Below are 115,343 nucleotides of genomic sequence, written 5' to 3'. Positions count from 1 at the left end.
CCGGCTCGTCCTGTTCGGCGCCGAGCTCTCCGAGCATCGGGCGCTGGCGATGGGTCTGATCGACCAGACCGCCAAGGATCCGGCCGCCGTCGCCGCGCGGCTGGCCGCGCGCTTTGCCCGGCTGGATCCCGCCGAGCTCGCGATCCGGCGCCAGCTCGTCATCGAGGCCGGTGTGACCGCCTTCGAAGAGGCGCTGGGCAAGCATCTCGCGGCGTGCGACAGGACGTTGCGCCGAACCCGGGGTGAGTTCGCCAGCGCCCGCGGCAACGCGTGATGACCGGCACGGAAGGAGCGGAGAACATGACGGTGCGTCCCCATGCCGGTCCGGAGCGGTGGTCCGCCCCGTCACCGGTCCTCAGCGGCTCGCTGCTGGCCGACGCCAACGCCTTGAGGGCGTACACGAACGAGGCCGAGAAGCTGCTCTCGGAGCTCCCGGCCAAGCCCGGGCGGGATGCCGACCAGCAGCAGCTCGCCACGGAGGTGATCGCCGACCAGCGTCGTCTGCGCAGCGCGTTCCTGGAGCTGCACGCCGAGCGGGTCTACCACGAGCTGACCGGGGGCCTGCGTGAGCAGCGCTCGCTGTCCGAGCTGGTGTTCGCCGCGTCCGAGGCCTTCCCCGGTCTCACTCCGACCGAGGCCCAGATGGCGGCAGAGCGCGAGTGCGGACAGTCCGACAAGGACGGGAGGGAGATCGACCAGGGCATCTTCTTCCACTGGGTTCTGCGGTCGCCGCAGGCCGGCCCTCACCTGATGCACGCCCTGCTGCGGCCCACCCAGCGCGCCCGGTCGCTGCTCGGCGAGTTCCGCGGGACGGGAAGCCTCGAACTGGGCACGGTCCGGCTGGAGCGGATCGACCAGTCGGCCCACATCACGTTGTGCAACGGCCGGTTCCTCAACGCCGAGGACAACCAGCTCGTCGACGACTTGGAGACCGCCGTCGACATCGCCCTGCTCGACGACCGCGTCAAGGTGGGGGTACTGCGCGGCGGGAAGATGACGCACCCGCGCTACCAGGGCCGCCGGGTCTTCTGCGCCGGAATCAACCTGGTCGATCTGCACCAGGGCCGGATCTCGCTCGTGGACTTCCTGCTCCGCCGCGAACTCGGCTACCTCCATAAGCTGATCCGGGGCATCCAGGTCGACGACGCCTGGCCCCGGCCCCTGGTGGAGAAGCCGTGGGTGGCCGCCGTAGACACCTTCGCGATCGGCGGCGGCATGCAGATGCTGTTCGCGGTCGACCACGTCGTCGCCGCGGCCGACGCGTACTTCAGCCTTCCGGCAGCGCAGGAAGGCATCGTGCCGGGCATGGCCAACCTCCGGTTGACCGCGCTCGCGGGCGGGCGGCTGTCGCGGCAGGTCATCCTGTCCGGCCGCAAGCTCTGGGCACGCGAGCCCGAGGCGGGAGTCGTCTGCGACGAGGTGGTCGACCCCAAGCTGATGGACGCGAGCGTCGATGCGGCGGTCGACCGCCTCGCGAGCCCGGCCGTGGTCCCGAACCGGCATATGATCAATCTCGCCGAGGAGCCGATGGACCGTCTTCGCGCGTACGCCGCCGAGTTCGCGCTCGAACAGGCGCTGCGGCTGTACAGCGCCGATGTCATCGACAAGGTGGACCGGTTCAGCGCCGGTGCGTCCTCGGAGCGACGGACGGGCAGCGGCTCGTGAGGCCCGTCGACGCGATGCTGGAGGTGCTGCGCGACGAAGGCGTGACCCGGGTCTTCGGTAACCCGGGCACAACGGAACTGCCCTTCGTCGAGGCGGTCACGGCGGCACCGGACCTCCAGTACGTCCTGGGCGTCCAGGAGGGCTCCGTGGTCGCGATGGCCGACGGATACGCGCGCGCCACCGGCCGCCCGGCCTTCGTCAGCCTCCACATCGCCGCCGGGCTCGCCAACGGCATGGTCGGGCTCCTCAATGCCAGCCGGTCACGCACGCCGCTGGTGGTGACGGCGGGGCAGCAGGACCGCCGCCATCTGGCGCAGGACCCCATGCTCTCCGGCGACCTGGTGGGGATCGCCCGGGCGGCCGTCAAGCACGCCTTCGACGTCCAGCACGCCCATGACCTCCCCGGCATGCTGCGCCGGGCCTTCGCGCTGGCCGTCCAGCCTCCCGCGGGCCCGGTCTTCCTCTCCATCCCGATGGATCTTCTGGAAGAAGAGACCCCCGTCGACCCGCCCGCGCCGAAATCGAGGGTCGGCGGGCTCGGCCCCGCCCCCGGCTGGCCGGAGGCCGCCGAGCGCCTCGCCACCGCCGCACGGCCGGCGATCGTCGCCGGAGACGGGGTGGGACGCAACGGTGCCGTGGCCGACCTGGTGGCGGTCGCCGAGGCGATCGGGGCCACCGTCTACCACCAGCCGATGCACGACGGCGTGGACTTCCCCACGGTGCATCCGCTCTACGCGGGCATGCTCGACGCTCGCTACTCGGCGATCCGGAACGCTCTCGAAGGTCATGACGTGGCGCTCATCGCCGGCACCCGGGCGTTCATGGCGCACCACTACGAGCCCGGTCCGCCGATCCCCACCGGCACCGCCGTCATCCAGTTGGACGACGATCCGGGCGAGCCGGGCCGGACGTTCCCCGTGGCTCTCGGTCTGGTCGGCGGGATCCGCACCACCCTCGCTGCGCTCGCCGCGCAACTCGCCGGGAAGGTGCCGGAAGCGCCGAGGCGCGTCAAGGCGATCGGCCGTGTGCACGAGGCCACCCGTGCCCGGGTACAGAAGCGGGCACTTGCGGGTTACGGCGACGCCCCGATGGACCCGCTGGCCGCTGTGCACGCCGTCGTCTCGGGGCTCCCGGCCGACTCCGTGGTGGTGGAGGAGGCGATCACCAGCGGGCTGCTGCTACGCAGCGTCCTACCACTGGAGCGCCCCCGTTCGTACGTGCACACCGTTGGCGGTGGGCTCGGCTCCGGTATCGGCGCCGCCATCGGCTCCCGGATGGGAGATCCCACCCGCCCGGTCGTCGCCGTGCTCGGTGACGGCTGCGCCCTGTTCGGGCTCCAGGGGCTGTGGAGCGCCGCCCACTACCGCGTCCCGGTCACCTTCGTGGTGATGAACAACGGCGAATACCGCACCCTCAAGGAGACGGCCGCCCGACGGGAACGGGGCCGGGCCGCCCGCCGGCGGTCCGGGGGCCCGGAACTCACGCCGCCGCGAGTCGATCTGACGCCCGCCAGGGATTTCCTGGGGCTCACCGACGGAACACCAGATGCTCCGGACGGCCTGGATCTCACTCCACCGGAGCTCGACTTCACCCGCGTCGCCGAGTTCTTCGGTATCACCGCGGTGCGCGCCCGCTCTACGGACCACCTGGCCGAGGCCGTGGCGCGGGCCGCCGCGGGAGCCGAGCCCGTCCTCATCGATGTCCCCATCACGAGCTACGCCAGCAGCGCCTGACTGGCCCGCCGCCGCGTGCTCGGAGAACACCATCAAAACGTCAGGAGGAAGCCATGACAAGCCTGGTCGACGTGGACGGGCTCGCCGGGACGGTGTTCAGTGACGGCTGGCGGGCCGCGTCCGGCGGCGCCGTCGTCGACGTGGTCGAACCGGCGACCGGGAAGACGCTCGCCCAGGTCGGTGTCGCTGCCGCGTGGGACGTCACACGGGCCGCGACCCTTGCGGCACGGGCACAGCAGGCGTGGGGGGCCCTGCCCCCGGCCGATCGTGCGGCGGTGCTGCGGCGGGCGGCGGCCGTGCTGGAGGAGCACCGGGCCGAGGTCGTGCGGTGGTTGATCCGCGAGGGTGGTGCTGTACGGGCGAAGGCGGAGACGGAGATCGCGGACACGGTGGAGGAACTCCTCCAGGCGGCGGCACTGCCCACGCAGCCGCACGGGCAGGTCCTGCCCTCCGTACCCGGCCGGTCGAGCCTGGCCCGCCGGGAGCCGCTGGGCGTGGTCGGCGTGATCAGCCCGTGGAACGTACCGCTGCTGCTCGCCCTGCGTTCGGTGGCCCCCGCGCTCGCCCTGGGCAACGCCGTGATCCTCAAGCCGGATGTCCGCACACCGGTCGCGGGCGGCCTGGTTGTGGCGCGCCTGTTCGAGGAGGCGGGACTCCCGAAGGATGTGCTGCACGTGCTGCCCGGCGACGCGGTGGCCGGCGCCGCCCTGGCGGCCGATCCGATCGTGACGATGGTGTCGTTCACGGGCTCCACCGCGGTCGGTCGGGAGGTGGGAGCCGCGGCCGGCCGCACGCTCAAGCGGGTCTCACTCGAACTCGGCGGCAACAACGCACTTATCGTGCTGGACGACGCCGCCGTGGAGGCGGCCGCGGCGGCGGGAGCCTTCGCGTCCTTCTTCCACCAGGGCCAGATCTGCATGGCGGCGGGACGGCACATCGTGCATGCGTCGGTCGCCGAGGCGTATGTGCAGCGGTTGGTCGAGGAGGCCCGGCGGCTCACCGTGGGCGATCCGTGGACCGACCCGGTCGACCTGGGACCGGTGATCGACGGCCGGCAGTTGGAGCGTGTCGACGGGATCGTTCGCGACAGCGTCGCCGCGGGCGCCGAACTGCGATGGGGCGGTACGCCGGACGGGCCGTTCTACCCGCCGACCGTCCTCACCGGGGTCACCCGGGAGATGCCCGCGTTCACCGAGGAGATCTTCGGCCCGGTGGCACCCGTTGTGGTCGTCCGGAACGACGACGAGGCGGTGGCCGTCGCCAACGACACGGAGTACGGTCTCGTGGCCGCGGTACGGACGCGTTCGGTCGAGCGCGGGCTCCGTCTGGCCGGCCGCCTGCGAACGGGCATGATCCATGTGAACGACCAGACGATCAACCACCAGGCGGTGGTGCCCTTCGGCGGCTTCGGCGCCTCGGGCAACGGCGCCCGGCACGGGGCGCAGTTCGCCTGGGACTCGTACACCCAGTGGCAGTGGATCACGGCCCGGGACGACAGTGCCTAGCTCCACGCCGCGCGACGGGACGACGAGGCCGCAGCCCGATGGGCTGCGGCCTCGTCGTCACCACGGGCGAGACCAGTGAGTTCGACGCCCCCGTCCGGGTTCCGTCGTCCAGCAAAGCCGGAGCGCAGGAGGGTCCCTCCCCGACCGGGTGCAGAGTGGTCGCCGATGACGTCGAAGGGCAGGGTACGCCCTCGCGCACATACCTCTCCGGCCTGGCCGGCGCGGAGGTTCTCCCCCAGGACTCCGCGCACGCTCAGCCGTACGCCGGGGGCCGCCCCGACCACCGGGCTCCCGCCGGAGGGCGTGTCCTGGCCCGCGCGATACATGCTCACCGCCCAGGGCAATACGCTCCCGCCGGGCGCGAACTCGGCGCGCAGGGCGGTCTCGGGCAGGATCTCGACATGCCGTGCCACGACCTCGGGTGCGCAGGGGGCTCCCACAAGGACGACCATCCTGGGCCGCGGCGGGCGGGGCTCCCGGGCCAGTGTGTCGAGCACGTGTGTGTACTCGGCCGACTCGTACACGGCGACTACCCCGTCGAGGCTCGCCACGAGTCCGCCTGGTCGGGCGAGCAGCGTGCTGCCCGATCCGAAGGCCCACCACATCGCGGACAGGGTGGCGGGTCCGACGGGGTGCTCGGCGACCGCGACCGCCCGGCCTGCGGGTCCGATCTGCTCGGACCGGGCGGTCATGGCCAGATGCCAGGCCCTATGGTCCACGAGGTGACCGGAATTCCAGTCCCCGGCTTCCTGCGCCGTCAGCAGGTAGGCGAGCTCGGCGGGTGCGGAGCGCGGCAGCGCCCGGTCGACGGAGCGCGCTCCGAGCCGCTTCCACAGCTCGGGGTCGTCCAAGAGGAGCCGCCGTCGGTAGCCGGCGTGATCCCATGCCTCCCGGGTCGCGCGGCTGCACAGCACCGTCTCGGCGCCGCTGACGACAGCGATCCGGCAGGTTTGGCCGGCCGACAACTCGCGGGGCACCGGGACGCACACACCCCCGGCCTTCATCACCGCCAGCTGGGCCACGAGCGCCTGCCGGTGGTCGGCGCAGTGCACCACGACCGGGTCCCCCAGCTGGACGTCGGCGCTCAGCAGCGCCGTGGCGAGCTGCGCGGAGAGGGTGTCGGCCTTGCCGTACGAGAGGGTGTACGGCCCCTCGCGCACCACGACGGCCCCCGGGTGGCGCCGGGCGGCCCGGCTGAAGAGTCCGTCGAGTGTCCGGACCGACTCGGCCGGGTGGTCCTGACCGCGAGTGCCGGGACGGACGGAATCCCGGAGTTCGGCCGAGGGCATGTCTGGGTCTCCTTCTGGTCCTTGTCCTGCTCCTGCTGCTTCTGGCGTGTCTTCTGGATGCTTCCGGTCTGCCGTCCGTCGTAGTGCCGCTATGCGACGGGAGGGACGGAGGAGGAGCGGTCGGGCTCCCGCCCGGGCTCCCCGGTCGTCGCCTCCGGCACGATCACGGGCTTCGCGTACGTCCGTGTCAGCAGAGGGCCCGTCATCGCCGTGGTGACCAGTGCCATGACGACCAGGAGGGAGTACAGCCCGCCGTCGAGCAGCCCGGCCTGCAGTCCGACACCGAGGATGACCAGCTCGGTGAGGCCACGGGTGTTCATCAGCGCGGCGAGCGCCGTCGCGGGCCTGGCAGGCAGCCCCGTGCTCCGAGCGAACAGATACGTGCCACCGAACTTGCCGACGACGGCGACCAGCAGGACGGCGACGAGTTCGGCGGTCTCCGCCCAGCCGAACTGCCGGAGGTCCACCTTGAGGCCGGCGACGACGAAGTAGACGGGGAGCAGCACGGAGGTCACGGTGCGGGTGTGCTGCATGAGGTCCGCGCGCAGCCGCTCAGCACCCTCGCTCGGCATGATCACGCCAAAGAGGAAGGCTCCGAAGATGTAGTGCATACCCATGGCCTCGGTCGCCGCGCCGCACAACAGCGCTCCGATCAGCACCTGCACGTACCACCATGCCGATGCGGGCCCGCGACCGTCGCCCCGGGTGAGGCGGCGGCGCAACCAGGGCCGTACGACGAGGACGAGCACCAGGGCGAACGGAATCATGAGGGCCACCCGCCAGTGGGAGCCCGCGCCGCCGATCGCTGCCTGCACCCCTGCCAGGGCGGTCCAGGCGACGACGTCCACGAGGGCCGCCGTCGCCAGGGCGATGCCACCGAGGCCGGTGGCGGCGATACCTCGGTCGGAGAGGATCCTCGCCAGTACGGGGAAGGCGGTCACGGACACGGCCAGGCCGATGAAGACGATGAAGGCGGCCTTCTGGTCGGTCTCATGGTTCCGCAACAGGAAGTAGCCGAGACCGGTGCCGAGGACGAACGGCACCGCCGTCGATCCAAGACTCACGGCCGCGGCCATGCGTCCGCGGCCGCGCAGCGCCTGGCGCTCGATCTCCAGGCCCACACCGAACATGAACAGGGTGACGCCGACATCGGCCATCGCACTCAGCAACGGCCGAATCGTGTGGGGAAACAGGGTGTCGGAGACGGCCCCGTTGAGGAGCGTCGGCCCGAGAAGCACTCCGGCGAGGATCTCGCCCACGACGGGCGGTTGTCCGATCCTGGTGGCGAGGTGCCCGAGTCCATGGGCGAGGACGAGGATGAACGCAAGGTCGAAGAGGAGAAGTGCCACCTGATTGCTGCTCATGGCGACCACTCTCCTTCAGCCGCCTACAGATGCTCTGAACGGTTTCTGATGAGACGCCGCGCCCCACGGCCCCGGCCCCGCGGACCCCTCCGCGACAGTCCCGCGCGGGCACGCGTGTGCCCCGTGACCAGGGGCCACGGGGCACACGCTCGAAGGGCCCTAGGCGACCGAAGCGGTTGCCTGCAGCAGACGCGCCACGGCGGCACTGCGATCAGTCAGCGGCTCGCGCTCGGCGCACTCGGCCGCATAGAGCCTCATGAGCTCATGGAACCGGTACACGCCCCGGTCGGCCTCACGGAGCAGATGGCGCCGGGCGAGCAACTTCAGCGTGCCCACCGCCTCCGACTCGGTGGTTCCGGCCAGATCGGCCGCCGCCGACACGGTGATCAGCCCGTCGCTGAAGAGTCCGAGGAGCCGGAACATCCTCGCCGCCTCCTCGGGCAGCGCCTGGTAGGACGTCTCGAACAAGGTGTGCAGGCTCGTCGAGGCGTCGCCTCCCGCCGCAAGTCGGTCCAGCCTGCCGTGTTCCTCGACGATGCGCTGCACCAGCGCGGCCAGAGGCACGTCCGGGTTGGCGGCCAGCGTCTCGGCCATCATGCGCAGCGCCAGGGGCCGTCCTCCAGACAGGCCCACGAGACGCCTGGCCACGGCCTCCTGGTGGTGGAGCCGGTCGCCGCCGAGACATCGGAGCAGCGCCAGCGCGTCCTGGGTACCGAGCGGGTCGAGCCGCAGGAGATGCGCGCCGTCACGGACGGCGAGGCCGCCCAGGCGCTGTCGGCCGGTGCTGAGCACACAGGACGAGCCGCCGGGGATCAGCGGCCGTAACTGGTCGGCGCTGAGCACGTCGTCGAGCATGACGAGGACGCGCTTGCCGTGCAGCAGGCTCCGGTACAGCGTCGCGCGGCTCGCCAGATCCGCGGGGATGCGGGTGTCGTCGACCCCGAGGCTCCGCAGTACCTGGAGCAGGGCCTCGGAGGCGCTCAGCGAACGACCCTCCATGCTCGTACCGAGCAGATCGACGTAGAGCTGCCCGTCCGGGAAGTGCTCGGACAGCCGGTGGGCCAGTTCGAGCGCGAAGGCGCTCTTGCCGACGCCGGCCGGCCCGTCGACGACGACGATGGGGGTGGAGGCGCCCCGCGGGTCGTTCTCGGTGAGCAGCCGCGCGAGTTGCTCCAGCTCCCTGGAGCGGCCGACGAACCCTCTTGCCACTGGAGGCAGTTGGGCAGGTCGCGGCGTCTCGGCGAGCACCAGCCGGGTAGAGGGGGGCTCCGGGTCGGGTGCCCCGGAGTCGACAGGGGCGACAGCGCTCGTACCGGCGGCTCCGACGGAGGTGACCGGGCTGCCCGTGAGGATCTGCTGGTGCAGCGTCCTCAGTTCGGCGCTGGGATCGATGCCCAGCTCGTGCCGCAGCAGCCGTCGGGTCTCGGCGTAGACCTCCAGCGCGTGCGCCTGGCGTCCGCACCGGTACAGTGCCGTCATCAGCAACCAGCGCAGCTTCTCGCGCAGCGGCTCCTCGGCCACCGCCCCGAGCAGTACGGTCACCGCCTCGACGGGACGGTCCGCCTCCAGCATGTCGGCGGCCCACTCCTCGACGGCCGTGAGCCGGAGGTCCTGGAGCCTCGTGCGCTCCATCGCCGCGAACGGCCCGGGAACGCCGGAGTGCGCCTCCCCGTGCCACAAGGACAGCGCGGACTCCGCCACGTCCAACGCTTCCTGGAGCCTCCCCTCGACACGTGCGCGCCGCGCCTGGGCGTGACGGCGGGCGAAGCGCGTGGCGTCGACCGTCTCGGGGTCCGTCTGCAGCGCATAGCCGCCGGCGGTCGAGATCAGCACCTCACCGCTCTCCCGCCTGCTGCGTTCCGGCTCGAGGACTCGGCGGAGCCCGGCCACGTAGGTGTGGACGCCGTTGGCCGCGGTCTGCGGGATGTCTCCGCCCCACACCGCGTCGATGATGTGATCCACACTCACGACGTCGTTCGCCCGGCCGGCGAGCAGCGCGAACACCGCTCTCTGCTTGGGCGGTCCGAGGACGACTTCCCTGCCGTGACGCCAGGCACGTACCGGACCTAACAGTTGCACTTCCAAGGGCTCCCCCGTCATCGGCATTGCCCTGTCGCCTCCTGAGGTCGTTGTCGCGGTCACCGGACCGCTTCTTCGAGTGATTTCAGACGTACAGACGCTTCTCGGGTGCCGCGTCGGGCGGCACCGTTCCGCTCTCGGTCCCATGTGCCACCAGGCGGTGGGCCACGCACCTCAGCTTCTCCCGGGTCTCCTCGAGCTCGCGCTCGGGTACGGAATGCTCGACGACCCCGGCACCGGCCTGCAGCCAGGTTTCACCGTTCCGGTGGAAGACGCTGCGCAGGGCGAGCGCGGCATCCATCGAACCGTCCTGCGCCACCGTCATCACGGTACCGGCGTAGAGGCCGCGCTCCCGTGGCTCGCAGTCCGAGATGGCGTCGTACGCGGCGAGCTTGGGCACGCCCGAGGCGGTGACGGCGGGAAAGACGGCGGCGAAGGCGTCCCAGGGGCTGGCGTCCTGCGGCATCCGGCCCACGACCTTGGAGGCCAGATGCTGCACGGAGCCCCGCTCCTTGATCACCATGTACTCCTGCACGACCACCGTGTCCGGCTTGCACGGCTCGGCGAGTTCGTCGACGGCGACCTTCACCGAGATGGCGTGCTCGTGGAGTTCCTTGGGGTCCGCCAGAAGGTGTTCACGTAGTCGCCGGTCCTCGTCGGCATCGCCGGTCAGGGCCCGGGTGCCGGCCAACGGCTGGCTGGCGACGGTGCGGTCGGGCTCGACCTCCACGACGGTCTCCGGGCTGAATCCCAGGGCCTGGAGGTCTCCCATGTTCAACAGGTAGGACCGCGCGGGGGTGTTGGCACGGCGTCCGACGAGGTAGCTCGCCGGGAAATCGATGTCGGAGGTGACGGGGACGATCCGGGACACGACGGCCTTCTGGAGTTCTCCGGCGCGTATGCGGTCCACGACAGTGGCGACAGAAGCACGGTACGCATCGGCACCGGCCTCGATGTCCACGCCGACCGGCCGGTGCCCGGTATCCGGTTCCTGCTCCAGACCGGCCAGCGTCTTCTCGACGAGAAACATCTCCTGCGGGTCCAGACCCCGCACGAGGGCCTGCCCCTCGGACAGGCGTATCTCCGTTCGCGGAACGACAAGATGGAGCAGGACGTCGTTGTCGACCGGACGGCCGGCGACGGCGTATGCGAGCTCGAACGCACTCCAGCCGTACGCCCGCCAGTCGGTCAGCTCGAGGCTGTCCAGAAACTCACGCACTTGGGCCAACGGATCGCCCTGCCAGGGGCGTTCGATGGAGTTGCCATCCTTCGTACATCGCACGGTGTCCTGTCCCAACACGACTTCGGCCACGATGCCGCCGGCCACCGACCAAGCGTCCGGGCCTTCGTAGACGACATAGGTGGAGAACAGGCCCGAGGCGATGAGTCCCGTCGCTGCGACAAGCGGATCGACATCCGTGCGCACGGTTGTTGACCGGTACGAGAAAAGCACGGTTCTTCCTCCTGCAACTGACGACCGAAATTGACCACTACAAGGGCGGAAAACAATCGACCGATCCTCACAGGAGAGAATCAGGGGAATATTGACGGTGCGTCACAAGAAAGCCATCGCAGGATGATGTCGCGCATGCCGGCCGCCACATCAGCACACATGAAGGAACGTTTAGGCATGCCAAACCTGCGACGTCCCCTCGAAAGAGAACGTCGGTCACCCCAGAAATAGACCGATACCCCGGGTTCCTGAATCCCCCGACAACCCTCCCCTAATGCCCAGGAGCGGCCGAACCGAGGTCGACTCTACCCAACGACTTCGACTCAGATCAATGAAATTTCACTCCACACCGCGACTTGAACGCGACTTGACCGATTCTGCCCGCAGGGTTTGTCGCCGCGCGACGCGCGACCGTTTCGAATTCCCCTGGTGACAACGATATGAAGGCGGCCCGGCGCTTTTGCACGGGGGAATGCCGGGCCACCAAGACCCTGCCGGGCACGCCGTGTGGCGATGCGCGACAAGGTCCGCCTCATGAAGGTGCCGACCCCCTCCGCCGGACGGCCGGGGCGACCTCACGCCGTCCCCACGCCGGGTTCCAGGTCGACTCCCGCACTGGATCCCTCCCTAGTTTTTATACTTGTAAGTCGTACGCGTACAATAACTGTAGCCCGGGCTCCTGTCGATGTCACCCCCCACCCCGAAGAGCCCAGCACAGCGCGGTGATCCGGCCCGCGGTCGGAGCCGGACAGCTCAGCACTCGGATGGGAGAACCAGGCATGAAGCCCCGTAACGGGCGCAGAGGCGGCGCACGTCGTTCCTCGCCCCTCTCGCAGGAGACCATCGTCGCGGCCGCACTGCGCATCCTCGACAGTGAGGGCCCTCAGCAGCTCTCCATGCGACGGCTCGCCAGGGAGCTCTCCATCACGCCGATGGCCCTCTACCACCATGTGCGCGACAGGCACGAGTTGCTGCTCCTCCTGGTCGCCTCGCGATCCCAGGGCCGTGCCCGGCCGGTCCTGCCCGAGGACCCGCGTGAAAGGCTGCTGGCGGCCGCCCAGCTTCTCCACGACGTCCTTGCCCAGTACCCGTTCCTCAACGAGATCCTGGCCTCCCCCGACCTCCTGGCCGTGTCCGCGCTGTGGGTCATGGAAGCCCTGCTCGACGCGGCCGTCGAGTGCGGTCTCACCCTTGAGGAGGCGGCCCAGGCCCATCAGGCCCTCTGGCACTTCACGGTCGGCGTCCTTCTGATCCGTACGACCAGTCGCCAGCACCACGCCGAACTGACCCGCCCCACGGAACGCGAACAGGTCTTCGCCACCTTGTCGCCCGCCGCCTTCCCACGCGTGACCTCGCTCGCCGACCGCTGGTCCGCGCTCACTGCGCGGGACACCCACCGCGAGGCCCTGGAGGACATCGTCGAGGGTCTGCTCGGCGGGCGTCCGGCCCACCCGGGAGAACACACATGAGCATCGACAAGGCACCCATGATCGGAATCCTCGGCGGGTACGGACGCGTGGGCGCGGCCGCAGCCCGCTTCCTCGCCGCCGAGCGCGGCTACCGTCTGCGGATCGGCGGACGGTCGGCCGAGAAGGCCTGGCGCATCGCCCGAAAGCTGGGCGCCTGCGCGGAGGCAATGGTGGTCGACGCCCGTGACAACCAGAGCCTGACCCACTTCACCCGTGGCTGTGTCACCGTGCTCGACTGCTCCGGGACCGCGTTCTCGCTCCGCGGCCAGGTTCGTGCCTCGGTCCTTGCGGCCGGCGTCCACTACGTGGGCATGACGGACGACGGCGGCTCGCGCACTTCGGCGGGGGCATGTTCGGCCGTTCTCTTCACCGGGCTCTCGGGCACACTGGCCGGCTGGGTGCCGCGCTGGCTGGCGGAAGGGCTCGACTCCGCGACCCGCTTCAGCGGCTGGTGGGGCGGTCTCGGCGCCATCCCGCCGCATACGGCCGTCTCCTGTCTGCTCGGCAAGCGACACGCGGTCGACCTCCCCGGCGACGACCACCCCGACGCCGCCCCCGCTTGCAGCGACGCAGTGCCGAGCGCGGAGGCCCGTTCCGGTCCCCTTCCCCAGGAGTTCGCGTCGCCCGCACCGCCGCCGGCCCACGCCGCCGCCGTCCGACGGGTCCTCCCCGAGGAACTGCGGCAACAGGCCTACCTCCTGCGGCTGCGGGAGGCCCACTGGCACGAGGTGCTCAAGGGTCCAGGCGTGCCCGCCTTCCTTGACCGGTTCGCCTTGCAGCATCCGGCGGCGGACGACGGCAGGGCTCTGATGGCCGCCGCGCGGGAACTGGCCGAGGAAAGTCTGCGGGACGCGGCCGGCAGCTCCCCGTATCAGGTGATGTATGGCACGCTTGACGGGTTGACACCCGAGGGCGCCCCGGTGCGGCGGAGCGCCCTCCTGCACTGCACGGACGTGACCGGCCTGGTGGGAGTGGTCGCCTCGACCACCGCTCACGAGGTCACGCGAGGCCGGGTGCCGTCCGGTGTCCACGTCATGGCGGCTACGCTGCCGCCGACGGCCACCGCCGACTGGATCGTGCGTCACCTTCCGCGAACGACGGCGCAGACGACGGAGGTCCCGCATGGCGATGCGGGCATGATGACGTCGGCGTCACCGACCGCCTGGCGCCGGGGATGAAGCCGACGGCCGACGGCAGGACCGGGTGACCACGCACGCGGACCGGCCGTCATGGCCCGTGACCGCGCCGTACCCGGCACGAGCAACAGGAAGAGAGAGGGATGACGCCTCAGACCCGACGCACCGGCAGGACCGGCAGGCCACCCCGGCTGTCCCGGGAGGCCATCCTCACGGCCGCCCAGCACATCCTGGACAAGGAGGGGCCGGAGAACCTGTCGATGCGCCGCGTGGCTCAGGAGCTGTCGAGCACGGCGATGGCGCTCTACCATCACGTGCGCGACAAGGACGAGCTGCTGCTCCTGCTGCTCGAACGTCACGCCCAGCGCTTCCCGCGCCCCGAGCTGCCCGCCGAGCCACGTGACCGGCTGATCGCGGCAAGCCAGGCGCTGCACGACATCCTCGCCGAGTGTCCGTGGATCGTGGAGGTCCTCGCCTCCGACGACCTGATGGCCGTCTCCGCCCTGTGGATCGTGGAGAACATGATCGACGCCGGGATCGAGTGTGGGCTCAGTCCCGAGGAGGCCGTGTACGCCTACCGCGTGATCTGGTACTACACCGCCGGCGAGCTCACCATCCGCGTGAACCGCGAGCGGCACCATGCAGGGCTCGAGCGCCCCCCGCACCGCGACAAGGCCTTCGCCACGCTGACACCGGAGGAATTCCCCCGGCTCGCCTCGCTCGCGGGCCGGTGGGACGAGATCACCACCCGTGACACCCACCACGAGGGCCTCGTGTCCATCGTCGACGGACTGCTCTCACGGACCGGCACGGCGCGGAAGGCGACATGACCGTGGGCCCGTATCACCGGCCGGTCGTAGCCGGTGGTGATACGGGCCCGCTGCCCGGGCTCGCTCAGGCGTCCAGGGCCGCGCGCAGGGCCCTCTTGTCGACCTTGCCGACGCCTGTCATGGGCAGCCGTTCCAGGACCACCAGCTGATCGGGCACCTTGTAGGTGGCGACCCCCCGCCCCCGGAACGCGGCCTGCACGTCCCGCAGGGTCGGCGGATGAGCGCTGTCCCTGGGTACGACACAGGCGCAGGTCCTCTCCCCCATCAGCGGGTCGGGCAGGGCGAGCACGGCGACTCCCAGGAGCGGGAAGGCGGCGAGCAGATGTTCCTCCACCTCCAGCGTCGGCACCTTCTCCCCACCCCGGTTGACCACGTCGTTGATCCTGCCGACGACCTCGAAGTTGCCCTCCGCGGTCCGGCGCACCAGGTCACCCGTCCGGTAGAAACCGTCCTCGGTGAACCGGGTGCGATTGCGCTCCCCTGCGCGGAAGTAGCCGCGCAGGGTGTACGGCCCGCGGGTGAACAACTCGCCCGTCTCCCCCGGTCCGGCCTCGGTCCCGTCCTCCCTGATGACCCGTACTTCGTCGGCCGGTGACAGCGGTCGCCCCTGCGTGTGGACGATCACGTCCTCGGGGTCGTCGAGCCGGGTGTAGTTGAGCAGTCCCTCGGCCATCCCGTACACCTGCTGAAGGGTGCAGCCGAGGATCTTCGGCACCTGGTGGGCCGTCTCCGGGGCGAGCCGGGCGCCGCCGACCTGGAGGACTCGCAGGGAGGAGAGGTCGTGGTCCGTCCACTCCGCCGCGTCGAGCCACAGGGGCACCAGCGGTGGCACCAACGAGGTGATGGTCACGCCGGCCCGTTCGATGAGCGGGAAGCACACGTCCGCGGTGGGGGCCGAGGCGAGCACAGCCGTTCCTCCGGCCCGGAGCGTGCCCAGTACGCCCGGGCAGGCAAGGGCGAAGTTGTGCTCCACGGGCAGCGCCGCGAGGTAGACGCTGTCCAGCCCGACACCGCACAGCCGCGCGGTCTCCCGCAGCTGGTACGCGTAGTCCGCGTGCGTACGCGGTATCAGCTTCGGCGGCCCGGAGGTTCCACCGGACAGGAGGAACAGCGCGACGTCCTCGGGCTCCGGCGTGGGCAGGGCGACGGGGTCGGCGTCCACGGAGGACAGAGTCGTGTACGGGCCCGGATCACCTGCCACGAACACGTGGCGGAGAGTGTCGGTCCGGTCGAGCACCTCCCTGGCGACGAGCCGGAAATCGCAGTCGAGCACCCGTTCCGGGCAGATGTAGGCCACGGCCTCGGAGGTGGCCACGAGATGGGTGATCTCCGTCGTGCGGTGTGCGGGCAGGGCGTACACCGGCAGGATGCCGGTCCGGAACAGCGCCAGGCTCAGCACCACGAGGTCGACGTCGTTGGGGAGTTGCGCGACGACGCGGTCGCCGGGCGTCAGGCCGGCGCGCAGCAGGCCGGCGGCCATCCGGTCGGCCTTCCGGTCGAGCTCCTCGTGGGTCACGCTGGCGGTTGCCGTCACCAGGGCGGTCCCGGCCCGCTGCTCGGGTGTCCGCGGGGGCCAGGTCCCGAGGACGTCCGTGTTCCAGTACCCCTGCTCCCGGTACGTGCGAGCCACCGATTCCGGCCAAGGCACACAGCCCTCTTGCATGGGAATCCTCTCTCTTCCGTTACGGATCGGGGTGCGCGGCCGTCGACGGCCGACGGCGCGTCACGGGGTGGACGGCCAGGCGGTGGCGTTCTCGGGCAGCGCCGCCCGAACCGCCCCGAAGACGCGCGGGAGTACGGTCGTGCGCCTGGTCTCCAGATAGAAGTGGCCTCCCGTGAAGGCCTCCACCTCGCAGGGCCCGGCGGTGACCTCGCTCCAGGCGGCGGCCTCGTCCGCGGTGACCTCCGGGTCGTCGTCGGCGTACACCACGGTCACCGGGATGCTCAGCGTGCCACCGGGCAGGGGCCGGTAGGTCTCGATGAGCCGATAGTCGCTGCGGATGGCCGGCAACAGGGCGTCCAGCAGGGCGCTGTTGTCCATGACATCCCGGGCGGTGCCTCCGAGCCTCTCCAGGTCCGCTAGGAGTTCCCCGTCGGTGGCGCGGTGGAGGGTGCCGCCGCCCCGGGTGCGCCCAGGGGCAGGCTGGCCGGAGACGACGAGCGCCGCCGGCGGACGGCCGGTGACGGCGAGCCTGCGTGCGGCCTCGTAAGCCACGGCCGCGCCCATGCTGTGCCCGAAGAACACGGCGGAAGCGAGCTCGTCGCCGGTACACGCCCGGGTCAGCGCTGGGACGAGGTCGTCCAGCAGGCTCTCCATGTCCGTGGCCGCCGATTCGTCGAAGCGGTCGCCGCGGCCGGCATACTGCACCGCGCACACTTCGATGTCCCACGGGGCGTCCAGGGACCAGCTGCGGTACCCGCCGGCGGCGCCGCCGGCGTGCGGAAAGCAGATCAGCCGGGCCCGCGCGTGCGTCCGTGGTGAGAACACGCGCAGCGGGGAGGACGACCGGCGGTCCGTCGACATCACAGCTCGCCCTCCTCGAACTCGTCGGTCGAAATGCCCACCACTCCCATCGGGTCGCCGTCCGGGTCCAGGCCGCGCGCTGCCCTCGACTCACGCACAAGCGCGGCCATTCCAGCCACGGTCGGGGCCCGCAGGACATCGCGCATCGGCAACTCGACGCCCAGCGAGCCGCGGATGGCGGCCACCAGACGGGTCGCCGTCAGGCTGTCCCCGCCGAGGGCGAAGAATCCGGCGCCCCGGGCGGTCACGGGTGCGCCGAGGACGCGTGCCCAGACCTCAGCCACCGCCTCCTCCAGGTGGCCCCGCGGGGGGTCGTCGACGCCCTGCGCCGGGGCGACGGCTTCACCCAGGGCCCGTTCGACCTGCCGCCGGTCCACCTTGCCGTTGGCGCTCAGCGGCAGCTCGGCCAGGCCGACAAGGGAGCCGGGGATCATATGTGCGGGGAGCCGGTCGGCGAGCCAGGACCGTATCGTCGCCGGGTCGGCGGCGTGCTCGGTGAGCTCCGGTTCGGGACGCCTCGCGGCGATCAGAGCCACGCCGTCGGGTTCTCGCCTGGACACCTCGGCGCCGGAGAACCCCGCCCGTTCCAAGGCCCGCAGCCATCGTGTCAGGTCGGCCGCGGCAGACGGGGTGGGCACCGTCGCGATCGCCAGCGGGGAGACCTGCTCCCGCGCGACGACGAACAGTCGGCTGCCCGGCCTGCCCAGCAGTGCCAGCGCCCGCGCGGCGGCTTCCGGGTCCGGCTCCCGGCCCAGGGCGTCGTTCGCCACGAGCACGTCGAAGGCGGCGAGTCTCGACTCGGGTACGGCGAAAGCGTCCTGGCGGGCGGTCCGCACCTGGTGCCCGGAACCGGCGAGCCTGACCTCGGCGGCCGCGATCCGTGACGCCTGAGGGTCGAGCAGCGTGTAGTCGACCGTGCCGGGCTTGATCCGCTCCAGCAGTGCGGCAGCGCCCCGACCGCCCGCACCCGCCCACTCGGCGATGTCGAGCGGCTGGTCGCCGTCGGCGCACAGGACCTCCACGTCCTGTGCGACGGCGTCCAGGCAGGCCACGGCACCGGGCAGTTGAAGCGCGAGCCCGTCCGGAGACAGGACGGGGTCGTCGGCCAGGGCCTCGATGTCAGCCGTTCCGGCGAGCACCGCCGTCAGCAGGGGTGTCGCGCCGGCCCAGCCATCCACGACCGGCTGGAGGCAGGTGCCGGAGATCCGGCCGCGCAGCGCGGCGGCCCGTTCTCCATCGCGGACCGCGGCCCAGCGGGGGCCGCGGGTCACGATCCCGGCCGAGCGGTTCAGGACCTGGCGTTCCCGCAGGAATTCCAGCCACGATTCCAGCTGTCCGCGTCCCGCCTCCGCCACGGGCAGCGCGTCTACCTCGACGGGCCGGTCCTCCGCGCCGAGAAGGGAGTCCAACAGAGCGGCGAGCAGCGTCTCGGTCAGCTCCGCTTCCAGCTCATGAAACGCCCCTCCTCCACCGGCGGCGCTGTGCGACGTGGAGACCACGGCCGGGCCGAGGACCGGCTCCGGGGCATGGGCCGGGACGGGCAGGAAGGCCGCCGCGATCTCCCCCGTCCGGTCACCGACGACGGCGGCGAGGACGTGCGAGACGGCGGGGTGCGTCCGGAGAACGGACTCGATCTCGCCCAGCTCGACGCGGAATCCGTTGATCTTGACCTGGTGGTCGATGCGTCCCAGGAACTCGAGCGTGCCGTCCGGCCAGTAGCGTCCCTGGTCGCCGGTGCGGTACCAACGGCCGTCGGACGCACGGGGGAACCGTTCTTTCGTCAGCTCAGGGTCGCCTCGATAGCCCTGCGCCACGCCGGTGCCGCCGATCCACAGCTCTCCCGGCACCCAATCCGGGCAGTCCCGGCCGTGCGGGTCGACCACCCGGAACCGCTGGTTGGCCAGCGGCTTGCCGTACGGGATGGACCGCCACTGCGGGGGCACGGCGGTGACCTCGTGGGCGTTGGACCAGATGGCGGCCTCGGTGGCGCCGCCGAGGGCGACCAGCCGGCACCGGCCGTCCGTCGCGCGCTCCAGACGCCCGGGCAGGTCGAGGCCGATCCAGTCGCCCGAGAGCAGCGCGAGGCGCAGGGATCCCGGAAGCGACGCCCCGTCGGCCGCAGCGAGGAGCATGTCCATCAGCGCGGGCACGGAGTTCCACACGGTGACGGCGTGACGCTCGCAGAGGGACAACCAGCGGTGGGCGTCGCGCCGGTCGGCCTCGTCGACCAGCACGAGGGCGCCGCCCTCGGCGAGCGGGCCGAAGACGTCCCACACCGAGAGGTCGAAGTCCAACGCGGAGACGGCGAGGACACGGTCCTCGGGCCCCACTCCGTACCGCTCGTCGATGTCCTCCACGGTGTTGACCGCGGCGCGATGGCTGACCTCGACGCCCTTGGGCGTCCCGGTCGAGCCGGAGGTGAAGATCACGTACGCCGTCGCGTCGACGGAGACCTCCACAGGGGCGCCCAGCGGGGCCGCCCGGAAGGCCTCGGCGAGGGACAGGAGGGGGGTCGCGGAGCCTGGTGACGGCACCGCCCCGGTAGCGTCCAGGACGAGCACGCAGCCGCTGAGCGCATGAATGCGGTCCCTGCGCTCGGCCGGCTGGTCGACGCCGACCGGGACGTACGTACCGCCCGCCGCGAGAATGCCGAGCACCGCCGCGATCTGGTCGGGCCCCTTGGGAGCGGTGACGACGACCGGGCTGCCCGGCCCTACCCCCCGTGCGGCGAGCGCACCGGCCACGCGCAGCGCGCGGTCCGCCAGTTCGCCGTGGCTGAGACGGCCATCCTCCCCCCAGAGCAGCGCGGGCTCGTCCGCCCGGCCGGCCGCCCGCTCGAAGAACGCCTGGTGCAGAAGGCGACCGCTCTCCCGCCGGGTCACGGAGTTCACCTCGGCGCGACATCGGAACTGAGACTCGGGCAGGGGTATGTCTGGGGGGATGTTCCAGTCGGTGGTTGCCAGGCGTTGCAACAGCCCGGTGTACGCGGTGAACATCGTGTCGATCACGCCCTCGGGGAAGAGCTCCTCGACGGCGTCCCAGGCCAGTAGCAGGCCACCCTCGCGGGTGCCGTACACCTGGTGGTCGAGCCAGACCTGCGGGGTCTGGGAAACCATCCAGGACAGCTCGCCGAACCGGGCGGCGCAGTCGTCGGGCACCAGAGGGGCATCGAGGTTGCAGGCGAAGACCACGGGCGCCGTACGCGGGGTTCCGGTGTCGGTGCGGACGAAGTCGCGCAGCACGTCGACACCGGTGTACGCGGCATGACCGACGTCGTCATGCAGGCGCAGCTGGATGGCGCGAGCGCGGTCGGCGAAGCCGTCGGCACCGGACAGGTCGACGTCGAGCAGCAGCAGGCTGGTGAAGTCGGCCACGATGCGCTCGATGTCGGGGTGCACGCCCTGATCACGGTCGAACAGCGGGATGTTGAGCAGGAACCGCTGCTGTCCGCTCCATCGCATGAGGATCTCGGAGAATGCGGTGACCAGCAACACGGCCGGGGTGAGACCGTGCTCGCCGGCCCTACGCTGAAGGGCCGTCCACTCCTCGGGACTCAGAGTGTGCTCTCGCCGTACGAAGCGGGGCACTCCGATCTCGCCGGGATCCGCCGCCAACGGGAGCGCGGGCCCGCCGGGAAGCTCGGGCAGGCGTCGCTGCCAGTACTCCCGCGCGCGCTCACGCTTGACCGCCTGCTGGGCAGCGGTGTCCGCGATGTACTGGGGGAAGGTGTACCGCACTTCGGCGACGCCCGCCGGGTCGGCGTAGAGCGCCGCCAGATCGGACAGGAGCAGGCGGATGCTGTGCACGTCGGCGACCAGCAGATCGGCGTTGATGTGAACGCGTTGGACCCCTGCGGGGCGGAGGCTGAGCTGGACGTCGAAGACCTCGCCCCGGGCGACGTCGAGCACCCGGTGGGAGAGACGTTCCCGCAGTTCCAGCAGGGCCTCCTCGGCGGTGTCGGCCGGCAGGTCCGTGAGATCGTGGACCGTCAGACCCGGCCACGTGACGCTCTCGCCCATGCGTTGCGTTCCGTCGTCGGCGAACGAGGCGCGGAGCATGGGGTGGCGGCGGAGGAGAGCCCGCACGGCCCGTTCCAGCCGGTCCACCACCACTTCCCGCGTGTCGATCTCCAGATAGGCGTGGCAGCCGACGCCACCGAGCGGCCGGTCGGTGCCACGGCCGATCCAGTAGGCCTGCTGGACGGGTGTCAGCGGGAAGGGCGCATGCGCGTCGACGGGGTCGGACGCGCCGGCCGCGGGCTCCGGCTGCGCCCCGGGGGCCTCTTCGCGGGCCGCGCCGCGCGCCGCCTCACGCGAGGCGAGCAGTGCGTACCAGACGCAGAGCCGTGGGTCCTGGGCCATCTCGGTGAAGTCCACGCCCGCGCCGGAGCGGTTCATCCGATTCACCAGACTCATCAACTGGATCGACTGCAAGCCCAGTTCGAAGAGGTTCGCGTCGTCGTGTTCGGGCCCTAATTCGACCCCCAGCAGCGCGGCGACCTCCTTGCGGAGATCGACCGGCTGCCCTGGCGTGGTGCGTGACATCCCTACCCCCGTGTGTCGTGTCCGACGAGCGAGCACTCGTCATCGTGCTTCATGCCGCCGCGTGGGCGGCGATTCTCCAGAATTCGGCGTAACGGCCGCCGTGCAGGACGAGTTCCTCGTGGGTGCCCTGCTCCACGATGCGGCCGTCCTCCAGGAAGACGATCAGATCGGCGTTCTCGACCGTGCTGAGGCGGTGGGCGACCATGATGACCGTACGGCCCGCCATGAGCCGGTCGAGGCCTTCCTGGACGGATGCCTCGCTCTCCGGGTCGAGGGCCGAGGTGGCCTCGTCGAGCAGCAGCACCGGGGCGTCCTTCAGCAGGGCCCGGGCGATGGAGACCCGCTGCCGCTCGCCTCCGGACAGCGCGGCGCCGCCCTCCCCGACCTGGGTGTCCCAGCCGTCGGGAAGCCGGTCGACCACCTCGTCCAGGGACGCCGCGACGGCCGCGGCCCGCACTTCCTCGGCTGTGGCGTCGGGCCGGCCGACCCGGACGTTGTCCTCGATGGTGCCCTCGAAGAGGTAGACGTCCTGGAAGACCATGGACAGCCGGGACATCAGCTCCTCGCTGTCGATGTCCCGTACGTCCACACCGCCGAGACGCACCACACCGGAGTCGACGTCGTGGAAGCGGGCGACGAGCTGAAGCAGCGTGCTCTTGCCGGCGCCCGACGATCCGACGACAGCGACTCGTCGGCCCGGCTCGGCCTTCAGGGAGAGCCCGTCGAGCACACGGCGGTCGCCGCGCTGGAAACTGACCTCCGTCAGCTCGACTCCGTCGTGGGCCGGGATCGCCGGCCGCTCGGCGCGCGGCAGCGGGGGCTCGGTCAGGACGGCATCGATGCGCTCCAGTTCGCCTCGGGAGACGCGCATGATGCCGCCCAGGTCGGCGAGGGACAACAAGGGTTCGACGCAGCGCGCCGCCAGAACCATGATCGCCAGCAGTTCCGGGGCGCCGAGGCTCCCGTCCAGCGTCAGGTAGACGCCGAGGGCGAGGACGGCGGTGAAAACGGCCTGCACGGAGAAGGTGAGACCGAGCATGCCGGGCACGCCGCTGAGGGCCGCGCGCCGGCCGCTGCGCCACTGCTGGTGCAGGGCGTCGTCCAGGAGGCCGAAGCGCTCACCCGTACGGCCGCCGGCGCGCAGCACCGGCTGGGCGCGGACGAACTCCACGACGCGGCCGGCGGCCTCGTCGCTGCTGCGTGCCCGCTCGGCGTCCTGGCGTGCGGTGGCCTTCGAGGTCCAGCGCTGCACGCCGGTGATGACAGGTACGGCGACGAGACCTGCGAGGGCTAGGCGCCAGTCGAAGAAGAAGAGCACCACAACCACGGACAGCGGGATCAACGTAGCGTTGATCAGGGGCCTCAGTCGGTGGGCCGGTACCGACATGACCTCCATCACGCTCCGACTGGTGAGCCCGGAGACGTCCCCGACCCGGCCGCGGGTGAACCAGCCGAGCGGCAGTCCGGCGAGATGGTCGCCGAGACGGTGGTGCAGGCCTCGGGAAAGCTCACCGCCGGTGCGGAACCCGGACTTGTCGCTGAAGTAGCCGAGCACCGAGGTGACGAGAACGGCCACGGCGAAGGCGGCGAGCCATGGCCAGGCGTCCTGCGCGTCGCCGTCGAGCAGGGTCCGCAGCAGCGGAATGAGCAGTGCGTAGGACAGGCCCTCCACGACGGCGCAGACCGACATCAGCGCGACCGTACGGCGCAGGGGACCCGAGTGCCGCTCACCCAGGACCCGGAGCAGCAGCCTGATCATCGGTGGATCTCCCTCTTCTGGCCGGCACGCGCGCGCTGGGCACGCCACATGGCGGCGAACTTCCCGTTCATGTCGAGCAGTTCGCGGTAGGTACCGCTCTCCACAATCCGCCCGCCCTCCAGGACGACGATCCGGTCGGCCCGGGCGACGGTCTCCAGACGGTGGGCGATCACCAGTTGTGTACGGCCCCGGACGAGGTTCCCGAGGGCGGCGCGGATCTCGGCCTCGGTCTTGGCATCGGCGAAGGACATGGCCTCGTCGAGGACGAGCACAGGGGCGTCCACGAGCAGGGCCCTGGCGATGGACAGGCGCTGTGCCTCACCACCGGAGAGACCCACGTCTTCGCCGATCACGGAGTCGTATCCGCGGGGCATCTCCTGGATGCGCTCATGGATGCCCGCGGCGCGTGCCGCCCGCTCGACGGCGGCGCGGTCAGCCTCCGGCACGGCAAGGGCGATGTTCTCGGCGATGCCGGCGCGCAGCAGCCGGACGTCCTGAAGGACGAACGAGACATGGCGGTACAACTGCTCGCTCGCGATGGCGCGCACGTCGACACCACCGAGAAGCACGGTACCGCTGGTCGGATCGGAGAAACGCGGGACCAGTTGGGCCAGAGTGGACTTTCCGGCTCCCGAGGGGCCGACGAGCGCCGTGGTGGTGCCCGGTTCGAGGACCAGGTCGATGCCCTGTAGCACTGGGCGGCCGGAGTCGTAGGCGAATCCGACGCCACGGAACTCCACACGGTCGCCGTGCGGTTCAGCCGGACTGGCTGGCTCCGGCAGCGGCGGTACGTTCAGCATCGCCCGGATCCGCTCGGCGGACCGCTCGGCGGCGTGCACGTTGTCCAGGCCGTGGCCGAGCGCGGCGATGGGCGCGGTCAGCGCGACGGCGAGCAGCGGGAACGGCAGCAGGTCGGCGGGCGGCATGGCGTCGGCGGCAATCAGGGCCGTACCGCCCGCGAAGACGAGCAGCAGGACGAACGGCGGGGAGAGGACCAGCGCGGCCAGCGAAGCGAGGCCGGCGGCGCCGGCCACGTAGGTGAGGAAGAAGTCGGCGAAGTCGTCGGCGGCCTTGCGGTAACGCCGGTGTGCCTGCCCGCCGCCGCCGAAGGTTTTGACGACCGAGATGCCTTCGACGAACTCCACGGAGGCGGCGCCGATACGCCCCATGGCCTCACCCATCTTGCGGCCTTCGCGCTGCCGGTCCTCGCTCTGAAGGAGGCGCTGGAGCAACAGGCCGAGGAGGACCGGCACGAGCGCGACGAGGGTCAGACGCCAGTCCACCCAGGCGAGGTACACGAACGAGGCGAGCGGGACGACGACGGCGGAGGTGGCCTCGACGGGCGCGTGGGCGATCAGGTGGTGCAGTTGGTCGACGTCGCCCTGCACCACACCGTTGATCTCGCCGGAGCTGCGACGGGAGTACCAGCCGAGCGGCACCTTGCCCAGACGCTCGGCGAGCAGCCGCCGCAACGACAGCTGGAGCCGTCCGTCGACGAGATGCGCGATGCCGCCGGATGCCGCGGCGAGCACGACGCGGACGAGCAGACCGGCGACGCCGATCCAGACGGCCGGCCAGGCCGCGTCGTGGTCCACCGGACCGGGCGTGAGCAGCACACGGCCGAGTTCGACCACTGCGATCAGCGGTGCGAGCCCGGCGAGAGAGCTGACGATCTGGAGGACGAAGACGGCGACGAGGCTGGTGCGGTAGGGGCGGAGCAATCGCAGGAGTACCTGCCTGGAGGTCGCGGCCGGACCGCCCGGATCGCTGTCGGCTGCGTCGCCGTCGACCACCTCCCCGCCGTCGGCACGGCTGTGCAGACCCTCTGCCGTGGCCATGGGATTCCCCACCTTTCGGGCGCGGCCGTCCGGCCCGGGAGCGGGCAGCACTGCCACGACCGGACGGCAAGATCCATGAAGACGTCAATAACTTTACACGTATAAGAACGGGCCTCGCAAGCGTCACGAGAAGCACCCTCGGGCCACCTCCTGGGCCCTCGGCGCGTACTCCGACGGCAGATTCACCGCGCGGAGAATCCGTCCAGACGATGCCCAGAAGTGGCCTGAAACGATCGCGTGGGCCCCGTCAGCGGCGGCCATGACCTCACCATGGGAGAGCTGAGACGCGTGCGCTTTCTACTTCTGAGCGGGCTCGGGCCCGCAAACCTCAATTCGCCCTATCTGGAGGGATCGCTTTTCACGGCGAATCCGTCCGATGCGGCCAGGGAAATGCTCCGCAGGGCCGGAAGAGCGAACCTGGATCTGGGGCGGCTCGCCTTCACCCAGCACGGGCGGGAGTACGCCCTGCTCAGGCCCCGTTCGACCACAACACCGCATCTCACAACGGTCACCCTTGTGTCGATCCTGGAGAACAGCGGCCACAGCTTCCAGCGCCTCGACCTGGCCGACGTGTGGGAGGGGCGCGCGAAGGCGCCCGAGAGCGACGTGGACGTGGTACTCCTGTCGACCACGTACATCTGGAACGGCCCCATCCTGGGCTCGGCCGTCCGATGGGTGCGGGAGAACCTCCCCGGAACGCGGATCGTGGCCGGCGGACAGTTCACCAACCTCAAGTTCATGCAGACCATGCGCGACTTCCCGGAGATCGTCGCGGTGGTCCGCGGCGACGGTGAGATCGCCCTGCCCAAGACCCTGGACGCCCTGGCGGGTCGAGGCGAACTGAGCTCCGTACCGAACCTCGTGTGGCGCGACGGGGACAACATCCGCATCAACCCCACCGAGTACGTCGACATCGACGACTTCCCCTCGCCGCGCGTGCTCGGCAACCAGCCGATCGTTCCCTACGAGTCCATGCGGGGCTGTCCGTTCGACTGCAAATTCTGTTCGTTCCCCGCCGCTTCACCCAAATGGCGATTCAAATCCGCCGAGAAGATTCGTGACGACTGGATCGCCTATGCCGACCAGAACGGCGCGGACATCATCTCGGCGATGGATTCGACCTTCACCATTCCGCCGACCCGACTGCGCCGACTGCTGGAAATCCTCCCGGATTCGGGTGTGCCAAGGTGGGAGGGGTTCAGCCGCGCCAACACGCTCAACTCGGCGGAGCTTGTGGCAGGCCTCAAGGCCTCGCACTGCTTCCAGCTGCACATCGGTTTCGAGTCGATGAACGACGGCACGCTGAAGAGGATGAGCAAGCGGGTCTCGGTGAAGCAGAACCGCCGGGCCGTCGAACTGCTCAGTCAGAGCGGGCTGTCGTACTACGGCCTCTTCATCGTCGGGTACCCGGGCGAGGACCCCGGAATGTTCCAGGACACACAGGACTACCTCCTCCAGGAGTACTCCGGGCACTACGCGCTGTCCAAGTTCTCCATCACCGACGAGACCATGCCGCTCTGGCAGGACCGGGAGGAACTGCAGATCGTCGCGGACGACCCGACCGATCCCGCCTCGCCCTGGTCCCACCTCGGCATGAACAGCGCGCAGGCCGCGCAGTTGCAGAAGGAGACCCTCGACAAGGTTCGGCTCACCAACGACAAGGCGGTGCTCAGTCTCTGGCAGCACGACTACCAGCACTGGCTGATGCCCCGCCACGACCACTCGACGAACATCGCGGTGGAGAAGTGCCTGGAGCGGGTGGGCATGGCTCCTGTCGACTACACCGACCTGGACGAGGGAGCCGCGGTCATCCGTGACAACCTCCACCGGCTGAAGGACTTCGGCGTCGAACTCGCCCCGGTAGGCCAGCAGTTGATGTGCGATCCGGTCTGACGTCACTGACCACCGAGATGACGGCGTGCGGGCCGGAAGCCCGCCACGCCGTCGTCCCTCTCCTGGGACATGTCAGAGCACGCCTTCCTCCATGACGAGGTCGGCCGGGGCGGCGTCCCCGGCACGTACGCCGGCGGAAGGCCCGTCGCAGGCGAGACCGTCGCCCGGCGTTCCCCCGCCGAGGGTGACGACCGTGCCGGGCAGGTGCCGCCGCAGCGCGTCCAGGACGCCTCGGGCCGACAGCAACTGTGCCGCCCGGTGCACACCACGGGGGACCCGTCCCCGGGCCACCTCCCGGGCCGCGACCGCGCCCACCACGCCGGTCATCGCCGAGCCGTCCTCGCCGCGGATCACCGCCCAGCGCCGCACCGGGGCGCCATCGGGCCCCGAGAACTCGAGCACGCCACACAGCACGTGGTAGGGGGATCGGCCCAGGGCGTCGAGCGTGCTGGCCCGCACCACGCCGTCGGCCTGTGCCTCCAGATCGCCCGCCCGGTCGTCGCCGACGCGGTAGCGGTTCAGCGCGGCAAGCAGATGGCTGCCGTCGAAAGCGTTGTACCAGCGGGCCTCTGCCAGTCCCAGGGCGCGGGCCTGGCCCACCAGCTCCTGGGTGAGATAGGGGTACGCGGTGACCGGGTGCGGCACGCCCGCCACCACGCGCTCCTCCACCCCTCGCAGGGCGCCGTGCACCACACGCCCGTCTCGCCACTGAGCGCGCGGCGTACCGTATCCACGGTCCAGGCTGAGCAGGTAGTCGATGGCACCGGTCCGGGTGAACGCACCGAGCGAGACGTAGTACCCGGTGAACCGAGCGGCCCCCTGAGGGTGCCACTCGTCCGCCAGGAGCCGGGGCAGCAGCCCCGACAGGCCTGGCGCGAGCCCGGCCGACAGGATCGCCGTACGTTCGCCCGCCGGGGCGGGGCCGGGACCGCAGCCGTCCATGACGTCAACGTAGTCGGCCCCCGCGGCGGCCGCTGCCCGGCGGGGGCGGCCGGCCAGCTCATAGGCAGGGCCCGCGCAGTGGAGCAGCACGTCACAGCCCTGGGCGAACCGTTCGAGGCTCGCGTCGGACCGGGCGTCGACCTCCCTCACCTCGGCCGGCCCGCCGAGGGCGGCGGCGCAGCGCGCCGCCGCCTCGGAGTTCCGGCCGCCGATCCGGAGCCGGAACTCTCCCTCCGCCGCGAGGGCGCGGGCAGCGGCCGCGCCGACCGCCCCGTACCCGCCGAGAATGCCGATCAGGGGCGCTTCGCCGCTCACCGGCCGCCCTCCTCCGCGAGCAGCGCGCGCGCCACAGCCTCGGCGTTCGGCGTCTGGACACAGGTGAAATGGTCACCGGGCACGTCCACGACGCGCAGTCCCTCACCGCACACCTGCTGCCAGTACTCCGTCATGTCACGGTGCATGCCGGGGAAGATCTCGGCCTCGCCCGTCTGGCGGACGAACGTCGCCGGCAGGTCACAGGGCATCGCCTCGTGCGAGGCGACGGAGACCAGGCTGTGCTTGACGATGCGGTACAGCCGGGACAGTCGCTCCTCCGAGCGGAGTTCGGCGTCCTCCACCGGCATCGAGGCGCCGATCGCGCGCAGCCGATCCGTCTGGGGCCGCTCGGCGAGCGCCCGGAAGGCCCGCAGTGCCTCCCGTCCAGGGCCGGTCAGGTCCGACTCCGGCCGGTCAACGAGGCTGCCCTGCGGCACCGTGTTGGCGAAGTGCTCGGTGGTCGCCCGCACGAGATCCCGCGTCGCCGACTCGTCCCGGGGGTAGCCGAGTCCGACCAAGTCCGCTCGCATGAGGCGGGCGAAGATGTACTCGGCCAGCAGGTCGTCCTCGACGAGGTACGGCACCCGGTAACTGCTGATGACGGTGAGGCCGGTCACCTCGGCGCCGGCGGCGGTCAGTCGCCGGGCGAGTTCGGGCACCAGCAGACCGCCCATGCAGTAGCCGACGAGGTGGACCTTCCCGAGTCCTTCGGCGAGCAGGGCCTCGGCGTGCCGCTCGGCGAGCTCCGCGACCTGAGTGCGCGGGTCCGCCTTCAGGAACGCCTCGATGTCGTCGACGACGAGACCCGCCAGAGGCAGCCGGTCCCCCAGCTCCCGGATCACCGCACGGTACGGAATGAGGGTACCGGTCCCGTCGTGCACCAGGACTCGGGTGGCGGTGGCCGCCGCACCGGCGGCGCCGTCGCTGAGCCGGACCAGAGGGGAGGCGGCGGCCGCTCCTGCGAGGCCGGGGTCTCCTCCGCGCGTGGCGCCGAGGTGCTTGGCGAGCGCCGCCACGGTCGGCCGGTTCATCACCAGACGCAGCAGGTCGTCCCACTCCAGGTTGGCGGCCTCCGGTAACCGTTCCCGCATCTTGGTGACGAGCCGTGCCACGAGGAGTGAGTCGCCGCCAAGGTCGAAGAAGTTGGCGTCGCGACTGACGAAGGTGACCGGCAGCACGTCGGTCCAGAGCTCGGCCAGGGTCTGCTCCATCCCGGCGCGCGGCGCGTCGCCGCCCTCGTCGACCCGCCCCTGCGCCGCGGAGGCGGTCCATGCGTCGAGGTGGGCGCGGTCGACCTTGCCGTTGCCGGTGAGGGGTATGTGGTCCACGACCTGGAGCTCGGCCGGAACCATGTACGACGGAACCCGGGCGCGTAGATGGTCGAGGAGTGCCTCGGGCCGAAGCCGGGTCCGGTCGGCCTTGAACCGGGAGGCGAAGACGTGCTGGCCGATGCGGGACAGCGGACTGTCGTTCTCCGGCAGGCAGAAGGCGACCTCGGCACCGGCCTCGCGGAGCATCCGCAGCCACTGTTCTCGTCCGAAGAAGGTTTGCCCGGTCTCCCGGCGCTCGTCCTCGAACCCGTGGAGGCCCGCGTTGAACTCCATGGAGGTCATGACGTGGTAAGCGTCGCGGGTCGCCTCGATGAAGACCAACCAGCCGCCGGGCGCGAGCAGCTCCCGCAGTCGGGAGAGGACACGCTCGGCGTGCACGGAGTTGTGCAGGACGTTGGCCAGCAGGATCACGTCGAACGAGTTCGGTGCGAGGCCCTGGGCGCGGTAGTCGCGGTTGAGGTCGAACAGGCCGTAGCGGACCCAGGGGAAGTCCTGGAAGTTCTCCTGGGCCGCGGTGAGGAAGAAGTGGGACAGGTCGGTGAACAAGTAGTCGACGCCCAGACCGTCGAGCTCAGGCACCAGGACCGTGCTCGTGCCACCCACGCCCGCGCCGATCTCCAGGAGCCGGAGCGGCTCGGGGCCGCTGTGCTGCTGGGCGATCTCACGCAGCGCGGCCACCACGACCGCGTTGTTGTGGCGGCTGATCAGGTTGTCGCGGTAGGCCGCCTCGGCGGTATCCAGACGCCCTTCGGGGAAGAGCAGCGTCTTGAGGTCGATCTCGTTGCGCACGAGCGGGGCGAGGTGCCGCTCGGAGACCCGGTGGTAGCGGACGAGTTCGGCTCCCCAGCGGATCCGGGGCTCGAGCGCGTCGATCCGGTCGAGGACGGCCTCGTGCTCCCCCGACGAGTCCTCCCACAGCTCGCGGAAACGGCCGGTGTCCGCGTCCAGGACCACCCGGCCCTCTTGCTCCAGGGCGGTCAGCCAGCGCAGTACGAGGTAGTGGTTCTCGGGGGCCGCGCCCACCGCTTCGATGATCTCCTCTGCGGTGTGCTCGGCGTTGCCATCCGGGAAGAGCCCGCAGGACCGGAAGAGGACGGCCATCGACTGAAGCGCGGAGACGTCGAGCAGCTCGACCATCTCAGTCACCTCGGCCGCCTCAACGGCGCGGATGGCCTCAGTGACGCCCGCTGCCGCCTTGTCCTTCAGTGCGGCCGGCAGTTCGGGTGCGTCGGTCCGTACGGGCTCGGCGAAGGCCACGAGTCGGCGCGCGGTGCCCTCCCCCTGGACGGTGGCCGCGGGGGCCTCCACGGCAGGGTGGGTCTGGAGCGCCGCCTCCACCTCAGCCAGCTCGACGCGGTGGCCATTGAGCTTCACCTGGCGGTCGACGCGGCCCAGGAACTCGATCTCGCCATCGTCCAGTCGCCGGCCCATGTCTCCCGTGCGGTAGAGCCGTTCGCCGGTGACCGGGTGCGTCACGAACCGCTCGGCGGAGCGCTCGGCGTCCCCGAGGTACCCAAGTGCGAGGCCGGCTCCGGCGATGTACAGCTCGCCGGTGACGTGGATCGGGCATTCCCGCAGGGACGTGTCGAGGACGTGGAAGCGCTGGTTGGCCAGGGGCTTGCCGTACGGGATGCTGCGCGCGCCCGCGTCGACCGTGGTGACGGGGTGGTAGATCGACCAGATGGCCGCCTCCGTGGCGCCGCCGAGGCTCACGACGTTCAGCCCCGGAACGCGGCGCCGGATGGCGTCGGGGAGGGTGACGGGTATCCAGTCACCCGAGAGCATCGCCAGTCGCAGCCGGGAGACGTCCACACCGGGTGAGGTACGGAGGTACTCCTCCAGCATTTGCATCTGAGCGGGCACGGAGTTCCACACGGTGACGGCGTGTTCCGCGAGCAGTTCCGCCCAGTGCCCGGGATCGCCGCGCCGTGCGGCGTCGGGCAGGACGAGCGCGCCACCGGTCGAGAGGGGACCGAAGACGTCGTACACCGACAGGTCGAAGCCGAGCTGGGCCAGGCCGAGCACGCGGTCGTCGGAGGTGACCGAGAACCGGGCGTTGATGTCGTCGATGGTGTTGAGCGCGGCGGCATGACTGATCATCACGCCCTTGGGCGTTCCGGTGGAGCCCGAGGTGTAGATGACGTAGGCGAGGTCCTCGGGAACCGCCTGGTGTCTCAGGGCGGTGTGGTCGCGCGGGTCGACGGGGGCCAGGTCGTCGACGGCGACCGTTCGCATGCCCGCCGGGAGGTCCAGGGAGGGCAGTAGGGCGGACTGGGTGAGCACGAGGTGCGCCTCGGCGTCGGTCAGCACGGCGTTGCGGCGGAGCGCCGGCTGGGTGGTGTCCACGGGCAGGTAGGCGCCGTCGGCGAGCAGCACGCCGAGGACGGCGACGACCTGCTCCCAGCCCTTCTCCATCACGATGCCCACGCGCTGGCCCGGCCGTACGCCGGTTTCGAGGACGGCGTCGGCCACGGCCCGTGCCGCGCCGAGGAGCTCGGCGTAGCTGAGGCTTCGCGAGGAGGTGACGACCGCGGTCCGGTCGGGGGTGCGCTCCGCCTGCTCGACGACCGCGGTGTGCAGGAGCTGATGGCGGCGCGGGGCCGTGGTGTCGTTGGCGTCGGCCACCCACTGCGTCTGCCGGGCAGGGAGAGCCAGCGGGTCGACGTCCTGCCAGACCTCGGAGGTGTCGACCAGCCGTGTCACGAGGTGGGAGAAGGCGGCGAACATGTCGTCGACCATGCCGTCGGGGAAGACTCCCTCGCGGACGTCCCAGTGGGCGAGGAGACCGCCGCCGTCCTCCATGACCTGGCAGTCGATCCACACCTGGGGGGTCTGCGTGATGCCGTGAACGAGTTCGCCCCCGGGCATCAGCGAGGACACGGTCTCCGCCCCCGCGGAGCCACCGCCGACGGTGCTGGTGAAAGTCACAGGCAGCAGGGCTTCGGCGCGGCCGCGACGGCGGGCCAGTTCCCGCAGCACCTCGACGCCCGAGCAGAGCCGGTGGTCCATGTCCTCCCAGAGGCGGGCCTGGACGGTCCTCATGCGGTCGACGAGTGTCGTGTCTTCGGCGAGGTCCACGGAGAGCAGGCTCGTGGAGCTGAAGTCGCCAATGACGCGGTCGGTGTCGGGATGCAGCGGAAGCCGGTTCTGCACGGTGAGGCTCAGGGTGAAGCGAGGGTGCCTGCTCCAGCGGCCGACGGTCTCGGCGAAGGCATGCAGGAGGACACCGGAGACGGTCACGCCCGCTTCGGTGGAGCGTCGGGTCAGTGTCTCCCACTGCGCAGGGCTCAGCCTCAGCCCGTGCCGGGTGAAGCGCGGCGGGGCACTGAGGGAGTCGGTGCGCAGCGGCAGGTCGGGGGCAGCCGACAGGTCGTCGATCCGGGACCACCAGTAGTCGCGGTCCCGCCGATAGCGGTCACCCTCGCGGACCCGGTTCGCGGCGAGGACGTAGTCGCGGAACGTGGCGTCGAGCGGCTCGGCCCGCTCAGTACCCGTACACAGGGCTCCCAGCTCCGCGAGCAGCAGCCGGATGCTGCTGTAGTCGCAGATCAACAGGTCGACGGCCACGTGCAGGAGCAGGGCCTCGTCGGTCTCGCTGACGCGGACGTCGAACAGGGGCCACTGGTCGGTCTGTCGCACCTGGTGGGACATCTCACCCCGGGTGGCCTCCAGGGCGCGCGTACACGCCTCGTCGGCGACGCCACGCAGATCCTCGTGACGAACGTCGTAGTGCGGGACCTCCGCGAGCACGCGCTGGTACCCCTCGGCCGAGACCACGGCACGCAACATGGGATGACGCCGGATCAGCTCGTTCCACGCCTCCTCGACCCGCGCGGCACCCCATTGCGGGAGAGCGATCTCGAGGTAGCCATGGCAAGCCACGCCACCGTACTCGAACGCCTCGCTCCGCCCGAGCAGGTAGGCCGCCTGAACGTCGGTGAGCGGAAAAGGTTCATGGGCCGACGCCGGGTCGGCGACGACGGCGGCCCCGTACTCTTCGGCGCGCAACAGGGCGAGGACGGCGTCGCGGTGGGCCTTGAGCGTTTCCAGCCGCTCCGGTGTCATCGCCCCTTTCGGCGCGCGATAGCGAAGCCTTCCCCCCTCCTCGTACATCGCCACTCCGGCCGCGTTCAGTTCGGCCACGAACTCCCCGACATTCATGACGGTTGCCCTTCCATGCCCTTGTGCGCACACCCCGAATCAGCCACGCGAGAACTACAGCGTCGTGCATCGGCACTGGCGAACTTCTGGATACCCTCCCGACCGCCCTGTGGGCCGAACCGGTTTCCCTCCGATTGCCCACGTGGACCTGTTCGCGGCGCGTGCCGAAGCCCACGCCGCCCGGACCGCCGTTCGCACAGGTCACGCTGAGCGGCGTATCGGTGCGGGCGAGCGACCTCCCGCGTGAACGCGGCCGGCAGCACCCGGAGCAGCCCGCGATCCTACGGAGCACCGGACGTCGGTCTGTCGCCGTGACTGTCACTCAGCGTGCCTATGACAGGAGTCTCGGCAGTCCTGGGGAGCGCGTGGGAGCTTCACGACGTAGGTGCCCAGGTCGTCGGCCTCGATGTGACAGCCGGGTGGGGCCGCCGCTCGGGGCGCACCGACCGGGCCGGTCGCGGTCCCGACCGGCCCGGTCAGTCATGGTGCGGGGTGCTCAGCCGACCTTGGTCGCGTTCCAGATCTGCGGGGTGCCGGTGTTGGAGGTCCACTGGATGACCGGGTTGCCCTCACTGGTGGTGTTGGCGTTGTCCAGCGCCTTGCCGCTGGCCCGGTTGACGAGGTGGTATTTGCCGTTGCCGACCGAGGTGACGGCCCACTGCTGCTGCCACTGCCAGCTGCTGTTGTCGGTCCGCTGCACCACTGTCGTGTTGTCGGAGGTGCTGTTGTTGTTGTCGAGTGCCTTGCCGCTGCGGACGGAGACCAGCTTGTAGTAGCCGTGGCCCAGGTCGGTGACCTTCCACTGCTGGGTGGGGCCGCTGTTGAGGGTCCACTGGACGACCTGGTTGCCGTCGGCGGTGGTGTTGGCGTTGTCGAGGGCCTTGCCGCTCTGGGCGCAGACGAACGTGTAGACGCCGCCCGCGAGGACGGCCGGCATGCCGTTGACCTCGACGCAGACCACGGAGTCGTTCGCGTCGGGCGCGCTCGTGGGCACCTGGACGTTGATCTGGCCGCCGCTGACCGAGTAGCTGAGCGAGACGGAGGGGTTGTTCATCAGGTAGATGCGATTGATCGTGTTGTACACGGCGGGGATCTGCAGAGTGCCGTTCGTGGGCCAGGTGAAGACGTGGGCGAAGAGCTTGCCGCTCTTCTTGGTGATCCTGCCCCAGGAAGGCTCGGTGGCGAAGGGGCTGCCGCTGGTGCCGTGGACGCTGTCGGAGTTGGTCGCCATCCAGGAGGCGAGGCCGTTCAGAATGTTCAGGGATCCCTGGGTGACGTGGCCGTCGTTCGCGGTGCCGTCGGCGTTGAAGCCGCCGTCGGGGCCGATGTTGAGCAGGTAGTTGCCGTCCCGGGAGACGCAGGTGACCAACTCCTGGATGAAGTACTGGGTCGATTTGTAATCGTTGAACCACTTGTTGTAGCCCCATGCGCCGTTCATGGTGGCGCAGTACTCCCACTGCCGGTCCATCGGCGCGCTGGGGAAGCCGAACTCCGCGACCGCGTAGTCGCCCAGGCCGTGGTCACGCTTGACGCGTTCGTTGACGATGACGTTCGGCCAGGTCTGGGTCAGCCAGTTGTACAGGCTCTGGCCGTCGGCCTGGGTCCACCAGTCGGTGAGGGTGGGCGTGGAGGGGTTGCCGCACCAGTCGCCGTCGAACCACAGCAGGGCCGGGTTGTAGGCGTTCATCAGCTCTGTCAGCTGGGCCTTCATGTCGTTGATGTAGTTGGTGCGGGCGGTCATCGACGACATGGTGGAGAAGTGGCTGTCGATGGTCTGCGAGGGGTGGTTCCAGTCCATGATCGAGTAGTAGAGGCAGAACTTGATGCCCCGGGCGTCGCACGCGGCCTTCAGCTCGCCCAGCAGGTCCCGCTGGAAGCCGATGTAGTCGTGCAGGTTGTACAGCTTGGTGCCGGTGGTGTCGGTGAAGCTGGGGACGTTGGAGTCCCACATGCCGAAGCCCTCGTGGTGCTTGGCGGTGATCACGATGTACTTCATGCCGGCGTTCTTGGCCAGATCGGCGATCTGGGTGGCGTTGAAGCTGACCGGGTTGAACCCCTGGGTGACCTGCGTCTGCCAGTCGGACTTGGTCCAGCCCGAGCTGAAGGCCCACTCGCCCTGACCGAGGTGCGAGTATGACCCGAAGTGGATGAACATCCCGAAGCGGGCCTGGTACCACCAGTCCATCTTCGAGGACATGGTGTAGGCCTCGGCGGTCGCGGGCCACAGAGCCTGCGGAAGACCGAATGCCACTGCACCGCCGGCGAGGGCGGCGGCCTTGATCAGGGAACGTCTGCTGAGCGGGGCGGAGGACATGGTGCGGCTCCTGGCGATGCGAGGGACACGGGGGTGCTGGCCGCTTGTCTGTGCACAACACCGACAGCGGACTGCGGCGGCGCGTGCCCAGCCGAGCTCAAAGTGACCTCGTTGGACATCGGATGTATTAAGAGGCATCACGGTCGCGCTTGTCCAGAGTTCTCACCTGGCTTCATCCGATGACCCGTACATTTACTGGCCCTCGACGCCTGGGCGTCCGCATACAGATGACCAGATGCCTCTATACATCGGAGGTATGGCGCTCTGGCAAAACGAGGGTGATCGCTACTGTGTCCGATCAAGACCTGCGCGCTCCAGCGCTCGGGTCATCGCGGGCCGGTCCGGCTCACGCCAGTCGGGTTCGTTGACGAGGGACATCAGCAGGTCGGTGGTGAGCCGGTGGGTCTCGGCGTGGGTCAGCAGGGTCTCGGCGTCGTGGGCCGACAGGGCGCCGTGGTCCTCGTCGGCGATCGTCCGCAGTACGTCCTTCCGGTCGACGAAGCGGCTCACGCCGCAGTCGAGTCCGTCGTCGCGCAGGGTCGCCGGGTACGGGGCACGTGCCCAGGATCCGTTCTCGTACCAGTACACGCAGCCCAGCTGCCAGCCCTTCAGCAGGTCCTGGAGCGACTCGTGCGGGAGCCAGTCGGGGGCGCCGGCGAGCATGTCGACCGGCGGCTCGTGCCACTTGACCCCGCTCGACTCGTCCTCGCCGAAGAGCACGTACCGCCCAGCGCCCCGCTGTTCGAGGGTCCACCAGGTGCAGCCGGAGTCGTCCAGGTGGAGTCCCTCGTCGTCCACCCAGGTCCCCGTGCGGTGGTGGCCCTCCCGCTCGTCCGCCGTGGTGGCCTCCAGCACGGCGACGAGCGACCAGCGTGCCCACAGCACCTCGGCCGCCGGAAGGTCACCGGGCAGTCCCGGCCGGTTGATGGTCATGGCGTGCCCCCGGGATCGAACCGATCTTGATCGGGCCAGGCTCTCATGGTCCGGAAGGTGCGGGACCGGCGCCGGCGAGGATCCGTGATCCGCAGCGACCGCGGGCGTCCTCGGCCGCGGGTCCCTGTCTCGTCGACCGGCCGGGGCGCGGTCGTCAGCGGCGTCGATCCGGGTACGCGTCGGAGTCCGGCGGAGGGAGGCCCACGATGTCAACCACACATGCGCCGGACACGGCGCGGCCCGTGCAGGACAGTCCACGGCTGAAACTCATGCGGGCACAACGGCAGCAGATCATCGGGCTTTTGCTGGTCCTCAGCGCGCTGGTGCTCTTCGTCGCTCCATGGATCTCCGGCTATCCCGAGACGGCCAAGGACGCGCACCGCAACGAGTTGGCCGTCGGGATCATCGTGCTGCTCATCGCGGTGACCCGGTTCCTCCGGTACCCCGGCAAGTGGCCCGATCTGGCCGTGCTCGCCGCGGGCGCCTGGATGATCGCCTCACCCTGGGTGCTCGACACCCAGCAGACCGAGACGTTCGACGGCACCCAGGTGACGGATGTCGTCGTGGGCGTCGTCCTGGTGGGCTCGGCGGCCGTGTCGTTGCTGCTGCTGGCACTGTCGCAGCGGTCGGCCGGTCGGGAGCGGGACCGGACCACTGCGACGACGGCCCCCGGGCGATGAGCGGTCGGCTGCCGGTGCCCCCGCCCGGGCAAGCGCTCGGCGGGCCGGAACCTCGGGAGGTCGCCCGGGCCGACCTCGGCTGTGCCGAGTTCTTCCTCGACGAGCATCTGGGGGTGTGGGTGATCGAGTAGAGGGACGACGCCCACAGCACCGGCTACCACGACTGCCCGCTCGGCGGACGGCGACCGGGTGCCGGCCGGGGAGGGTTTCTGCTCCGACGACCCCGAGAAGCGTCAGGGCACCCCAGCACGGCTTGCCGGCACGGCCCGCGGGTGCGTCGCCAGGAATGGACGCCGGTCGGGCGGGACCCGCCCGACGGGATGGATCATTCGGCCATTGAGCTCGGAAACACGGCTTTCGGGGCGTGGGTGCGGCACGGCACGACTACTTTCCGCTGGGCTGGTTACGCGCGGCGTGACGACCAGGACGGGCACCACAAGGGGCCCCTCCCGGTCCGGCCGCGCCACCGCAACCGCCCGTACTCCCGACTGCCGATTGAGGGTTCCGATGGCCACGCACACCACCGAACCGGTCTCGCCGGTCCCCGCGGTGGAGCGCCGCAGCAAGGGGCAGGTGGTCGTCTCCTGGCTGACCACGACCGATCACAAGAAGATCGGGCACCTGTATCTGATCACGTCGTTCGGGTTCTTCCTGATCGGCGGGATGCTCGCGATGGCGATCCGCGCGGAGCTGGCCCGGCCCGGGCTGCAGATCCTCTCCCAGGAGCAGTACAACCAGGCGTTCACCCTGCACGGCACGGTGATGCTGCTGCTGTTCGCGACGCCGACGTTCGCCGGTTTCGCCAACGCGGTGATGCCGCTCCAGATCGGCGCACCCGACGTGGCGTTCCCGCGGCTGAACATGTTCTCGTACTGGCTGTTCCTCCTCGGCGGCCTGATCGTCCTCAGCGGTGTCTTCACCACCAACGGCGCCGCCGACTTCGGCTGGACCGCCTACACCCCGCTCAGCGGCGGCGAGCGCACCCCGTACGTCGGCGGAGACATGTGGATCATGGGGCTGGCGCTGTCCGGTTTCGGGACCATCCTCGGCGCGGTCAACTTCATCACGACCATCATCTGCATGCGCGCCCCCGGTATGACGATGTTCCGGATGCCGGTCTTCACCTGGAACGTCCTGCTGACGTCGGTTCTGGTGCTGCTGGCCTTCCCGGTGCTGGCCGCCGCGCTGCTGGTGCTGGAGGCGGACCGCAAGTTCGGCGCGCAGGTGTTCGACCCCGCGAACGGTGGGGCGCTCCTCTGGCAGCACCTGTTCTGGTTCTTCGGCCATCCCGAGGTCTACATCCTGGCGCTGCCGTTCTTCGGGGTGATCACCGAGATCATCCCGGTCTTCGCCCGCAAGCCGATCTTCGGGTACATGGGCCTGGTCGGCGCCACCATCGCCATCACCGGCCTGTCGGTGACCGTGTGGGCGCACCACATGTTCGCGACGGGGGCGGTGCTGCTGCCGTTCTTCGCCTTCATGACGTACCTGATCGCCGTCCCCACGGGAGTGAAGTTCTTCAACTGGATCGGCACCATGTGGAAGGGCTCGCTGTCGTTCGAACCACCGATGCTGTGGGCGGCGGGCTTCCTGGTCACATTCCTCTTCGGCGGTCTGACCGGCGTGATCCTCGGCTCGCCCCCGCTGGACTTCCACGTCACCGACAGCTACTTCGTCGTGGCGCACTTCCACTACGTGCTCTTCGGCACGATCGTCTTCGCGATGTTCGGCGGCTTCAGTTTCTGGTGGCCGAAGATGACCGGCACCATGCTCGACCACCGGCTGGAGAAGATCCACTTCTGGACCCTCTTCGTCGGCTTCCACACCACTTTCCTCGTCCAGCACTGGCTGGGCGCCGAGGGCATGCCCCGCCGGTACGCCGACTACCTCGCCGCCGACGGCTTCACCGCCCTCAACACCCTCTCCTCCCTCGGCTCCTTCCTGCTGGGCCTGTCGACCCTGCCGTTCCTCTACAACGTCTGGAAGACCGCCAAGATCGGCAAGAAGGTCGAGGTCGACGACCCCTGGGGCTACGGCCGCTCCCTGGAATGGGCGACCTCCTGCCCGCCCCCGCGGCACAACTTCGTCACCCTGCCCCGGATCCGCTCCGAGTCGCCCGCCTTCGATCTGCACCACCCGCGGCTCGCGCAGATCGAACAGCAGGCGAACGAGGGCAAGCGGGACGCCGTCGACGCCGAGAGCCACAAGGCCGGGCCGCGGTGAAGCGCGACGGCCGGCCTCACCACGGGCCCGACGACGCGTCGGCCCACACGGTCGAGGGGTACCTCCTCGCCCGCACCCACCGCGAGCAGGCCCGGCGCGAGGCGGAGGACCTGTGCACCCGGATGCCGTGGCTGACCACCGCCCAGGCGGAGGACGTCACCGCTCACTACCTCCACCGACGCATGGAGCTCACCCGCCACATACTGCTGACCACCGCGGAGCGCGCCGGGCAGCTCCGGGAGGAGTACGAGACCCGGTACACCGCCCTCCGGCGCTCACTCCTCAGACGCCACACCGCCTGCGCGTGCGTCCTCCTCACCTGCGCCGCCGGACTCGGGGCGCTCGCCTCCGTCTCTTTCCGCTGACGAAGCCGTCTCCTGGACCGTACGAATCCCGGCCGCCTCCGCTCATGCGTTCAGTGCACACGACAGATGTGCAATATCTTGAGGCTTATTTGTGCTTTTGCCGGGAACTCGCATGGCGCAACGGTCGCCGCGGGTCCCCTGCCCGGCGGGCGATCTCGGAACGGAAGAGGGAGAGATCGTGGCCGTTCGGGTAGGCGTTGAGGAAGAGTTCCATGTGCTGGACCTGGAGAGCGGGCGACTCGTCCCGGGCGCAGACGCGGTCCTCGGTCGTCTGCGCAGACCGGGCTTCAAGCCGGAGCTCCAACGGTCGGCCGTCGAGTGGAACAGCCGGGTGCACACCTCGCTGGAGGCCCTGCGCGCCGATCTGGCCGGAGCCCGGCGACGGCTGGACGCGGCGGCCTCCCCTCTCGGGCTGGCCGTCGCCGCCGCCGGCACCGTGCCGTTCGCACGGCTGACGCCGGGTGACCCCACCCCCGACCCGCGGTACCGGACCATGGCCGAGGAGTACCGGCGGGTCTCCGACGAGCACCTCGTGTGCAGCGCCCAGGTCCACGTCGACATCCCCGACCGCGACACGGCCGTCCGCATCATGTGCGCCGTCTCGCCCTGGCTGCCCCCACTGCTGGCGCTCTCCGCCAGCTCCCCGTTCTGGATGGGTGCCGACACCGGGTACGCCAGCTGGCGCACCATGCTGTGGCAGCGCTGGCCCACCGCCGGGACGGTCGGCTGCTTCCCCTCGGCCGCCGACTACGACGCCTCCGTCGCCGACATGATCCGCGGCGGAGCGATCAGCGACCCGGGAATGATCTATTACGACCTGCGGCCCTCCGACCACCAGCGGACCCTGGAACTGCGGATCTGCGACGCCTGCCCGCGCACCGAGACGGTCGTGCTCGTCGCCGGGCTGTTCCGGGCCCTCGTCGAGGACGCGCGGCTCCGCGTGGAGCGGAGGGACCAGGTCTGCGACGGCCGGCACGAGTGGCTCCGGGCGGCGGCGTGGCGGGCGGCCCGGACGGGGATGGAGGGCCCGCTGGTCGATCCGGACACCCGGCTGGCCGCGCCCGCCCCCGTCGTCCTGCGCGGCATGCTCCGGCGGCTGCGCCCGGCACTGGAGGCCTGCGGCGACTGGGACACGGTGCGCATGCTCATGACGGAGACGCTCGCCCGGGGCAGCGCCGCGCACCGGCTGCGCCGGATCGCCGAGCTCCACGGCCTGCGCGCCGTCGTGGACACGGTGGTCGCCGAGACCCGCGGCGACCGGGGCCGACGCCCCGCTCCGGCCGCGGTGCGGCGGCCCGTCGCGGCGGCCGCGACGACGACGGTGCGAGGACCCATGACATCGGGCCCAGTGGAAGCCATCGGAGGCTGAACCGCGCAGCCATGCGGAAAGACGGTCACCGGTCCGCGCCCCGCTACGGGGGCGCCCCCACCAGGAGCGGTCGTGGTCCGCTCCCCGGCGCCGGTGCCGCCTGCGATCAAGGAGAGTTCGACATGCCCACCAGCAGGACCGACAACGATCAGACCGGGTGGTGCCCGCTGGGCACGCACGCGTCGCCGGGCACGACCGGCGTCACTCCGCGAGGGGGTGCGGCCTGATGTGCGGTCTCAGCGGAGAGATCCGTTTCGACGGCGGACGGCCGGACCTGGCGGCCGTGGAACGCATGACCGACCGGCTGGCCGCCCGTGGACCGGACGGCAGGGGCGTGTGGTCGCAGGGCCCCGTCGCCCTGGGCCACCGGCGGCTGAAGATCATCGACCTGTCCGACTGCGGAGCCCAGCCGATGGCCGACTCCGCGGGCCGGATCACCGGTGTCTTCAACGGCTGCGTCTACAACTACAAGGAGCTCCGCGAGGAACTGCGCGGACTCGGCCACCGCTTCTTCTCCGACTCCGACACCGAGGTCGTGCTCAAGGCGTACCAGCAGTGGGGCACCGACTGCGTCGACCACTTCTACGGCATGTTCGCCTTCGTCATCGTCGAACAGGACACCGGGCGGGTGGTCCTCGGCCGGGACCGGCTCGGCGTCAAGCCGCTGTACCTGGCCCGGTCGCCGGGGCGGCTGCGCTTCGCCTCCTCGCTGCCGGCCCTGCTGGCGGGCGGCGGCGTCGACACCTCCCTCGACCCCGTCGCGCTGCACCAGTACATGAGCTGGCACGCCACGGTGGCCGCGCCCCGCACCGTCCTGGGCGGGGTGCGGAAGCTGCCCGCCGCCACCGTGCGGGTCGTGGAGCCCGACGGCCGCGTGCGGGACATCCGCTACTGGCAGCCGTCGTACAGCCGCGTGCCGGAGCACGCGCGGCTCGGCGCGGACGACTGGCGTGACGCGGTGCTCGACGCGCTGCGCACCGCCGTACGCCGCCGTATGGTCGCCGACGTGCCCGTGGGTGTCCTGCTGTCGGGCGGCCTCGACTCCAGTCTGATCGTGGCGCTGCTGGCCGACGAGGGGCAGACGGACCTCTCGACCTTCAGCGTGGGGTTCGAGTCGGAGGGCGGTGTCGCGGGCGACGAGTTCCACTACTCCGATCTGGTCGCCCGGCGCTTCGGCACGGACCACCACCAGCTGATGGTGCCCTCGGACCGGGTGTCGACGGCGCTGGACGCGGCGGTCGAGGCGATGAGCGAGCCGATGATCAGCCATGACGTGGTCGCCTTCCATCTGCTGTCGGAGCAGGTGGCGAAGGAGGTCAAGGTCGTCCAGAGCGGTCAGGGCGCCGACGAGGTCTTCGCCGGCTACCACTGGTACCCGGACATGGCCGCCGTCCCCCGGGAGCGGGCCCCCGAGGCGTACATGGAGACGTACTTCGACCGCTCGCACGGCGACCTCACCGGGATCGTCCGGCCGCACATGCTGCCCGAGCACGACGTGTCCGGCCGCTTCGTACGGGAGCACATGGCCCGCCCGGGCGCCGAGACCGCCCTCGACGCGGCGCTGCGGCTGGACGCCGAGGTGATGATGATCGACGACCCGGTCAAGCGGGTCGACAACATGACGATGGACTGGGGGCTGGAGGCCCGGGTGCCGTTCCTCGACCACGAACTCGTGGAGCTGGCCGCCCTCTGCCCGCCGGAGCTGAAGCTCGCCGACGGAGGCAAGGGAGTCCTCAAGGCCGCCGGCCGGAAGGTCCTGCCCAGGGAGGTCGTCGACCGGCCCAAGGGCTACTTCCCGGTCCCGGCCATCATGCACATGGCGGGTCCGGTACTCGACCGGGTGACCGAGGCCCTGACGGCTCCCGAGGCCACGTCGCGCGGTGTCTTCGAGGACGCGTACGTGGCCAAACTGCTGTCGGCGCCGGACGAGCACCGCACCAGGCGGGGGGCGAACGCCCTGTGGCAGGTAGCTTTGCTGGAGATATGGCTGCAAACGCACGGAATCAGCTGACCGGGGGGCAGGGGAGCCGACCCTCACGCCCGGCCACGGCAGCCCCGTCGGACCCGCCGGCGGCGCCCCCCTTCGGCGTCCACGCCGGTGAGGACGTCGTCGACGGGGTGCCGTGGCTGCCCCCGGACCACGGCACCGCGCCCCGGGCCGCGGTCGCGGTCGCCCCGGCCTCCGCATGGTCCGGGGCGTCCGCCCTGGCGCCCCCGGCGTCGACGGCTCCCGTGCCGGTGCCGCTGCCGGAGACCGCCGGGACGCGGGACACGCCGCAGCCGCTGCGGTCCCACGGCTGCTGGTACCCCTCTGTCGACCCCAGCGGCAGACAGGTCGCGTTCATCTGCGACCGGGGCGGGGTGCCTCAGCTGTGGACCGGGCCGGTCGACGGGGACGAGGTCCATCTGCTGGACTCCGACCCCCACCCGGTCAAGGAGGTGGCCTGGTCGCCGGACGGCCGCTGGATCGCCTACACCACCGCCCCCGGAGGCGGCGAGCACACCCGGGTGCTGTGCGTACGGCCCGACGGCACCGGGCGGCGCGTCCTCGCCGGTGCCGAGCCCGGCAGCTCCGCGTACCTCGGCTGCTGGCAGCACGACGGGTCGGCGGTCGCCGTCACCGTCGCCGAGCCGGTGCTCCTGCCGGCCGGGGGCGACACGGAGGAGTCGCCCGCCCGCGCGGAGCCGGGCCTCGCCGACCCGCACACGTACACGCCGACCCGTCCGCCGGGCTGGGCCGTGCGGGACGGCAGGGCCGTGCTGCTGGGCGGCCCGCGCTACGGCGACGCCGGGCCGGCCGCCCATCTCGCCGAACGCGAGGGCGGGACCGCCCGCGAACACGACCAGGAGCGCGACCAGGAGGCCGCCGGTGGTCTCGCCGCCTACCTCGTCGACCCCACGGGCGCGGCGGCACCCGCGCTGCTCGCGGTGGAACGCGGCGCCGCCACGCTGCGGGTGTGCGACCTCAGCCGGGACGGCCGGCTCGCCCTGGTGCGCCGGGGTCCGCGCGGCCGCCGCGAGGCCCTCGTCGTGCGCACCTCCGACCTGCGGACGACGTTCGCGCTGCCGGTCGCGGACGGTGACCCGTGGATCGGCCGGTTCTCCCCCGACGCCACGACGCTGTGGCTGCGCAGCGACGCGGCCCGGGAGTTCGCCGCGCTGTTCGCCGTACGGCTGGCTCCCGGGGGTGAGCAGCAGGGCATCACCGTCACCGCGGAGCGCGAGGGGTGCGGCCTGGAGCTGCTGACGTTCGGCCGCGGCGGGTCCACGGCGGCTCTGGCGTGGAACGTGCGGGGGGCCACCGAGCTGGAGGTCACCGTCGTCTCGGGCACCGCGGGTGTCGCCTCGGTCGGGGTGCGGCGGTCCGTGTCGCTGCCGCACGAGGTGGTGACGCGGATGGCGCGGGCCGGCGGGGGTTCGGAGCTGGTGCTGGCGCTGTCCGGGTCGCAGCGGCGGCCCGGCCTGTGGTGGCTCTCCGAGGGCGCCGCACGGCGCACCACGTGGTCGTCGCGTGACGAGGACGCCGTACCGCCGGGCCGTTCGCCCGTCCGTCCCGTGCCGCTGCGGCCGGTCGCGCGGGACGGACTGCCGCTGAGCGGCTGGTACTACCGGGCGCCGGGCCGGGCCCCGGGGCAGCCGGCACCGTGTGTGATCCATCTGCACGGCGGTCCCGAGGAGCAGGAACGGCCCGTGTTCAACCCGCTGTACCACGAGCTGTCGGGCCGGGGGCTCGACATCTTCGCGCCGGACGTGCGCGGTTCCTCCGGGCACGGCCGGTCGTTCGTCGACGCCGACCTCGGCACGGGGCGGTTCGCCGCGATCGAGGACGTCGCCGACTGCGCGGCGCACATCGTGGAGGCGGGGCTCGCCGACCCCCGGCGGCTGGCCGTCATGGGCCGCTCGTACGGCGGCTATCTGGTGATGGCCTCGCTCGTGTGGCACCCCGAGCTGTTCCGCACGGGTGTCGCGGCGTGCGGCATGTCGGACTTCGCGACGTTCTACGCCGGGACCGAGCCGTGGATCGCGGAGTCGGCCGCGCACAAGTACGGCCATCCGGAACACGACCGGGAGCTGCTGCACTCGCTGTCCCCGATGACCCGGATCGACGCGCTGCGGGTACCGGTGCTCACCGTCCACGGCGAGCACGACACGAACGTACCGCTCGGTGAGTCGGAGCAGTTCGTGCGCGCGGCCCGCGAACGGGGCCTGGACGCCGAGTTGCTGCTGTTGCGCAACGAGGGCCACGACTTCCTGCGCGCGGACAGCCGGCGCGTCTTCCGGCGTACCGCGGCCGACTGGATCGAACGCCATGTCGCGGGGTGACCGCGGCCACCCACACCTCAAATAACGGGCATTTCTGGCAAATCGACGCATGGGCGTCCCGGTCACGGGCACTCGCCCGCCGAGCGGACATCCCCCACCCACGAGGAGTCGATCATGGTCATCAAGAAGATGCACGACATGGGCATCCGCAGTGAGCACGCCTACATGGCCGCCATGGCGTCCATCGGCCTGACCGTCGTCGCCTGGGCGGGGTCCCTCAAGATGGAGGCCGGCACCGGGCTGGCCCGCGCGGACCGCTGGGGCCTGTTCGTCGGGGAGTGGGCGCCCACCTTCTTCGGCCTCGGCCTTGCCCTGTCGCACTACGAGCAGCAGGACGGCACCCTGACCGCCACCGTCCACGAACTGCGCGACCAGCGCGAGCAGAAGGCCGGCTGACCGCGCGGGCTCCCTCGACGCGGACCCCCGGGCACAGGCGCACCGGATTCTCTGACACCGCAGGGTTCCCTGTGGTGTCACCCGCTGCTTGCTCGGTGGCCTGCGTGGTGGAGCAGGAGCAGCGCGATGTCGTCGGTGCGCTGGCCGGCGGGACCGGCCTTCTCGACCAGTTCGTCGATGAGCACGTCCAGGTCGCGGGTGTCGGCGCGCGCCAGGTGCCGTGCGAGGCGGGCGATGCGGTCGTCCAGGTCGACGCCGGGCTTCTCCACGAGGCCGTCGGTGTAGAAGGCGAGCGTCGTCCCCGGGGTGAGCGGGAACTCCGTCACCGGGTAGACGGCGTGCGGGTCGATACCGAGGAGGGGGCCGGGCGGGACGACGAGGGGCCGGGTGTCGCCGTCGGGCAGGCGGAGCAGGGGCGGCGGGTGTCCGGCGCTGGCGAGGGTCACCCGGCCGTCACCGAGGTCGAGGTGGCCGTAGAGGCAGCTGGTGAACAGGTCGGGGGCGAGGTCGGTGAGCAGCCGGTTGGTCCGGGCGAGCACCTCGCCGGGGGGTGTGCCGAGGGTGGCGTGGGCGTAGACGCCGGTGCGGACCTGGCCCATGAGCGCGGCGGCGGCCACGTTGTGGCCCTGGACGTCGCCGATGACGGCCGCGACGGCGGTGTCGCCGAACCGGATCAGGTCGTAGAAGTCCCCTCCGATCTCCATGCCGCGGGTGGCAGGAAGGTAGCGGGCGGCGATCCGCAGACCGGGGACCGTGGGCAGGGTGCGTGGGAGCAGCGCCTGCTGGAGGCCGTGGGCGAGTTCGTGCTGGGTGTCGTAGAGGCGGGCGCGGTCGAGGGCCTGGGCGATGAGCCCGGCGAGCGACGTCATGACGGCCCGCTCCTCGGCCTGGAACTCGTGGGGGCTGTCGTAGGACAGGACGCAGATGCCGACCAGCCGGCCGGTGATGATCAGCGGCAGGAACGCCCAGGCCTGCTTTCCGCTGGCGACGGGCGCCTCGGGGTAGAGGCGCTCCATCTCCGCGGGTTCGCTGTAGAACGCGGGGACCCCGCTGCTCAGGGCGCGCCCGGCCGGGGTGAACGCGGTGTCGAGGGGCAGGCCGTCGAGACGGGCGATGGCCTCGGGTGGGTAGCCCCGGTAGCCGATGATGCGGAGTTTCCCGGCCTCGGCGGAGGACAGAACGAGCCCGTGGGCACCGAAGGCCGGCATGACCTGGTCGGCGACCACGTCGACGACGTCCCGCACTCCGACGACCTCGGTGAGGGCGGCGGCCAGGTGGGTGAGCTGGTACAACCGGCCCGCGCGGGACGGCGTCGCGGTGCTCGTGGACCGGGGGTGCCCCGGCACGGGCGGGGGCGCGGTGCCGCGCGGCACGATCCGGACGCTGATGCCGCTGGTGTCCGGGTAGAGGTGGAAGTCGAGCCACTGGCCGGGCGGTCGGCACGCCGTGAACGACACGGGTTCCCGTGTGATCACCGCGGCGCGGTAGCGGTCCTCGTGGACGGGGTCGTCGAGCCAGCGCAGGGACTGCCACGGCAGGGTGCCCAGCAGTTGTTCGGGTTCCCGGTCGAACAGCTCTCCGGCACCCTTGCTGACGTAGGTGAAGCGGCCCTCCAGGTCCAGGGCGCAGCTGCCGCCGGGCAGGCGCTCCACGAAGTCCGCCAGGGCCATCTCCTCACTGACGGACGGGCGGCCGGCCCCCGGGGGGACGACGCGGGGGAGGTCGGCGGGCACCGGCGCGCCGTCGTGCTCCTCCGCCTCGTCCAGCAGCCGGGCCAGACGTCTGCACCGGGACTCGATGTGGCCCCGCTCGCGGGCCGTCATGTACGGGGGGCGGCCGGTCGGCCACATCAGCAGCAGCGTCCCCCAGCTCCGGGCGCCGGTGACCGGGGCGGCCGCCAGCGCCAGCGGGTACGGCAGGACCATCGCGGTGCGCGGGAAGGAGCGGGCCATCTCCTCCTGGCTGCCCACCCACACCACGCGGCCCTCGCGGACGGCGACCGCCACGGGGGCGGGCGCGGCGACCGGGACGCGTGCCCAGGGGGCGGCGAACTCGGCGGGCGCGCCGCACAGCAGATGCAGGCGCAGCAGTTCCTCGTCCGGTGCGAGCAGATAGAGGGCCCCGATGGACGCGCCGACCCCCCGCACGGTCTCCGCGAACGCGGCGTCCAGCGCTTCGGCGGCGGTGGCCGGATCACTCGTGCCGGTCACGAGGCACCTCCAGCGTCGCGGGCCACGGCCGGACGGCCGTGGACGGGCCGCCGGCTCCCCTCGGGTGCGGCACGGCAGGCCGGAGTACCCGAGTGCCCTCACGCAGGACGTTACGCCGCCCCGGAGCGGTCGGCATGCCGGAACGGGTTGGGCAGCGGGAGGTAGCGGGCGTCCGCGCCGTCGGCCCGCGTCCACCGCAGCAGCAGGTTCGTCTTGCCCGGCAGCGTCGGCGCGTCCAGGAGCTCCTCGACGCCGGGCACCTCGCGGTGCCGCTCCAGTTCCCCCCGTACGGCGCCCCACACGTCGACCCCGGGGTGGTGTTCGGCCACGGCCGCCGCGACCTCCAGGACGTTGTTGACGAACAGGCAGTACACCAGCCGCTCCCAGCCCGCCTCGCGGGTCACGTCCGGCAAAAGCTTCACGCCCTCGGCGTCCCGGTAGAGGACCTGGACGGGGGTCCCGGCGGGGTCGCAGGCGACGAGGGTGTTCTGGAGGTGGGCCTCCAGGACGACGCCGTGGTGGTGGAACGCGCCGAGAGCCGGGGGCACGACCGCCCGCAGATACGCCCCCCACCAGGCGTCGGGGGCGGCGGTGCGGACCAGCGGGTTGTCCGGGAACGCCACGGTGTCCTCGGTGAGCGCGGCGCCGAGGACGGCGGTCGTGCCGGGGGCCAGACGCCGGGCCAGTCCGTCGCGGACCAGGACCGCGAGCTCCTCGAACGCGAAGGCGGCGGTGCGGTAGCCGCGGTCGCTCAGCCAGGTGCCGCCCGGCAGCGCGGCGAAGGCCGCGCGGGCCGCCGCGTCGGTGCGGCACAGCTTGAGCAGGTCGTGCCGCCACAGACGGCGCACGTCGTTGGTGATCCGCACGTCCAGGCTGAACTTGAGGAAGAGGTCCGGCTCGGAGGACGCCGCCTCGGGGGCCGTCCGCGCGGCCCCGCCGGGGCCCCCGCGCAGGGTCTCCCCGGGCACGTACACCGTGCGGATCGCGGCCGTCGGCCACACCTCACCCGTCGTGTGCCCCAGCCGGATCAGCCGGCCGTCGGCGAAGGCCTCGGCCAACGTCTCGCCGACCAGGTCGAGTTGCCAGGGGTGGGCGGGCAGCAGCCGGTAACCGGGCGGGGCCGTGCCCAGGGTGTCCAGGGCGGTGGTGTCGCCCTCCTCGACGACGGTGTCCTCGCGGATCCCGAGCAGCGTCAGCGGGAAACCGGCGTACGCCTCCGGCGCGTACGGCAGCCAGGCGGCGGCCGGACCGCCGCCACGCGCCTTGGGGGCGGGGTGGTACGGATGCCCGGTGATCAGCGACTGCTCGGAGCGCCGGTACGGGTCCTCGGGCGGTGTCGCACGGGCGCGCGCCGTGAGGAAGGCGGCCACGGCCGCGCGGCTGTCGAGCATCTCGGCGGGCAGCCCGGGGTTGGCCAGGCCGGTGCGGAGGAGGAGTTCGCCGGCGGTGAGATCGACGAGCTCGGCGTGGGTCAGCCGATGCCAGGTGCCGTCGGCGCGCACCTCGGGGGCGGTGGGGCGGCGGGTGCCCCGGGCGCGCAGGAGGCGGCCGCTCGCCGTGAGGCGGTGCACACCGGGTCCGAGCGGGTGCACACCGGGTCCGACGGGCTCCCCCGCCTCCCGCAGGAGGCAGTTGAGCAGCGGCGCGGCGGCATGGGCGTCGGCGGCGGTGCCGATGTCGGCGCGGGGCGGGTTGGCGTCCACGGGGTCCATTCGTTCCACATACGGTGCGTGTGTGATCAGTATGTCTGCCTGCCGTGGCGCGTCCCGCCGCCCGCATGCGTCGCCGCGAAGAAGGGCGGGCAGTGGTCGTACGCCGTTGTCGACGCGGTGCCCGTACCCGCCCGTCGTCGTTCCCGCACCCTAGGAGCCCGTCCGTGGACCGTCATCCGATGTCCGATGCCGAGGCGGCGCTCGGCGCCGAGCTGGGCGCCGTACGCCCCGATCTGGCGCTGCCGTACGCGGCGGCGCTCCCCGGTGCCCGGGCGGCCGTCCTGGCGCGGCTGTGGCGGGGCCTCACGCACGAGCCGCTGCCCTGGGTGGCGCGCCGGGAGAGGGCCGGGGCCGACGGCGTGACGCTCCTGCTGGCGGACGGCCGCCGGCTGCACGGCCCGGCGATGGACCCGTACGCCACCAACGCGCCGGTCGAGCAGGTGTGGCTGGACGGGCGGCCCTACGACCGTCCGTCGTGGCTGATGAGCGCGCTGGCGGTGCCGCACAGTGCGGCCTTCGCCGCCGAACTCGACCACAGCGCGGCCTCGTCGGCGCTGTCGCGGGCCGGACGGCCGACGGGGACCGGGGTGCCGGAGACGAGCTGGGAGTGGGAGCAGTCCGTGGTGGACGGCCATCCCTTCCACCCCAACTGCCGTTCCCGGCCCGGGTTCTCCGCCGGGGATCAGCTCGCGTACGGGCCCGAGCACCGGCAGGTCGTGGCCCTGGGGCTGGCGCCCGTGGACGAGGCGTTGGTGGTCGGGGAGTGGCCGGAGCGGTTCCGGGACGGCGGTCGGGTGCTGGTGCCGGTCCACCCGTGGCAGGCGGCGCATGTGCTCAAGTGCCCACTGGGTGAGGTGGTCGAGGCGCATCCGCTGATGTCGTTGCGCACCCTCGCCCTCGCGGACGGCGGGGCGCATGTGAAGACGGCGTTGAGCGCCCGGCTGACCTCCTCCGTGCGGGACATCTCGGTCTACTCGATCGAGACGTCGGCGATCGTGTCGGACTTCATGGCGGAGGTCGCCTCCCGCACGGACGGTCTGCTGCACGTGACCCGTACGCTCGGCGCGGTCACCGCCGGTTCCCCGGATCTGGCGGCCGTGCTGCGGGAGTCACCGGAGAGGTACGCGGACACGGCCACCGGCGAGCGGGTCGTCCCCGTGGCCGCGCTGGCGGCGACCGGACTGCCCGGATCGCCGTCGTGGCTGGCGGACTTCAGCCGGCTCGCGCTCACGGTCTGTCTCCGGCTGCTCGACCTGGGGGTGGCCCTGGAGGCACACGGCCAGAACCTCCTGGTGGTGCTCTCGCCGGCGGGTGCCCCCGTGCGGCTCGTCTACCGCGACCTCGCGGACATCAGGGTGAGCCCCGCCCGACTGGCCCGGCACGGTGTCGCGGCCCCCGCGATGACCGGCCGCATCATCACGGACGACGAGACCACCTTGCGGCGCAAGCTGTTCGGCGCGCTGATCACGGGCACGCTCGGGGCGACGGCGGGTTCGACGCCCGTGCTGCGCGAGGCGCTCGCCGCGGCCGTACGGGACGTGCCGCCGACCGCCGATCTGGCCACGTTGACGGAGGGGCCGGTACCGACGAAGGCGTTGACGCTGATGCGTCTTACGCCGGAGCGGCCGGGTGACATCTGGGCGGAACTGCCGACTCCACTGCGGTGAGGCACGTCCCGGCCCGCCGGTCGGGGGTGCCGTTGTCCGGCGGGTGAACGGGCGGTCTCGTTTTGAAGCGCGGGCCACCTGATCAATAGGATCCGCCGATGATCACAAGACAACGGCTGGCAGCAGGGGTGTTCGCCCTGCTCGCCGCCCTGACGGCCGGTATCGCCGTCCCGTCGACGGCCGTCGCCGACGAGACCACGGCCACCGCGCCCAAGGTCAACCTCCTGCTGGACGTCAGCGGTTCGATGCGGGCGAAGGACATCGACGGGCAGTCCCGGATGGCCGCGGCGAAGCAGGCGTTCAACGAGGTCCTGGACGCCACGCCCGAGGAGGTCCGGCTCGGCATCCGCACGCTGGGCGCCAACTACCCCGGCGACGACCGCAAGACGGGCTGCAAGGACACCGCGCAGCTGTACCCGGTGGGCCCGCTGGACCGCACCGAGGCGAAGACGGCCGTGGCCACGCTCACCCCGACCGGCTGGACCCCGATCGGCCCGGCGCTGCTGAAGGCGGCCGACGACCTGGAGGGCGGCGAGGGCACCAAGCGCATCGTCCTGATCAGCGACGGCGAGGACACCTGTGCCCCGCTCGACCCGTGCGAGGTGGCCCGCGAGATCGCCGCCAAGGGCATCGGTCTGACCATCGACACGCTCGGCCTGGTCCCGAACGCCAAGCTGCGCGTCCAGCTCAGCTGTATCGCCGAGGCGACCGGCGGCACGTACACCTCGATCGAGCACCGCGACGAACTCACCGACCGCGTGAACCAGTTGGTGGACCGCGCGGCCGACCCGGTGGTCGTCCCGAAGGCCGTCGAGGGCGCCGACGCGTGTGCCGGGGCGCCCACGCTCACCTCGGGGCTGTTCACCGACCGCGAGGAGTTCAACCAGCAGCGCTGGTACCGGGTGGACGTGAAGCCGGGCCAGGAGCTGCGGGCCTCGGTGAGCGTCGCGGCGGACCGTGACGTCAACCCGCACTACGGGGTGCTGCTGCGCGCGGTGACCGTCAAGAACCGGGAGATCGTGCGCGGCGAGGCGGCCGGCACCGGCCGTACGGACGTCATCTCGACGGGTCTGCGCTATCCGAAGGCGGAGGCCGAGGACGAGGAGGACGAGGACGTCGCCGAGACCGTGTGCCTCCAGGTCACCCACTCCTACGCGGCCGCCGGCGGGGTGAAGACCACGCCCGGTCTGCCGCTGGAGATCACCGTCGACGTCGTGGACGGCCCGGACCCGGCGACGGACGTGGCGTCCTTCGGTCTCGGCCGCGGCTGGTGGCTGCTCGGTGTGCTGGTGCTCGTCGGGTTCGTGGCGGGTGTGCTGTGGGGCTGGCTGTCGCGCTGGCGGGTCGCGGTCTGGAGGACCAACTGATGCGGATCACACGTGTGTGGGGCGCCGCCCTGCTGATGCTGGCCCTGGCCGCCTCCCCGGCGGCCGCGGACTCCTCTCCCTCGGCGAGCCCGTCGGAGAACGGTGACGCGCCCACCGAGGCGGGCACCTCCTTCCGTACCGCGGCGGAGTTCGAGCAGGGGGAGACCGCGACGGCGAGCGCCTCGACCGGCGACTACCTGTACTGGTCGTTCCCGGCGGACGCCGGCCTGCGCCCCACCGTCAGGGCGACGGTGAAGCTGCCGGAGGCGGCCGAGTCCGCCTCGACGTGGCAGCTCGACGTGTACGACGGGCTGCGGCGCCGCCAGGCCTGCCAGTACGGGGCGCAGACGCGCACGGCCGACGCGGGGGCGGCCTCCGTGGAACTGTCCTGCACACTGCGCACGGTCCGCGCCTGGTCGGAGCCGTGGTCCGACGACCCGCTGCCGGGCACGTACTACGTCCGGCTGACGACGACGCGGCTGGCCACGGGTGACCTCGGGCTGCCGGTCGGGGTCGAGGTCCGGGCCGAGTCCAAGGACATGGGCGGTGCGGCGGCGGTCGACGGCTCGCTGGCGAAGCCGCTCGTGCCGGGCATCGCGGTGACCTCGGCGCGGGACGACGAGGACTCCTCGGCGGAGGCCGTCCTGTCCTCCCTCGAACCCGACGACGGCTGGGCGTCGGGCTGGTGGAGCGACCGCTGGGTCTGGACCGCGCTCGGCGCGGTACTCGCCGCCCTCGCGGGCATCGGCGGCTACTGCCTCACCCGCGGCTCGGGCCGCCCCACGAGGGTGCCCCCGCCGGGCGCCTGACACCCCCGCGAAGGCCCGCCGAACCCTGGAACCCACCCCGGTCCGGCGGGCCTTCGGCCGTGCGGGGCGCGGCGAGCGGGCCGGGCCCTCAGCCCTCCCGCAACTCCTTCGCCAGGGGCCCCTCCCCCGACACCTCGACGCGGCCCGCTCGTACGGCGTCCCTGAGGGGCAGTTCGCCGCGGCGGACCGCCTCGCAGGTCTCCTCGTCGAGGGTGAGCCGCGCGTCCGGCTCGCCCGGGGCGGGGCCGTCGCCGTAGACCGGGCCCTCCTCGGCGCCCGCCCAGAGGTGGAACGTCCCTTCCTCCAGGCGGACTTCGACGAGCCCGGCGGCGCAGCCGTCGAGGTTCCGCAGCAGCGGCAGGGCGGACCAGTGCGCCCGTACGGCGTCCGTCGGCCGGCGCTCCCCCAGCGCGCCCTCCCCCCACTCCCCCAGCGCCTGGAGCACCGGGAGCAGGTCCCGTCCGCGGGCGGTGAGTTCGTAGACGTACGCGGCCCCCGGCGGGGGCAGCCGGCGCCGGGTCGACAGACCGTCACGCTCCATGTCCTTCAGCCGTGAGGCGAGGACGTCCGTGCTGACGCCGGGCAGGTCCGCGTGCAGGTCCGTGTAGCGGCGCGGCCCGGCGAGCAGTTCGCGCACGATCAGCAGGGTCCAGCGGTCACCGACGAGGTCGAGCGCCCGGGCGGCGGAGCAGTACTGGTCGTAGCTTCGGCGAGGTGACATGCGACGCAGTCTAGACATGTCGTTGGACTTTCCAAGCGCCTACTTGGTAAAACCAAGCGACACAACGAACCGGAGGGCGAGAGCGCATGGAGTTCCGGCAGTCGAGCAAGCTCAGCGAGGTCTGTTACGAGATCCGCGGCCCCGTCATCGAGCACGCGAACGCGCTGGAGGAGGCGGGTCACAGCGTGCTGCGCCTGAACACCGGCAACCCCGCTCTCTTCGGCTTCGAGGCGCCGGAGGAGATCCTCCAGGACATGATCCGGATGCTGCCGCGGGCCCATGGCTACACGGACTCGCGTGGCGTCCTCTCCGCCCGCCGCGCGGTCGCCCAGCGCTACCAGACCCTCGGCCTGGAGGTCGACGTCGACGACGTCTTCCTCGGCAACGGCGTCTCCGAGCTGGTCTCGATGGCCGTGCAGGCGCTGATCGAGGACGGCGACGAGATCCTCATCCCCGCGCCCGACTTCCCGCTCTGGACCGCCGTGACGACCCTCGCCGGCGGCAAGGCGGTGCACTATCTCTGCGACGAGCAGGCCGACTGGTACCCGGACCTCGACGACATGGCGTCGAAGATCACCGACCGCACCAGGGCCGTCGTCATCATCAACCCCAACAACCCCACGGGCGCGGTCTACCCCAAGGAGATCGTCGAGGGCATCCTCGACCTCGCCCGCCGCCACGGTCTGATGGTGTTCGCCGACGAGATCTACGACCAGATCCTCTACGACGACGCCGTGCACCACTCGGCCGCCGCACTCGCCCCCGACCTGGTCGTCCTCACCTTCTGCGGCCTGTCCAAGACGTACCGCGTGGCGGGCTTCCGCTCCGGCTGGCTGGTCGTCACCGGCCCCAAGCAGCACGCCCGCAACTATCTGGAGGGCCTGACGATGCTGGCCTCCATGCGGCTGTGCGCCAACGCCCCCGCCCAGTACGCCATCCAGGCCGCGCTCGGCGGCCGCCAGTCCATCCGAGAACTGACCACGCCCGGCGGACGGCTGCACGAGCAGCGGAACGTGGCATGGGAGAAGCTCAACGAGATCCCCGGCGTGTCGTGCGTGAAACCCAAGGGCGCGCTGTACGCGTTCCCCCGCCTCGACCCCAAGGTCCACAAGATCCACGACGACGAGAAGTTCGTCCTCGACCTGCTGCTGCGCGAGAAGATCCAGGTCGTCCAGGGCACGGGCTTCAACTGGCCCACCCCCGACCACTTCCGCATCCTCACGCTGCCCCACGCGGACGACCTGGACGCGGCGATCAGCCGTATCGGACGGTTCCTGAGCGGCTACCGGCAATAGCGGGGAACCGTTGTTCTGTCGACGTCCCCCTCAACCCCTTCGGTGCCCGTCCGTGGCGACCGCGCGGCTGCGTCACAGCCGGGTGCACCCCACCGCCCGGTCCGCACGCCAGAGGCCCGGCTCCCGAAGGCTCCGCCGGGGCCTGCGGATCCGTCTCGACCCCACGCACGGGCAGCGCCTGCTCGCCCTGCCGTACGACCTGGATGCACGACGCGAACGAGATGATGGGCCCGTGACCGGGCTCCCCGCCGACCTGCCGGTCATCGAGTTCACCGACATGTTCGCGGGCGACCCCGACGGCCTGTACCGGAAGACCCGCCGGGTCATGGAGCAGGCGGCCGGCCCTTCGTCTGAGTCGACGACATGGTCTCCGACCTCGACGCCCACCATGTCGCCCGGCACTACGACACACCCGCCCTGCTCCTGCGGATAGACCCCCGCCGAGGGCTCGGCGAGCGGGAGTTCGAGGAACGGGAGCGATGGGCTCGTAGCGTCTCTGATCAGCTAAGCGATCCCATACGAACCGTAGGGTTCAGTGTGGGTTCTGCCCACCTGGGCGGGGTGGCGTGAGCGTGGAGATGGAATCCCGCGCCGAGTGCTGCTCCGCGTGGCCGGTGTCGGCGGGTGGTGGGTGTACTGATCGTCGTCACGCCCTGGTGCCGGTGGGCTGCGCGGGGCAGCCGCATCCGGCCCGGTGGTGCGTGTCCCTCCGGACGCTTGCCCGCCGGGCCTGTGGTGCCGGTGGGGGAGGGTGCCCCGCGTCGCCTGGGCGCGGGGCGTGTGGTGCGGCGGCGCCGGGTGGGGCCGGTCTTGGACCGGTCGGCCCGGCTGGTCTTCGTGGCCGGGGTGACCACGGCTGTGGTTTCGAGCTTGTCCACCACCGAGCGGATGGCCATGATGCCGGTGGCGCAGTCGGTGACGGTCTTCGTTTGGTGGGCCAGGCCGCGTGCGGCGATACGCTGCCACGCCCCCGTGTCGCGGTCGCCCTGCCAGCCACACTCCGGATTCGGGCAGACGGCCCATTTCCAGCCGGGCGTGGTGGGCCGATCGGGAGCCTTGCGGTGCCGCAGCGGGACGTGACAGCGGGGGCAGCGCCGCGAAGTATCGCGGGCCGGGAGGGTGACGACGGCGATACCGGCTTCAGCGGCCACGTGCCGCATCCGCTCCACGATCTGCCCGCGCACCTGCTGGGACAGGCGGGTGTTGAGGGTGCGGCCCATGCCCTGGGCCTCCAACGAGCGCAAGTCCTCGACATAGATCACGCTCGCACCGGCGGTGAGAGCCTGGTCGACCGTCCAGCGTGCCGCAGACCAGGCGAGGGCGTCGTTGAGGTTGGAGCGGCGCTCACAGACGTACCGGATCTCCTCGGCGAGCACCTGCTGTCTGCCCGTCAGCGGATGCGTGCCGTCTCCTGCGATGAGGCGTTCGTAGCGGCCGGTCTTGGCGTGCAGGTACTCCAGCTCGCGCCGCAGCCGGTGCTGTCTGGCCAGCACCCCGGCGGCACGGAACTGGGCACCGAATCCGAGAGCGGTGATCGTCCCGTCATCGTGTAGGTGGACTACGCCCGCACTGAGCAGCGTGTTCAGCCCCCAGTCCACACCCAGCGCGATCGTGTGCCCACTACGCCGGGCCGCAGGCACAGCATGGGTGTAAGCGAGGTCGGCGTGGACCCGGCCCTGGTGGACGCGCAGGGTGGGCAGGTGCAGCACCGCACCCGGCGGAACCGTCGCCGGCCGCGTGATGGGGCACGCAACCCAACTCCAGTCCGTGTACGAGCGCGGGTCGGGGCGGGTGGGCAACTGCACCCTGAGCAGCGCCCGGCCCGGATCACCACCGTGCGTCAGGGTGGCCTGCTGCCCGTCACACGCGGACAGCAGCAGCATCCGCGCCGCACGGGGCGCGGCCTCCAACTCGAACACATCGACCGGCAACCGGCCGTACCTGCCCGCGAAGGCGGCGATCTGCCGGGTGCGGGATCTGATGACGCCGGACGGCAGGTGCTTCCCGTCAGGAACCGCTGCACGGACGGCGTCCCACTCGCCCGGGGTGCGCCTGTCCGGGTCTGCGGGCCACGTCGCAAGCACTCCGGTGGTCAGGTCGGCCCGCCACGTCGCCGACCGCAACAGGCGCCCCGCCTGCTCCTGGGCCATGCGCACGATCCGGTCATTGACGCGCACGCCCCCGGCCGGGGCGGTGGTCCAGCCCAGACGCCGCAGCGCCATCCACGCGTTCGACGGCAGCCTGCGGCCCCCGGCGTCCACGCCCGAGGCCAGCGAGTCCACATCGGCCGCATTCCAGTGCCCGCTCAGCAGACCGGCGGCCATACCGGACACCAGATCCGCAGCCCACCCCACCCGCTCCGCCAACACGGCAGCCGACAGCACCTCACCCGACTTCTCCACCACGCCCGACCGCAGCAGACCCCGAGCACAGGCCGTGCGGGCCGTCTCACCCTCACCCAGCGGCAACCTCCGGCTCACCGGCCCCTCCTCCCTCGCCCGTGGTTCTGTCATCCGATCAACGACACCCCCACGCAAAGGTCACGCATTCGATCCGCACACTCACGTACGACACCGGTCTCAGCACCCACCCCACGACATGCCACCAACGCATGACACACGACTACGGATCACTACGGATCACTACCGATCCTGAAGGAAACACGTGAGCCTGTGAGACATGGGTGATCTTTTTCTTGTGCGGCACGGGGAGACCGAGTGGTCGCTGTCCGGGCAGCACACCAGCTGGACGGACCTCCCGCTGACCGACCGGGGCCGGGAGCAGGCGCGCGGGCTGGCGCCGTTGCTGACCTCGCACCGCATCGGGGCCGTGTTCGTCAGTCCGATGAAGCGGGCCCGCCAGACCGCCGAACTCGCCAGCCTGACCGGGGCGCGGGTGGACGCGGATCTCGCCGAGTGGGACTACGGGGCGTACGAGGGGGTGACGACCCAGGAGATCCACCGCACGCGGCCCGACTGGTTCCTGTTCACCGACGGGGTGGCGCCGGGGCCGCCCGAGCACCCCGGGGAGGGCCCGGAGGACGTCGGGGCGCGCGCCGACCGGATACTGGCGAAGGCGCACGCGGCGCTCGGCGACACGGAGGGCTGTGTGGTGCTCGTGGCGCACGGCCATTTCCTCCGCGTCCTCACCGCGCGGTATCTCGGACTGCCCGCGTCCGCCGGGGCGCTGTTCCAGCTCGCCACGGGCACGGTCTGCCGGCTCGGCACGGAGCACGGCCGTCCGGTGCTCGCGGCGTGGAATGTCAGACCCTCCTCGTAGTCTTCGAGTGGGTTGACGCCGTCCCCGAGTGACAGCGCTCCTCCGCGAAAGGAGGTCGTCGTGACCCGACCGCCGACCGCCGTCCAGCGGCGGATCATCGACGCCGCCGAGCCCGTGACCGGCCGGCTCACGGGTACGGAGACCCAGCTGGCGGCGCTGGTGAAGCGAGGGCTGGCGTTCCGCCACCCGCGCCCACCGCACGACCACTTCCTCACCCCGGCCGGGCACCGCGTACGGGAGGCCGGCCCGCCCGAGGAGACGGCGGCAGCGGCCCCGGCGCCGTCCACCGCCCCCGAGGAGTCGGGTGGGTTCGCGGCCCGGGTGGGCGGCGAGGAGAGCGCCGGGGACGGACCGGCGCGGGCCCGTGAGGTGCACAGCGCCTGGCAGGGGCTGCTGGAACTACGGCGGATGACGAACCCGGGCGGCGCCACCGACCGCCCCTGCGGCTGGGAGCGCGCGCATCTCGTACGGGCCGCCGCGCTCGCCCTGGAAGCGGCGGGCCACCGCCCGGCGGGCCCGGAGGCGGAGCGTGGCGGTTACCGGGTGCGGACCACGCCGCAGCCGGAGGCCGTCGCCGTGCACGAGCCGGACCCGGGGGCGCTGCGCGGCTGCGCCGAGACCCTGCGGCGGGCGGGCTGGCAGCCGAGCGAGCACACGGACCCGCGGACGCGCGAGCGGTATCTGCTGGCCTCCCCCCGGAAGGTGTGACGGGGCGGCGCCGGACTGTCGCACCCCGCATGAGCAAGCGCTCAGTAAGCTAGCGCCGTCCTGTTCGCCGCTGAGGTAGTCGAGGGGTAGTCGTGTCCGAGCCGTTTTCCGTCCCGGTGACCGTCCGGGGGTACGAGACCGACGTTCAGGGGCACCTCAACCAGAGCGTGTACCTCCAGTACGGGGAGCACGCGCGCTGGTCGCTGCTCCAGGCCGCCGGGATCCGCCAGGCCGATCTGATGGCGAGGGGTGTCGGCCCCGTGGCGCTGGAGACGACGATCCGTTACCGGCGCGAGCTGCTCGCCGGTGACGAGGTCCAGGTGACGTGTGTCTTCGCCTGGGGCGAGGGCAAGACCTTCCGGATCGAGCAGACGATCAGCAGGACCGACGGCACGGTGGCCGCCGAGATCACCGGTGTGGGCGGCCTGATGGACCTCAAGGCACGCAAGCTGGTCGCCGACCCGGGCGCGTACTTCAGGGAGCTGGCGGACGACCCGAAGCTGTTCGGGCTGTGAGGCTGTGAGCGCGGCCCACGGCCCGAACAGCGTCTGACGTTCGTCCCGTCGGTCAGCCCAGCGGGTTCAGCAGCGCGGGGTCGTTCTCGAAGGAGAACGGCAGCAGGTCCGTCATCGTGAAGCGGCCCTGCGGTGGGCCGGGAGGCTCGGGCGCCAGCCCGGGAGCTGCACGATCGAGACGCGGCTGCCCTCCATCGCCTGGTGAAAGACCGCGGCGACGAGCGTGCCGCCCACGCCGGTGAGGCGGCCGGGGTGGGCACGAAAGGCGTAGGAGGGCGTAGAGGCAGCCGGGCGTCAGCACCCGAGGGGGGTTCCGGCCGTTCACGGTGGGTTCTCCCCCTTGTGGCCGTGTGTCGGTGCGGAAGGTGCGGTTCCGGGGGTATTGCTGCCGCACCCGCACCCGCACCCGCACCCGCACCCGCACCCGCACCCGCACCCGGAGGCATCATGCCCCTCGCCCGCCGTGCCCTGCTCGCCGTCCTCGCCGCCGGTTCGGCGGGGGCGGCGATCGCCTGCGCCCCCGCCCGCGCGCACCCCTCCGACGACGCGCCCCGCGCGGACAGGGCGGGGGACACGGCGGCCACGGCGGCGGCCCGGAGGCTGTTGCCGGACCACTGGCGGCAGATCACCTTCGTCGAGGGGACCGAGCGGGACACCTTCCACGTCACCGGCGGCACCGGTCACATCACGGTCACCGGCGACACCCCGGCGACCCGGCTCACCGGACTGAACTGGTACCTGCGGCACATCGCGTACGCCGAGATCAACTGGGCGGGCGAGCAGACCGCCCTCCCCCGCGCCCTGCCAGGCCTCGACGGCACCGTCACCCGACGCGCGAACGTCCCCCACCGCTTCGCCCTGAACGACACCAACGACGGCTACACGGGCGCCTACCTCGACTGGTCGTACTGGGAGCGCGAGCTGGACGTGTTGGCGCTGCACGGCTACAACGAGATCCTCGTCTACACGGGCGCGGACGCCCTCTACCACCGGGTGTTCCAGGAGTTCGGGTACGGGGAGGAGGAGCTGCGGGAGTGGATCCCGGGGCCCGCGCACCAGCCGTGGTGGCTGCTGCAGAACCTGTCCGCGTTCCCCTCCCCCGTCTCCCGGCAGCTCCTCGACGCCCGTGCCGCGCTCGGCCGCCGCATCGCCGACCGCGTGCGCGAGCTGGGCATGACGCCGGTGTTCCCCGGCTACTTCGGGACGGTCCCGCCGGGCTTCGCCGAGCGCGTCCCGGGGGCGCGGACGGTCCCGCAGGGCACATGGATGGGTTTCGCCCGCCCCGACTGGCTCGACCCGCGCACGGACGCCTTCGCGCGGGTCGCGGCCGCCTTCTACCGCACCCAGGACGAGCTGTTCGGCGGGGCGTCGACCTTGTACAAGATGGATGTGCTGCACGAGGGCGGCGACCCGGGCGACGTGCCCGTGGGCGACGCGGCGAAGGGCGTCGAGCGGGCGCTGCGGCGGGCCCACCCCGACGCCGTCTGGGTGATCCTCGGCTGGCAGCACAACCCGCCGCGCGCGATCGTCGACGCCGTCGACAAGGAGCACATGCTCGTCGTCGACGGCCTCTCCGACCGTTTCCCGACGGTCACCGACCGCGAGGCCGACTGGGGCGGCACCCCGTACGCGTTCGGCTCGATCTGGAACTTCGGCGGCCACACCGCGCTCGGCGCCAACACCCGCGACTGGGCGGAACTGTACGAGAAGTGGCGCACGAAGCCGGGCAGCGCGCTGCGCGGGATCGCGCTGCTGCCGGAGGCCGCGGACAACAACCCGGCGGCCTTCGCCCTCTTCTCCGAACTCGCCTGGCGTGAGGGCGAGCTGGACCTGGAGGCGTGGTTCGCCGACTGGGCGCACGCGCGCTACGGCGCCCGTGATCCGCATGCCGAGGCGGCCTGGGACATCCTGCGCCGCACCGTTTACGGCACCACGCGCGCCGACGGGTGGAGCGAGGGCGCCGACGGCCTGTTCGGTGCCCGCCCGGCGCTCACCGTCGTCCGCGCGGCCCGCTGGTCGCCCAAGCAACTCCGGTACACGGCGGCGGACCTGGAGCCCGCCCTCGGTGAACTGCTGCGCGTACGGGGCGGGTCGCGCACCTCTTCCGCCTACCGGCGGGATCTCCTCGACGTGGCCCGCCAGATCCTCTCCAACCGCAGCCGCGCCCTGCTGCCGCGGATCAAGGAGGCGTACGACGCCCGGGACGCCGCCCGGCTGAAGGAGCTCGGGGAGGTGTGGCTGTCCCTGATGGAGCTGCTGGACCGGCTGCTGGCCACCGACTCCCGTCATCTGCTGGGTCGTTGGGTCGCGGACGTGCGCGCCTGGGGGGCGGACGACGCCGAGCGGGAGCGGCTGGCGTACGACAATCTGTCGCTGCTGACCGTGTGGGGCACCCGCGCGGGGGCGGACGCGGGGCTGCGCGACTACGCGAACCGGGAGTGGGCGGGCCTGGTCGGCGGGCTGTACCGGCTGCGCTGGTCGACGTACTTCGAGGAGCTGCGGGCCGCGCTGGCCGAGGGACGGGCGCCGAAGAAGATCGACTGGTTCGCGCTGGAGGACCACTGGACCCGCGACCCGGGACCCCTCACCACCGAGCCGACCGGCGACACGTACACGGTGGCCACACAGGTGTGGGAGCGGCTCACGGCACTCTCCTGAGCAGGTTGCCGACGCCGAGCCGCCTGTCCGAGCCCGGCCGCCGCGCAGCCGGTCGCACCGTTCCGGGGCGCACAGTCCTGTGCGCCCCGGAGACGGCCGCCGTGGACACCGCTCGGGTCCACGGCTTCCGGCCGAGGGCCGTCCCCCTCGGCCGGAGTCCGGGCGCCGTACGGCACGGGCGGGGATCCGCCGCGGCGTCGGCGCGCAGTGGTGGGGTCAGTCCCCGGCCACGATCCGGGCCAGTCGCCGGGCCTCGTCCCGTGTCGAGCGGGCGATCGCGTCCTCGTCCACGTGCAGCAGGCGGCCGTCCTCCACGACGGCCCGGCCGCCCACCAGCGACAGGGTCACGGGGGCCGCCGCGCCGAAGACCAGGGCGGTCACCGGGTCGGCGATGGACGCGTGGGCGAGGGTGTCCAGCTTCCACAGGACCAGGTCGGCGAGCTTGCCCGGTTCCAGGGAGCCGATCTCGGCCGCCCGGCCGAGGACCTGGGCGCCGCCGTAGGTGCCGAGGCGCAGCGCCTTCCGGGCGTCGAGGGCGGCTTCGCGGTGGGGGCCGAGGCGGTTGACGAGGAGGGCGTTGCGCAGCTCGGTGTGGAGTTCGCCGGACTCGTTGGAGGCCGTGCCGTCGACGCCGAGGCCGACGGGGACGCCGGCCGCGAGCATGTCGGGGACGCGGGCGATACCGGCGGCCAGGCGGGCGTTGGAGGACGGGCAGTGGGCGACTCCGGTCCTCGTCCGGGCGAAGGCCTCGATGTCGGAGTCGTTCATGTGGACGCAGTGCGCCATCCACACGTCCTCGCCGAGCCAGCCCGTCGACTCGAAGTAGTCGGTGGGGCCCATGCCGAACAGCTCGTGGCAGAACTTCTCCTCCTCGACCGTCTCCGAGCCGTGCGTGTGCAGCCGCACCCCCAGGCGGCGGGCCAACTCGGCGCCCTGCCTGAGGAGTTCGGTCGACACGGAGAACGGTGAGCAGGGGGCCACGGCCACCTGGGTCATCGCGCCAAAGGAGGCGTCGTGGTGCTCGTTCACGGTCGCCTCGGTGGCGGCGAGCGCGCCGTCGAGGGTCTCGACCGCGAAGTCCGGGGGCAGTCCGCCGTCCTTCTCGCTGCGGTCCATGGAGCCGCGGGCGAGGGTGAAGCGGACGCCCGTCTCCCGGGCGGCCCGGATGATGGCGCCCGACAGGTCGCCGGAGCCCTTCGGGAAGACGTAGTGGTGGTCCATCGCGGTCGTCACACCGCCGCGGGCCATCATCGCGAGGGAGCCCTGGGCCGCCGCGTAGGTCATCTGTTCGTCGATGCGGGCCCAGGTCGGGTACAGCGCGACGAGCCAGTTGAAGAGGTTGTGGTCGGTGGCGAGGCCCCGGGTGATCCACTGGTAGAAGTGGTGGTGGGTGTTGACCAGCCCGGGGGTCACCAGATGTCCGGTGGCGTCGATCCTGCGTACGACGTCCGTCAGGCCCTCGGGGGCCCGGCCCGCGCCGACCGACTCGATCACGTCGTCCGCGACCACCACATGGCCCGACGTGTGCTCGGTGTCCCGCGCGTCCACGGTCGCGATCGCCGCGTTCTCGATGACGATGCGCTGTGCCATCGTTGTTCGTCCCTACTCCCGGTGTACGTTCCGGGTCCGCGTCAGAGGTTGGTGAGGCGCGTCAGAGGTTGGTGAGATCGGCCGGTATGCGCGCCTCGACGCCGTCCCGCAGGACGGTCGCCTCGATGAGGCCGTAGGGGCGGTCCGCGGCGAAGTACACAGCTCCTTCGGCGGTATCGTTCTTCAGGCCGAACGGGGCGAGGTCCACCAGGAAGTGGTGCTTGTTCGGCAGGGAGAAGCGGACCTCGTCGATCTCGCTCCGGTGGTCGATGATCCGGGCGCCCATCGCGTAGAGGGTCTGCTGGAGCGACAGCGAGTACGTCTCCGCGAAGGCCTCCAGCAGGTGCCGCTTGACCTGCGCGTACGACGTGTCCCAGGCGGGCGTCGGCTGCTCGTCGTCGGTCCAGTTGAACCGCCAGCGGCCGGAGACGTCGGTGGCGAGGATGCGGTCGTGCGCCTCGGGGAGGGTCGTGTACTTGTCCTTGACGTAGCCCCAGAACTCGGAGTCGGTCGAGTTCATGACGGTGAGGTCCTTGAGACCGGAGACGACCTCCCACGCCGAGCCGTCGTAGGTGATCTGCGCGAGGCGGGTCTCCTGTCCCGTGCGGACGAACGAGTGCGCGCCCTTCCCGGAGTGCTCGATGCGCTCCCAGGAGTACTCCTCGATGCGGATGCGGGCCCGGTGGATGGCCGGCTGGGAGGTCACGAAGTGGCGGGCGAGATGGATGCCGAACTGCTCGGCGGACTCGATTCCGTGCTCCTTGGCGAAGGCGTACACCGTGTTCTTGGTGGTGTCCGTCGGCAGGACGTGGGCGTTGGAGCCGGAGAGGTGGACCTCGTCCATGTCGCCGGAGAGGGACACGGAGACGTTCAGGTCCTTGATGTGGTGGGTGGCGCCGTCCCGCGTGATGCGTACGACGCGGTTCTCGGCCTTGCCGTACTGGTTCTGTCCAAGGATGGGCATGGGTGCTAACTCCCTCGGTATACGGAGTAGCCGAACGGGTTGAGCAGCAGCGGTACGTGGTAGTGCTCGCCGGCTTCGACGGCGAACGTGATGACCACCTCGGGGAAGAACACACCGCTGTCCCGATGCGCGGGGGCGTCCTGCTGTGTCTCGGCTCGCTGGGTCTCGAAGTACGGCTCCACGGCGAAGTCGAGCCGTACGTGGGTGGTGCCTTCCGGCAGCGCCGGGAGGTCCTTGCACCGGCCGTCGGTGTCGGTCGCGGACCCGCCGAGGTCCCGCCAGTCGGCGTCGCGGCCCGGACGGGCGGCGAGGCGGACGGCGACCCCGGGGGCGGGGCGGCCGACGCTGGTGTCCAGGATGTGCGTGGACACGGAGGCCGTGGTGCTGGTGCTCATCCTGCTCTCAGTCCTCTTCGACCAGTCGGGTCAGGCGGATGCGGTTGATCTTGCCCAGTTCGACGCGGACGATCTCCCGTTCCTCCTCCGGCGTGTTGCCGATGCGCTCCGCGACCGCGTCGCGCATCTGCTCGCCAGTGCGACCGGTGGCGCAGATCAGGAAGACATGGCCGAACTTCTCCTGGTAGGCCAGGTTCAGTTCGAGCATCTCGGCCTTCAGCGCGTCGGAGGCGCCGGCCATGCCGCTCTGCTCCCGGGCGGAAGTCGCGTCGCCCGGTGTGGGGCGGCCGATCGGCGGGTGCCCGGCCATCGCCTCCGCCAGGTCCTCGGCGGTCAGTTCGACCATGGCGGCGTCACTGGCGGCGAGGAGGTCGTCGACGGTGGCGTACGGCCGGCCGGCGAGGAGTCTGCGCCCCCATTCCGCCGAGGCGCACGCCTCGTGGAGCGCGGCGACGGCGGCTTGCTTCTCCAGGGTGTTGAACCGGGCGAGGCCCGGCGTCGAGGAACGCGAAGTCACGGGAGCCTCCGTGGCCGTGGTGCTGGACTGGCTACGGCAAGCTAACGCCCCGCCACGACACTACGTCAACAGTTTGTTGAAGAAACGCGGGAGCGCCCCTCGATCGGCGGGGCGGCCCGTCATCGGCCCTTGGCCGCGTTCTCCCTGTTCAGGTAGTTGTAGACGGTGAAGCGGCTGACGCCGAGCGCGCTCGCGACGGTCTCCACGCCATGTCGCACGGAGAACGCGCCGCGCGCCTCCAGCGTCCGCACGATCTCCTGCTTGGTCTTCCGGTCGAGGTCGGCGAGGGGCTTGCCGTGCCGGCGCTCCAGCGCGGCGAGGATGTGGTCCAGCGACTCGGCGAGCTGCGGCAGCCGGACGGCGACGACGTCGGCGCCCTGCCAGGAGAGCACGACGTCGTCGGGGCCGGCCTCGCCCGGCGGCAGCAGGACCCCGCCCATGGCGTCGACCAGCGGCTTGACGGCAGCGACGAAGGGGTCGTCCCCGGCGGCGGTCACCCCTGGCCCTCCCCGGACTCCCCGGACTCCCCGGACTCCCCGGACTCCCCGACCACGTTGACCTGGAGCGAGACCCGGGTGGCGCCCGCCTCCAGGGCCCGACGCAGCAGGGCGTCGACCGCGCCGAGGACGGCGTCGGAGCCGCCCTCGGCGGTGTTGCCGAAGGGGCCCACGTCGACCGCGTCCAGGGCGGCGGCCTCGATGACGTCGCGGGCGACCAGCGCGTGCCGGGGCGGCTCGTCCAGATCGAACGGCTCGGTGGTGAACTCCACTCGCAATCGCACTACGCCCCCATGACCTCGGATCCGACCTGCGCGTTCTGCCACCACACCGACGGTGTGCCGGCCGCTGCGACACGACCTTAACGGCGACCGGGTCCCGCCGAGGACGCCCGCGTCGGGAGGTGAGCCGGGCGAAACGCCGCCGTGGTCCTTCGCGACCCTCCCGTAACCGGCCAACATTCCCCAACATGGACATCCTGCTCGTAGCCAGCGCGTTCAACAGCCTCTCCCAGCGGGTGTACGCGGAACTGTCCGACCGGGGGCACCGGGTCGACGTCGTGCTGGCCTCGCACGGCACCGAAGCGGTTGTGGCCGCCGTGCGCGAGGCCCGCCCGGAACTGATCGTCGCGCCGATGCTGAGGACGGCGCTGCCCGAGGAGGTGTGGCGGGAGCACACCTGCCTCATCGTGCACCCGGGACCACCCGGCGACCGCGGCCCGTCCTCCCTGGACTGGGCGATCACCGAGGGCGCGGCCCACTGGGGTGTGACGGTGCTCCAGGCGGAGGCGGGGATGGACGCCGGTGACGTCTGGGCCGCCGAGTCGTTCCCGGTGCCGCCGGTCGGCAAGAGCGACCTGTACCGGGGCGAGGTCGCCGACGCCGCCTCCGCCGCCGTCCTGGCGGCCGTCCAGCGGTACGCCGACGGATCCTTCAAACCACGGCCGCAGAGCGATCCCGGGATCCAGGTGGTGTGGCGCGACTTCTTCCGTCAGGAGCGACGCCGGATCGACTGGGAGAACGACAGCACGGAGTCGGTGCTGAGGAAGCTCCGCGCGGCCGACTCGCAGCCGGGCGTCCTCGACGAACTCCTCGGCCGCGAGGTGTTCCTGCACGGCGGGCACACCGAGGACCGGCTCCGCGGCGCTCCCGGCGAACTGCTGGCGACCCGGGCCGGCGCGGTCTGCCGGGCCACCCGGGACGGCGCGGTGTGGATTCCGGAGCTGCGCCCCCGCAGGAGTTCCGGCGACCCGGCGCCGTTCCGCCGCCCCGCCGCGTCGGTCCTCGCGGGCTTCCCCGCCCCGCCGGGCACCGTCCGGGGGACGTCCGGCGACGACGAGCGCCCGCACCGGCTGCCGGTGAGCGCCGTCCCGCTCGAAGTGCCCCCGGACCGGCGCACGTTCACCGACATCCGGTACCGGCGGCAGGGCGCCGTCGGGTTCCTGGACTTCTCGTTCCCCGGCGGCGCCATGAGCACCGACCACTGCCGCCGGCTCCTCGACGCCTACCGGTACGCGCTCGCCCGCCCCACCCCGGTGCTGGTGCTCGGCGGGTCCCGTGACTTCTTCTCCAACGGCATCCACCTGGGCGTCATCGAGGCGTCGGCCGACCCGGCGGCCGAGTCCTGGGCCAACCTCAACGCCATGAACGACCTGGTGGAGGCGGTGCTGCACACCACCGACCGCCTGGTGGTGGCGGCACTCGGCGGCAACGCGGCGGCCGGCGGCGTCATGCTCGCCCTGGCCGCCGACGAGGTGTGGTGCCGCGAGGGCGCCGTCCTCAACCCGCACTACCGGCGCATGGGCCTGTACGGGTCGGAGTACTGGACGTACACGCTTCCCCGTCGCGTCGGGGCGGAGACGGCCGAGCGGCTGACGGGTGAGGCGCTGCCGGTGAGTGCCGCGACCGCCGCGCGGATCGGACTGGTGGACCGCCCGGTGCCGGTCCCGCCCCAGGGCTTCACCACCGAGGTCGCCCGGATGGCGGCGGCGCTGGCCGATGCCCCGGACCTCGCGCCGCGGATCGCCGCGAAGGCCGCGGCGCGGCGGGCGGACGAGGAGCGGCGGCCGCTCGCCGATCACCGGCGGGACGAACTCGCCCGGATGCACGCCGTCTTCCTCGACCCGCGGGCCCCGTACCACGCCCTGCGCTCGGCGTTCGTGCGGAAGCTCCCGCACGGCTCCGCCCGTCCCCTGGCGACGGAAGGCACACGATGAGCGCGCGGCTGCTGGTGGCGGGCGTCGGCAACATCTTCCTCGCGGACGACGCCTTCGGCCCCGAGGTGATCCGCGCCCTCGAGGGGCGCCCGCTGCCGTCCGAGGCGCGGGTGCGGGACTTCGGCATCCGCGGCATGGACCTCGCCTACGAACTGCTCGGCGGCTACGACACCGCCGTCCTGGTCGACGCCTCGGCGCGCGGCCACCGGCCCGGCACCCTGTCGCTGATCGAACCGGAACTCCCCGACCGCGCCGCCGGCGGCCCCCCGCCCGAGGCGCACGGCATGGACCCGGCGAAGGTGCTGGCCCTGGCCGCCCACCTCGGCGACGAGCCGCTCCCTCGCGTCCTCGTCCTCGCCTGTGAACCGGAGGTGCTGCCGCGGGGCGACGAGGACATCGCTCCCGGCGTCAGCGCGACGGTGCGCGACGCCGTCGCGCGGGCCGTCACCGCGCTGCACACCCTGGTCCCGGCGCTGCTCGCCGACCCGGCGGCCACGCCTCCCCTGACCCGGGCGGCGATCCCTGGTTGAGCCGCCCGGAGGAATCCGAGGGGCCGCCCGCGGCCCGTCTCCCCGGTCCGGCGGCCGGGGGCGCGGAGGATCGGCAGCGGTCCGACGCACCCGAATCCCGCGAGGAGCTGTGCCCATGTGCGAGTCCGTGGACGACGTCACCCAGGCCGTCCTGGCGAAGAACGACGGGCTGGCCGCGAGCCTGCGCGACGAGCTCACCGGCCGCGGGGTGACCGTGGTCAACCTGCTGTCCAGCCCGGGCAGCGGCAAGACCGAACTGCTCGGCCGGGTACTGGCCCGGGCCGTGGAGCGGGGGGTCCCGGTGGCCGCGCTGACCGCGGACCTGGCGACCGAGAACGACGCCCACCGGCTCGCCCGCTCGGGGGCACCGGTGAAGCAGCTGCTGACCGACGGGCTGTGCCATCTGGAGGCCCGGCAGCTACGCGGCCACGTGGAGAGCTGGCTGCCCGCCGAGACCTCGCTGCTGTTCGTGGAGAACGTCGGCAACCTCGTCTGCCCGGCCTCCTACGACCTCGGGGAGAGCCTGCGGATCGTCCTGATGGCGGTGACGGAGGGCGAGGACAAGCCGCTGAAGTACCCCACGGCCTTCGGCTCCGCCCAGCTCGTGGTGCTCACCAAGACCGACCTCGCCGAGGCCGCCGGGTTCGACGAGTCCGCCTTCCTCGCCCATGTCCAGCGGGTCAACCCGGGCGTGGAGGTGGTGCGGTCCTGCGCCCGCGGCGGCGACGGCGTCGACACCGTCCTGGAGCGGGTGCTCGCCGTGCGGGACGGGGCGCCCGTCCACCGGCCTCCCCTGGCGCCGCGCCCGCACCGCCATGACGACGCCGCGTCCGGCCTCGCGGCCGGCCGCGTCTCGTGACGGCGCCCGCCACCCGCACCCCGCGCGACACCGACGGTGCCCGGACGGCGCGCCGACGCGTCACCGTCCGCGGAACGGTGCAGGGCGTCGGCTTCCGTCCGTTCGTCCACCGACTGGCCACCGACCTGGAACTGGCCGGGTTCGTGGGCAACACGGCGGACGGCGTGCTCATCGAGGTGGAGGGCCCGCCCGACGGCATCACCCGCTTCTGCGACCGACTGGCCGCCGAGCCGCCGCCGTTGGCCACCGTCACCGCCGTCGGCGTCGAGGACCTGGCCGTCACCGGCGCCGACGGCACCTTCACGATCCGTTCCACCGACCGCTCCCCTGGCCGCACCCTGCTCCCGCCGGACGTGGCGACCTGCGGGGACTGTCTGCGGGAGCTGGCCGACCCGGCCGACCGCAGGCACCGGCACCCCTTCGTCACCTGCACCCACTGCGGTCCCCGCTTCACCATCGCCACCGGGATGCCCTACGACCGGGCGGTCACCACCATGGCCGGCTTCCCCCTGTGTCCGGCGTGCGCCCGCGAGTACGGCGACCCCGGCGACCGCCGCTTCCACGCCCAGCCCGTCGCCTGCCCCGACTGCGGACCCCGGCTGCGGCTGGTGCCCGCGCCGGGCGACGCCGCCCGGCCCGTCCTCGGCGCCGACGCCCTCGCGGCGGCCCGCGCGCTGCTGGCCGCCGGGCGAATCGTCGCCGTCAAGGGCCTCGGCGGCTACCACCTGGCGTGCGACGCCGCCGACACGACCGCCGTCGACACCTTGCGCGCCCGCAAGGCGCGCGGCGGCAAGCCGTTCGCGGTGATGTGCGCGGACCTCGACACCGTACGGCGGATCGCCGCCGTCTCCGCGGCCGAGGCGGCGACGCTCACCGGCCCCCGGCGTCCCATCGTCCTGCTGCGCCCACGCGCCGGGCAGGGGGTGCTCGCGCCCGGAGTGTGCCCCGGCAGCCCGCACCTCGGCGTGATGCTGCCGTACACCCCGCTGCACACGCTGCTCTTCGGGCTGCCCGGCGATGCGCCGGGCCCGCGCGCGCTGGTGATGACGAGCGGCAACCGCTCGGGGGAGCCGATCGTCACGGACGACGACGAGGCGCTGACCCGGCTCGCGGGGCTCGCGGACGCCTGGCTGGCCCATGACCGGGAGGTCTCCGCGCCCTGCGACGACTCCCTGCTGCGGGTGCGCGCCGACGGCACCGAGCAGGTGTTGCGCCGCTCCCGCGGGTACGTGCCCCGCCCGCTGCGGCTGCCGGTGGTGGTGCGGCCCGCGCTCGCGGTGGGCGGCGACCTGAAGAACGCCCTGTGCCTCGGCGAGGGCGACCAGGCGTGGTTCGGCCCGCACATCGGCGACATGGGCGACCTGACCACCCTGGAGGCGGCCCGGCGGGCGGAGACGCGGATGCGGAGCCTGACCGGCGTCAGCCCCGAGCTGGTCGCCGCGGACCGGCACCCCGGCTACCACTCCGCCCGGTGGGCCGCCCGGCTGGCCGGGGGCCGACCCGTGCTGGTCCAGCACCACCACGCGCACATCGCGTCGGCGATGGCCGAGCACGGCCTCGACGGCACGACACCCGTCATCGGTGTCGCGTTCGACGGCACGGGCTACGGCGACGACGGCACCGTCTGGGGCGGTGAGATCCTGCTCGCCGACTACGGGGGCCACCGGCGCCTCGCCCATCTGGCCCCGGCCCCGCTGCCCGGCGGCGACGCGGGTGTGGCGAACCCCTGCCGTCTCGCGCTGGCCCGGCTGTGGGCGGCGGGCCTGCCGTGGGACCTCGACCTGCCCTGCGTGACCGCCTGCATCCCCGATGAACTCCACGTGTTGGAGCAGCAGTTGACGCGAGGGCTGGCCTGTGTGCCGACCTCCAGCACGGGCCGTCTCTTCGACGCCGTGTCGTCCCTGGCCGGTGTGTGCCACCGCGCGGGGTACGAGGCGCAGGCCGCCCTGGAGCTGGAGGCCGCCGCGGCCTCGGCCTGGGACGCGGACACCTCGGCGTACGCCTTCGGCATCGGCGACGGCGTGTGGGACCCCGCGCCCGTGCTGCGCGCGCTCGTCGCCGATCTGCGCCGGGGCACCCCGCCCGCGGTGCTCGCGGCGCGCTTCCACCGGGGTGTCGCGCGGGCCGTCGTGGAGCTCTGCCGACGGGCGCGCCGGGACACCGGCCTTGCCGTCATCGCCCTGAGCGGCGGCGTCTTCGCCAACGCCCTGCTGGAGGAGGAGTGCGCGCGGCTGCTGACCGGGGCGGGCTTCACGGTGCTGCGGCACGGCGAGGTCCCGCCGAACGACGGCGGGCTGGCCCTCGGCCAACTGGTGGTCGCGGCTCACCGACGACAAGAGGAGTGACCCATGTGTTTGGCAGTGCCCGGCAAGGTCGTGGCCATCGACGACAGCGCCGACCCCCTCACCGGGCTGATCGACTTCGGCGGTGTGCAGAAACAGGCGTGTCTGGAGTACGTGTCCGACGTGCGCGTCGGTGAGTACGTCATCGTGCACGTCGGGTTCGCGCTCCAGCGCCTGGACGAGGAGTCGGCCCTGGCGTCCTTGAAGCTCTTCGAGGAACTGGGGCTGCTGGAGGAGGAGTTCGGCGACGCCTGGGAGCAGGCGGCGAAGGAGGCGGGAACCCCGTGAAGTACATCGACGAGTTCAACGACCCGGCTCTCGCGCGGCGGCTGCTGGACGAGATCCGTGCCACCGCCACCCGGCCCTGGGCCCTGATGGAGGTGTGCGGCGGGCAGACCCACTCGATCGTGCGGCACGGCATCGACCGTCTGCTGCCCGACGAGGTGGAGCTGATCCACGGCCCCGGCTGCCCGGTGTGCGTGACGCCGCTGGAGGTCATCGACAAGGCGCTGGAGATCGCCGCCCGCCCCGGGGTGATCTTCTGTTCCTTCGGGGACATGCTCCGGGTGCCCGGCACCGACCGGGACCTGTTCCGGGTCAAGGGCGGGGGCGGCGACGTCCGCGTGGTGTACTCACCGCTCGACGCGCTGGAGCTGGCCCGCCGCAACCCGGACCGGGAGGTGGTCTTCTTCGCCATCGGCTTCGAGACCACGGCCCCCGCCAACGCGATGGCCGTGCACCAGGCGCGCCGCCTCGGCCTGACCAACTTCAGCCTGCTGGTGTCGCACGTACGGGTGCCCCCGGCCGTCGAGGCCATCATGACCGCGCCCACCTGCCGGGTGCAGGGCTTCCTGGCCGCCGGGCACGTGTGCAGCGTGATGGGCACGGCCGAGTACCCGGAGCTCGCCGAGCGGTACGGCGTCCCGATCGTGGTGACCGGCTTCGAACCGCTGGACATCCTGGAGGGCATCCGCCGCGCGGTCCGCCAGCTGGAGCGCGGTGAGCACCGGGTGGAGAACGCCTACGCGCGTGCCGTGCGCGACGAGGGCAACCCGGCCGCCGTCCGCATGATCGAGGAGGTGTTCGAGGTCACCGACCGCAACTGGCGGGGCATCGGACGCATCCCCGCGAGTGGCTGGCGGCTCACCGACGCGTTCCGCGCGTTCGACGCCGAGCACCGCTTCGACGTCACCGGGATCCGTACCGAGGAGCCGGCCGAGTGCCGCAGCGGCGAGGTGCTCCAAGGGCTGATCAAGCCCACGGAGTGCGCCGCGTTCGGCACCACCTGCACCCCGCGCAACCCACTCGGCGCCACCATGGTGTCCAGCGAGGGCGCCTGCGCGGCGTACTACCTGTACCGCCGGATGAACGACGGCCCGACACCGCAGGCCGCTCCGGTCGCGCGGGAGGAGATGAACCCCGTTGCCTGAAACCGTCGATGTGGTCGACCCCGCCCAGTGGACCTGCCCCGCCCCACTGCGCGACCAGCCGGTCGTCGTCATGGGGCACGGCGGAGGGGGCGCGCTGTCGGCGGAACTGGTGGAGCAGGTCTTCGCCCCCGCCTACGGCAACGCCGTCCTGGCCTCGCTCGCCGACTCCGCCGTCCTCGAACTGGGCGGCGCGCGGCTGGCGTTCTCCACCGACTCCTATGTGGTCCGGCCGCTGTTCTTCCCCGGCGGCTGCCTGGGTGACCTCGCGGTCAACGGCACCGTCAACGACCTGGCGATGAGCGGTGCCCGGCCCGCGTACCTGTCCGCCGCCTTCGTGCTGGAGGAGGGCGTGGAGCTGGCGGTGGTGGAGCGGATCGCGCGCGCCATGGGCGCGGCGGCCGGGGCCGCCGGTGTCCTGGTCGCCACGGGGGACACCAAGGTGGTGGAGTCCGGACACGGTGACGGGGTGTACGTCACCACCGCCGGTGTGGGCCTCGTCCCGGACGGCGTGGACATCCGGCCGCAGCGGGCACGGCCGGGGGACGCGGTCATCGTCAGCGGGCCCATCGGTCTGCACGGGGTGGCGATCATGAGCGTGCGGGAGGGGCTGGAGTTCGGGGTGGACCTCGCCAGCGACACGGCGCCGCTCGCGGATCTGGTCGCGGCGATGCTGGCCGTCACCCCCGACATCCATGTGCTGCGCGACCCCACCAGGGGTGGCCTCGCGGCGTCGCTCAACGAGATCGCCCGTGCCTCCGGGACCGGCGTCCGGCTCCAGGAGCGCGCCATTCCGGTGCCGGACGCGGTGGCCAACGCCTGCGGTTTCCTCGGGCTGGACCCGCTGTACGTCGCCAACGAGGGCCGGCTGGTGGCCTTCGTGCCGCCGTCGGCGGCGGAGGAGGTGCTGGCGGCGATGCGCGCCCATCCGCTGGGCGCCGGGGCCACGTCGATCGGCGAGTGCGTCGCCGAGCATCCGGGGATGGTCGTGGTCGCCACCGGTCTCGGCGGCACACGGGTGGTGGACCTGCCGCTCGGCGAGCAACTGCCGCGCATCTGCTGAGGACGACGTCCGAGGGCCCCGCCGGTACGCCGGCGGGGCCCTCGGGCTGTGCGGTGGCCGGTTCCGGCCCCCGGGGTCATGCGGTGGCCGGTGCCGGCTCGATCGCGGTGATCTCCAGTTCCCGGCCGCTGCGCAGCTCGGTGGAGGGCCGGTCGCAGCGTGGGCACCAGAAGAACGGCGGCATGCCCACCGCGAACTCCTCGGCGCACGGGCCGCACCACGCCTGTGCGGGGACCTGCTCGACCTGGAGCCGGGCCCCGGCGAGGGCGGTGCCGTCACGGGCCACCTCGAAGGCGAAGCCGAGGGCGTCGGGGACGACGCCCGCCAGCTCCCCGACCCGGACGGTCACCGCCGAGACGGAGTCCGTGCCGTCCGCACGGGCCATCTCATCGGCCCGTTCGATGATCGCGGTCGCGATCGACAGTTCGTGCACGGTCGGCTCACGGATACCGGTGGCCGGCGCGGAAACCGCCGGCCATCCGCCAGATCCGCGCCTCGCGCCGCAGGCTGGGCAGCTCCCACAGGAGCAGCCCCAGGGCCAGACCACCGACCATGGCGGCCTCGGCCATCAGGACCCGCTGTCCGGTCATCCCGCTCCGTCCGCGGTGGGCGGCGGGCCTTCGTGCACGCATGTACGTCATCATTGCGGCGACTCCCTGCTGTCTCATCCCGGTGAGATGTTCGGCATGGTCTCCGCGAGGGTGTCATGCCGCTTCCAGTGGATCCCGGTGGAACGGCGCGCGTCTGCGGTGCCGTCCTCGTGGTGTCCCTTCTGGTCCTTGTACGGTCCCCGGTTGCCCTGGTGCATGCCCATGACGTGCCGGGGCGTGTCGGGCCTGGCCTGGGCCCGGCCCACTCTGATGCTGCCCATGGGTGTTCTCCTTCCTCGCCTCCGACCGGCGGAGTGCGTGGTCATGACCGCTCGGTGAGGTCCTCGAAGAATTCCTCGACGGCCGGCCAGACCCGGCCTCCGCCGGACAGGCCGCGCCACTCGCGGCGTACGAGGGCGACCATGCGGTAGCAGTCGTCGATCGGCACGATCCAGTGGTGGTCGAGGCCGTGGACGGTGTTCACCAGGAGGGCCTCCACATCGGGTTCCATGCCCGCGAGCTGCGGACACGTCCCGGTCAGCTCCTTCCAGGCCGGGGCGTCCACCTCCCAGCGCATGGCGCCCGCGGGGCTCGGGCCCTCGGCGGTGACGGTGCCGTCGGTCCGGGGCACGAAGAACACCAGGCCGACCGGCACCCCCAGAACGGCGGTGTCCAGGTGGGGCAGCCGCACCCGACGCCGGGGCACGAGCCGGTGGTGACCCTCCGCCGCCTTGGCGTCGGCGAACAACACCGAGCAGGGGCCGCACACACAGCGCACCTCCGCCTGCCCGGTGTCGTAGAGGTGGGCGTGCTCGTCGGCGACCGGTGCGGCGCACAGGTCGCACACCTCCGCCCCGGCCGTCGCGGCGCGGTCGGCCGAGGACCGGATGAGGCGGGCCAGCGCGCCCTCGGTGGTCATGGGGAACTCCGGCGCTTGAGCGTGGAGAGCGGCACGAACGCGGGGGCCGGGGCCTGCGGCACCGGTTCCACCGCCGTCAGCTCGGGAGCCATGGCGAGCACCGCTTCACGGACGGCGGTACTCACGTCGCCGCCGCCCCCTCCGCCGCACCCGGATCCGCAGCCGCCGCCCGATGTCAGCCGTACCCGGGCCACGTCCCCGTCCACGCCGGCCCATTCGACGTCGCCGCCGCGTTCCCGCACGGCGGGCCGCAGGCGTTCGACCGCGCGGGCCGCCCGCTGCTCGGGGGGCTCGGGGTGGATGTCGTGCAGCACCAGCAGATGGCCGAGCAGCTCGTCGTCGGCGAGGCGTTCGGCGAGCGGCCCGTCCGCCTGGTCCAGGACGCGGGCCAGGGCCTCGCCGTAGACCTCGGTGAGCAGCCGCACCGCGTCGGTCGCCGCGCGTGCGGCGGGGCCGGGCGCGGACCCGACCTCCTCCAGCAGCGCGTCGAGGCGGGCCAGCCGGGCCTCGACGTCGGGGTCCGCGAGCCGTGCGGGGGCGGCGGCCTCAGCCATGGTTCGCCGCCCCGTACGTCGGCGAGTGGAGCGTGGTCAGCGTCTTGCCCTTGCCCACGTACATGTGGACGCCGCACGGCAGACAGGGGTCGAAGCTGCGCACGGTGCGCATGATGTCGATGCCCTTGAAGTCGTCGGGCCCGTTCTCCTCGAAGATCGGCTGGCCCTGGACGGCGTCCTCGTACGGGCCGGGGGTGCCGAACTTGTCGCGGGGGCTGGCGTTCCACGGGGTGGGCGGGTACGGGTGGTAGTTGGCGATCTTCTTGTCCTTGATCACCAGGTGGTGGGAGAGGACACCGCGTACGGCCTCGTGGAAGCCGCAGCCGATCGCCTCGTCGGGCACCTCGAAGTTCTCGAACACCTTGGTCTCGCCGGCCCGCACCAGCCCCATGGCCTCCTCAAGGAACTGGAGGGCCATCGCGGCCGCGTAGGCGACGAAGTACGGCCGGGCGCGGTCGCGTTCGATGGTGTTGCTCCACTGCGGGATGCGCCACTCGAAGGTGGTCTCCGGAAGCTTCTCGCCCTTGGGCAGGGAGATGCGCACGCTGTGGCCGGTGGCCTTGACGTACGGGGTGTCGACGAGGCCGCTCAGCGCGGTCGACCACAGGCGGGCGAGGGGGCCGCCGCCGGTGTCGAGGGCGAGGTGGTCGCCGGTACGCGGGTCGAGCCAGCGGGGGCTCATGACCCAGCTGTACTTGTCGTCGAAGTTCCGCTTCTGCGGCACCGGGACGGTGGTCTGGTTCCACGGGTGGCGCATGTCGACGGGATTGCCGAGCGGGTCATGGGTGACGAACGGCTTCTCGTTGACCCAGTCCTCGTAGTACGAACTGCCCAGCATGATGCGCAGGCCGAGGTTGATGTCGATGAGGTTGTTGGTGACGAGCTCGCCGTCCACGATGACGCCCGGGGTGACGTACATCTGCTTGCCCCAGGTGTTCATCGTCTCGTAGCGGTAGTCGACGGTCATGGGGTCCTGGAAGGCGCCCCAGCAGCCCAGCAGGACACGGCGGCGGCCGACCTCCTCGTAGCCGGGCAGCGCCTCGTAGAAGAAGTCGAAGACGTCGTCGTTCATGGCGACGGCCTTCTTGACGAAGTCGATGACCCGCATGAGGCGGCTGAGGTAGTCGGTGAAGGTGGTCGGCTGCGGCATCGTGCCGACGCCACCCGGGTACAGCGTCGACGGGTGGACGTGCCGCCCCTCCATGAGGCAGAACATCTCGCGGGTGATGCGGCTGACCTTCAGGGCCTCCTTGTAGACCTCGCCCTCGAAGGGGTTGAAGGCCCGCATGATGTCGGCGACCGTGCGGTAGCCGTGGATGTCGCCGCGGGGTGCCGACGTGGCCTCGGCGCGGGCCAGCACACCGGGGTTGGTGGACTTGACCATCGCCTCGCAGAAGTCCACGAAGACCAGGTTGTCCTGGAAGATCGTGTGGTCGAAGATGTACTCCGCCGCCTCGCCGAGGTTGACGATGTAGTCGGCCAGCGGGGGCGGCTTGACGCCGTAGGCCATCTGCTGGGCGTAGTCGGAGCAGGTGGTGTGGTTGTCGCCGCAGATGCCGCAGATCCGGGACGTGATGAAGCCCGCGTCGCGGGGGTCCTTGCCCTTCATGAACACCGAGTAGCCGCGGAACAGCGACGAGGTGCTGTGGCATTCCACGACTTCCCGGTTGGCGAAGTCGATCTTCGTGTAGATGCCCAGGTTCCCGATGATCCGGGTGATCGGATCCCAGGACATGTCCACGAGTTGTGGCGGCTTGCGCTCGGTGGGCCGGGCCTCGGTGGTGGTCATGTGCGGTGCTGCCCCTCGCTGTCGGCGTGGTGTGGGTGGGGGTCTGGTGGTGCTGGGGGGTGCTGGGGTGCCGCGGGTGGTGGGTCCCGCGGCGGGTGGAACGCGGTGCGCCCGGTGTCAGGGGCGGTAGCGCGGGTTGTAGCCGCTGGTGAGCTTGCGCTTGTTGTGGCGCCACCTCGGTTCGTGGTTCACCAGTTCGTTGGTCATGCCGCGCAGTCGGCGGATGACCGCGCCGTACGGCTTGATGGCGAGCGAGGACAGGGTGCCGCCGGGCGGCTCGTCCATGAACGGCATGAACGCGTCGGGGAAGCCGGGCATGGTGCAGCCGATGCAGATGCCGCCGACGTTCGGGCAGCCTCCGATGCCGGCCATCCAGCCGCGCTTGGGCACGTTGCAGTTGACCACGGGCCCCCAACAGCCGGTCTTCACCAGGCACTTGGGCGAGTTGTAGTCCTTGGCGAAGCCGGCCTGCTCGTAGTACGAGCCCCGGTCGCACCCTTCGTGGACCGTCTTGCCGAACAGCCACTGCGGGCGCAGCATGTGGTCCAGCGGGGGTGGGGGCGCGGAGCCGGCCGCGTGGTAGAGGACCCAGACCAGGACCTCCATGAAGTTCTCGGGCTGGATGGGGCAGCCGGGCACGTTGACCACGGGCAGCCCGCCCTGGGAGGTGTAGTCCCAGCCCAGGTAGTCGGCGAGGCCCATGCAGCCGGTCGGGTTGCCGGACATGGCGTGGATGCCGCCGAAGGTGGCGCAGGTGCCGGCGGCGACCACCGCCCAGGCCTTGGGGGCGAGTTGGTCGATCCACCAGTTGAGGGTCTGCGGCTCACCGGTCTCCGGGTCGTTGCCGAAGGACGTCCAGTAGCCGTCGCCCTCGATGATGTTCTGGTTGGGGATCGAGCCCTCGATGACGAGGATGAAGGGGGCGAGGTCGCCGCGTGCCGCCGCCCGGTAGGGGGCGAGGAAGTCCTCGCCGCCCAGGCTGGGGGACAGCACCTTGTTGACGAGGTTCACCTTCGGCAGGCCGGGGATCAGCCCGAGGACGACGTCCTCGATGGAGGGCTGGCCCGCGGCGGTCAGCGAGACGGTGTCACCGTCACAGCTCATGCCTTCGGAGATCCACAGGATCGTGATCTCGTCGAACCCCTCGCGGTCCTCTCCGCGGCTGGGTTCCTGGCTGACTTCGGTGGTACTGCTGCTGGTGGTCATGTCATCGGCCTCCGCTGCGGCGGGTCTCGGAGTCGGTTGTCGAGTGCCGCGCCGAAGCTGCGGCGGGAGCCGGTTTCGACGGCTCGTCCGGGGATGTGGCGGGCTCCAGTGGTTCGAGCTCGTCGGTCCGGAAGTAGAGGAAGCGGCCGTACCAGGTGTGCAGTTCGGACGCGGGGTCGTCGTCGAGGGTGACGGCGAGATGCACGCTGCCGTCGACGTCGTGGAAGACGGCGGCCACCTCCGCGGTGCGCCCGGCCAGGAACATGTCCTGGGCGTCGGCGCTCCTGCGGGGCCGCAGCCGTACGCGGCTGCCGCCGCCGACCGGCACCCCGTCGACGAGCACGGTCTCGGTGGTCGGCGAGAGCCCGTCGTCGGCCCCCTCCTGCCACCAGACGGGACGCTCGGCCGCGGACGCCGCGGACGCCGCGGGGGCGGCGAAAGGGGGCGTGGGGGCCGGGGTGGTGGCGACCGGAAAGAGGGTGGTCGGGTCGGTGTACGGGGCCGGGCCCGGGGCCTGCGCGGCGGCGACGGGGGCCGACGGGGCAGTGCCGGGGGTGGTCGACAGGGCGGCGGGGTCCGACGGGGCGGCGGCCGAAGTCGCGGCCGCGGGGGTGGCCGCAGGAGCGGCAGCGACCGAAGCCGCGGTCGCGGGAGCGGCAGCGACCGAAGTCGTGGTCGCGGGAGCGGCGGTGGCCGGGGTCAGGGAGCGGACCGCGCCGTGGAGGCGGGCGAAGATTTCCGGGGGCATGGTGTCGACCCGGTCGAGGATCGCGGCGGCCCGCGGGTCGGTCGCGCGCGCCTCCCGCTTCTCCTCGTCGGTCAGCAGCATGGTGCGCAGCGTCAGGATCTCGTCGATCTCCGCCGCGTCGTGCAGGTCTCCCGGGCTCTCCGGCGCCACCTGGGGGTGGTCGGGCAGGATGATCGGCGCGGAGAGCACCACGGGGCCGGCGGGGGGCTCGTCGGCGAGGACGGGGAAGGTGAACTCGTTCCGGCAGGCCCGCGCCTGGTCGGCCAGGCCCGCCGGCGGGTCGATCAGCGAGACGAACTCCACGCCGTCACCGCCGATGAGGGTGTGGGTGGCGATGAGTGCCCGCCGCAGCGCCTGGTCGCGAGGCGCCCGTGGCTCCAGGCCGTCCACGGCGTTCGCGGTGCGTACGCGGAGCCGGAACAGGTCGTCCCCGAGCCGCTCGGCCGTCAGGGTGACGCTCGCCCTCACCTCCTCGCGGCGCCGCACCACCCGGCCCGCGCGCCCCGGCAGCGGCTCGATGTCCTCACCGGCCGCCGCCCGCACCGGGACGGTGCTCCCACCGCTCAGCAGGTCGTCCAGCGGGACGACGATCTCGGTCTCGCGCGGGACCGCCTCGTCGAAGGTCAGATGGACCGTGTCGTCGTCGGTGCGCAGTGAGGCGACCGGGTGGTGGCCGCCGTCGGGGCCGGCCTCCTCGACCTGCTTGTGCTGCGTCTGGAGGTGACGGAGCCTCACCCGGACGCTCGCGCCGGGCCGCCGGACGCGTAGCAGACACTCGGTCCGCTGGTACCAGGAGTCGGCGGAGCCGGAGACACCGGGGGCCACGGGACCGTCCGCCTCCACCCACTGCCGGGGGAACAGCACCCCGAACTGCCAGCGGACGCGGTTCTTCGCGGACGACCGCCGGTAGGGGTACAGAAGGTAGCCCTCGTAGAGGACGGCGTCGGCGACGGCGGTGATCTGCTCGAAGAGGCCGCCGCGGGACGGGTCCGGCGGCAGGCCGGTGTCCATGCCCGTGTCCGGGCACACCGTGCCGCTGTCGACCGGTCCGTACGCCATCGCGCCCTCCTTCTGCTCGTGTGCCGGCTCATCCCTTCCACCACCGTCACACCGCTCACGCTCTCTCGCCTCCTCCGGCGGAGCGCACTGAGCCGTTCGAGGGGCCGTTCCAGCGCGCCGACTTCCGCCGCGCCCCTCTTGACAAGCCCGGACCCCGAACAGCAAGCTTCCATTAAGCAGAAGATAGTTTCCATAATACGGAAACTAGGGATGGAAGCACTCGGAAGCGGCACGGAAGGGAGCGTCTGAGGCCCCATGGGATTCGCGGCGCAGCGCTTCAACGTCAACCTGTCGATCCTCTTCACGGAGCTCCCGCTCCTGGAGCGCCCCGCGGCAGCCGCCGCGGCCGGCTTCACGGCGGTCGAATTGTGGTGGCCCTGGGTCGACTCCCCCACCCCCGACCAGTCGGAGCTGGACGCCCTCGGGCGCGCGCTCGACGGCGCCGGTGTCCAGCTGACGGGGCTCAACTTCTACGCCGGGCGGCTGCCGGGCCCGGACCGCGGCGCCCTGTCGGTCCCCGGGGAGGAGTCGGAGCGGTTCCGCGCCAACGTCGACGTGGTCGCCGACTTCGCACGGTCGGTGGGCTGCACGGCCCTCAACGCCCTGTACGGCAACCGCGTGGAGGGCGTGGACCCCGCCGAGCAGGACGCGCTCGCGCTGGAGAACCTGGTCCTCGCCGCGCGGGCCGCCGACCGGGTGGGCGCGATCCTGCTGATCGAGGCCCTGAACAAGGTGGAGTCCCCGCTCTGCCCGTTGGTCTCGGCCCCCGCCGCCATCGATGTCGTCGACCGGGTCAACCGGGTCTCGGGCCTCGGCAACGCCCGCTTCCTGATGGACCTCTACCACCTGTCCATGAACGGCGAGGACCTGCCGTCGGTGATCGAGCGGTACACCGACCGGACGGGCCATGTGCAGATCGCCGACAACCCCGGCCGCGGCGCGCCCGGCACGGGCTCCCTCCCCCTGTCCGACCTCCTCGACCAGTTGGGCAAGGCGGGTTACGAGGGCCGGGTCGGCCTGGAGTACAAGCCGGGCGACCGGCCGAGCGCCGAGGCCTTCGAGTGGCTCCCCCGTGAGGCCCGCGCGGCACGCTGAGCGCCACCGACCAGACGCAGCAGAGCAGTCAGAGAGGCACCCTCATCATGCGCAGCAGTCTTCCCAAGGTCGCCTGGATCGGACTCGGCATCATGGGCTCCCCCATGTCCGAGAACCTGGTCAAGGCGGGCTACGACGTCACGGGCCACACCCTGGAGCAGGACAAGCTCGACCGGCTGACGGCGGCCGGCGGCACCGCGGCGGCCTCCGTCGCGCAGGCCGTGCGCGACGCCGACGTCGTGATCACGATGGTGCCCGCGTCCCCGCAGGTCGAGGCGGTCGCGTACGGCCCCGACGGCATCCTGGAGAACGCGCGGGCCGGGGCCCTGCTGATCGACATGTCGTCCATCACCCCGCGGACCTCGGTCGACCTGGCGAGGGCGGCGAAGGACAAGGGCATCCGTGTCCTCGACGCGCCTGTCTCCGGTGGCGAGGCCGGGGCCGTGGAGGCCGTGCTGTCCATCATGGTGGGCGGTGAGCAGGCCGACTTCGACGAGGCCCAGCCGCTCTTCGAGGCGCTCGGCAGGACCATCGTGCTGTGCGGCCCGCACGGCTCCGGGCAGACGGTGAAGGCCGCGAACCAGCTGATCGTCGCGGTGAACATCCAGGCGTGCGCCGAGGCCGTGGTCTTCCTGGAGAAGTCGGGTGTGGACCTGGGGGCCGCGCTGGACGTCCTCAACGGCGGACTCGCCGGCTCGGCCGTGCTGACCCGCAAGAAGGACAACTTCCTGAACCGGGACTTCACGCCGGGCTTCCGGATCGACCTGCACCACAAGGACATGGGCATCGTCACCGACGCCGCCCGCGCCGTCGGTGCCGCGCTCCCCGTCGGCGCCGTGGTGGCCCAGCAGGTGGCGTCGCTGCGCGCGCAGGGCGACGGCGGCCTGGACCACTCGGCCCTGCTGCGGGCCGTGGAGCGCCTCTCCGGCGCCCGGCTCTGAGGCCCGGGGACCGGAGCCCTCCCGAACTTCCGGTCCGCGGCGCGCCGACATCTGTCCTGTCGCGCCCAGGCGCCACCGCGGACCGGAACCCCGACGAACCCGACGAACCCGACGAACCCGATCAACCACCTGACCGCGTCCGGCTCCTGACATTCCATCAGGGACGAACCGCACGGACGCACCGCTGCCGCGCACCCCGCCGGACCACAGGGATGAGGGGTCATCCGGTCCGGTACGCGCGGGCAGGGCGAGGACCGCGGCGGCGTGCACGCCAGTGCGGTGGCGCAAGGCATCGCCCCCGTCCCGACGTGAGGGACGCCGGGCCGATGCCGTCGTGCGCCGCCGCGGTCCCAGCCGCCCACGCCCCTCCCGGTCACAGCTCCGGCGGCAAGGGCAACAACTCCCGTACGGCGCCCAAAACCTCGGCCGGCCACCCGGCCCGCCCCTCTGGCACCTCGGGGTGCGGCGCGGGGTGGCCGACGAGGACGAGAGCACCGGCCCGGCAGGTCTCGATGCCGACCTCCTCGCGGATGCGGTAGCGGTCCTCGTCGAGCCCGACGAGGTAGTTGACGGCCCCCGGCCTTCCTCGACCATCCACCGGTGCGTGACCCGCTTCGTCTCGCCCAGGTAGTCCCGCGTCCGTGCACGCCGTTGATGTGCGCGAGGACGGCGGTCACGGCGTCCTGCACCGCCTGGTGGAGGGATTGCGCGGCCCGGGTCCGCCAATCCGTGACGGGGGGTCGGGGCCGGCACGCTCCGGACCCGTCCGTCTACGCAAGGGGGCGTAGAGCGCCTACGGAACCCTCAAATCAACCTCTGAACCACCGTCGAAGGGCTTCAACTGCCCCTGGGTGCGGGCACATCCTCGACACACGAGGCCCGCCGGCACGGGGGCGGCGGGCCTCGACGGGGAGAGAGCTCCGTCGTGGGTACGGGGGAACGCGCTCTCGCGGGCACGGGGGAAACGGGGGTCCGCGGGGTCGCGGGTTCGGCGAACGGGGGAAAGAGGTTCGCGGAATCAGGGGGAACGGGGGGCACGGGGGAAACGGGGGCCGTGCGGCGGTGTGACAAAGCGGCTCGCATCATGCGAGGTCACACCGGCGCACGGCCCCCGCCCGCGTTCGGAACGAGACCCCCGTCAGACCTTCAGCGTCCTGATCGACGTCGGCGCGTGCCACGGCTCCGTCGCGAGTTCCTCGAACTCCACGACGGCGCCGATGTCGTTCGTCGTGGACATCGAGATGTTGGTGACCCGTTCCAGGATGGCCTCGACGACCACCGGCACCCGGTACCGCGCCGCGAGCTTCTTCGCCTCCTCGAAGGCGGCGCCCAGGTCGGCCGGGTCGGTCACCCGGATCGCCTTGCAGCCGAGGCCCTCGGCGACCTTGACGTGGTCGACGCCGTAGACGCCCAGCTCGGGCGAGTTGACGTTCTCGAACTCCAGGTTGACCTGGAAGTCGATGTCGAAGGCGCGCTGCGCCTGCCGGATGAGGCCCAGGTAGGAGTTGTTCACCAGGACATGGACGTACGGGATCCTGTGCTGTGCCCCGACGGCCAGCTCCTCGATCATGAACTGGAAGTCGTAGTCGCCGGAGAGGGCGACGACGGACGCCTCCGGGTCGGCCCTGGCGACGCCGAGCGCTGCGGGGACGGTCCAGCCGAGCGGGCCCGCCTGGCCGCAGTTGATCCAGTGGCGCGGCCGGTGGACGTGCAGCATCTGTGCGCCGGCGATCTGGGAGAGGCCGATGGTGGTGACGTACCGGGTCTCGGGGCCGAAGGCCCGGTTCATCTCCTCGTAGACGCGCTGCGGCTTGATCGGGACGTCGTCGAAGTGGGTACGGCGCTGGAGTCGGGCCCTGCGGTCCTGCGCCTCGGCGGCCCACGCGGAGCGGTCGGGCAGCCGGCCCTCCGCCTTCAGCTCCCGCGCCACCTGGACGAGGAGTTCCAGCGCGGCCCCCGCGTCCGAGGCGATGCCGTAGTCGGGGGCGAAGATCCTGCCGATCTGCGTGGGCTCGATGTCGACGTGGACGAACGTCCGCCCAGCCGTGTAGACGTCCAGGTTGCCGGTGTGCCGGTTGGCCCAGCGGTTGCCGATGCCGAGGACGAAGTCGGAGGCGAGGAAGGTCGCGTTGCCGTAGCGGTGCGAGGTCTGCAGGCCGACCATGCCGGCGTTCAGCTCGTGGTCGTCGGGCAGGACTCCCCAGCCCATAAGGGTGGGGACGACCGGGACACCGGTCAACTCGGCGAACGTGACGAGCAGTTCACTCGCGTCGGCGTTGATGACACCGCCGCCCGCGACGATCAGTGGCCGCTCGGCGGCGTTGAGCATCCCGGTCGCCTTCTCGATCTGGGCGCGGGTCGCGGCCGGCTTGTAGACGGGGAGCGGCTCGTACGTGTCCGGGTCGAACTCGATCTCGGTGAGCTGGACGTCGATCGGGAGGTCGATGAGGACCGGTCCGGGACGGCCGGAGCGCATCAGGTGGAACGCCTGCTGGAAGACGCCGGGGACCTGCGCCGCCTCCAGGACGGTCACCGCCATCTTGGTGACCGGGCGGGCGATGGAGGCGATGTCGACCGCCTGGAAGTCCTCCTTGTGGATCACGGCGGTGGGTGCCTGGCCGGTGACGCAGAGGATGGGGACGGAGTCCCCGGTGGCGGAGTAGAGGCCGGTGATCATGTCCGTGCCGGCGGGCCCGGACGTGCCGACGCAGACCCCGATGTTGCCGGGGTGGGCGCGGGTGTAGCCCTCGGCCATGTGCGAGGCGCCCTCGACATGCCGGGCGAGGGTGTGGTGGATGCCGCCGACGGCCTTCAGGGCGGCGTAGAAGGGGTTGATCGCGGCGCCGGGGACACCGAACGCGTCGCTGACGCCCTCGCGCTTGAGGATCTCGACTGCCGCGCGGGCAGCGGTCATACGAGCCATTGCGTACTCCTGCTTCAGCTGTCGGACTCGCGCTCCCGTCGCGCCCCGCCGCGAGCACTTCCGTGATCCTGTTTTCCGTATACTGGAAAGTGACTTCTGCTATATGGAAGCAATGTAGGAGTCGGTGGGGAGGCCGTCAAGGGCGGGACCGCCGACTCGACCGCGCCTGTCGCGGTGTTCCCCTGCCGGTGCGCCCCCGACTGGAGGACGATGAGGGGGCTGTCGCGACGGGACCCGGTGAGCTCGGTGGTGGGGTGGGACATGAGCGAGACCATGGCGGTGCGCTGCCCGGAGTGCGGACGGGAGCACCAGTACGCCGCGCCCGCCTACCCCTGTGCGTGCGGCACCCCGGTCGCGCCGCCCCTGAACCGGCGCGCCGCCCCCGTCTGCGTCACCCACCGCACATGGGACGAGGACTGGGTCACCGTCCGCTGCGGGAGCTGTGGACGCGCGGACCAGTGGCCCCATCCGGAGCTGGGCTGCTCCTGCGGGACCGTGCTGCGCGTGCCCGTCACGGCCGCCGCCCAGCCGTCGGGCCCGGGGGGCGGTAGCCCGGCCGAACCGCCCGTGGCACCGCCCGCCGCGTCGCGGGCCCCGTTCCAGCCCGTCCCGATCCGCACCGCGCGCGACGCGGTCACCGCCGTCGCCCTCTATCTGCGCCGGCTGGGCTACAAGGACATCCGCCGGGCCGACCAGCGCCAGCCGCACGGCATCGGGCTCGCCGCGCACGGCCTCCTGGTGCAGGTGCACCCGCTGGTCCAGCCGGCCGCGCCCCGCGACGTCGAATGTCTGTGGCTGACCGCGATGGCCGAGTCCTGCGACTGTGTCTGCTTCTCGCTCGCCGGATACACGGACGACGCCCGGGACCGCGCCGACGGCCTGGGCGTCGCCCTGTTCGTCCTGGACCTCACGGGCACCCCGCAGCCGGTGAACACGGCCGCGGTGGAGCTGGTCGCGACCGGCGGGGGAACGTGACCCGTGGCGGAGGACACGAACGGTGCGGCACTCGGGGGCGCCCCGCAGGCCGCATGAGGGCCCCCGCGCACGACCGGCGGGGGCTCGGGCTCGTTGCTCGTTGCTCGTTGCTCGGGCTCGGGCTTCGGGCTTCGGGCTTCGGGCTTCGGGCTCGGGAGGCCGCCTATCCGGCCGCGTACCGCTCCCGCAGTTCGATCTTGCGGACCTTCCCCGACACCGTCATCGGGAACGCGTCCAGGATGCGCAGCGCGCTCGGGATCTTGTAGTGCGCCAACTGCCCGTCGCAGAAGGCGCGCAGCTCCTCCAGCGTGAGCGGCCGCGCGGGGTCGCGCGGGATGACACAGGCGAGGACCTCCTCGCCGTACCGCTCGTGCGGCACGCCGACCACCTGTACGTCGGCGATCCCCGGGTGGCCGTACAGGAACTCCTCGATCTCCCGCGGGTAGATGTTCTCGCCGCCCCGGATGATCATGTCCTTGATCCGGCCGACGATCTCGACGTACCCGTCCTCACGCATCACCGCGAGGTCCCCGGTGTGCATCCACCGGCCGGCGTCGACGGCCTCGGCGGTCTTCTCGGGCTCCTCCCAGTAGCCGAGCATCACGCTGTAGCCGCGGGTGCACAGCTCCCCCGCGGTGCCCCGCGGTCGGGTGACCCCGGTGGCCGGGTCGACGATCTTCACCTCGATGTGCGGGAGGACGCGGCCGACGGTGCCGGTGCGGTGCTCCAGGTCGTCGTCGCGCCGGGTCTGGGTGGAGACGGGCGAGGTCTCCGTCATGCCGTAGCAGATGGACACCTCGGCCATGTGCATGTCGGCGACGACCCGCTTCATCACCTCCACCGGGCAGGGCGAGCCCGCCATGATGCCGGTGCGCAGGGACGACAGGTCGTACGACGCGAAGTCGGGGAGGTTCAGCTCCGCGATGAACATCGTCGGCACGCCGTACAGGGAGGTGCAGCGCTCCTGCTGGACGGCCTCCAGGGTGGCCCCCGGGTCGAAGGACGGGGCCGGGATGACGACGCAGGCGCCGTGCGAGGTGGCCGCCAGGTTCCCCATGACCATGCCGAAGCAGTGGTAGAAGGGGACGGGGACGCACACCCGGTCCTGCTCGGTGTAGGCGATCGACTCGCCCACGAAGTAGCCGTTGTTGAGGATGTTGTGGTGGGAGAGGGTCGCCCCCTTGGGGAAGCCCGTGGTGCCCGACGTGTACTGGATGTTGATCGGGTCGTCGCAGGACAGCTCCTCGAACGGGACGGGGGTCCCGCGCGCGATCAGCGCGTCCCAGCTCGGGTCACCGATGTACACGGTCTCCCTCAGTCGCGGGCAGTTCCCGCGCACCTGCTCCACCATCGCCCGGTAGTCGCTCGACTTGTGGCTGAGCGAGGCGAACAGCAGCGAGACACCGGCCTGGTTGAGGACGTACTCGACCTCATGGGTGCGGTAGGCCGGGTTGATGTTCACCATGATCGCGCCTATGCGCGCGGTGGCGTACTGGACGAGCACCCACTCCGGGCAGTTGACCGCCCAGATGCCCACCCGGTCGCCCTTGGTGATCCCGCTCGCGACCAGCGCGTACGCCAGCCGGTCGACGTCCGCCGCGAACCGGGCGTAGGTCCAGCGCCGCCCGGACGGCACGTCGACGAGGACCTCGCGGTCCGGCCAGGCGGCCACCGCGCGGTCGAGGTTGGCGCCGATGGTGTCGCCGAGCAGGGCCGTGCCGCTCGTCCCGTGCGCGTACGACGCTCCCGTGGGCCCGCCGCTGCCACTCACCGGAAGTCCTCCTCGCGGTACTCGGCGTCCGAGCCCCCGGCGGTGGCCTCGCGCAGCTCGATCCGGCGGATCTTGCCCGACACGGTCTTCGGCAGATCGGCGAACTCCAGCCGGCGGACCCGCTTGTACGGCGCGAGGACGGTCCGGGAGTGCTCGAAGAGGACCTTCGCGGTGTCCGGGCCCGGCTCCCAGCCCGCCGCCAGCACGATGTACGCCTTCGGCACGGCGAGCCGCAGCTCGTCCGGCGCGGGCACGACGGCCGCCTCCGCGACCGCCTCGTGCTCCAGGAGGGCGCTCTCCAGCTCGAACGGGCTGATCTTGTAGTCGCTCGCCTTGAACACGTCGTCGGCGCGGCCCACGTAGGTGATGTAGCCGTCCACGTCGCGGGAGCCGATGTCGCCGGTGCGGTAGTAGCCGCCGGCCATGGCCTCCGCGGTGCGGTCGGGGTCGCCGTGGTAGCCGGTCATCACGCCCACGGGCCGGTTGGACAGGTCGAGCGCGATCTCGCCCTCGTCGACGTCGGGGGCGCCCGTGACGGGGTCGAGGAGGACGACCTGGAAACCGGGGCTGGGCCGGCCCATCGAGCCGGTCTTCAGCTCCTGGCCGGGGCTGTTGGAGACCTGCACGGCGGTCTCCGTCTGCCCGAAGCCGTCCCGGATGGTGATGCCCCAGGCGCGCCGCACCTGCTCGATGACCTCGGGGTTGAGCGGCTCGCCCGCCGCGACGACCTCGCGGGGCGGGGTGCGCAGCTGGGTCAGGTCGGCCTGGATCAGCATCCGCCACACCGTCGGCGGGGCGCAGAAGCTGGTGACGCCCGCGCGTTCCATCTCCGACAGCAGCCGGGCAGGGTCGAAGCGGGTGTAGTTGTGGATGAAGACGGTCGCCTCCGCGTTCCACGGGGCGAACAGGTTGGACCAGGCGTGCTTGGCCCAGCCGGGCGAGGAGATGTTGAGGTGGACGTCCCCGGGCTTCAGGCCGATCCAGTACATCGTCGCCAAGTGGCCCACGGGGTACGACACATGGGTGTGCTCGACCAGTTTCGGCCGGGCGGTGGTGCCCGAGGTGAAGTACAGCATCAGCGGGTCGGAGGCGTTGGTCTCGCCGTCCGGCGTGAAGTCGGCGGGGGCCGCGTAGGCGTCCTCGTAGGGGCGCCAGCCGTCCGCGGTGCCGCCGACGGCGACCCGGGTGTAGCGGCCGGGCACCTCGTCGAACTTGGCGGCGTCCTCGGCCCGCGCGATCACATGCCGGACCCGGCCCCGTTCGACGCGGTCGCGCAGGTCGGCGGGGCCGAGCAGCGGGGTGGCGGGGATGACGACGGCGCGCAGCTTCATCGCCGCGAGGGCGGTCTCCCACAGCTCCGCCTGGTTGCCCAGCATGACGAGGACCCGGTGGTCGGCCCGTACGCCCTGGGCGCGCAGCCAGTTGGCGACGCGGGAGGAGCGCTCGGACATCTCGGCGAAGGTCAGCCGGGTCTCGGTGCCGTCCTCCTCGACGATGTGCAGCGCCGTGCGGTCGTTCCCGCGTGCGATCTCGTCGAACCAGTCGAGTGCCCAGTTGAAGAAGTCGGGGCGCGGCCACGTGAAGCCCTTGCAGGCCGTGGTGTAGTCCTCCCGGTGGGCCAGCAGGAAGTCCCTGGCCGCCCGGAACTCCTCCGTGGCGCTCGTCCTCGCCGACATGTGTCCTCCTCATTGCCGGACCGTCGCCTGACATCGTGTAATGCGTGATACGCGTCTCACTACCCCCGAACGGGGGTGCGCCGCGCGGAAAGGGCGAGTTCGTGGCAGTGGATTCCTTCGGTCCCGTCGATCCTGCTTCATCCGGTTCGACGGACATGCGCGGCGCGCTGAACCGCTTACGGCTGGTCACCGGGCTGCCGCTGGCCTTCGCCGGACTGGTCGAGCCCGGTCCCGGGCAACTGCGCATCAGCGAACTCCAGGGCAACCGGACGACCTCGCTCAGCGGGCTGTCCGTGCGCTCCGGGAACGGGCTGGGCGGCAAGACGGTGGCGCTGGCCCGCCCCTGCTGGGTGACCGACTACTCCGCGTCCCGGCAGATCAGCCACGAGTACGACGCCGCCGTCGCCGCAGAGGGCATCCGCTCGGTCCTCGCCGTGCCCATCGTCGTACGGCGCCGGGTGCGGGGGGTGCTGTACGGCGCCCTGCGCGCGCCGCAGCCGCTGGGCGACCGCACGGTCGGGGCGGCGATGGAGGCCGCGCGGGACATGGAGCAGGCCCTGGTGGTGCGGGACGAGGCCCGGAACCTGCTGGCGGCGGCACGACCGCCGGAGGACGGGTCACCGGGGGCGTGGGAGGAGGTCCGCGAGGCGCATGTGGCGCTGCGGGCGCTGGTCCCGCGCATCGACGACCCGGAGCTCCGGCGGGAGCTCCTCCAGGTGTGCGGCCGACTCGCGGGTGCCGCCGCCACGGACACCCCCGGCCCCGACGCGCCCGCCCCGCCCGCCGGGCCGCGGGTCACGCTCACCCCCCGTGAGCTGGACGTCCTGTCCTGTGTGGCGCTCGGCGCGACCAACGCCACCACCGCCGACCGCCTCGGCCTGCGCCCCGAGACGGTCAAGGGCTACCTCCGCTCCGCCATGCGCAAGCTGGAGGCCCACACCCGCCTGGAGGCGGTGGTGGCGGCCCGCCGAGCGGGGCTGCTGCCCTAGGGACGGTCGTCAAACTCCCGTCTGCCCCACGACGCCCTACGTGCCGGGCCGGAGGGAGGATGGTGGTGGAGCGGCGTCCGCCGTCGGCCCTCACGGGCGGACGGAGGCCGCTGTCGGCCCTCGCGGGGCCGAGCCGGGTCGATCATGGCCGGTTCGTACGGGTCGCGCGGGGCGGTGAGGGACGACCTGGCGGTGGTTCGGGATTCATGTTTCGGGCGTGTGAAATTCCTTATGCCGTACCCTTCCTGTTATTTCCCTCACCACGCTGCGTTCCGAAATTCAAGGACTGGTTGCCTAATATTGGCCCGGACACGACACAGAGGGGAGCGGTGGCCCGTGCATCGGGACTTCAAGGAGCCTGGGAGACCCCGCCCCGACCTGGTCATAGGCAGGGAGGAGCTGTTCACCGCGGCGCGGGAGCAGCTCACGCGTGGCGGCAGCGTCCTCGTGCACGGCTCGGCCGGTATCGGCAAATCGACCGTCCTGCGCGCGCTGGCCGCTGAATACGACACGACGGCCCGCACGGTCCTGCGGTGCTCGGCGACCGAGTCCGAGTCGCACCTTCCGTTCCTCGCCCTGACCGATCTGCTGGGTCTCGTCGTCGACGAGGTCTCCGACCAGCTGCCCGCCCCCCAGCGCACCGCCCTGGAATCGGCACTCACCGGACGGGGCGAGTCCACGCTCCAGCGTGACGGCCTGGCCCTGCGTCTCGCCGTCCTGTCGACCCTGCGCGCCCTGGCCGCCAAGGGCCCCGTTCTGATCGTCGCGGACGACCTCCAGTGGCTGGATCCGGCCAGTGTCGAGCTGCTCGGGTTCGCCGCCCGCCGCCTCGGCGAGATGCCGATCCGCATGCTGTGCGCCGTCCGCACCTCGACGGACCCCCATGGCCACGAGCAGGACAGGTATCTACGCGCGTCCCCGTCGGACACCCTGGCCCTCAGGGTCAACCCGCTGTCCCGGGCGCACGTCGCCGAGCTGCTGGAGAACCGCGGCTACACCGGTCTGCCCCGCTCCACCGTGCGGGACATCCACCGCACCAGCGGCGGCAACCCCCTGTTCGCGCTGGAGCTGGGCCGCGCCCTCGCCGACAGCCCCACCCCGCCCCGCCCGGGTGAGCCGCTGCCGGTGCCGACCTCGCTGCGGACCCTCGTGCTGAACCGGCTGGACATGCTCCCGGCGGAGGCCCGCCGCACCCTGCTCGTCGCCAGCGCCGGTGCCCGGCCCACCCTGGCCCTGCTGCGCGCCGCCGGACGGGAGAACGCCGAGGCGGAGACCGCGCGGGCCGTCGAGCTGGGCCTGCTGGCACCGGAGCGGGAGAGTCCCGGCGTGCGCTTCGCTCACCCCCTGGTGTCGGCCGCCCTGTACGCGGAGGCCACCGCCCAGGAGCGGCGGGCAGCCCATGCCGCGCTGTCCACGGCCGCCGTCGACCCCATCGAGCGGGCCCGGCATCTGGCGCTGGCCACGACGGGCGCCGATCCGCAGGTCGCCGCCCGGCTCGGGGAGGCCGCCGCGGTGGCCCGGGACCGGGGCGCGCCCTCGGTCGCCGCCGAGCTGGGTCTGCTCGCGGCCCGGCACACCCCGGGCGACACGGCGCCCTCGCCGGACGAGCGCAGGCTCCAGGCCGCCGAGGACGCGCTGACCGCCGGCGAGAACGACCTCGCCCGGGACATCGCCCGCGAGGTGCTGAGCCGGGCCACCGAGCCCGCCGAACGCGTCCGCGCCTGGATGGTGGTGATCGAGGCGGCCGGCCAGTCGATCGCCGAGGTCGACGCCGTGTACCCGCAGGCCCTCGCCGACGCGGGCGACGACCCCCGGCTGCTCGCCCTGGTCCACTACCAGCTGGCCTGGCGGGCGCTGGTCATCGACGGCGACTTCGCGGCGGGCCGCGAGGAGGCCGCGCGCTCCGCGGAACTGGCCGCGCGGGCCGGGGACCGCCGTACCGAGCTGCTCGCGCTCGCCCACCAGGCGCAGGTCGAGACGTTGATGGGGCACCCGGACGCGCCCGCGACGATCAAGAAGGCGCTGAAGGAGCCGCAGGACCCGCAGCTGGCCTGTCACCACAACGGGGCGGGCGCGACCCGCTTCCGCTGGCTGATGATGAGCGACCAGTTCGGCGACGCCCGGGCCACGGCCACCGCGCTGCTGCGCGAGGTGCGGCGCCGCGGCATGGTCGAGAGCGAGGTGCACTACGTGCGCTTCCTCGCCGAGATCGAACTGCGCACCGGACACTGCGGCCGGGCCCTCGACCTCGCCCGTGAGGGGTACGGGCTCGCCCGCGACTCCGGCATAGGCGAGGGCGCCTCCGCCATGCTCACCTCGCTCGCCGAGGCCGCCGGCGGCGATGTGGAGCGGGCGCGGGCGCTGGCCCGGGAGGCCGCCGAGCACGCCGAGCAGGACGGCGACCTGATGTATCTCTCGCGCGCCCTGGGCGCCCTCGGCCACGCCCAGTTGGTGTCCGGGGACGCGGCGGGCACCGTGCAGTCGCTGCGCCGGGTACGGGAGTTGGAGGAGGGGCTGGGGGTCACCGACCCGGCGCGCGGGCGCTGGCAGGCCGATCTCGCCGAGGCGCTGGTGCGGGTCGGGGAGATCGCCGAGGCGCAGGACGTCATCGACGTCACCCGGCAGCGGGCGATGCGTCTGGGCCGCGAGAGCATCCTCGCGGTCCTCGACCGGGCCGAGGCCCTCGTCCGTGCGGCGCGCGGTGAACACGACGCCGCAGTACGGCAGTTGACGTCGGCTCAGGACCGGCTGGCCGGGCTGGGCTGCGGGCTGGAGGAGGCGCGGGCCGCGTACGCCCTGGCGTGTCTGCGTGCCATGCCCCAGGCGCTCGGTGTCGCTCCGCGCCCAGGGGTGGCCCCCGTGCCCGGTCCGGCCGCGTACGACGAGGCGTCCCGGCTGTTCCGCCGCTGCCGTGCCCTGCCGTGGCTGCGTCAGGTCGAGCAGCTCTCGGCCGCCCCGGCGCCCGTGCCGCAGCCCGCGATCGCCCCGTCGGCGCTGGACGCCCTCGCCGGGCTCGCGGCGACGGAACGGCAGGTCGCCGAGCTGGTGATGGAGGGCGCCACCAACCGGGAGATCGCCGGGAAGCTGTACATCAGCGTGAAGACGGTCGAGGCGACGCTCACGCGCGTCTACCGGAAGCTGGGGATCCGGTCGCGTGTGGACATCGTGCGACTGGCGGCGGGACACCGTACGAACTGACCTCCCCGGGACCGGTGTACGACCCCTCCCGGGGACCCGTGTGCGAAGGCTCCACGTCGCCCCTGACGCGACCCTGCCCGGGCCGGGCCGGTCCGGCCCGCCCTGGTCCGAAGCCCTTCCGGCTCCAGCCTAGGCTCACACCACGCCCCGGGTCATCGAGGGTTTTCCCTCCCCAACTCCCTTAGGGGGATCCCCCATTGGGGGGCGTTCACAAGCGGTCATACGTTTACGCCGTGCCGCACGCCAGGGCACACAGAACGGCCCACCGCCCCCGCTCGGCTCCCCCGAGCGGGGGCGGTACCCGCAGGGCCCCTGTGCACCACCCCACCCGCGCGTCCCCCACCGGCAGCTCCCTCCCCCCATGAGGAGAACCATGTTCGGGTTCAACCGTGCCAGGAAGACGATCGTCGCCGCGGCGGCGACCGCCGCGGCCTCCGCGGCCGCTCTGCTGGCCGCCCCCGGCGCCGTCGCCGCTCCCCAGCCCATCGTCGGCGGTACGACCACCACCGCGAGCGCGTACCCGTACGTCATGCAGATCACGAACGCCTCGCAGAGCCAGTTCTGCGGTGGCACGCTCGTGTCGCCCACCAAGGTGATCACCGCCGCTCACTGTCTGGTGGGCAGAACGACCTCCAACACCCGTGTCGTCGGCGGCCGTACGTTCCGCAACGGCACGGACGGCACCGTCCGGACGGTCAGCCGCATCTGGATACACCCCAGCTACTCCTCCGCCGAGTCGGGCAAGGACGTCGCCGTGCTGACGCTGTCGTCATCGATGCCGTACACCCCGGTCTCGTACGTCACCTCGTCGCAGACCGGCGTCTACGCGGCCGGCACCACCGCCCGCATCCTCGGCTGGGGCACCACCTCCTCGGGCGGCTCCTCCTCCAACCAGCTGCGCACCGCGACCGTGCCGACCGTGGCCAACTCGGTCTGTGGCAGCTCCAGTTCCTACGGCTCCTCGTTCATCGCGAGCGACATGGTGTGCGCCGGCTTCACGTCCGGCGGCGTGGACACCTGCCAGGGCGACAGCGGCGGTCCCCTGATCATCGGGGGCGTCCTGGCAGGTATTACTTCCTGGGGCAACGGCTGCGCCGACGCGCAGTACCCCGGTATCTACACCCGGCTGACCACCTTCTCCAACACGGTGGCCGCGCAGATCAACTCATAGCGAGGGAAGGCCGGCCCGCGAGCTCCTGAGGCACATCCTCAGGTGATACCAGGGGGCGTTGCGAACCTGCCACGAGCGGTTCGCAGCGCCCCCTCTCCACGTCCCGGCCGCGTCAGTTCGCGACGGTGCCGAAGCGGATGTCGTACGGGCCGCCGGCGTCGTCGTCGCCTCCGCCGGGCAGGGTCCTGAGGGTGCGCTCGGCCTCCTCCACGAGTTCCCCCCGCTGCCGCGCGGTGAGGCGAACGAACGGCTCCAGGACGACGGCGGGCCCGTCGAACCTCCAGATCCCCGCCAGGAACCCGTCGACGAGGAAGGTCCGGTACGCCTGATTGCCCTGCCAGCTGCGGCCCTTCAGGTCCGGCGGTACGACGCGGGAGCGGTCGGCGTGGGAGAGGAGCAGGTTGTCGAACTCGGGGAGCAGGCGGGGCGGCGCGGGGGTCTCCGGGTCGGGGCGGGGCGCGTCGGGGAGGTCGAAGAGCTCGACGCCGTTCTCGTCGCGGAAGGTGACCAGCTCCGGGCGCAGCCGCTCGAACGCCTCGCGCAGCCGGGTCAGCCCGGCCCAGGTCTGCATGTCCTTGACGGAGGCGGGCCCGAAGGCGGCGAGATAGCGGCGTACGACGGTCTCGGGCGCCGGGGCGGATGCGGCGGAGCGGCCCAGCCAGTGCTCGGCGGTGGTCAGCGCGACCTGGCCGCTCCTGCCCCACAGCCCGCGCGGGGTGACCTGCACCAGCGGCAGTCGGCAGCGGGCGGCGATGCCGAGGGCGAGCGGGTCGGCGTCGGGCCACTCGACGAGCAGGGCCTCGCGCAGCTGCTTGAGGGTGCGCGGCTCGTCCTCCACCAACTCCCGGGCGAGGGTGGCGAGCCGGTCGAGGTCGACGCCGACGAGGCCCTTGCGGAACAGCTGTAGTTCCCGTTCGCGGGCGGGCTGCACGAGGGGCCGCAGGGTGAGGCAGTCCTCGGCGGTGTGGGTGTGGATGGTGGACCGCATGGTGACGATCCGGACGACGGCGCGCTCCGCCATCAGCGTCGACAACTGCTCGGGTGCGAAGCCGTCCAGGCGGGCGGCGAGGGCGTAGTACGGCGGTTTGACGTTCTGTGCCTGGAGCCCGAGCAGATGCTCGACGGCACCACTCACCGGCAACTCGGCCACGGGCGTGCGGCGCAGCAGCAGTTGCCGGGCGAGGGTGGCGCGGTTGAGGGCGCGGGCGCCGAGCAGGGGGGCCGTCGAGGTCGCCTTCTTCGTCATGAGGAAGACGCTAACGGCCCTTGCGGACAGCTTCTGTCCGCGACGCCCGACGGGATCGGACCTCCTGGGGGCCCGTGCCACGGTTTGCCCCGGATATCCTGCTCGAAGATCACCCAGACGGATGTGCGACTCCGGAGGCGAACCGATGGCCGAACGACGTGCCCGCCCAGCCTCGAAGAGCGCGAGGGGGTCGGTCTGGCGCCGCGCGCTGACCCCACCCGCACCGCCGGCGGGCCGACCGCCGACGCCCCGTCCCGGGCCGGCGGAGTCGGAGCGGGAGGACCGGGCGGACCGGGCGGCCAGTGTCGTGCAGGCGGTCCTGTACGAGGACGGCGTACGGGTCGCCGCGCCCGCGTCGCTCGCCGAGACCTACCGCGCGCTGCGGGAGGCCCCGTCGGGCATGGCGTGGATCGGGCTGGCCCGCCCCACCGAGGGTGAACTGCTGTCATTGGCAACGGAGTTCGACCTCCATCCGCTCGCCGTCGAGGACGCGATGGAGGCCCATCAGCGCCCCAAGCTGGAGCGCTACGGCGACACCCTGTTCGTGGTGCTGCGGGCGGCCCGCTATCTCGACGCGCCGGAGGAGGTCGACTTCGGTGAGCTGCACGTGTTCGTGGGCCCGGACTTCGTCATCACGGTCCGCCATGGCGCGGCGCCGGACCTGTCGGCGGTGCGCCGCCGCATGGAGGAGACACCGGAACTGCTGAGGCTGGGCCCTGAGGCGGTGCTGTACGCCATCCTCGACGCGGTGGTGGACGACTATGTGCCGGTCGTCGCCGGTGTGCAGAACGACATCGACGAGATCGAGACCGAGGTGTTCCGGGGCGATCCGGAGGTGTCCCGCCGCATCTACGAACTCTCCCGCGAGGTCGTCGAGTTCCAGCGGGCCACCCGCCCCCTGGTCGGGATGCTGCACGGCCTCATGGCCGGTTTCACCAAGTACGAGACGGACGACGAACTCCAGAGCTACCTCCGCGACGTCGCCGACCACGTCACCCACACCAGCGAACGCGTCGACGGCTTCCGCCAGGCCCTCACGGACATCCTCACAGTGAACGCGACGCTGGTGACCCAGCAGCAGAACGCGGAGATGCGGGCCCTGGCGGAGGCGGGCTTCGAACAGAACGAGGAGATCAAGAAGATCTCCTCCTGGGCGGCGATCCTCTTCGCTCCGACGCTGGTCGGCACGGTCTACGGGATGAACTTCGAGCACATGCCGGAGTTGCACTGGGTATTCGGATACCCTCTTTCGATCGCCCTTATGGCGGTTGTTTGTGCCAGTTTGTACGTCGTCTTCAAGCGGCGAGATTGGCTCTGAGTAACCACTGAGCGAGGGGCCACTCCACAGGCCGGAGACCCCCGATCGTGGACGCTCAAACGGCTCTGAGGGCGCTGGGGAGAATCTGGGGAGAATCGAACGCGCTCCGCGTCGCCGCTCCCCTCCCCCATTGGGAGCGCCAGCCTCGATTTCACCTTCCCGCGACCCCAGTTACCGGGAGCATCGATCATCACTCAGGGTAAGATTTTCAGCGGGTCGCAGAATGCCAAGGAGGGGCGCAGCGATGCTGCGCCCCTCCTTCTCGCGGACTCCGAGGAATCGTTCCTGCTATGCAGCCACAGCGGCCTCGGAAGGTCGGCTCAACAGGGCGTCGATGGCGCTACGGCCCTTACCACCAGCCTCGGGCATGAAGTGGGCGTAGCAGTCCAGGGTGATGGTTGGGCTCGAGTGGCCGAGCCAGCGTGCCAGGGTGACAACGGACTCGCCCGCTTCGAGGATGATCGAGGCATACGTGTGCCGCAGGACATGAAAGCCGTCCTTGCGGGACGCCTTCCAGCGTTTGACCTTGCTTCGCATGGGGATGACACCTACCGCTGCCAGGGCGGGCTTCCACACCTCGACGTTGAAGATGTTCGCCCGGAGGGCGTTGCCGTACATCGTGGTCAGAATGAGCGGGAACCTCTTCCTTTCCCGATCGGTCTCCGGGGCGCGGCCGGGCAGTACCTCGATTCCCTCGCCGGTCTCGGCGTTGATGATGATCGTGGCGTAGCTGTGCCGGCGCCCCAGGGCGGAGGCGTACGACACGGGCACCGCCAGGGATCGGGCGAGTCGGGCGGACGCCCGGCCGCATAACTCCCTGACCAGCTCGGAGAGCTGGCCGGTCAGCCGTGTGGTGCGACGCTGATGGCGCTCCAGGAGCCCGGGGACCTGCTCTCGGAAGGTCTGCCGTCTGCAGCCCAAGGCCGGACAGACCAGCCGTCGTATCCTCACCCGGACCACGACCTGCCGACCGTCGACCGGCACATCCCGCACCGTCCGGCCGTGATACCCGTGGACCCTCCCCGTCACCACCCCGCACACCGGACAGGGAACTGGAACATCCCGGGTCCGAGCCGAAACCCGGTCTATCTCGCCACCGTCCGCCACATCCTCGATGACCAACGCCGACAACCCCGAAAACACCGTTCCCACAAGCGTGTTCGCATCATGCACGCTCAATGATCACAGGCGAGTACTCACCGTCACCACCGACTACGGAACAGACCCACTCACCGTACAGACCCTCGGGTTGGTCCCGCCGGCGCCGATTCGCCCGCAGGGTGGAGGTCGCCGGCGGCGAGGGGACCGCGAGGTGCTGGCTGCCATCATCTTCGTGGCCACCTCAGGCTGTACCTGGAACAACTGCCCCCAGGCTTCGGGCTGTCGGGTGTGACGGCCTTCCGCCGGTTCACTGAGTGGACGGAGGCCCGGGCAAACGCGTGCGGTTGCCCTCCGCGTCGTAACCGAACGTCGTGGTGATCGACTTGGTGGATGTGACCGGCTCCACCTGCTGTCGGGCAGCCCCTGCGGGCCGCATTCTCGGCAGCGAGCAGAGAAGTCGTCAGGGTACTGCGGCATGAGCTGCCGTTGCGCCCGCGGCATCGTCATCCAGCGCATCGAGACCGGCCGCTGAGCGCCTTGCCTACCTGAAACCCCGACACAAGGCCGTGCCCGGCCGCTCTGAGGAGGGGCCGGGCACGGGGGTGTGGAGAATCAGGGAGATGCCGTGGGGCTGGGATCTGCGGTGGCCTCGGCCTTCCGCTGTTGGACCCAGGCCTTCCCGATCGCCTTCGGGACGTTCGGCAGCAGCCCGTCCTCCTTGGTGTACGCCAGCGCTTGCGAGTAGCCACCGCCGCCGCAGCCGTCGGACTGATGGACGAGCTTGGCCTCGACAGAGTCGTCGATGAAGGGCTTGGCCGCACCCGTGCGGGTGACGCGGAGACGGACCGGGGCGGTGTCGGGGTCGACGTCGTCTGGCAGCCCGACGGTCAGGTTTGAGATGCCCTGCTGCTGCAACTCGCCCTTGGCGCACTTGCCGCGCGTGCACAACTCGTAGGTGGCGCCCGTGAGATCGCCGTAGCCGTCCTGTACGACGTACACGCCGACCTGGGACACCACCTCGACCCCGGCGCAGGTTGACGAGTCGACACAGCCGGACAGACCCACGAGGAGGGCGGCGACACCGCCGAGCACGCGTGCGTGCCGTGCCATGGTCACCACTTCTTTACCCCTCCCGGAAGCGCCTTCTCCGCCAGGGAGATGTCGGTAAAGAGTACGGTGCACTTGCCGTCCCAGGCATCGCTGCACTCGCCGTCGTCGGCTAGGGACTTGCATCCCGCGCCCGAGATGATGCCCTTCGCGAAGACGTAGCCGTTGGATTTCACGGTGTAGACGGGGCCTCCGCTGTCCCCGCCGATGACGCATGACCCGGAGTTCTTCTCTGCCATGGTGATGTTCTGGACGACGTCTCCGTTGCCGTACTTCCATCGCTTCTTGGTCTCGGTGACCTTCCAGCCGCAGACCTCCGAGCTCCGCGCGCCTCCGGTGCAGAACTGCTCGGCCTTCTGGGAGCGGGTGGTCCACCGGTTCTCGACCCTGCGCAGCGTGGAGCCCTTCTTGTAGATGCGGGCGGAGACGTTGTATCTGTTCTCGTAGACGTGGATCAGCGACAGGTCCCCGGAGTAGTAGCTCTGGCCGGAGAGCTTGGCCGAGCCCTTGCTGTTTGAGTAGTTGTCGTAGTCGACGCTTCCGACGCTGACCGAGTTGTCGGGGGCGGTCTTGTCCCAGCTGTCCATCCAGCCATCGAGGGTTGTGCAGTGCCCGGCGGTGATGATGTAGGGGTTGCCCTTGTAGGTCCAGGCGAACCCGGTGGTGCAGGCCGAGAACTTGTTGGCGGCCTCCCCGGCCGGCCAGTGGGATTCGTAGCCGGCTCCGCCCTTGTACGGGTTCTTGTCGCTCCAGCGGTCTGCGGTCTCGTTGATCTGGGTGACGCCGGGGTTGACCTGGACGGTGATCATGTCAGTTCCGTAGCGCTGTCCGAGCCGGTCCGCGAGACCGTCGTCTTCGGCCGCGATCTCGACGATGACCTTGTTGGACTCGGCGTCGACCCGGGCGGAGGTGAGGGCGGCGGCGCCGGTGACGTCATCTTCGTCGAGGTAGAGGATCTCGTCGGCGACGGAGTCGAGTTCGGCCTGGCTGTGCGCGACGACCTCGGTGACCGGGGTCACCGTCGCGTCGGTGGTGGCGGCCGCGTCGGCGACGTCGTCCTCGGTCGTGGTCGTGCCGTCGGCAGCCTCGGCGGTGTCCTCCGTGCTGCCGTCGCCCGTGCCCAGGTCGACCGGTACGTCGCTCAGCGAGATGGCGGCCGTCGCGTCGTCCTTGGCGCCGGAGTCGGCGACCGGGGCGACGATGTGGCCGGTGTCCTGGTCGAGGTAGGGCGGTGCGAGCGTGTCCGCGGACACCTCGGCGCGTTCCTCAGCCGCCTCCAGGGCGTAGGACTGGACCGTGGTGGGCTCGGTCAGGCTGTCCAGGTCAGTGCTCTCCTCGGTGACGTTGACCCGCTTCAGCAGCACCTCGACCGTGTCCGACGGCGCTGGAGAGTTCGCCCCGGTGAAGACCGCCCGCAGCTGCAGCTTCCCGTTGTCGGCCAGCGCGTCGGTGTCCCAGGTCAGGTTCGGCGTAACTCCGCCCGTCATGGGGACCGGCCACGTCACCGGGGAGGCGTCCGCGGAGAGGCTGACGGCCGAGACGGGAATGTCCGCCCAGGTGTCGTTGTCACCCCGCCGGTACTGGAAGGTCGCCCCCGTCAGATCAGCCGGCCCCGCCGCGGTGAGCGTGACCGAGTGCCCGGCCTCCTCTCCGGTCAGGGGGGCCGTGAGCCCGGCGCCGCCGACGTGGAAGGTATAGGCGGTGGCGGCGGAGGTATTGCCGGCCTTGTCGGTGGCGGTGACGGTGAGCTTGTGGCTGCCGTCGCTCGCTGGGGTCAGGTCGATCGCCTCGGCCGCTGCGGCCGCGGTGACCGTCGTAGCCGTGCCCCCGTCGAGCGCGTAGGTGAACGACTTCAGGCTCTTGTCGCCGGACGTCAGGGTGAACGTTCCGGTGTCGCCCGCGTCACCGGCCCAGACGGCCTCGGGGAAGTCCGGCGAGGAGACCGTGGGGGCGGCGGGCGCGGTGGTGTCGACGGCGATGCGGTAGTGGGCTGTGGGTCCCCATGTCCCGGCGGCGTCGGCCGCGCGGACGTGCAGGTACCAGGTGCCCTCCGTGACCGTACCTGTGTAGGACGCGGTGGTTGAGTCGGTGGTGGTGTTCGGGACCGTGCCCGACGCGGCGTCCAGGACATAGCTGTAGCCGGCCGCGGTGGCGCTCGTTGCCCAGGTCGCCGTGAAAGCGGTCGCCTTGTAGGCGGCGGCCTGGTCTGGGTGGGTGGTCGAGCTGACGGTCGGCAGCAGGGCGAGGGTCGAGTCGACTCCGAAGGCGTAATGGGCGGCGGACGAGGACCAGTTGCCCGCCTTGTCCTTGGCCCGAACGTGCAAGTACCAGGTGCCGTCGGCACTCACCGTGGTGGTGAGGGAGGGGGCTGTCTGGGTGGTCGAGCTGCTCGACGGCAGCGTCGAGGCGTTCTGGTCCACGCTCACGGCGTACGCGGACACGGTCGAGGCGTCGGCCGGTGCGGTCCAGGTGAAGGAGGCCTTGCGGCTCGTGTACGTGCCCGTATCGAGCGGATGCGTGGAGGAGGCGACCGTCGGGGTCTCTGGGGCGGTGGTGTCGATATTGAACGGGAGGCTCTGGGTCGTCGACCACAAGCCCGCCTTGTTGCGGGCGGCGGCGTGGACGTACCAGGTGCCGTCGGCCAGGTCGGCGGCGTTCACGGTGGCGGACGTCTGGGTGACCGTGGTGCCGGCGCCGGTCGCGGGGGAGCGGTCGATCTTCACGGCGTATCCGTCGATGCCGCTGGTGTCGTCGGCTGTGAGGGTGCCGGCGAAGTTGTTGGTGTTGTACCAGCCGGTGGACGAGGCGTGACTGGTGCTGGTGATGTCGGGCGCTGCCGGTGCCGTCGGATCGACGGTCAGGGTCCGCCAGGGCGACCACGACTGGGACAGGTCGGTCGCGTCGTACGCCTTGACCCGCCACTTGTAGGTCCCTGGGGCGAGCGTGCCGGAGGTCCAGGTGCCCGTCCGGCCGGGGAGTAGGTACTGGGAGTTGCCGGTGGTCTTCCGGGTCGTCAGGCCGTTGTCCCAGACTTCGAAGGTGTAGCGGAGCTGGTCGGCGTCGGCGTCGCTCGCCCTGACCGACAGGGTGGGGGTGGCGTCGGGGGTGACGGCAGAGGCGAGCGGCAGGATCTGGGCAGCCGTGCTCGGGTACGAGTTGTAGGTGACGGTCAGGTGCGGCTCGACGGCGGCGTCGCCGGAGATGTAGTTCGCCGACCGGTAACGGCGCCAGGTCAGCGAGTCGGTCTCGCTGGCGCCGCGCACCTGGATGCCGTAGTTGGTGGCCCCGTCGGCCCAGTCTTGCACGATGTCGTCGACGTCGAAGTTGACCGTGCCGGCCGGGCAGTCGTCCGAGTAGCCCTTGGCGGCGGTGCTGGTGACCGCGCCCGCTGCAGTCGTTGACGGCTGCTCGTCCCAGGTGACGGTCGACGAGGACCAGGTGGAGGTGATCCGCCGGATCTGGGTGCCGGGGCCTGCGGTCGAGCAGGACGAGGACCAGTACGAGTAGAGGGCCAGGTTGGTGTCGGTGATGTGCTTGCCCGCGAAGTCCGAGACGTCGAACTTCAGATACGACCGGGCCTTGGTGTCACCGGCGTTGTACGTCCCCGACTTTAGCTCCGTGGAGGAGACCTGCGAGTCGGTGTAATTGGTGGCCACCCAGGTGTCCGTGGTCACCGCGAGGGTGGAGGTCGGGTCGACCGTCACGGGGTACGTGGCCTTGGCGAGGAAACTGGCGTCCGGGGTGAGGACCAGGGTCTGGCGGCCGTCGGCGGCGGTCTCGACGTCCGCGTCGACCCGGGCCTGGCGCTCCGGCTCGCCGGACAGCTCGTTCCGGCTGGAGTCCCACATCATCGGCGCGGGTGCCTCGGCGACCAGCGCTCCGGAGGGGTCCGTCAGCAGCAGATGCCCGGAGTCCGCCTCGGCGAGGGTGAGCCCGTCAAGCTCCAGCGGGATCCGGTACGACACCGGCTCGGCCGGTGCCTGTTCCAGCAGGACGTTCTGCGAGAACCCTTGCGGCAGCGCGGTGACTTCGAGTGTCTCGCCCGCGCCGATGTCGTACGAGGCGGTGTCACCGTCCACCGTGGGGCTGGGCAGCTTCTCCGCCCAGCCGAGCCCGAAAGTCCTGCCGTCCTCGGAGACCGAGGCGAGGGCGGTGTCCCCGCCGTCAGAGACCTTGATGTCGGCGGCCGCGGTGTCGGGCGTGAGGGCGGCACCGGTGTCGGACAGCGAGGTGTCGAGCTCCTTCCACCGCCCGTCCTCCTTCACTCGCACCTGCGCGGCGAACGCCTCCGCCGTGAGGGTGCCGTCGGGGTTGGCGTACGTGGAGCCGGTCTCGGTTCGGGCGGAGAGGATCTCGATGCGACGGTCCTGTGCCTGAGCGAGCAGCCGTGCGGTCGCCTCGCCATCGGCCTCCGCGGGGCCGAGATCACGCTCCTCGACAGTCTCCGTGACGGTGTCCGCCGGGGGCGTGGTGTCGTCGGCGGCCGCCTGTCCCACTGCGGCGAGCGCGCCACCGGTCAGGGCAAGGACAAGTAGGGCGGCTGTGGCAGTACGGTGCCCGGGTCTGTGTCTGAACCCGGGTATGCGTGCGGTTCTATGTCTCACCGGCGAAGTGTCACAGACACCCCTGAGCTGCTAAGGATTGATGAATCATTACATCTTCCGCTATGGAATATTTCTCCCTGTCAAGCAAGAAGAATGTGTGATGGATTCGTGATGATCACCTCCTGCCTGCGGGAAGGACGCGGAGCGCTCGACTCCGGCGCACGGCAGCCGGACGAGCCTCAGGCTCTCGTCGGAGGCCGGCGGGCTCAGTGCCATGGTCGTCGGCGGGGCCGCTCACCCCCATGCGTCGGTCCTCACGGCAGTACGGACGGCCCGCCCCCCGTACGCCGTCCCGGGGCGGCTGATGACGGTCGAAGCTCTTCCGTTGACCGCGAACGGCAAGATCGACCGGGCCGCCGTGGCCCGGCTGCTCGCCGGGTTCTGAAGACCGGGCCCCCGCATGGGATGACCGGGATCGGCGCAGGTCCACGGCACGCGGTTTCGGCCCCGAGAGTCGAGTCGGGGGCCGACGTTGCCTCGGCTCCCTGACCGCCGTGCGTCAGCTTGTCTGACATGCTCTTTCCCATGACGCTCTGGACCTTGAACGAGATCGACCTTGCGCTGCGGGCCAGTTGGTCGGCTGACACGTGCTCACTCGACGACTTGGCCAGCGCCGGATGGCAACCGGACAACCCCTCTTGGGGTCAGTGCGACGTCACCGCGCTCGTCCTGCACGACATCTTCGGCGGCGATCTCATGCTCGGCGATGTCCACTCGGGCGGTGAACATTACGGCTACCACTGGTGGAACCGCCTGCCCAGCGGTGTCGAGCTCGATCTGACCCGCGAGCAGTTCCAGTGCGGCCAGGTCGTCAGCGGCGCCCGCGTGGTCCGGCGTCCTGCCGGACCACTGCCCCGCCGCTGGGCGGAGTACCAACTCCTGCGCTCCCGTGTCGAGGCCCACCTGGGCACGCTGCCGCCTCCGGCCGGCGAAACAGAACCGGACACGACTTCCGATGCCGTCCGGCCCACACCATCCGTTTACACCACCGTGTCACAAGGGTCCTGACCGAAAGCACCTCCCTTTCCCGGACCACGCGCGTGGCGGTCCAGGACGGCTGCAGTCAGCGGCGGTGACTCACCAGGTGGGAGCCACGTCCACCACGAGATACCCGTCCAGTGCAGCGCCCAGAAGGGCAGACGGGCGCGGACCCCGAGTCCGAACTGCGATTGACCCTCGAAGATGCCGGCGAACCTCGCCTCCCTGAAGGTGCGGTATCCAGTGACGTTCACGCCAAATCGACCGCGTAAAACGGCGTCACCGTGAAAGCAGCGGAAACGAGCAAAGCCCCAGGTCAGCCCCCCTCATAAGGCGATCCGTGCAGGTCAGCGCCATGAGGGTGACGACTTCAACGAAGATCTCCTCCTGGGCGGCGATCCTCTTCGCCCCGACCCTGGTCGGCACGGTCTACGGCATGAACTTCACGCACATGCCGGAACTGAGCTGGACCTTCGGATACCCCTTCGCGATCGGCTTGATGGGTATCGTTTGCGTCAGCTTGTACGTGATTTTCAAGCGACGGGACTGGCTCTGAGTCCCTCTTGCCGAGCTCAGTTCTTCTGCGGCCTTTGCTCTCGCACGGGTACGGATCGGGCCAGAATCGGCTCTGGGGAGTCCCTGGGGGAGAAGTGATGCAAAGGATCTCGCCTACCTGCCTCGGTTAAGCCTCTGACCAGGTCTTTCACCCTCCTGAAGCCGTTGGGGAGAATCGGCTGACGACACAGGTCCTGCGCCTGTCACTTCGACTCCGCCCCGTTCCCCGCCCGGCATCTGGCCAGCCGACCTTGCTGCACCCGCAACGGACATCAGACAGGGACATTGGCTCCATGAATGGAGCCACAAGCCCCCGTCCCTGTGCGGCCTCCCGGTGCCGGCGCCAAGCCACCCGTCACTCTCGAGCCCGCGAACGCAGTCGACGTCAGCATGTGCAGGAACGGCCTTCGACGGCGCGTGCGAGGTCGAGTGTGTAAGCGATCGGCATCGCATGTCCTGCTCGCTCACGACCCGCACCGCTTCGGCGGCCGTCATAATGGAGGCATGGCCTCCCACCCGCAGCACACCGCACCCGGGCCGAGGAACCTCTCGAGTGCAGACGCCGAGGACCTCGCGCTGTACCGGGAAAAGTTCCGGCGCCGTCTGCCGGAGTCCCTGGACGAGCTGCGCGGACCGGCCCACGGCATCGTGGAGCTTCCGCTGCACCTTGCATGGTCCGGGATGACCTCCTACGACCTGGACAAACCTCGCCAGCGCATGGGCCTGTACCGCACCGTCCTGCACGAGGGCCTGCACGACGACCTGCCCCGCTACCTCAACCAGGACCTGCTCCTCCAGCTGTGGCCAGTGCTGCGCACCCTCGTCGGCCGCACCGTGCGCACCGTGTGGGAGGACGCCTTCCCCCAGCTCGCCTCCCGCACCCGGGCAGCCGCGTGACGGACATGCCGGAGCTGCACACGCGGCTCCTGGCGGATGTGATCGCGCTCGGTTCCCCGTATCCACTGGTTCTCACCGGGGGATACGCCATGCGGGCACACCGCCTCGTGAACCGCCCCAGCCAGGACCTCGACGTCGCCACCGAGAACCCGGCGCCCATGGCCGACATCGCCGCCACGCTCCGCGCCGGCCTGGAAGCCCGCGGCTGGAAGGTGCAGGCGCTGGAGACCGCCCCGCTGTCCGCCCGATTCACCGTGGCCGACCCGGCCACTGGGCAGGAATGCGAAGTCGACATCCTCAAGGAGATCTTCTGGCGGCCGGTCGCCCAGAGCCCGTACGGCCCCGTCCTCGCGGAGGAGGACGTGATCGGGACCAAGGTCCGCGCCCTCGCCGACCGCGGAGCGACGCAGGCGGGATCACGCCCCCGCCCTCGCCGCCCGGCTGCGGGGTCTGCTGACCGGTGTCTGTCCCGGTCCGGGAAGGGTCTGCTGGGTGTCCGCAGAAGCTCTTCGTCCTGGTAGCACCTCGCCGGAGCCAGCTCGAGGAACTTCGACATCGCGGTTGCGAGCCATGCCCCTCGGGCCCACCGGGCTCGCCCGCCAGGCTGCGGATCCTCAGTTTCAGGGTGACGCCGACTCAATGAGGTCGTCGAGGCCCGCGTCGGCCAGATCGCGTCAAACGCCGTTCAGAACACGGTCCAGCGCCGCTCGGCCCCTGGGGCCCCAGTGGGGCTTGCCGCCGGGGATGCCTCGGTCTCCGTTCCGGCCCATCAGCATCAGGAACAGGCTTCTCATGGCGGCCAGCCCGCGGGCGCGCCGGATCGCCGCCTCGTCGGCCTCCGCGTACGTGTCGAAGAAGCGGGAGACCGCGCCCGCGGGCAGCAGGACCCATGCGGCGGCCAGGTCCCATGCCGGATCACCGGCGGACAGGGCGCCGAAGTCGACGACGCCCGTGAGCGTTCCGCCCGAGACGACGACGTTCGCGGGATGGAGGTCGCCGTGCACCCACACCGGCGGAGCCTCCCAAGCGGGGGCCGCGACGGCGTCGTCCCAGACGGCCCGGACGTCGGCGGCGATGTCGTCGGGGACGACGGCCTCGAAGAAGTGCTCGAAGCCGTCCGTGCAGTCCCTGGGGTGGGCGCCGAAGTCGGTGGAGACCGGCGCCTCTGCGGGCGCCTCCGTATGAAGCGCCCGGAGGAAGCCCGCCAGTGTGTCGGCTGCGTGGTCGCCGCGGCTGATCGAGCCGTGGTCCAGCGGCTCACCGGGGACCCACGTCATCACGGTCCAGTGCTTGGGAAAGCGTTCGGACGGTTCACCGAACCGCACCGGGCGCGGCACCGGGAGCGGCAGGCGCGGGGCCAGCACCGGCAGCCACCGCCGCTCCTTCAGCTGGAGCTCCGGAGTGGGGTCCATGCGCTGCATGCGTACGGCCAACTCGTCCCCGAGGCGCCACATCTGGTTGCCCCAGCCGCCCGCCACCTCACGGACGGCCAGCCCGGCGAGGTCCGGGTGCTGTTCCTTCAGCAGGTCGCGGACCAGGTCTGCGGTGATCTCGATCTCGGTGCCGGTGTCGATCTCGGTGCCGGTGTCCGTGTCCGTGTCCGTGTCCGTGTCCGTGTCCGTGTCCGTCATGCGACGCCACAGTACTGAGGGTGCCCCCGGTGCCGGCTCGTCGGCTCGTCGGCTACGGGATCACCACTCCCGCGCCGTTGTCGCCGCTCAGGTTCGCGCCGAACAGCGCCCTCGGCGCCGGGGCCCCGATGTCCGTCGGGTTCTCCGCGACCGACTTGGCGGCGGTCAGGCCGGAGGCCGTGCCGGGCAGCAGCCACACCGCGCCGCCGTTCACGACGCTGCCCAGGTTCTCGCCCGGCGCGCCCGCGACCAGGTCCGCCCTGCCGTCACCCGTCATGTCGAGCAGACGCAGCGCCGCGCCGAACACGTCGCCGGACTCCGCGGCACCCGGGACTCCCGTCGTGTCCTGGTGGAACGCCTGCGCGCCCTTGCCGGTGAGCCCGCCCTTGGCGCCCTTGAGCAGCACCACGGCGCCGGCCCTGGCCTTGGAACCGATCGCCTCGCCGGGGACACCGACGGCCAGGTCGGGGTATCCGTCGCCGTTCACGTCGCCCGCGTGCAACCGTCCGCCGAACTGGTCGCCCTTCTCGCTCACACCGGGCACACCCGCCGTGTTCTGGGTGATCGTCTGCGTACGGGTCTGGCTGGGGCCGGACGCGGAACCGTAGTAGATCTTGACGGTGCCCGGGTCCTCCTCGGTGCCCTCGGTGTCGCCGTTGAGGAAGACGCGGGTGGCGAGGTCGGCGTAGCCGTCGCGGTCGAAGTCGGCGACGGCGGTGCCCGCCGCGGAGTTCAGCCGCTGCGGGACGTTGGACAGGCCGGACTTGGAGCCGAGCCACAGCTTGCCGCCCTCGGCGTGGTTCTCGTAGACGTAGAACGTCGCGAGGTCCTCGACGCCGTCGCCGTTGAAGTCGCCGGTGGCGGTGGAGTTGATGGAGTTGTCGGTGCTGTACACCTGCACCTGCTGGGTGCGGGAGGGGGCGCCGTTGCGGCCGAAGGGGCCGTAGAGGACGTCGTGGAAGTCGTACTCGTTCCCGTTGCCCATGAACAGGTCCGTGTATCCGTCGCCGTCGAAGTCGCCGGCGGTGAGGTCGTCGCCGACCTGGGCGTTCGCCGGTGCGCCGACGCGGACGGCGCCGTCGCCGGACAGGCCGGTCTTCCGGCCCCACAGGACGGTCACCGACCCGTTGACGTTGTCCTCCGGCCGGTAGTCGCGGGCGACCACGGCCAGGTCGGTCAGGCCGTCGTCGTCCAGGTCGCGGGCGACCATCGCGTAGCCGAAGACGTGGTTGTCACCGGAGGCGCCGGGCACGTGGGTGGTGTCCTGGGTGATGACCTTGGTGCGCTTGGGGTCGAGGCCCTGCGGGGAGCCGTAGCTGACCGCGATGTATCCGGCGCGGGCATGGCCGCCGACGCTCGCGCCCGGGGCGGCGACGGCGACGTCCTGGTAGCCGTCCCCGTCGAAGTCCTCGCGCACGGTCGCGACGCCGTCCTTCGCGGACGCGGTGCCCGCGACGAGCGGCACGCCGAACGACCCGATCAGGGCGGCGGCCACGGCGGTCGATACGGCAGGTCGGCGGATTCCCACGGTGCTCCTCCTCAAAGCGCGAGCGACATCGAGACGCCTCGCACGGGTGTGACTCACCTCCAAGACACCGGGAAACACCGGATGGTTGTGCGACGGCTGCCGGGTGAAGCGGCCATGGCGCGCCGGTGCGGAAGGGACGGGCCCGAGAGCCTTCCGAAACATCGGGTTCATCCGGGGCGCGCCCAGGGGTTACGACCGCTGCCTAGCGTCACGTGGCATGGACGCGAGGCTGTCTGCGCATGCGAACCGTCCTCCACGCCGAGCGCGGCTGATCCCCGGGATCCGGGCCGCGCCTTCCCCTCCCGGCAGCCGCGGCCACGACCGTCCCCCACCGGTACCGAACCCGACCAAGGAGGCGTGCCCATGAGCACCACCGAGTCACGGCTGACCACCACGGACCCGGCGAGAGCCGCCACGAGCCAGGCGACCAGGGAGACCCTGGAGGACTACACCCTCCGGTTCGCGCCCCGCGGTTACCGCCGCTGGACCCCGATGGTGGTGGCGACCACGGCGCTCGGCGGCATCGCGTACATGGCCGACTTCTCCATCGGCGCCGGGATCGCCTTCGCCCACGGCACCGGCAACGCGCTCGTGGCGATCACCGTCGCCGCCGTGGTCATCTTCGTGACCGGGTTCCCGCTGGCGTACTACGGCGCCCGCTACAACATCGACCTGGATCTCATCACCCGCGGCTCCGGCTTCGGGTACTACGGCTCGGTGCTCACCAGCGTCATCTTCGCGAGCTTCACGTTCATCTTCTTCGCGCTGGAGGGCTCGATCATGGCCCAGGGCCTGAAGCTGGGGCTCGGGATGCCCCTGTGGCTGGGCTATCTGGTGTCCACCCTCATGGTGATCCCGCTGGTCGTCTACGGCATGAAGGCGCTGAGCAAGCTCCAGGTGTGGACGACCCCGATCTGGCTGCTGTTGATGGTCGCCCCGTTGGTGTACCTCGTCTCCACCGACCCCGGGACGGTCGACCGGTTCCTCTCCTACGCAGGGACCGACGGCGAGGGGGCCGTCAACACCGCCTCCGTGCTGCTCGGTGCGGGCGTGTGCCTGTCCCTGATCGCTCAGATCGGCGAGCAGATCGACTATCTGCGGTTCATGCCGCCGAAGACCGAGGCGAACAGGCGCGCCTGGTGGACGGCGGTCGTCATGGCGGGTCCCGGCTGGGTGGTGCTCGGCGCGCTGAAGCAGGCCATCGGTGTCTTCCTCGCCGTGTACGTCCTCGCCGAGGTGGGGCCGGCGGTCGCCACCGAGCCGATCCAGCAGTTCAAGGGGGCCTTCGACGCGATGCTGCCGTCCTGGACGGTGCTGCCGCTGGCCGTGGCCCTGGTCGTGATCAGCCAGATCAAGATCAACGTGACGAACGCGTACTCCGGTTCCCTCGCCTGGACGAACTCCTTCACCCGCGTCACCAGGCGCTATCCGGGCCGTATGGTGTTCGTCCTGGTCAACCTGGCCTTCGCGCTCGCGCTGATGGAGGCCGACATGTTCAGCTTCCTCAACAGCATCCTGGGCTTCTACTCGAACTGCGCCATCGCCTGGGTCGTCACCGTGGCCACCGACATCGGCGTCAACAAGTACCTGCTGAAACTCTCCCCGCACGCCCCCGAGTTCCGCCGCGGCATGCTCCACGCCGTCAACCCGGTCGGGGTCGTCGCCTTCGTCGCCGCGTCCGGGCTGTCCATCGCCATGTACTTCCACGCCCTCGGCGACACCCTCCAGCCGTACTCCCCCGTCGCCGCCGCCCTCATCGCCTTCGTCCTCACTCCGATCATGGCGATCGTCACCCGGGGCAAGTACTACCTGCGCCGTACCGACGACGGTATCGAGGAGCCGATGCTCGACGCCGACGGCAACCCGAGCGGCGTGATGTTCGACTGCCACGTGTGCCACCAGCCGTACGAGCGGCCCGATCTGGCCGCGTGTCAGACCCATGACGCCGTCGTCTGCTCGCTGTGCCTGAGCACCGACAACGTCGGCGACCATGTCCTGCCGGCGGCCGGGTGACAGAAGGGCTCCCGCGAGTCACGTCCTCGCGGGAGCCCTTCCTCCTACCGCCTGCATGTGAAGGTTGAGAAGACGATCACGAGCAGGACGTCGGTGCGGACGCCGCCACGGTCGCGGCGCCATGCGTCATCACGCTCAGGGGGCGAGCAGCAGGCTGTCGCCGCGCTCTTTGGCGGCGGCGTAACGGCGCGCCACGTCCTGCCAGTTGACGACGGCCCACATCGCGTCGATGAAGTCGACCTTCTGGTTCTTGTACTGGAGGTAGAAGGCGTGCTCCCAGGCGTCGAAGACCAGGATGGGGGTGGAACCCTGGCCGACGTTGCCCTGGTGGTCGTAGACCTGCTCGACGATGAGGCGACCGCTGAGCGGTTCGTACGCGAGCACGCCCCAGCCGGAGCCCTGCGTCGTCGCCGACGCCTTGGTCAGCTGCGCCTTGAAGGCCGCGAACGAGCCGAAGGACTCGGCGATGGCGTCCGCCAGCTCGCCCACGCCGTCCTTCTCCAACGGCTCGCCGCCGCCGTCACCGGTCATGTTGTGCCAGTAGATGGAGTGCAGGATGTGGCCGGAGAGGTGGAAGGCCAGGTTCTTCTCCAGGCCGTTGATCGAACCCCACTGCTCCTTGTCCCGCGCCTCCGCCAGCTGTTCCAGCGTGTCGTTCGCGCCCTTGACGTACGCCGCGTGGTGCTTGTCGTGGTGCAGCTCGATGATCTGCGGGTTGATGACCGGTTCGAGCGCCGCGTAGTCGTAGGGGAGCTCCGGGAGCGTGTACACCGCCATGTCCAACATCCTCCGACACTATTGCCACTGATGTGCAACTGCACGCTAGCAGCAATAGAGGCGCCCGCGCCCCACGCATGACGGCCCGGCCCGACGGCGAAGGAGCCGTCGGACCGGGCCGTGGCCGCACCGGTTCGCATCAGCCGGCGTGCGGGATCGGTGTGCGGGATCGGTGGGCGTCTAGGGCGTGTTGCGAAAGTCCCGTCTGCCC

83 protein-coding genes and 6 pseudogenes (1 of these 89 running past the window's edge) are annotated in these 115,343 nt (G+C 71.5%); 46 read left to right on the top strand and 43 right to left on the bottom strand.

The window, feature by feature from the left end; all coding sequences use genetic code 11:
* The 4 genes in view from dpgB to SMA5143A_RS03065 are tightly spaced (at most 53 nt apart) and all read left to right on the top strand, a layout consistent with a single transcriptional unit that may run on beyond the window.
* A protein-coding gene (gene dpgB / locus SMA5143A_RS03080; RefSeq protein ID WP_107461273.1) for an enoyl-CoA-hydratase DpgB crosses the window boundary here: on the top strand, positions 1 to 274 show its end. It extends 434 nt beyond the left edge of the window; 274 of the gene's 708 nt are visible here — the last part of the coding sequence; the start codon falls outside the window, past its left edge; it ends in the stop codon at positions 272 to 274.
* A gap of 26 nt (positions 275 to 300) precedes the next feature.
* A complete protein-coding gene (gene dpgC / locus SMA5143A_RS03075; RefSeq protein ID WP_258193257.1) occupies positions 301 to 1,665 on the top strand; it encodes a (3,5-dihydroxyphenyl)acetyl-CoA 1,2-dioxygenase DpgC in 1,365 nt (454 codons plus the stop codon).
* Positions 1,662 to 3,398 carry a thiamine pyrophosphate-binding protein gene (locus tag SMA5143A_RS03070; RefSeq protein WP_107461271.1) on the top strand — a complete coding sequence of 579 codons (1,737 nt, stop codon included), beginning with the start codon at positions 1,662 to 1,664 and terminating at the stop codon, positions 3,396 to 3,398. Before dpgC ends, SMA5143A_RS03070 begins: the two co-directional genes overlap by 4 nt.
* A gap of 53 nt (positions 3,399 to 3,451) precedes the next feature.
* On the top strand, positions 3,452 to 4,903 hold the full coding sequence (locus SMA5143A_RS03065) for an aldehyde dehydrogenase family protein (RefSeq protein WP_107461270.1): 1,452 nt from the start codon (positions 3,452 to 3,454) through the stop codon (positions 4,901 to 4,903).
* Here the strand turns inward: SMA5143A_RS03065 and SMA5143A_RS03060 are convergent.
* From SMA5143A_RS03060 to SMA5143A_RS03045, 4 genes are all read right to left on the bottom strand, one after another.
* Complete coding sequence (locus SMA5143A_RS03060; RefSeq protein ID WP_107461269.1) at positions 4,900 to 6,192, bottom strand: AMP-binding protein; 1,293 nt, start codon at positions 6,190 to 6,192, stop codon at positions 4,900 to 4,902. The two genes, SMA5143A_RS03065 and SMA5143A_RS03060, sit on opposite strands and share 4 nt — an antisense overlap.
* 89 nt (positions 6,193 to 6,281) lie before the next feature.
* The gene (locus SMA5143A_RS03055) at positions 6,282 to 7,556 is read right to left on the bottom strand and encodes a cation:proton antiporter (RefSeq protein ID WP_107461268.1); all 1,275 of its coding nucleotides are present in this window, start codon (positions 7,554 to 7,556) and stop codon (positions 6,282 to 6,284) included.
* 159 nt (positions 7,557 to 7,715) lie between these two features.
* Entirely contained in the window at positions 7,716 to 9,635 is a 1,920-nt protein-coding gene (locus SMA5143A_RS03050) for an AfsR/SARP family transcriptional regulator (RefSeq protein WP_258193256.1), read from the bottom strand.
* An 85-nt stretch (positions 9,636 to 9,720) separates the two neighbouring features.
* Positions 9,721 to 11,061, bottom strand: a complete 1,341-nt coding sequence (locus SMA5143A_RS03045; RefSeq protein WP_258193255.1) for a salicylate synthase — start codon at positions 11,059 to 11,061, stop codon at positions 9,721 to 9,723.
* 806 nt (positions 11,062 to 11,867) lie between these two features.
* Between SMA5143A_RS03045 and SMA5143A_RS03040 the strand changes: the two genes are divergently transcribed.
* The 3 genes from SMA5143A_RS03040 (at position 11,868) to SMA5143A_RS03030 (ending at position 14,523) form a co-directional block, all read left to right on the top strand.
* Entirely contained in the window at positions 11,868 to 12,557 is a 690-nt protein-coding gene (locus SMA5143A_RS03040; protein WP_107461265.1) for a TetR/AcrR family transcriptional regulator, read from the top strand.
* On the top strand, positions 12,554 to 13,735 hold the full coding sequence (locus SMA5143A_RS03035; RefSeq protein WP_107461264.1) for a saccharopine dehydrogenase NADP-binding domain-containing protein: 1,182 nt from the start codon (positions 12,554 to 12,556) through the stop codon (positions 13,733 to 13,735). The genes SMA5143A_RS03040 and SMA5143A_RS03035 overlap by 4 nt, the downstream gene beginning before the upstream one ends.
* Before the next feature lie 101 nt (positions 13,736 to 13,836).
* On the top strand, positions 13,837 to 14,523 hold the full coding sequence (locus SMA5143A_RS03030) for a TetR/AcrR family transcriptional regulator (protein ID WP_107461263.1): 687 nt from the start codon (positions 13,837 to 13,839) through the stop codon (positions 14,521 to 14,523).
* A gap of 64 nt (positions 14,524 to 14,587) precedes the next feature.
* Here the strand turns inward: SMA5143A_RS03030 and SMA5143A_RS03025 are convergent, their stop codons facing one another.
* The 5 genes from SMA5143A_RS03025 to SMA5143A_RS03005 are packed head-to-tail and all read right to left on the bottom strand — an operon-like array spanning position 14,588 to position 25,188.
* The gene (locus SMA5143A_RS03025; protein ID WP_107461262.1) at positions 14,588 to 16,186 is read right to left on the bottom strand and encodes a (2,3-dihydroxybenzoyl)adenylate synthase; all 1,599 of its coding nucleotides are present in this window, start codon (positions 16,184 to 16,186) and stop codon (positions 14,588 to 14,590) included.
* Between the two features lie 60 nt (positions 16,187 to 16,246).
* Positions 16,247 to 17,047, bottom strand: coding sequence for a thioesterase II family protein (locus SMA5143A_RS03020; RefSeq protein ID WP_107461261.1), 801 nt, complete (start codon positions 17,045 to 17,047; stop codon positions 16,247 to 16,249).
* On the bottom strand, positions 17,047 to 21,591 hold the full coding sequence (locus SMA5143A_RS03015) for a non-ribosomal peptide synthetase (protein ID WP_107461260.1): 4,545 nt from the start codon (positions 21,589 to 21,591) through the stop codon (positions 17,047 to 17,049). Before SMA5143A_RS03015 ends, SMA5143A_RS03020 begins: the two co-directional genes overlap by 1 nt.
* A 49-nt stretch (positions 21,592 to 21,640) precedes the next feature.
* On the bottom strand, positions 21,641 to 23,350 hold the full coding sequence (locus SMA5143A_RS03010) for an ABC transporter ATP-binding protein (protein WP_107461259.1): 1,710 nt from the start codon (positions 23,348 to 23,350) through the stop codon (positions 21,641 to 21,643).
* Positions 23,347 to 25,188 carry an ABC transporter ATP-binding protein gene (locus SMA5143A_RS03005; protein WP_107461258.1) on the bottom strand — a complete coding sequence of 614 codons (1,842 nt, stop codon included), beginning with the start codon at positions 25,186 to 25,188 and terminating at the stop codon, positions 23,347 to 23,349. The genes SMA5143A_RS03010 and SMA5143A_RS03005 overlap by 4 nt, the downstream gene beginning before the upstream one ends.
* A gap of 516 nt (positions 25,189 to 25,704) precedes the next feature.
* Between SMA5143A_RS03005 and SMA5143A_RS03000 the strand changes: the two genes are divergently transcribed.
* Positions 25,705 to 27,081, top strand: a complete 1,377-nt coding sequence (locus SMA5143A_RS03000; RefSeq protein WP_181361693.1) for a B12-binding domain-containing radical SAM protein — start codon at positions 25,705 to 25,707, stop codon at positions 27,079 to 27,081.
* A gap of 72 nt (positions 27,082 to 27,153) precedes the next feature.
* On the opposite strand, the gene SMA5143A_RS02995 is transcribed toward SMA5143A_RS03000, so the two are convergent.
* The 4 genes from SMA5143A_RS02995 to SMA5143A_RS02980 form a co-directional block, all read right to left on the bottom strand.
* Positions 27,154 to 28,338, bottom strand: a complete 1,185-nt coding sequence (locus SMA5143A_RS02995) for a saccharopine dehydrogenase NADP-binding domain-containing protein (protein WP_146193876.1) — start codon at positions 28,336 to 28,338, stop codon at positions 27,154 to 27,156.
* Positions 28,335 to 33,830: a non-ribosomal peptide synthetase gene (locus SMA5143A_RS02990; protein WP_107461255.1), complete on the bottom strand. Its 5,496-nt coding sequence runs from the start codon at positions 33,828 to 33,830 to the stop codon at positions 28,335 to 28,337. Before SMA5143A_RS02990 ends, SMA5143A_RS02995 begins: the two co-directional genes overlap by 4 nt.
* Positions 33,831 to 34,326: 496 nt before the next feature.
* Positions 34,327 to 36,144, bottom strand: a complete 1,818-nt coding sequence (locus SMA5143A_RS02985; protein ID WP_107461254.1) for an alpha-L-fucosidase — start codon at positions 36,142 to 36,144, stop codon at positions 34,327 to 34,329.
* Positions 36,145 to 36,429: 285 nt separating this feature from the next.
* Positions 36,430 to 37,077 (bottom strand): hypothetical protein, encoded by a 648-nt coding sequence (locus tag SMA5143A_RS02980; protein ID WP_107461253.1) that lies wholly within the window; start codon positions 37,075 to 37,077, stop codon positions 36,430 to 36,432.
* 206 nt (positions 37,078 to 37,283) lie between these two features.
* Between SMA5143A_RS02980 and SMA5143A_RS02975 the strand changes: the two genes are divergently transcribed.
* The 8 genes from SMA5143A_RS02975 (at position 37,284) to SMA5143A_RS02945 (ending at position 46,433) form a co-directional block, all read left to right on the top strand.
* The gene (locus SMA5143A_RS02975; RefSeq protein WP_107461252.1) at positions 37,284 to 37,757 is read left to right on the top strand and encodes an SPW repeat domain-containing protein; all 474 of its coding nucleotides are present in this window, start codon (positions 37,284 to 37,286) and stop codon (positions 37,755 to 37,757) included.
* On the top strand, positions 37,754 to 37,888 hold the full coding sequence (locus tag SMA5143A_RS43680; protein WP_258193254.1) for a hypothetical protein: 135 nt from the start codon (positions 37,754 to 37,756) through the stop codon (positions 37,886 to 37,888). The genes SMA5143A_RS02975 and SMA5143A_RS43680 overlap by 4 nt, the downstream gene beginning before the upstream one ends.
* A 376-nt stretch (positions 37,889 to 38,264) precedes the next feature.
* Positions 38,265 to 39,980, top strand: a complete 1,716-nt coding sequence (ctaD, locus tag SMA5143A_RS02970; protein ID WP_107461251.1) for an aa3-type cytochrome oxidase subunit I — start codon at positions 38,265 to 38,267, stop codon at positions 39,978 to 39,980.
* Positions 39,977 to 40,345, top strand: coding sequence for a hypothetical protein (locus SMA5143A_RS02965; RefSeq protein ID WP_107461250.1), 369 nt, complete (start codon positions 39,977 to 39,979; stop codon positions 40,343 to 40,345). The genes ctaD and SMA5143A_RS02965 overlap by 4 nt, the downstream gene beginning before the upstream one ends.
* A gap of 178 nt (positions 40,346 to 40,523) precedes the next feature.
* The gene (locus tag SMA5143A_RS02960) at positions 40,524 to 41,714 is read left to right on the top strand and encodes a carboxylate-amine ligase (protein WP_258193253.1); all 1,191 of its coding nucleotides are present in this window, start codon (positions 40,524 to 40,526) and stop codon (positions 41,712 to 41,714) included.
* A gap of 226 nt (positions 41,715 to 41,940) precedes the next feature.
* On the top strand, positions 41,941 to 43,725 hold the full coding sequence (locus tag SMA5143A_RS02955; protein WP_107461248.1) for an N-acetylglutaminylglutamine amidotransferase: 1,785 nt from the start codon (positions 41,941 to 41,943) through the stop codon (positions 43,723 to 43,725).
* Entirely contained in the window at positions 43,698 to 46,037 is a 2,340-nt protein-coding gene (locus tag SMA5143A_RS02950) for a S9 family peptidase (protein WP_258193252.1), read from the top strand. The genes SMA5143A_RS02955 and SMA5143A_RS02950 overlap by 28 nt, the downstream gene beginning before the upstream one ends.
* Before the next feature lie 114 nt (positions 46,038 to 46,151).
* Complete coding sequence (locus tag SMA5143A_RS02945) at positions 46,152 to 46,433, top strand: hypothetical protein (RefSeq protein WP_107461246.1); 282 nt, start codon at positions 46,152 to 46,154, stop codon at positions 46,431 to 46,433.
* 77 nt (positions 46,434 to 46,510) lie between these two features.
* On the opposite strand, the gene SMA5143A_RS02940 is transcribed toward SMA5143A_RS02945, so the two are convergent.
* Positions 46,511 to 48,643, bottom strand: a complete 2,133-nt coding sequence (locus SMA5143A_RS02940) for a SpoIIE family protein phosphatase (RefSeq protein ID WP_107461245.1) — start codon at positions 48,641 to 48,643, stop codon at positions 46,511 to 46,513.
* A gap of 110 nt (positions 48,644 to 48,753) precedes the next feature.
* The gene (locus tag SMA5143A_RS02935) at positions 48,754 to 50,355 is read right to left on the bottom strand and encodes an IucA/IucC family protein (protein WP_107461244.1); all 1,602 of its coding nucleotides are present in this window, start codon (positions 50,353 to 50,355) and stop codon (positions 48,754 to 48,756) included.
* 179 nt (positions 50,356 to 50,534) lie between these two features.
* Between SMA5143A_RS02935 and SMA5143A_RS02930 the strand changes: the two genes are divergently transcribed.
* The 3 genes from SMA5143A_RS02930 to SMA5143A_RS02920 all read left to right on the top strand — a co-directional run bounded on the left by SMA5143A_RS02930 (position 50,535) and on the right by SMA5143A_RS02920 (position 54,198).
* A complete protein-coding gene (locus SMA5143A_RS02930) occupies positions 50,535 to 52,022 on the top strand; it encodes an IucA/IucC family siderophore biosynthesis protein (RefSeq protein ID WP_258193251.1) in 1,488 nt (495 codons plus the stop codon).
* Positions 52,023 to 52,120: 98 nt separating this feature from the next.
* Positions 52,121 to 53,389 carry a VWA domain-containing protein gene (locus SMA5143A_RS02925; RefSeq protein ID WP_107461242.1) on the top strand — a complete coding sequence of 423 codons (1,269 nt, stop codon included), beginning with the start codon at positions 52,121 to 52,123 and terminating at the stop codon, positions 53,387 to 53,389.
* The gene (locus tag SMA5143A_RS02920) at positions 53,389 to 54,198 is read left to right on the top strand and encodes a hypothetical protein (protein WP_107461241.1); all 810 of its coding nucleotides are present in this window, start codon (positions 53,389 to 53,391) and stop codon (positions 54,196 to 54,198) included. The genes SMA5143A_RS02925 and SMA5143A_RS02920 overlap by 1 nt, the downstream gene beginning before the upstream one ends.
* A gap of 88 nt (positions 54,199 to 54,286) precedes the next feature.
* Here SMA5143A_RS02920 and SMA5143A_RS02915 read toward each other — a convergent pair whose 3' ends face one another.
* Positions 54,287 to 54,919, bottom strand: coding sequence for a winged helix-turn-helix transcriptional regulator (locus SMA5143A_RS02915; RefSeq protein WP_107461240.1), 633 nt, complete (start codon positions 54,917 to 54,919; stop codon positions 54,287 to 54,289).
* An 86-nt stretch (positions 54,920 to 55,005) separates the two neighbouring features.
* Here SMA5143A_RS02915 and SMA5143A_RS02910 point away from each other — a divergent pair, with 86 nt between their 5' ends.
* Both SMA5143A_RS02910 and SMA5143A_RS02905 read left to right on the top strand, forming a co-directional pair.
* Complete coding sequence (locus SMA5143A_RS02910; RefSeq protein ID WP_107461239.1) at positions 55,006 to 56,214, top strand: pyridoxal phosphate-dependent aminotransferase; 1,209 nt, start codon at positions 55,006 to 55,008, stop codon at positions 56,212 to 56,214.
* Positions 56,211 to 56,784 (top strand): annotated as a pseudogene (locus SMA5143A_RS02905) (hypothetical protein). The gene SMA5143A_RS02910 and the pseudogene SMA5143A_RS02905 overlap by 4 nt, the downstream one beginning before the upstream one ends.
* Here the strand turns inward: SMA5143A_RS02905 and SMA5143A_RS02900 are convergent.
* Positions 56,715 to 58,694, bottom strand: coding sequence for a zinc ribbon domain-containing protein (locus tag SMA5143A_RS02900; RefSeq protein WP_107461238.1), 1,980 nt, complete (start codon positions 58,692 to 58,694; stop codon positions 56,715 to 56,717). The pseudogene SMA5143A_RS02905 and the gene SMA5143A_RS02900 sit on opposite strands and share 70 nt — an antisense overlap.
* Positions 58,695 to 58,893: 199 nt before the next feature.
* Here SMA5143A_RS02900 and SMA5143A_RS02895 point away from each other — a divergent pair, with 199 nt between their 5' ends.
* From SMA5143A_RS02895 to SMA5143A_RS02875, 4 genes are all read left to right on the top strand, one after another.
* Entirely contained in the window at positions 58,894 to 59,493 is a 600-nt protein-coding gene (locus SMA5143A_RS02895; RefSeq protein ID WP_107461237.1) for a histidine phosphatase family protein, read from the top strand.
* A gap of 60 nt (positions 59,494 to 59,553) precedes the next feature.
* A complete protein-coding gene (locus SMA5143A_RS02890) occupies positions 59,554 to 60,201 on the top strand; it encodes a hypothetical protein (RefSeq protein ID WP_107461236.1) in 648 nt (215 codons plus the stop codon).
* 92 nt (positions 60,202 to 60,293) lie between these two features.
* The gene (locus SMA5143A_RS02885; protein ID WP_107461235.1) at positions 60,294 to 60,716 is read left to right on the top strand and encodes an acyl-CoA thioesterase; all 423 of its coding nucleotides are present in this window, start codon (positions 60,294 to 60,296) and stop codon (positions 60,714 to 60,716) included.
* A gap of 447 nt (positions 60,717 to 61,163) precedes the next feature.
* Positions 61,164 to 63,374, top strand: coding sequence for an alpha-N-acetylglucosaminidase (locus SMA5143A_RS02875; RefSeq protein ID WP_107461234.1), 2,211 nt, complete (start codon positions 61,164 to 61,166; stop codon positions 63,372 to 63,374).
* A 216-nt stretch (positions 63,375 to 63,590) separates the two neighbouring features.
* Here the strand turns inward: SMA5143A_RS02875 and SMA5143A_RS02870 are convergent, their stop codons facing one another.
* From SMA5143A_RS02870 to SMA5143A_RS02845, 6 genes are all read right to left on the bottom strand, one after another.
* Entirely contained in the window at positions 63,591 to 64,964 is a 1,374-nt protein-coding gene (locus SMA5143A_RS02870) for an 8-oxoguanine deaminase (RefSeq protein WP_107461233.1), read from the bottom strand.
* Between the two features lie 61 nt (positions 64,965 to 65,025).
* Positions 65,026 to 65,928: a factor-independent urate hydroxylase gene (gene pucL / locus SMA5143A_RS02865; RefSeq protein WP_107461232.1), complete on the bottom strand. Its 903-nt coding sequence runs from the start codon at positions 65,926 to 65,928 to the stop codon at positions 65,026 to 65,028.
* A 5-nt stretch (positions 65,929 to 65,933) separates the two neighbouring features.
* Positions 65,934 to 66,323: a hydroxyisourate hydrolase gene (uraH, locus tag SMA5143A_RS02860; RefSeq protein ID WP_107461231.1), complete on the bottom strand. Its 390-nt coding sequence runs from the start codon at positions 66,321 to 66,323 to the stop codon at positions 65,934 to 65,936.
* Between the two features lie 7 nt (positions 66,324 to 66,330).
* Positions 66,331 to 66,840: a 2-oxo-4-hydroxy-4-carboxy-5-ureidoimidazoline decarboxylase gene (uraD, locus tag SMA5143A_RS02855; protein ID WP_107461230.1), complete on the bottom strand. Its 510-nt coding sequence runs from the start codon at positions 66,838 to 66,840 to the stop codon at positions 66,331 to 66,333.
* A 119-nt stretch (positions 66,841 to 66,959) separates the two neighbouring features.
* Positions 66,960 to 67,337 carry a helix-turn-helix domain-containing protein gene (locus SMA5143A_RS02850; protein WP_055712441.1) on the bottom strand — a complete coding sequence of 126 codons (378 nt, stop codon included), beginning with the start codon at positions 67,335 to 67,337 and terminating at the stop codon, positions 66,960 to 66,962.
* Positions 67,334 to 67,621, bottom strand: coding sequence for a hypothetical protein (locus SMA5143A_RS02845; protein WP_107461229.1), 288 nt, complete (start codon positions 67,619 to 67,621; stop codon positions 67,334 to 67,336). Before SMA5143A_RS02845 ends, SMA5143A_RS02850 begins: the two co-directional genes overlap by 4 nt.
* A 185-nt stretch (positions 67,622 to 67,806) precedes the next feature.
* Between SMA5143A_RS02845 and SMA5143A_RS02840 the strand changes: the two genes are divergently transcribed.
* The 7 genes from SMA5143A_RS02840 (at position 67,807) to hypE (ending at position 75,773) form a co-directional block, all read left to right on the top strand.
* Positions 67,807 to 69,552, top strand: a complete 1,746-nt coding sequence (locus SMA5143A_RS02840; protein ID WP_107461228.1) for an enoyl-CoA hydratase-related protein — start codon at positions 67,807 to 67,809, stop codon at positions 69,550 to 69,552.
* A complete protein-coding gene (locus tag SMA5143A_RS02835) occupies positions 69,549 to 70,082 on the top strand; it encodes a hydrogenase maturation protease (protein ID WP_375136447.1) in 534 nt (177 codons plus the stop codon). Before SMA5143A_RS02840 ends, SMA5143A_RS02835 begins: the two co-directional genes overlap by 4 nt.
* A gap of 115 nt (positions 70,083 to 70,197) precedes the next feature.
* Complete coding sequence (hypB, locus tag SMA5143A_RS02830) at positions 70,198 to 70,941, top strand: hydrogenase nickel incorporation protein HypB (RefSeq protein WP_107461227.1); 744 nt, start codon at positions 70,198 to 70,200, stop codon at positions 70,939 to 70,941.
* Positions 70,938 to 73,286 carry a carbamoyltransferase HypF gene (hypF, locus tag SMA5143A_RS02825; protein ID WP_107461226.1) on the top strand — a complete coding sequence of 783 codons (2,349 nt, stop codon included), beginning with the start codon at positions 70,938 to 70,940 and terminating at the stop codon, positions 73,284 to 73,286. Before hypB ends, hypF begins: the two co-directional genes overlap by 4 nt.
* 3 nt (positions 73,287 to 73,289) lie before the next feature.
* Positions 73,290 to 73,571, top strand: coding sequence for a HypC/HybG/HupF family hydrogenase formation chaperone (locus SMA5143A_RS02820; RefSeq protein ID WP_099967730.1), 282 nt, complete (start codon positions 73,290 to 73,292; stop codon positions 73,569 to 73,571).
* Positions 73,568 to 74,713, top strand: coding sequence for a hydrogenase formation protein HypD (gene hypD, locus SMA5143A_RS02815; RefSeq protein ID WP_107461225.1), 1,146 nt, complete (start codon positions 73,568 to 73,570; stop codon positions 74,711 to 74,713). The genes SMA5143A_RS02820 and hypD overlap by 4 nt, the downstream gene beginning before the upstream one ends.
* The gene (hypE, locus tag SMA5143A_RS02810) at positions 74,706 to 75,773 is read left to right on the top strand and encodes a hydrogenase expression/formation protein HypE (RefSeq protein WP_107461224.1); all 1,068 of its coding nucleotides are present in this window, start codon (positions 74,706 to 74,708) and stop codon (positions 75,771 to 75,773) included. Before hypD ends, hypE begins: the two co-directional genes overlap by 8 nt.
* 76 nt (positions 75,774 to 75,849) lie before the next feature.
* Here hypE and hypA read toward each other — a convergent pair whose 3' ends face one another.
* The 8 genes from hypA to SMA5143A_RS42860 form a co-directional block, all read right to left on the bottom strand.
* A complete protein-coding gene (hypA, locus tag SMA5143A_RS02805) occupies positions 75,850 to 76,206 on the bottom strand; it encodes a hydrogenase maturation nickel metallochaperone HypA (RefSeq protein ID WP_055541477.1) in 357 nt (118 codons plus the stop codon).
* A 7-nt stretch (positions 76,207 to 76,213) separates the two neighbouring features.
* On the bottom strand, positions 76,214 to 76,405 hold the full coding sequence (locus SMA5143A_RS42525; RefSeq protein ID WP_146193875.1) for a hypothetical protein: 192 nt from the start codon (positions 76,403 to 76,405) through the stop codon (positions 76,214 to 76,216).
* A 32-nt stretch (positions 76,406 to 76,437) separates the two neighbouring features.
* On the bottom strand, positions 76,438 to 76,644 hold the full coding sequence (locus SMA5143A_RS02800; protein ID WP_055712432.1) for a hypothetical protein: 207 nt from the start codon (positions 76,642 to 76,644) through the stop codon (positions 76,438 to 76,440).
* 41 nt (positions 76,645 to 76,685) lie between these two features.
* The gene (locus SMA5143A_RS02795) at positions 76,686 to 77,282 is read right to left on the bottom strand and encodes a DUF5947 family protein (RefSeq protein ID WP_107461223.1); all 597 of its coding nucleotides are present in this window, start codon (positions 77,280 to 77,282) and stop codon (positions 76,686 to 76,688) included.
* Complete coding sequence (locus SMA5143A_RS02790; RefSeq protein WP_107461222.1) at positions 77,279 to 77,836, bottom strand: NifU family protein; 558 nt, start codon at positions 77,834 to 77,836, stop codon at positions 77,279 to 77,281. The genes SMA5143A_RS02795 and SMA5143A_RS02790 overlap by 4 nt, the downstream gene beginning before the upstream one ends.
* The gene (locus tag SMA5143A_RS02785) at positions 77,829 to 79,625 is read right to left on the bottom strand and encodes a nickel-dependent hydrogenase large subunit (RefSeq protein WP_107461221.1); all 1,797 of its coding nucleotides are present in this window, start codon (positions 79,623 to 79,625) and stop codon (positions 77,829 to 77,831) included. Before SMA5143A_RS02785 ends, SMA5143A_RS02790 begins: the two co-directional genes overlap by 8 nt.
* Positions 79,626 to 79,742: 117 nt before the next feature.
* Positions 79,743 to 80,831, bottom strand: coding sequence for a hydrogenase expression protein HypE (locus tag SMA5143A_RS02780; RefSeq protein WP_107461220.1), 1,089 nt, complete (start codon positions 80,829 to 80,831; stop codon positions 79,743 to 79,745).
* A 1-nt stretch (position 80,832) separates the two neighbouring features.
* A complete protein-coding gene (locus SMA5143A_RS42860; protein ID WP_375136446.1) occupies positions 80,833 to 82,638 on the bottom strand; it encodes a hypothetical protein in 1,806 nt (601 codons plus the stop codon).
* 255 nt (positions 82,639 to 82,893) lie between these two features.
* On the opposite strand from SMA5143A_RS42860, the gene SMA5143A_RS02765 reads away from it, so the two are divergent.
* Both SMA5143A_RS02765 and SMA5143A_RS02760 read left to right on the top strand, forming a co-directional pair.
* On the top strand, positions 82,894 to 83,733 hold the full coding sequence (locus SMA5143A_RS02765) for a TIM barrel protein (RefSeq protein ID WP_107461219.1): 840 nt from the start codon (positions 82,894 to 82,896) through the stop codon (positions 83,731 to 83,733).
* A 47-nt stretch (positions 83,734 to 83,780) separates the two neighbouring features.
* Positions 83,781 to 84,674 (top strand): 2-hydroxy-3-oxopropionate reductase, encoded by an 894-nt coding sequence (locus SMA5143A_RS02760; RefSeq protein ID WP_107461218.1) that lies wholly within the window; start codon positions 83,781 to 83,783, stop codon positions 84,672 to 84,674.
* A gap of 373 nt (positions 84,675 to 85,047) precedes the next feature.
* Here SMA5143A_RS02760 and SMA5143A_RS43675 read toward each other — a convergent pair whose 3' ends face one another.
* Positions 85,048 to 85,272 carry a hypothetical protein gene (locus SMA5143A_RS43675; protein ID WP_258193246.1) on the bottom strand — a complete coding sequence of 75 codons (225 nt, stop codon included), beginning with the start codon at positions 85,270 to 85,272 and terminating at the stop codon, positions 85,048 to 85,050.
* A gap of 540 nt (positions 85,273 to 85,812) precedes the next feature.
* Positions 85,813 to 87,597, bottom strand: coding sequence for a glyoxylate carboligase (gene gcl, locus SMA5143A_RS02750; RefSeq protein ID WP_107461217.1), 1,785 nt, complete (start codon positions 87,595 to 87,597; stop codon positions 85,813 to 85,815).
* A 261-nt stretch (positions 87,598 to 87,858) separates the two neighbouring features.
* On the opposite strand from gcl, the gene SMA5143A_RS02745 reads away from it, so the two are divergent.
* The gene (locus tag SMA5143A_RS02745; RefSeq protein ID WP_181361692.1) at positions 87,859 to 88,572 is read left to right on the top strand and encodes a hypothetical protein; all 714 of its coding nucleotides are present in this window, start codon (positions 87,859 to 87,861) and stop codon (positions 88,570 to 88,572) included.
* A 163-nt stretch (positions 88,573 to 88,735) separates the two neighbouring features.
* On the opposite strand, the gene SMA5143A_RS02740 is transcribed toward SMA5143A_RS02745, so the two are convergent.
* Both SMA5143A_RS02740 and SMA5143A_RS02735 read right to left on the bottom strand, forming a co-directional pair.
* Entirely contained in the window at positions 88,736 to 90,343 is a 1,608-nt protein-coding gene (locus tag SMA5143A_RS02740; RefSeq protein WP_107461216.1) for an AMP-binding protein, read from the bottom strand.
* Positions 90,340 to 92,019 carry an AMP-binding protein gene (locus SMA5143A_RS02735; RefSeq protein ID WP_107461215.1) on the bottom strand — a complete coding sequence of 560 codons (1,680 nt, stop codon included), beginning with the start codon at positions 92,017 to 92,019 and terminating at the stop codon, positions 90,340 to 90,342. Before SMA5143A_RS02735 ends, SMA5143A_RS02740 begins: the two co-directional genes overlap by 4 nt.
* Before the next feature lie 155 nt (positions 92,020 to 92,174).
* Here SMA5143A_RS02735 and SMA5143A_RS02730 point away from each other — a divergent pair, with 155 nt between their 5' ends.
* The 3 genes from SMA5143A_RS02730 (at position 92,175) to SMA5143A_RS02720 (ending at position 97,377) form a co-directional block, all read left to right on the top strand.
* Positions 92,175 to 93,008 (top strand): LuxR C-terminal-related transcriptional regulator, encoded by an 834-nt coding sequence (locus SMA5143A_RS02730; protein WP_107461214.1) that lies wholly within the window; start codon positions 92,175 to 92,177, stop codon positions 93,006 to 93,008.
* A 336-nt stretch (positions 93,009 to 93,344) separates the two neighbouring features.
* A complete protein-coding gene (locus SMA5143A_RS02725; RefSeq protein WP_107461213.1) occupies positions 93,345 to 96,206 on the top strand; it encodes a helix-turn-helix transcriptional regulator in 2,862 nt (953 codons plus the stop codon).
* 373 nt (positions 96,207 to 96,579) lie between these two features.
* Positions 96,580 to 97,377: a S1 family peptidase gene (locus SMA5143A_RS02720; RefSeq protein WP_107461212.1), complete on the top strand. Its 798-nt coding sequence runs from the start codon at positions 96,580 to 96,582 to the stop codon at positions 97,375 to 97,377.
* A gap of 112 nt (positions 97,378 to 97,489) precedes the next feature.
* Here SMA5143A_RS02720 and SMA5143A_RS02715 read toward each other — a convergent pair whose 3' ends face one another.
* Positions 97,490 to 98,623, bottom strand: coding sequence for a winged helix DNA-binding domain-containing protein (locus SMA5143A_RS02715; protein WP_107461211.1), 1,134 nt, complete (start codon positions 98,621 to 98,623; stop codon positions 97,490 to 97,492).
* A 145-nt stretch (positions 98,624 to 98,768) separates the two neighbouring features.
* Between SMA5143A_RS02715 and SMA5143A_RS02710 the strand changes: the two genes are divergently transcribed.
* Positions 98,769 to 99,941: a magnesium and cobalt transport protein CorA gene (locus SMA5143A_RS02710; RefSeq protein WP_107461210.1), complete on the top strand. Its 1,173-nt coding sequence runs from the start codon at positions 98,769 to 98,771 to the stop codon at positions 99,939 to 99,941.
* A 669-nt stretch (positions 99,942 to 100,610) separates the two neighbouring features.
* On the opposite strand, the pseudogene SMA5143A_RS42850 reads toward SMA5143A_RS02710, so the two are convergent.
* A pseudogene (locus SMA5143A_RS42850) lies at positions 100,611 to 101,114 on the bottom strand (transposase family protein); the annotation flags it as partial.
* Between the two features lie 76 nt (positions 101,115 to 101,190).
* Between SMA5143A_RS42850 and SMA5143A_RS02700 the strand changes: the two are divergent.
* Positions 101,191 to 101,372, top strand: a pseudogene (locus tag SMA5143A_RS02700) (transposase); the annotation flags it as partial.
* Positions 101,373 to 101,654: 282 nt separating this feature from the next.
* On the opposite strand, the gene SMA5143A_RS02695 reads toward SMA5143A_RS02700, so the two are convergent.
* Together SMA5143A_RS02695 and SMA5143A_RS02690 are read right to left on the bottom strand one after the other, a co-directional pair.
* The gene (locus tag SMA5143A_RS02695; protein WP_107461209.1) at positions 101,655 to 102,152 is read right to left on the bottom strand and encodes a hypothetical protein; all 498 of its coding nucleotides are present in this window, start codon (positions 102,150 to 102,152) and stop codon (positions 101,655 to 101,657) included.
* 2 nt (positions 102,153 to 102,154) lie between these two features.
* Positions 102,155 to 106,645, bottom strand: coding sequence for a DNRLRE domain-containing protein (locus SMA5143A_RS02690; RefSeq protein ID WP_107461208.1), 4,491 nt, complete (start codon positions 106,643 to 106,645; stop codon positions 102,155 to 102,157).
* Positions 106,646 to 106,967: 322 nt separating this feature from the next.
* Here SMA5143A_RS02690 and SMA5143A_RS42845 point away from each other — a divergent pair, with 322 nt between their 5' ends.
* Positions 106,968 to 107,138, top strand: a complete 171-nt coding sequence (locus SMA5143A_RS42845) for a hypothetical protein (RefSeq protein ID WP_181361691.1) — start codon at positions 106,968 to 106,970, stop codon at positions 107,136 to 107,138.
* 140 nt (positions 107,139 to 107,278) lie between these two features.
* Positions 107,279 to 107,761, top strand: a complete 483-nt coding sequence (locus SMA5143A_RS02685) for a YunG family protein (protein ID WP_308812018.1) — start codon at positions 107,279 to 107,281, stop codon at positions 107,759 to 107,761.
* 69 nt (positions 107,762 to 107,830) lie between these two features.
* On the opposite strand, the pseudogene SMA5143A_RS44970 reads toward SMA5143A_RS02685, so the two are convergent.
* A pseudogene (locus SMA5143A_RS44970) lies at positions 107,831 to 107,988 on the bottom strand (AMIN-like domain-containing (lipo)protein); the annotation flags it as partial.
* A 119-nt stretch (positions 107,989 to 108,107) separates the two neighbouring features.
* Here SMA5143A_RS44970 and SMA5143A_RS02680 point away from each other — a divergent pair.
* The 3 genes and pseudogenes from SMA5143A_RS02680 to SMA5143A_RS02670 form a co-directional block, all read left to right on the top strand.
* Positions 108,108 to 108,287, top strand: a pseudogene (locus SMA5143A_RS02680) (CorA family divalent cation transporter); the annotation flags it as partial.
* Positions 108,288 to 108,790: 503 nt separating this feature from the next.
* Positions 108,791 to 109,183 carry a hypothetical protein gene (locus SMA5143A_RS02675; protein ID WP_107461207.1) on the top strand — a complete coding sequence of 131 codons (393 nt, stop codon included), beginning with the start codon at positions 108,791 to 108,793 and terminating at the stop codon, positions 109,181 to 109,183.
* Positions 109,184 to 109,188: 5 nt separating this feature from the next.
* Positions 109,189 to 109,587: pseudogene (locus SMA5143A_RS02670) on the top strand (nucleotidyl transferase AbiEii/AbiGii toxin family protein); the annotation flags it as partial.
* Positions 109,588 to 109,857: 270 nt separating this feature from the next.
* On the opposite strand, the gene SMA5143A_RS02665 reads toward SMA5143A_RS02670, so the two are convergent.
* A complete protein-coding gene (locus SMA5143A_RS02665; RefSeq protein WP_258193245.1) occupies positions 109,858 to 110,814 on the bottom strand; it encodes an aminoglycoside phosphotransferase family protein in 957 nt (318 codons plus the stop codon).
* A gap of 52 nt (positions 110,815 to 110,866) precedes the next feature.
* Positions 110,867 to 112,342 carry an FG-GAP and VCBS repeat-containing protein gene (locus tag SMA5143A_RS02660; RefSeq protein ID WP_107461206.1) on the bottom strand — a complete coding sequence of 492 codons (1,476 nt, stop codon included), beginning with the start codon at positions 112,340 to 112,342 and terminating at the stop codon, positions 110,867 to 110,869.
* 363 nt (positions 112,343 to 112,705) lie between these two features.
* Here SMA5143A_RS02660 and SMA5143A_RS02655 point away from each other — a divergent pair, with 363 nt between their 5' ends.
* Positions 112,706 to 114,355 carry a purine-cytosine permease family protein gene (locus SMA5143A_RS02655; RefSeq protein WP_107461205.1) on the top strand — a complete coding sequence of 550 codons (1,650 nt, stop codon included), beginning with the start codon at positions 112,706 to 112,708 and terminating at the stop codon, positions 114,353 to 114,355.
* 135 nt (positions 114,356 to 114,490) lie between these two features.
* Here the strand turns inward: SMA5143A_RS02655 and SMA5143A_RS02650 are convergent, their stop codons facing one another.
* Positions 114,491 to 115,132, bottom strand: a complete 642-nt coding sequence (locus SMA5143A_RS02650) for a superoxide dismutase (protein ID WP_107461204.1) — start codon at positions 115,130 to 115,132, stop codon at positions 114,491 to 114,493.
* Positions 115,133 to 115,343 lie beyond the last annotated feature (211 nt).

Source organism: Streptomyces sp. MA5143a, from assembly GCF_900290235.1.
GTDB lineage: Bacteria > Actinomycetota > Actinomycetes > Streptomycetales > Streptomycetaceae > Streptomyces.
Note: the sequence above shows the minus strand (reverse complement) of the source record. Positions and strands in the feature narration are given on the sequence as shown.

Excerpts from the sequence above, each read along its gene's own strand:
- dpgC (WP_258193257.1), top strand. The coding sequence starts at position 301 with ATGACGGTGCGTCCCCATGCCGGTCCGGAGCGGTGGTCCGCCCCGTCA.
- SMA5143A_RS03065 (WP_107461270.1), top strand. The coding sequence starts at position 3,452 with ATGACAAGCCTGGTCGACGTGGACGGGCTCGCCGGGACGGTGTTCAGT.
- SMA5143A_RS03060 (WP_107461269.1), bottom strand. The coding sequence starts at position 6,192 with ATGCCCTCGGCCGAACTCCGGGATTCCGTCCGTCCCGGCACTCGCGGT.
- SMA5143A_RS03055 (WP_107461268.1), bottom strand. The coding sequence starts at position 7,556 with ATGAGCAGCAATCAGGTGGCACTTCTCCTCTTCGACCTTGCGTTCATC.
- SMA5143A_RS03040 (WP_107461265.1), top strand. The coding sequence starts at position 11,868 with ATGAAGCCCCGTAACGGGCGCAGAGGCGGCGCACGTCGTTCCTCGCCC.
- SMA5143A_RS03035 (WP_107461264.1), top strand. The coding sequence starts at position 12,554 with ATGAGCATCGACAAGGCACCCATGATCGGAATCCTCGGCGGGTACGGA.
- SMA5143A_RS03030 (WP_107461263.1), top strand. The coding sequence starts at position 13,837 with ATGACGCCTCAGACCCGACGCACCGGCAGGACCGGCAGGCCACCCCGG.
- SMA5143A_RS03025 (WP_107461262.1), bottom strand. The coding sequence starts at position 16,186 with ATGCAAGAGGGCTGTGTGCCTTGGCCGGAATCGGTGGCTCGCACGTAC.
- SMA5143A_RS03020 (WP_107461261.1), bottom strand. The coding sequence starts at position 17,047 with ATGTCGACGGACCGCCGGTCGTCCTCCCCGCTGCGCGTGTTCTCACCA.
- SMA5143A_RS03015 (WP_107461260.1), bottom strand. The coding sequence starts at position 21,591 with ATGTCACGCACCACGCCAGGGCAGCCGGTCGATCTCCGCAAGGAGGTC.
- SMA5143A_RS03010 (WP_107461259.1), bottom strand. The coding sequence starts at position 23,350 with ATGATCAGGCTGCTGCTCCGGGTCCTGGGTGAGCGGCACTCGGGTCCC.
- SMA5143A_RS03005 (WP_107461258.1), bottom strand. The coding sequence starts at position 25,188 with ATGGCCACGGCAGAGGGTCTGCACAGCCGTGCCGACGGCGGGGAGGTG.
- SMA5143A_RS02990 (WP_107461255.1), bottom strand. The coding sequence starts at position 33,830 with ATGAATGTCGGGGAGTTCGTGGCCGAACTGAACGCGGCCGGAGTGGCG.
- SMA5143A_RS02985 (WP_107461254.1), bottom strand. The coding sequence starts at position 36,144 with ATGTCCTCCGCCCCGCTCAGCAGACGTTCCCTGATCAAGGCCGCCGCC.
- SMA5143A_RS02980 (WP_107461253.1), bottom strand. The coding sequence starts at position 37,077 with ATGACCATCAACCGGCCGGGACTGCCCGGTGACCTTCCGGCGGCCGAG.
- SMA5143A_RS02975 (WP_107461252.1), top strand. The coding sequence starts at position 37,284 with ATGTCAACCACACATGCGCCGGACACGGCGCGGCCCGTGCAGGACAGT.
- SMA5143A_RS43680 (WP_258193254.1), top strand. The coding sequence starts at position 37,754 with ATGAGCGGTCGGCTGCCGGTGCCCCCGCCCGGGCAAGCGCTCGGCGGG.
- ctaD (WP_107461251.1), top strand. The coding sequence starts at position 38,265 with ATGGCCACGCACACCACCGAACCGGTCTCGCCGGTCCCCGCGGTGGAG.
- SMA5143A_RS02955 (WP_107461248.1), top strand. The coding sequence starts at position 41,941 with ATGTGCGGTCTCAGCGGAGAGATCCGTTTCGACGGCGGACGGCCGGAC.
- SMA5143A_RS02950 (WP_258193252.1), top strand. The coding sequence starts at position 43,698 with ATGGCTGCAAACGCACGGAATCAGCTGACCGGGGGGCAGGGGAGCCGA.
- SMA5143A_RS02945 (WP_107461246.1), top strand. The coding sequence starts at position 46,152 with ATGGTCATCAAGAAGATGCACGACATGGGCATCCGCAGTGAGCACGCC.
- SMA5143A_RS02935 (WP_107461244.1), bottom strand. The coding sequence starts at position 50,355 with ATGGACCCCGTGGACGCCAACCCGCCCCGCGCCGACATCGGCACCGCC.
- SMA5143A_RS02930 (WP_258193251.1), top strand. The coding sequence starts at position 50,535 with ATGTCCGATGCCGAGGCGGCGCTCGGCGCCGAGCTGGGCGCCGTACGC.
- SMA5143A_RS02925 (WP_107461242.1), top strand. The coding sequence starts at position 52,121 with ATGATCACAAGACAACGGCTGGCAGCAGGGGTGTTCGCCCTGCTCGCC.
- SMA5143A_RS02920 (WP_107461241.1), top strand. The coding sequence starts at position 53,389 with ATGCGGATCACACGTGTGTGGGGCGCCGCCCTGCTGATGCTGGCCCTG.
- SMA5143A_RS02915 (WP_107461240.1), bottom strand. The coding sequence starts at position 54,919 with ATGTCACCTCGCCGAAGCTACGACCAGTACTGCTCCGCCGCCCGGGCG.
- SMA5143A_RS02910 (WP_107461239.1), top strand. The coding sequence starts at position 55,006 with ATGGAGTTCCGGCAGTCGAGCAAGCTCAGCGAGGTCTGTTACGAGATC.
- SMA5143A_RS02895 (WP_107461237.1), top strand. The coding sequence starts at position 58,894 with ATGGGTGATCTTTTTCTTGTGCGGCACGGGGAGACCGAGTGGTCGCTG.
- SMA5143A_RS02875 (WP_107461234.1), top strand. The coding sequence starts at position 61,164 with ATGCCCCTCGCCCGCCGTGCCCTGCTCGCCGTCCTCGCCGCCGGTTCG.
- SMA5143A_RS02870 (WP_107461233.1), bottom strand. The coding sequence starts at position 64,964 with ATGGCACAGCGCATCGTCATCGAGAACGCGGCGATCGCGACCGTGGAC.
- pucL (WP_107461232.1), bottom strand. The coding sequence starts at position 65,928 with ATGCCCATCCTTGGACAGAACCAGTACGGCAAGGCCGAGAACCGCGTC.
- uraH (WP_107461231.1), bottom strand. The coding sequence starts at position 66,323 with ATGAGCACCAGCACCACGGCCTCCGTGTCCACGCACATCCTGGACACC.
- SMA5143A_RS02840 (WP_107461228.1), top strand. The coding sequence starts at position 67,807 with ATGGACATCCTGCTCGTAGCCAGCGCGTTCAACAGCCTCTCCCAGCGG.
- SMA5143A_RS02835 (WP_375136447.1), top strand. The coding sequence starts at position 69,549 with ATGAGCGCGCGGCTGCTGGTGGCGGGCGTCGGCAACATCTTCCTCGCG.
- hypB (WP_107461227.1), top strand. The coding sequence starts at position 70,198 with ATGTGCGAGTCCGTGGACGACGTCACCCAGGCCGTCCTGGCGAAGAAC.
- SMA5143A_RS02820 (WP_099967730.1), top strand. The coding sequence starts at position 73,290 with ATGTGTTTGGCAGTGCCCGGCAAGGTCGTGGCCATCGACGACAGCGCC.
- SMA5143A_RS42525 (WP_146193875.1), bottom strand. The coding sequence starts at position 76,405 with ATGCGTGCACGAAGGCCCGCCGCCCACCGCGGACGGAGCGGGATGACC.
- SMA5143A_RS02800 (WP_055712432.1), bottom strand. The coding sequence starts at position 76,644 with ATGGGCAGCATCAGAGTGGGCCGGGCCCAGGCCAGGCCCGACACGCCC.
- SMA5143A_RS02795 (WP_107461223.1), bottom strand. The coding sequence starts at position 77,282 with ATGACCACCGAGGGCGCGCTGGCCCGCCTCATCCGGTCCTCGGCCGAC.
- SMA5143A_RS02790 (WP_107461222.1), bottom strand. The coding sequence starts at position 77,836 with ATGGCTGAGGCCGCCGCCCCCGCACGGCTCGCGGACCCCGACGTCGAG.
- SMA5143A_RS02785 (WP_107461221.1), bottom strand. The coding sequence starts at position 79,625 with ATGACCACCACCGAGGCCCGGCCCACCGAGCGCAAGCCGCCACAACTC.
- SMA5143A_RS02780 (WP_107461220.1), bottom strand. The coding sequence starts at position 80,831 with ATGACCACCAGCAGCAGTACCACCGAAGTCAGCCAGGAACCCAGCCGC.
- SMA5143A_RS42860 (WP_375136446.1), bottom strand. The coding sequence starts at position 82,638 with ATGGCGTACGGACCGGTCGACAGCGGCACGGTGTGCCCGGACACGGGC.
- SMA5143A_RS02765 (WP_107461219.1), top strand. The coding sequence starts at position 82,894 with ATGGGATTCGCGGCGCAGCGCTTCAACGTCAACCTGTCGATCCTCTTC.
- SMA5143A_RS02760 (WP_107461218.1), top strand. The coding sequence starts at position 83,781 with ATGCGCAGCAGTCTTCCCAAGGTCGCCTGGATCGGACTCGGCATCATG.
- gcl (WP_107461217.1), bottom strand. The coding sequence starts at position 87,597 with ATGGCTCGTATGACCGCTGCCCGCGCGGCAGTCGAGATCCTCAAGCGC.
- SMA5143A_RS02745 (WP_181361692.1), top strand. The coding sequence starts at position 87,859 with ATGAGCGAGACCATGGCGGTGCGCTGCCCGGAGTGCGGACGGGAGCAC.
- SMA5143A_RS02735 (WP_107461215.1), bottom strand. The coding sequence starts at position 92,019 with ATGTCGGCGAGGACGAGCGCCACGGAGGAGTTCCGGGCGGCCAGGGAC.
- SMA5143A_RS02730 (WP_107461214.1), top strand. The coding sequence starts at position 92,175 with ATGCGCGGCGCGCTGAACCGCTTACGGCTGGTCACCGGGCTGCCGCTG.
- SMA5143A_RS02720 (WP_107461212.1), top strand. The coding sequence starts at position 96,580 with ATGTTCGGGTTCAACCGTGCCAGGAAGACGATCGTCGCCGCGGCGGCG.
- SMA5143A_RS02715 (WP_107461211.1), bottom strand. The coding sequence starts at position 98,623 with ATGACGAAGAAGGCGACCTCGACGGCCCCCCTGCTCGGCGCCCGCGCC.
- SMA5143A_RS02710 (WP_107461210.1), top strand. The coding sequence starts at position 98,769 with ATGGCCGAACGACGTGCCCGCCCAGCCTCGAAGAGCGCGAGGGGGTCG.
- SMA5143A_RS02695 (WP_107461209.1), bottom strand. The coding sequence starts at position 102,152 with ATGGCACGGCACGCACGCGTGCTCGGCGGTGTCGCCGCCCTCCTCGTG.
- SMA5143A_RS42845 (WP_181361691.1), top strand. The coding sequence starts at position 106,968 with ATGGTCGTCGGCGGGGCCGCTCACCCCCATGCGTCGGTCCTCACGGCA.
- SMA5143A_RS02685 (WP_308812018.1), top strand. The coding sequence starts at position 107,279 with ATGACGCTCTGGACCTTGAACGAGATCGACCTTGCGCTGCGGGCCAGT.
- SMA5143A_RS02675 (WP_107461207.1), top strand. The coding sequence starts at position 108,791 with ATGGCCTCCCACCCGCAGCACACCGCACCCGGGCCGAGGAACCTCTCG.
- SMA5143A_RS02665 (WP_258193245.1), bottom strand. The coding sequence starts at position 110,814 with ATGACGGACACGGACACGGACACGGACACGGACACGGACACGGACACC.
- SMA5143A_RS02655 (WP_107461205.1), top strand. The coding sequence starts at position 112,706 with ATGAGCACCACCGAGTCACGGCTGACCACCACGGACCCGGCGAGAGCC.
- SMA5143A_RS02650 (WP_107461204.1), bottom strand. The coding sequence starts at position 115,132 with ATGGCGGTGTACACGCTCCCGGAGCTCCCCTACGACTACGCGGCGCTC.